Raw genomic sequence first — 111,505 nt, forward strand, 5'->3', positions numbered from 1 at the left:
CGAGTGATTTCGCCCCTGGCGCATTCCCGCACGGATGTTCGATTCCTGCTTCTTCGGCTCGCTCTGCTGGGTCTTCTTCGGCTCGCTCTGCTCGGTGATGCGGGAGAAGCTGTTATCGGATATTATTGACGCAAGCGAACAAAAGGAGTTCTCATGTCGATCGCTCATCTCCCCGCCGAGACTCCGCAACGCCCGGTGGCCATCCCGGGTCAGTCGGAGCGGGATCGGCTGACCGCGCTCATCACTCAGCTCGAAGACGATCGGCTCGCCATGGCCGAGGAGCTGCTCTCGGACATCGTCGCCCACCAGCGGGCCGACCTCAGAAGCCTGACCGGAGCCGAGGTGTCGGTGCTCGCCCGCCTCGGGGTGACGGAGGACGAGCTGCGCGAGCCCACCTCGCTGCCCGCGAGTCGGCGGAGCCGACTCTGGGAGCGTCAGCACTCCGAGCGCAGCGTCACCGTCGGCGATGCGGCGGCGATGCTCGGGGTCACTCCCGCTCGCGTTCGGCAGCGCTGCGCCGCGGGTACGCTGCTCGCCCAGCGCCGCAGCGACGGCTGGCGCCTGCCGCTCTTCCAGTTCCCGGACGAGCGCGAATTGCCGGGCTGGTCGTCGGTCGCCCCCGCGATTCCGGCCGGCACTCCGCTGCTGGTCGTCGAGCGGGTGCTCACCTCCCCCGCGATGCGTCTACGAGTCGACGGCGAGGAGCTCGCGCCGTTCGAGTGGCTGGCTCAGGGAGGGGATCCGGATCTCGCCGCTGCAGCGGTCTCCGACGCGCTGAATCGGCTGCCGTGAGCGAGTATCTGCCGGAGCCGGATCCGAAGCGATTCCCGCAGCTCGGCGACGACCCCCGGTGGGTGCGGCGGATCCCCGAGGGGACGCTGATCGCACGCATCTTCCGCGCGAGCGGGGCCTACCCGGTCGAGTGGCACGAGTTCCGATCCTTCGGACCGCTCGACGGTCGCTTCGATCCGCACCCCCTGCCCGTCGGCGAACACGAGAGCGTCGGCGTGATGTACGGCGTGCTGGAGAGTTCCGTCGTGCTGGAGAACTCCGTCGGAGCCCGGTCGGTGGCGTCTACACGCGATGCTTCGATCGGCGATGCTTCGGGCGGCGGTGGTGCCGCGAGGGCAGCCGCGGGCTCGGAGACCGGGACGCACGGGGCTCTGGAGGGCCCCTTCGCGGCCGCGCTGCTCGAGGTGTTCCAGGCGCAGCGGATGATCCGGCTGAGAGATGGCGCTCCCACGCTCGCGGCGTTCGAGGTGCGGCGACCGCTGAGGCTGCTCGACCTCTCGGACAGCGACTGGGTCACAGTGGCCGGCGGCAACTCGGCGATCTCCTCCGGTGATCGGGAGCGCTCGCGGCTCTGGGCCCGCGCGATCGCCGAGCGCTATCCCGAGCTGGACGGCGTGGTCTCGGCGTCGTCGCTCATCCCCACCTCGCGGGTCGTGGCACTCTGGGCCGGCGCCGCCGATGCGCTGCCCGAGCACCCCACCGCTCTGCTGCGTCTGGACCGGGACGAGCTGCTGGGGGTCATCGACAGGATCGCCGAACGCTACGGGTATCTCGTGCTGTGAGTTCTATCTCGTGCGGTGAGTCCGCGCGGTTCTGCTCCTCGTGGGTGCGAGGTGCCCTCTGGCTCTCGGCTCGCACTAGTCCTGTAGCCCGCTGTGCTTGTAGAGCACCGCGTTTGTAGAGCGCTCACCAAAGATCCGGTCCGGATCTTGGATCGGGATCGGTCTCCGAGGAGGCATCAGTGTCAGTGGTGCTCGGGAGACTGGATCCATGTCTCCCATCCCCTTCTCCCCGGCGGCGCGTCGCATGCGAAGCTGCTGCGGCTCGCCTCCGACCTCGAGGAGGTCGAGCGGGGGCTGCGCGGGCTGGATGCGCGCAAGACGGAGCTGCTGGCCGAGGTGGCGCGCCTCACCGAGGAGGAGCGCGATCAGCTGTCGGCGGATAGCCGCAGCGCAGAGATGGCGCATCGCGCTGCGGCGGCCGAGGTGGCCTTCGTGCTCGGCATCGCGGATCGGAGCGCCGAGCACCTGATGGAGCGGGCCTACCGGCTGCACGAGCAGTACCCGCGCGTGCACGCATCGCTCGCGGCCGGTCGCATCGCGCTCGCGCACGCGGTGGGCGTCGTTGACGCGGGCGCCGTCATCGACGCCGGTGGGAACTGCGGCGCGGGCGAAGACTGTGACGCGGGCGAAGACCGCGACCCCGGTGAGAGCAGACGCGCCGGCGGAGACGCGGACCTGGATGAAACCCGGGCTGCCTACAAGATCGAGGCGCTGACCGTCGCTGAGGCGGAGACACCGAACCGAGTGCGCCGCCTCGCGAAGGTGATCGCCGAGAAGCACGCCGCTCGCACCCTCGAACAGCGCTTCGAGCGGGCCCACTCCGAACGGAGGGTCTGGGTGACGGAGCTGGGCGACGGCATGGCCGAGCTGCATGCGGTGGCCGATGCCGTATCGGTCTACGCGGTGCACGACCGCCTGAGCCGGCAGGCGCACGAGGTGCGGCGATCCGAGGTGCGAGTGCAGCGAGCCGCGACGGAAGCGGAAGATCCGTGGGCGCCTCGACCGCGGTCGCTGGATCAGATACGCGCCGACCTCACAGTGGATCTCCTGCTGAATGGAGCGCCCTCGAATTCCAATGGCGTCGTCGGCCTCGAGCGGCTCGACGCGCGTGTGCAGGTGACGGTACCCGCCTCGGTGCTGCTCGCCTCGGATCATTGCGAGGGCACCGGCCGCGGGGTCGGCGCCGCTGTGCTGGCGGGCTTCGGCCCCATCGACGGCGCCACCGCCAGAAGAGTGGCCGCGGTCGCGGCCGGGTGGGATCGGTCGCTGCTCGACCCGGGGACGGGTGAACTGCTCAAGGTCGGTCGGTATCGCCCCTCGGCGGAGATCGTCCGCTTCCTCGAGGCGAGGGATCAGCACTGCCGGTTCCCAGGTTGCACGGTGCCTCCGTTCAGGGCCGACCGCGACCACACTCTCGACGCCGCTCTGGGCGGCGACACGTCGACCGGCAATCTTGCTCTGCTGTGTCGACGACATCACACGATGAAACATCATGCGGGCGTGAAGGTGCAGCAGCTCCACGGCGGTGATCTGCTCTGGCGGAGTCCGTCCGGGCGGGCGCGTCGGGACCGGCCGCCCTCCCGGGTGATGTTCCGGGCCGTGAATGGAGCGAGCGATCGAGGCGATCCTGGAGATAGAGGCGATCCAGAAGACCACGGTGCTTCCGGAGATCGACGCGAGTGCGGAGATCGTGGACTGGCCGGAGGGGCCGTGGCCGGGGCAGGGGCCGTGGCCGGGGCAGAGCCCGGGTGATCCGGGGCGGGTCAGACATGGTCAGCCCCGGACCGGAGCCGCGGCGTGAGTATCGCAGGCTGTGTCATGAGTACCGCAGGCCGCGGCGTGACGTGTCCGTTTCGTTCTATCGGGTGTGGACAGTGCGGCATAGGCTGGCGGCATGACACTTCGACTCGACTTCATCGGCATCGTCACCGCCGATCTCGCAGCCTCGCTCGACTTCTACGGCGCGCTGGGGGTCGATGTTCCGCCCGGCCAGGAGGATGCGCCTCATGCCGAGGCGCAGCTTCCCGGAGGGATGACGCTCGCCTGGGATCCCGTCTCGACCATTCGAAGCTTCATGCCTGACTTCGAACTCCCCGTAGGAGGCGGTCGGATCGGGCTGGCCGTGCGCGCGGAAAGCCCCGAGGAGGTGGACCGCGCCTATGCCCGCATCATCGAGCAGTATCCGGGCGCGGCGCACACCTCCCCCTGGGACGCCCCGTGGGGACAGCGCTACGCGACGGTGCTCGACCCGGACGGCAACTCGATCGACCTCTACGCGCCGCTCGCCTGAGCGTTCCCGGGTGCCCTCGCCCGTTCCTTGCCCCTAGCTTTCTTCGCCCCTTACCTTTCTTGTCTCCTTATCTTTCTTAGCTCCTTGCCTTTGTTCGCCCCTTACCTTTGTTTGTCCCTACCTGTTCGCGCCTCCGCGAGTCCTTCGCCGCAGCCAGCTGCGAGGGGGTGACGCCGATCACCCGCGCGAACTCCCTGGCCAGGTGGGACTGGTCGGCGTACCCCGCGAGCTCTGCGGCCTCAGCGAGGGTCGCCCCGCGACCGATCAGATCGCGAGCGCGTTCCGAGCGCAGCACCCGTCGGAGTGCGGCATACCCGTAGCCGAAGGTGTGCAGCATCCGCCTGCGCAGCTGCCGTTCGGAGTATCCGAGCCGAGCGGAAAGCCGTGCGAAGGGCTCTTCGTGCCGGGCCGCGGCTCTCACCTCCGGTATCCACCGCAGATCGACCCGCGCGGGCTGCGTCGGGTCCAGGTCCATCCCGAGCTCCCGCGGAATCGTCGCAGCGGCTTCGCGAAGCGCGCCCGGCACGAGCAGGGATCGCAGGGCGCGCTCACCGCGCTCCCGGACCTCCTTCGCCAGCAGCTCGCTTGCGGGAAGCACACGATCCCGAGCCTCGGTCGGATCGATCGCGAGGGCCGCGCCGGCGAACCCCGGAGCGAATCTCAGCCCGACGGTCGGGAGCCGAGCGCTCCCGCGGGCCTCGACCCAGCGAGTGGACGGACCGGCGACCACCAGCTCGTCGTCGCGCAGGATGATGTCTGCGCAGCCATCCGCGGGTATCCGCGCCGCAGACCCGTCGGCCTCGGAGACCCACAGGGTGCCCAGGCCGGCGATCGCGATCTCGCGGTACACGCGATGCCTTACAGGTGCCCTGCCGCGTCCATGCTGCGCAGCTCCCGCTTGAGCTCGGAGACCTCGTCGCGCAGCCGCGCCGCGAGCTCGAACTTCAGTTCCTCGGCTGCCGCGAGCATCTGCTCGGTGAGATCCGAGATGAGCTCTTCGAGCTTCGCCCCGCCCTCCGCGCCGATCGCGCCCGCGCGGGCCGCGGCCTTGCCCTTGGCTCGCTGCGGCGACCCGCCCTTGCGCTGCGCATGAGCCCCGGTACGCGAGAGCACGTCCTCGGTGTCGGCCGCCTCGCGCGCGAGCATCTCCGTGATATCGCCGATCTTCTTGCGCAGCGGCTGCGGGTCGATGCCGTGCTCCGTGTTGTAGGCCATCTGGATCTCGCGACGTCGGTTCGTCTCGTCGATCGCCTCGCGCATCGACCGGGTGATGGTGTCCGCGTACATGTGCACCTGGCCGGAGACGTTTCGGGCGGCGCGACCGATCGTCTGGATCAGCGATGTCGAGGAGCGCAGGAAGCCCTCCTTATCGGCGTCGAGGATCGCCACGAGCGACACCTCCGGAAGATCGAGTCCCTCGCGCAAGAGGTTGATACCCACGAGCACGTCGTACATGCCGGCGCGCAGCTCAGTGAGCAACTCGACGCGGCGCAGCGTATCGACGTCGGAGTGCAGGTAGCGCACCCGGATGCCGGCCTCCTCCATGAAGGTGGTGAGCTGCTCTGCCATCTTCTTGGTGAGCGTGGTGACCAGCACGCGCTCGTCGCGCTCGGCCCGTACGCGAACCTCCTCGAGGAGGTCGTCGATCTGCCCCTCGGAGGGCTTCACGACGATCTCGGGGTCGACGAGCCCGGTCGGGCGGATGATCTGCTCGACGACGCCGTCGGCCCGCTCGAGCTCATAGCTGCCGGGCGTCGCCGAGAGATAGACCGTCTGCCCCACCCGGTCCTTGAACTCGCTGAACTTGAGCGGCCGGTTATCGAGCGCGCTGGGGAGGCGGAAGCCGTGGTCGACCAGCGTGCGCTTGCGAGAGGCGTCCCCCTCGTACATGGCCCCGATCTGCGGCACGGTGACGTGGGACTCGTCGATCACCACCAGGAAGTCGTCGGGGAAGTAGTCGAGCAGGCAGTGGGGAGCCTCCCCCGGCTGCCTGCCGTCGATGTGACGCGAGTAGTTCTCGATGCCCGAGCAGAACCCGATCTGCTCCATCATCTCGAGATCGAAGGTGGTGCGCATGCGCAGCCGCTGCTCCTCGACGAGCTTGTTCTGCTGCTTGAGCTCCTTCGTGCGCGCCTCGAGTTCTTCGGAGATCGTGCCCATCGCCCGGTTCATGACGTTGCGGCTCGCGACGTAGTGCGAACCCGGGAACACCGACACCGACTCCACCTGCTTGATCACGTCGCCGGTCACCGGGTGCAGGTAGTAGAGAGCCTCGATCTCGTCGCCGAAGAACTCGATGCGAATCGCGAGCTCCTCGTACATCGGGATGATCTCGACGGTGTCGCCCCGCACGCGGAAGTTGCCGCGCACGAACTCGATGTCGTTGCGCTGGTACTGCATGTCGACGAAGCGGCGCAGCAGCACGTCGCGATCCAGCCGGTCCCCTACCACGAGCGGCACCATCGCCTCGTAGTACTCCTCGGGCTTGCCGAGGCCGTAGATGCACGAGACCGTGGAGACGACCACGACATCACGCCTGGAGAGCAGCGCGTTGGTGGTCGAGTGGCGCAGGCGCTCGACCTCGGCGTTGACCGATGAATCCTTCTCGATGAAGGTGTCGGTCTGAGGGACATAGGCCTCGGGCTGGTAGTAGTCGTAGTAGCTGACGAAGTACTCGATCGAGTTGTTCGGCATCAGCTCGCGGAACTCCGTCGCGAGCTGGGCCGCGAGCGTCTTGTTGTGGGCGAGGATCAGGGTCGGCCGCTGCACCTGTTCGATGAGCCAGGCGGTGGTCGCCGACTTGCCCGTGCCGGTCGCGCCGAGCAGCACGATGTCGGTCTCACCAGCGTTGATTCTCCTCGCGAGCTCCTCGATCGCCTGCGGCTGATCTCCGCTCGGCTCGTATTCGCTGATGACCTCGAACGGTCGAACGCTGCGTGTGGTTTCCATGTTCTCGAGCGTACTCCGCACCTCCGACAAATGGGTCGGAGCGGATCGCGTCGCCGGGCTCCCCCCGGCTCCCCGGCTCCAGGCGACCCTCTACGATCCCTCGGCTACCGCCGCCCTCAGCTCTCGCTCGTCACCTCGGCCAGCACCCGTGGCCAGCGCCGATCCAGCGCACGTCCTCCGAGAACCGTGCCGCCCCACACGGCCGCGCAGCCGAGCCCGAGCCCGGCCGCCAGGCTGATCCATCCGAGCGCAGGGTTCCAGAGCGCCGCGATCGCGAAGCCCAGGGCCGGCGCACCCACCAGGAGGGTGATCGGCGCGATGAGGATCATGGCGAGGAGCGTCTGCACCCCACCCGACGAGCCCCGCCCGAAGGGATTCGTCCCGGGTGCGGGGGCGCGTCCGGGAAGGTACACCCCGATCAGCGTCCCTGCTCCCGCAGCGGCGAGCGACAGTCCGAACGCCGCCCCGAGACTCGCCGGTAGCAGTTCCAACGATCCGGCCACCAGACAGGCGAGCACGCAGAGCAGAGCGGTGACGGGAACCGCGATGATCCCGATCCCGAGCAGCCTGCCGGCGCGGTCGGCGATCCCGCTCACTCCGGAGATGATGTGCAGCGCGAGGGCGTCGTGATCGTATGCGAGATCCATCTGCACGATGGTCGACACCATGAGCGCATTGATCGCGGGGAGCAGGATCACCGCGCGCCCGATCGCACCGCTCTCGCCTTGGATGCCGTTCATCGCGAACGCACCGAACATGATGGCCGGGAACGCGATCAGCATGATCGTGTTCACGAGGTGCCTGGGGTCCCTGCGGCGGTAGCGGAGGGAGCGCGCGGCGACGGCGCCGATCGGCGATGCCGGGAGCAGGCGGTCGAGGAGACCGCCCGAGCGCACCCTGCCGCCTCCGCTCTCCGCGATCGGAGCGACCAGACGCGTCTGCAGCAGGCGTTCGGCGGCGAGCCAGAGCGCCGCGATCGTGGCGAGCACGATCAGGAGCCGGAGTGCTGCGGCGGCCCATCGCCCCTCGGCCAGCGCCGCGGGAACCCCGAACGCGGCGCCGATCGGGGTCCAGCCCAGCGCGTCGCCGACGGCGCTGAAACCTGCCCCGGGGTCGGACATGCCCATGATCGCCGAGGTCAGAAGGTTGAGGAGCACGCCCGAGCAGGCGACCAGGAGGACACCGAGGGTGACGACCAGATCGCGGGTACCGCGGCGAGCGAGCCACTTCCCGAGCACTCCGCTCACCACCCGCGCCCCCAGCACGCAGATGATCAGCGCTGCGGGAACGAGCACGATCGCCGCCACGGTCGCCGCAACGCTGACCGACCATCCGACGAGCATCAGCAGCAGGGCGAGCGTCGTCCCGATGCCGCCGATGGTCGTCGCGCTCGCCGCAACGAGACCGGGCAGCAGTTTGCGGGCGGGCACGGGGAGCAGGGCGAAGCGTTCAGGGGCGAGCGAGTCGTCGGCGCTGACGATCACCGCCCCCGCCCACCACCCCGCGGTGATGATCGATCCCGCTATCACCAGCGAGACCACCGCGGCGTCGGGAGCGGCGACCCGCACGCCCACGAGCAGGAGGGTGAGCGTGCCGAGCAGTCCGAGCGCCGTCAGGGTGCTCACCACCAGCGCGACGATGTACCACGGGTTCCTGCCCAGCTGGTGGGCGAGCTGGCGCCAGCGCAGGCCTATGAGGAGCGCAACCATGCCAGCGTCTCCTCTCCGAGATCATGCGCGCCGACGAGCCCGAGGAACCGCTGCTGCAGACTCTCCCCGCCGCGTACCTCGTCGAGCGAACCGTGAGCGAGCAGCCGTCCCTCGGCGAGAATCGCGACACGGTCGCAGAGCGACTCCACGAGCTCCATCACGTGACTCGAGAGCACCACCGTGCCGCCGCCCGCCACGAACGCGCGCAGGATCTGCCTGATGGTCTCGCCCGACACCGGGTCGACCGCCTCGAGGGGCTCGTCGAGGATCAGCAGCCGAGGAGCGTGGATGAGCGCGCAGGCCAGGCCGATCTTCTTCTTCATGCCCGCGGAATAGTCGACCACGAGCGTGCCGCCGGCCTCGGCGAGGCCGAGCGCATCGAGGAGCTCGGCGGTGCGGCTCGCCACCTCCGCCTCGCCCATGCCGCGCAGCAGTCCGTTGTAGCGCAGCAGTTCAGCCCCCGTCAGCCGGTCGAACATGCGCACGCCGTCGGGCAGCACGCCCATCTTGGCCTTGGCCGCGGGCGGATCCTGCCACACGTCCGTGCCGAGCACCCGGGCCGTGCCCGCATCGGGCTGCAGCAGACCGGTGGTCATCGCCAGCGCCGTGGTCTTGCCCGCACCGTTGGGCCCGAGCAGGCCGAGCATCGATCCGGCGGGCACATCGAGTGACAGATCGTCGACGGCGATCTTCTGACCGAATCTCTTGTGCAGATTGCGGATCGCGAGAACGGGCGGCGGAGCTTCGGAATTCGGCATGACTCCATCTCATCATCGTCTGTCGTATGCCGCGTTCTCCTCCTGCGGAGTTTCGGCGAGTGCGCGGCAAATCGCGGGCCGCGACCATATGGTTACATCATGTAAATAAGTGGTATTGTAACGATATGCAGCCCACGATCCTCGACCGCCTGTTAGCTATCAGTTCTCTGTTCCAGCGAGACATGCATCGTGCCTTCTCGGGCACTTCCCTCACCGAGTCTCGCGTGCACGCCCTCTGGGTGCTGCACCACGTGGGCGCTTCGACCCAGCAGACGCTCGCGCAGGCACTGGGCACGACGCCGCGCAGCGTTTCGGCACTGGTCGACGGTCTGCAGACGGCGGGTTACGTCGAACGCAGGCCCCACCCGGACGATCGCCGCGCCGTGCTGGTCACGCTGACGCCGTCGGCGGAGCAGATGATGGCTCGAATGCAGGAGGACCACCGGAGGCTGGCGGAAGAGCTGCTCGCTGCGGTGGAGGAGGTCGATCGCGCGGCCTTCGCGCGAGGCGTGGATGCGGTGTTCTGGCGGTTGAGCGAGCTGGTGCGCGACGAATCAGTGCACTACGCCGGCGTCGAAGGGGAAGCCCGGGAGGGGCGGTCGTGAGCCCTTCGGAGGGCGCGTCAGGTGTCTCGGGCGCTTCGGGTGCTGCTCGTGCCTCGGGCGCCTCGGATGCTTCAATCGCGGGCGACTCCCCGGCCGGGGCCGCCCGGCCGCCCGGCATCATTCGCCGTCTGCTGCGTATGGAGCTGCGCATCTACGAGAGTCTGTGGCGATTCATCATCCGCCGGCCGAGCATCGCTGCCGGGGCGACCGGGTTCCGATACCACGGGCCGGTGCTCACGGTGCTCATCATCTTCATCGTGCTGTCGGCCGTGGAGATACCGATCATCGACCTGATCGTGCATCGCTGGACCCCGGTGCGGATCGCTTTTCTCGCCGTCGGGGTCTGGGGGCTGACCTGGATGCTCGGCCTGCTCTGCGCCTACCTCACGCGCCCCCATACGGTCGGCCCCGAGGGGATCCGGGTGCGCGAGGGGCTCGAACTCGATCTGCTGGTGTCCTGGGACGACTTCGCCTCGCTCCGAGAGCGGCACGTGTCCGAGCAGAGCATCGACCCGGTCGGCACCGACAAGCCCGGGCGAGTGTTCGAGCACGACGGCGAGCGGGTGTGCGCGGTCTGGGTCGGCGGCGAGACGAACCTGGAGATCGGGTTCGAACGCCCCACTCGTCTGCGCCTGCCGGGCCGTTCTCCGAAGGGAGGCGAGCACGAGGTGACGGTGCTCCGCTTCTGGGCCGATGATCCGCGGGCGGTGCTCGAGTGCGTGCAGGATCAGCTGGATGCAGGATCCCCCTCGGCGCCGAGCGGCGACCTCGGCGGGAGCTGAGAGCTGGGAACTGGGGGCTCGGAGCGGAGAGCCGAGAGCTCAGAATTTCAGCGCGCAGACTTTCGGAACACAGAGCTCAGACGCTCGGCGAAGCCTCGAAGCGCTCGGGCAGGGGGAGGTTGCCGACCCCGCTCACGCGCACCTCGTCGAGCCCCTGCCAGGCTGCCGCGCGCGCGAGCAGCTCGATCGCGGCCTCGGGGGTCCGGGTTGGCGCCCGGTCCTCCCGCCAGGCGGCCTGGACCAGCAGCGCTCCCCCGTCTCCCGGACGCTTCGAGCGGTCGGCCTTGAGGTCGATCCGCCCCGCGAGCCGGCCGCCGACCATGAGCGGCAGGCAGTAGTAGCCGAATCGGCGCTGCTCCTTCGGGGTGTAGATTTCGATGCGGTAGTGGAAATCGAACATCCGCTCCGCTCGCGGGCGGAACCAGACCACCGGGTCGAACGGTGTGAGCAGCGCGTCGGGGGCGAGCCGTGCGGGCAGGCGCGCGTCTCGGTGCATCCAAGCTGCCTCGGGTCTGCCCGATGAGGAGCTCCACCCCGCGACGCGGGTGGGGAGCAGGATCCCCTCGTCCTCCAAGGCGCGGACCGCGACACGGGCGTCTGCCGCCTTCAACCGGTGGTAGTCGGCGATGTCTGCGAGTGTCGCGATGCCGAGCGAGCGGGCCGCGCGCTCGACGAGGGTGCGCTGCGCCTCGGAGCGGGCGACCGGCACGAGAGCCTCGGCAGGCAGCACCTGCTCGGCGAGCGCGTAGCGGCGCTGAAAGCCCTCGCGGCCCGCGGTCGCGACCTCGCCCCAGGCGAAGAGCAGCTCGACGGCGCGCTTCGTGTCGCTCCAGTCCCACCACGGGCCGCGACCGCCCCGGGGCTCCTCCTCGAGCTCGCGCACGAACTGCGGGCCGCTCGAGGCCAGCCGGGCACGGACCCGCTCGATGGTCGCGGCGAGGGCCTCGGCCCGGCCATCCCGCCTGTGGCGTTCCCGATAATCATCCATGCGCCATCCGAACAGCGCGCGATCGCGCACCGGGATGAACGCCGCCTCATGGGCCCAGTACTCGGTGAACTCGCCGCTGCGCCACAGGTGACGATCGAGCGCCGCGAGATCGTAGCCGCCGTGGCGGGAGAACACGGGCAGGTAGTGGCTGCGCGCGAAGACGTTGACGGAATCGATCTGCAGGACGTGCAGCGCCTCGAGCGCCGGATCGAACGGACGGCGTTTGCGCAGCCTCGCGCTGCCCGAGAAGCCCTGAGCCGCCAGGGCGACGCGACGCGCCTCAGCGGCGCTCAGGGACTCCACGACGGCCCGGTCAGGCGAACCAGAGGCCGAGCTCGCGCTCCGCGGACAGCGTGGAGTCGCTGCCGTGCACCAGGTTCTGCTGCACGTTGAGCCCCCAGTCGCGACCGAGATCGCCCCGGATCGTGCCGGGGGCGGCGGCGGTGGGGTCGGTCGCGCCGGCCAGGGAGCGGAAACCCTCGATCACGCGCTCGCCCTGGGCGCGAACGGCGACGACGGGCCCGGAGCTCATGAACTCGATGAGCGGCTCGTAGAAGGGCTTGCCCTCGTGCTCGGCGTAGTGGGCGGCGAGCAGCTCGCGATCCGCACGCACCATGCGCAGGTCGGCGATGGTGTACCCCTTCGCCTCGATGCGGCGCAGGATCTCGCCGGTGAGGCCGCGGGCCACGCCGTCGGGCTTCACCAGGATGAGGGTCTCTTCAGCGGACATGCACGCTCCTTCGGTAGCGGGTCGTCGAGGGGGCGTATCTCGCCCCCTGAAAAGTCTAGTGCTGCGCCGCGAGCCGGGCGGCGCGGCGCGGTGGCGCCGCCCGTATCACGCGGAATCGCTGCGCGATTCCGACCAGGCGAGCCGTGCGCGGTCGATCCCGGCGCCCTTCACCATGCAGTAGACCCAGAGCCCGGAGAAGAGCAGGCCGACGATGAGCGCCATGGGCAGCAGGATCGCCGTGGCGAGCATGAGTCCGTGCACCACCCACCCGAGGATGATGCCGGTGCGACCCACGCGCATCACGCCCAGAGCGACGATGATCAGCAGGCCGAGTCCGCCGCCGATGTAGAGGCCGAGTTCGCGGGGCTCGAGCACGCTGAGGCCGAACAGCGAGAGCCCGATGAGCACCACGATGATGAGCTCGAATCCGAGCACGATCGAGGCGAGGGTCTTCTGCGTGGACTGCGCACCCCGGCGCGCTCCCGAGATGCGCATCGCCGAGTTGTGGGCCATGGTCTCGGACGGCGAGAGCTTGAGCTCGTCGTCGGTGTTCTCGTGGCTCACGCGATCCCCCATTCTTCGGCGCGGGCGTGCGCGATGGCTTCGCCCGCGAGCAGTACGGATCCGACCACGAGCACCGCCCGGCCCTCGGCTCGCACGGCCCACGCACGGGCCTCGTCCAGCGCCTCGGGCAGCGATTCGGCGACCTCCACGGGGGTGTCCGGGATCGCGTCCTCCGCGATCCCGCGGAGTTCTGCGATATCGGTGGAGCGCGGCGAGTCGACTCTGGTGATGGTGACGCGGTGGGCGATGGGGGCGAGAGCCCGCAGCAGGCCGTGCGCGTCCTTCTCCTCGAGCACGCCGACGACGAGCCCCAGCTCCTCGAAGCCGAACGATTCGGTGACGGCTCTGACGAGGGCCTCCGCCCCGTGCGGGTTGTGGGCCGCATCGACGTAGATGACGGGATCGGCGCCGATGAGCTGCAGCCTGCCCGGCGAGGTGAGCTGGCCGAAGCCCTCGTCGAGCACCTCCTCGGGGAGCGGGCGCTCGGCGCCGAAGAACGCCTCGACCGCCGCGACGGCGAGCGTCACGTTCTCTGCCTGATGACGTCCGAAGAGCGGCACGAAGGCGGGGTCGTAGGGTCGTCCGGTGAGCCCGACGACCTCGACCTGGCGCCCGCCGACCGCCACCCGATCCTCCGTGAGGTGGAAATCGCGACCCTGCACCGCGAGCGGCGAACCCGCGCGCTCGGCCGCGGCCTCGAGCTCGGCGAGGGCGGCCGGATCCTGTTCGGCTGAGACGACCGTGCTGCCGCGCTTCACGATGCCGGCCTTCGTTCGGGCGATGGTCTCGATATCGGGTCCGAGGATCGCCGTGTGGTCGAGGTCGATGGGCGTGAAGACTGCGACGCGGGCATCCGCGATGTTCGTCGCGTCCCACTCGCCGCCCATGCCGACCTCGATGACCGCGACCTCGACCGGCGCGTCGGCGAACGCCGCATAGGCGAGAACGGCGAGCGCCTCGAAGAACGTGATCGGGCCGTGCCCGGCCGCCTCGAGCTCGGCGTCGACCACCTCGAGGGGCAGCCTCAGCTCCTCCCAGGCCGACGCGAGCGCCTCGCCGTCGATCGGCGCGCCGTCGACCTGGAACCGCTCCGTGAAGTCGACGAGATGCGGGCTCGTGAAGAGGCCCGTGCGCAGCCCGTGAGCGCGCAGCAGCGATTCGATGGCGCGGCTCGTGGAGGTCTTGCCGTTCGTGCCCGCGATCTGGATCACCGGGTACGACAGCTGCGGAGACCCTGCGAGCTCGGCGAGCCGACGCACCGGTTCGATGCGCGGTCGCGGATTCGCCTCGCCGACGCGGGCGAGCAGCTGCTCGTAGACGCGCGCTGCGGCGCCGGAGTTCGCCGGATTCACTCTGAGGCCTGCTTCCCGTGCTGGGTGGCGTCGATCGTGATGACGAGCGGATCCTTGCCTGTGCCGAGAGCATCTGCACGAGACATGAAGACGCCGGGGCCCGTTGCGGGAAGCGCGGCGAACTCGTCGTCAGGCAGTGCCGCGGCGGCGAAGCCCTCAGCCAGGGTCTCCCCCGCGATCAGCTCGGCGTGCGCCTCCAGCGACGCCGCGTGCTCGGGCGAGGCGTTCAGCGCGAGCACGATGCGGTCGCTCACCTCGAGGCCCGCGTTCTTGCGCGCCTCCTGCACGGCGCGGATCGCGTCGCGCGCCACGCCCTCCGCCTCGAGCTCGGGCGTCGTCTCGGTGGAGAGCAGCACGAAGCCGCCGCCGGGGATCAGCGCGAGCGCCGGGCCGTCGGCACCGCTCGCGCCGCCGTCTCCCGCGCTGAGGGTCAACTCGTACTCGTGCGGCTCGAGCGCGATCCCGCCGGCGAAGATCACACCGTCCTGCTCCGACCAGTCGCCCGACTTCGCGGCCTTGATCGCCTGCTGCACCTGCTTGCCGAGGCGGGGGCCTGCGGCGCGCGCGTTCACCGCGAGGGTCTGCACGATGCCGTGCTCCTCGGCGCTCGTCTCGGTCTGCTGCACGAGCCGCACGGCCTTGACGTTGAGTTCCTCGCGCAGGATGTCGGCGAACGGCCGCAGCGCCTCCGGCCTCGCGGTGACGACCGTGAGCTCGGCGAGCGGCAGGCGCACCCGCAGACGGCGCGCCTTGCGCAGCGCGAGGGCCTGCGAGGTGATCTGGCGCACCTCGTCCATCGCGGCGACGAGCTCGTCGACGGCCGGGTCCGAGGGGTCGGGGAACGCGTCGGCAGAGGGCCAGTCCTCGAGATGCACGGAGCGGCCCCCGGTGAGGCCGCGCCACAGCTCCTCGGTCACGAGCGGCGCCATCGGCGCGGCGACGCGCGCGACGGTCTCGAGCACGGTGTAGAGCGTGTCGAAGGCCTGTCGGTTGCCCGGCTTGCCGTTCTCCCCGGTCGTGCCCTCCCAGAAGCGGTCGCGCGAGCGCCGCACGTACCAGTTGGTGAGCACCTCCGCGTACGAGCGCAGGGTCTCAGCGGCCGAGGTCGTGTCGAGAGCGTCGAGATGCGCTTCGACGTCGCGCACGAGCCGGCCGGTCTTGGCGAGGATGTAACGGTCGAGCGGATCCGTCGAGTCGGTGCGCCACTCCCCCATCACGCCGTCGGCGTTGGCGTAGAGGCTGAAGAAGTACCAGGTGCTCCACAGCGGCAGGATGAACTGGCGCACGCCCTCGCGAATGCCCTCTTCGGTGACGACGAGGTTGCCGCCCCGCACGACCGGCGAGGCCATGAGGAACCAGCGCATCGCGTCCGATCCGTCGCGGTCGAACACCTCGTTCACGTCGGGGTAGTTGCGCAGGCTCTTCGACATCTTGTTGCCGTCGCTGCCGAGCACGATGCCGTGGCTCACCACGTTCTTGAACGCCGGTCGGTCGAAGAGCGCGGTGGCGAGCACGTGCTGCACGTAGAACCAGCCGCGCGTCTGCCCGATGTACTCGACGATGAAGTCGGCCGGCTGGTGCGTGTCGAACCACTCCTGGTTCTCGAACGGATAGTGCACCTGCGCGAACGGCATCGAGGCGGAGTCGAACCACACGTCGAGCACGTCCTCGATGCGGCGCATCGTCGACTTGCCCGTGGGATCGTCGGGGTTGGGCCTGGTCAGCGAATCGATGTACGGACGGTGGAGGTCGACCTCGCCCGCCGCGTTCCTCGGCAGCTCGCCGAAATCGCGCTCGAGCTCCGCGACCGACCCGTAGACGTCGACGCGGGGGTGCTCGGGATCGTCGCTCTTCCACACGGGAATGGGGCTGCCCCAGAAGCGGTTGCGGCTGATCGACCAGTCGCGAGCCCCCTCGAGCCACTTGCCGAACTGCCCGTGCTTGACGTTCTCGGGTACCCAGGTGATCTGCTCGTTGGTCTCGAGCATGCGCTGCTTGAGCTCGGTGACCCGCACGAACCAGCTCGAGACGGCCTTGTAGATGAGCGGATTGCGGCAGCGCCAGCAGTGCGGGTACGAGTGCTCGTAGCTGGCCTCGCGCAGCAGCCGGCCGCGCTCGCGCATGAGACGGATCAGCGGACGGTTCGCGTCCATCCAGAGCTCCCCCGCGACGTCGGTGACGGCGTTCAGGAAGCGGCCCCCGTCATCCACGCTCACGATGACGGGGATGCCGGCGGCGCCGGTGATCCGCATGTCGTCCTCGCCGTACGCGGATGCCTGGTGCACGATGCCGGTGCCGTCGGCGGTCGAGACGTAGTCGTCGACCAGGATCTGCCAGGCGTTCTCGGTGCCCCAGACCTCGACGTCGGCGTAGTAGTCGAACACGCGCTCGTACCGCACCCCGGAGAGTTCGCCGCCGGTGATCGTGCGGGTCGCGGCCACTCGGGCGGCATCGGCCGATTCATAACCGAGATCCTTGGCGTAGCCGCCGAGGAGGTCGGCGGCGAGCAGGTACGCCGCAGCGCCGGGCTCCGCGCCGTCGGCCGCGCCGAGCGGACCGGCCGGCACCACCGCGTACTCGATATCCGGGCCGACCGCGAGCGCGAGGTTGGTGGGAAGGGTCCAGGGGGTCGTGGTCCAGGCGAGGGCGCGCACGCCCTCGAGACCGAGCTCGGCCGCCCGGTCACCGCTCAGCGGGAACGTGACGGTGACGGAGGGATCCTGGCGCATCTGGTAGACGTCGTCGTCCATGCGCAGCTCGTGGTTCGACAGGGGCGTCTCGTCGCGCCAGCAATAGGGCAGGATGCGCGAGCCCTCGTACGCGAGGCCCCGGTCGTAGAGCTGCTTGAACGCCCAGATTACGCTCTCCATGTAGCTGAGATTGAGCGTCTTGTAGTCGTTCTCGAAGTCGACCCAGCGCGCCTGGCGGGTGACGTACTCCTCCCACTCCCGGGTGTACTGCAGCACCGACTCGCGCGCCTTCTCATTGAACGCGGCGACGCCCATCTCCTCGATCTGCGCCTTCTCGGTGATGCCGAGCTGCTTCATCGCCTCGAGCTCGGCGGGCAGGCCGTGGGTATCCCAGCCGAAGCGACGCTCGACCTTCTTGCCCCGCATCGTCTGGAACCTCGGGAAGACGTCCTTCGCATAGCCCGTGAGCAGGTGACCGTAGTGCGGCAGGCCGTTCGCGAACGGGGGGCCGTCATTGAACACCCACTCCTCTTGACCGTCCCGGCGGCGGATCGACTCCCGGAAGGTGTCGTCGTCCTTCCAGAATGCGAGCACCTGACGCTCGATCTCGGGGAACCGGGGCGAAGGGCTCACTCCGAAGGCGCTGGTCTGCTCGCCCGAGGGTGACGAGGGCCCCTGGGGCGTTCCGGTCGACTGCTGGGGGTAGGGCATTGCTCGCTCCTGGCTTCTCGGTCTGTCTGCCGCCAGTCTGATCGGAACCACGGACATTCGTGGTCATGGGATCGGAAGGGCGGTGTGTCAGTGCCGGGACGAGCCTCGGAATGCTGGATCCCGGAACCCGCGGTACCACCCCGCTTGCCGTGTGCGCACCCTCGACGGGCGAGCGCAGGCCTCTTCTTTCGGCTGTGACGGGCCGTACCCGTTCGGTTCTAATGAGCGCGAACCCGGGGGTACGCGCCGTTCTTCCGAAGACTCACCGGTGATGGCCGGATCGCAGTCGATGCAGAGAAGTCTACCGCACGCTCCGCCGCCGAGCTTCCTATGTAACGTCCATATAACGATGCAGATGGGCTAAAACCCCTGGTCGGGTCGAAGTAAGGCGGCATTCGGATCGGTCGGGGCCCGTCGCTCGCCTTGCAACTTGCGCTGCGACGTTGTTAGCGTCGGATCAGCGTTGAGTGCTCATCAGATGCCGCTCATCGCATCCCCCGGACCGAAATTCCGCCGAGCTACGGCGGACCGGGGTGGATGCGGTGGCAGGTGGCCGATCCGCATTTCCGCAATACGATAACCGGCCTGTCGGGAGGCCCGGATTCAGTGCTGCCGCAACCGCGGGGCCGGACCGGGCGGTTTCGGAGTACCAGCCGAACGCCTCCGCGACTCGAGGAGTTGAACAAGTGAACCCCACAATCGAACAATCCCCCTCACCGAACGGCGAGGCGGGATACGCCATCGAGGTGAAGCACGCTTACAAGGTCTTCGGACGTAAGGAGAAGGAAGCGGTGCGGCGCCTCAAGGAGGGAGCGGCTCGTGACGAGCTTCGCACCCTCGGCACGGCCGCCGTGATCGACGCCGACTTCGCGGTGCGCCCAGGCGAGATCTTCGTCGTCATGGGTCTCTCCGGTTCGGGTAAGTCGACGCTCATCCGCATGCTCAACGGCTTGAACCCGACCTCCGACGGCTCGATCACCGTCTTCGGCAGCGAGGTCGTCGGTCGCAGCGCGGCCGAGCTGCGAGAGCTGCGCCGCGATCGCATGTCGATGGTCTTCCAGCACTTCGCGCTGCTCCCCCACCGCACCGTGCTCGACAACGTCGCGTACGGACTCGAATTGCAGGGCGTCGCACCGGCCGAGCGTCGCGAACGAGCCAAGTCGTGGCTCGACCGCGTCGGTCTCTCCGGCTGGGAGGACCACTTCCCCGGCGAGCTCTCGGGAGGCATGCAGCAGCGCGTGGGAATCGCCCGCGCGTTCGCGGCCGACACCGACGTGCTGCTCATGGACGAGGCCTTCTCGGCGCTCGATCCGCTCATCCGCCGTGAGATGCAGGAGCAGCTCATCGAACTGCAGCAGGAGCTCAACAAGACGATCGTGTTCATCACGCACGACCTCAACGAGGCGATGTTCCTGGGCGATCGCATCGCCGTCATGCGCGACGGACGGATCGTGCAGGTCGGCACGCCGAACGACATCCTCACGGATCCGGCGAACGACTACGTGGCGCAGTTCGTGCAGGACGTGGATCGCGCTCGTGTGCTCACGGCCGGCGACGTCATGGAGCCGCCGCACGCCGTGGTCTTCGCCTCGGCGGGGCCGCGCACGGCGCTCCGCACCATGCGTGATCTCCAGACCTCGGCCTGCTTCGTGACGACCGCCGGGCGCAAGCTCCTGGGCGTCGTGCGCGACAAGGACGTGCTCCGGCAGGTGCGCGAGGGAGGCACCGACCTCACCGAGCGCCTGCGGCCCACGCCGTCCATCGTGAAGAAGGACCAGCTCATCGCCGATCTCTTCGAGCTCGCGGTCGAGAGTCCGCTCCCCGTGGCCGTGACGGACGACGAGGATCGCCTCATCGGTGTCGTGCCCCGCGTGACCCTGCTGGCGGCACTCGCGGATATCCCGGCCACCACCACGGAGATCCCCGTCATCGAACCGACGCCGGATGTTCCCGCCGCGATGATCACCGCGACGCTCGCGAAGGGGCCCGAGGGTGATGCCGTCGGAACCGAGGCCGTCGAGAACGAGGAGGTGCGCTGATGGAGGGCTTCCACTTCCCGATCGGTCGCTGGGCCGCCGACGCCCTCGACTGGTTCAAGGCGAGCTTCGACTGGCTGCTCGACATCGTGACGATCGTTGTGAAATGGCTGGTCGAGGGGCTCGGCGACGTTCTCGTGGCCGTGCCGTTCCCCGCGCTGATCCTGATCTTCGCCTTGCTCGCGTGGCTGGTGCGCTCGTGGCAGTTCGCCATCGGCACCGTCGTCACCATGCTGCTGATCGTCAGCGTGGACCAGTGGGAGAACGCGATGCTGACGCTGGCGCTCGTGCTGATCGCCGCGCTGATCGCGGTGGTGATCGCGGTGCCGCTCGGCATCCTCGCCGCACGCAACGACACCTTCAGCGCGATCCTGCGGCCCGTGCTCGACTTCATGCAGACGATGCCCGCCTTCGTCTATCTGATCCCCGCGGTGATCTTCTTCAGCGTGGGCTTCGTGCCCGGCGTCTTCGCCACCGTGCTGTTCTCGCTGCCGCCCGGGGTGCGCTTCACCGAGCTCGGGATCCGCGGAGTCGACTCCGAGACCGTCGAGGCGGGTTACGCGTTCGGCGCGACGCCCGGCAAGATCCTGCGCGGCATCCAGCTGCCTCTCGCCACACCGACCATCCTGGCGGGCATCAACCAGGTCATCATGCTCGCGCTGTCGATGGCGGTCGTGGCAGGCATGGCCGGCGCGAACGGCCTCGGCAAGGAGGTCGTCTCGGCGATCTCGACGCTGGACATCGCGCTGGGCGTCGAGGCGGGCCTCAGCGTGGTGTTCCTCGCCGTGTTCCTCGACCGGATCACCGCGGCGCTCGGCAACCCCGGCGACTTCAAGTCGTCGCTGCTGGGCGGCCTGCGCAAGCGGCGCACCCAGCGGGCGAGGGGGCAGGGAGGCTCGGGCGACCCGGCCTCGCAGGCCCGGGACGACGCGCAGAAGGCCGGAGCCGCGCTGCACCCCTCCCCGGGGATGTAGCGCCCGCTTCACGCGGCACCAGACCTGATCGAAGACCGAATCCCACCCGCCACGGCTCCGTGCGCGGGAGAGAAAGGAATGAAGAAGATGATGAAGAAGAAGCTCACCGGACTGCTCGCACTCGGAGCGGTCGCGAGCCTCGCGCTCGCCGGCTGCTCGAACGGTGGCGGCGACGCCGAGGGCACTGACGAGGGGAACGCGCCGGGTGCCTCGGGCACCATCAAGCTCGGCTTCCTCCCCAGCTGGACCGATGGTCTCAGCACCGCCTACCTGCTCGAGGACCAGCTCGGCAAGCTCGGCTACGACGTCGAGCTCGACGAGCAGACCGAGGTCAGCGTGCTCTACGCGGGTCTCGCGGGCGGCGACTTCGACATGTACCCCTCGGCCTGGTCGGAGGCCACCCACGCCGACTACATGGAGCAGTTCGGTGACAGCATCGAGGACATCGGCACCTACTACGGCGGGGCCGTGCTGACGCTCGCGGTGCCCGACTACATGGAGGACGTGAACTCGATCGAGGATCTCGTCGGACAGAGCGATCGCTTCGGCGGCCAGATCATGGGCATCGAGCCCGGCGCCGGCCTCACCAAGCAGACGCAGGAGACCGCGATGCCCGAGTACGGGCTCGACGGCGAGTACGAGCTCGTCACCTCGTCGACCGCGGCCATGCTCGCGTCGCTGCAGGAGGCCACCGCCAACGAGGAGGACATCGTCGTCACGTCGTGGCGCCCGTTCTGGGCGAACAGCGCGTTCTCGCTGAAGGATCTCGAGGATCCGAAGGGCGCGATGGGCGAGCCGGAGGGCCTGCACTTCCTCGGCAAGGACGGCTTCAAGGCCGAGTTCCCCGAGGCCGCGGAGTTCATCGCGGGCATCGAGCTGAGCGACGAGGCCTACGATTCTCTCGAGGGCCTCGTGACCGGTGACGAGTACGAGGGCGATCCCGAGGGTGCCGTCGACGCGTGGATCGCGGAGAACCCCGACGCGTTCCCCGGCCTGCTCACCGAGTAACCTCCTCGTCGAGCAATCCCGAGAATCACGCGGGCCCGGTCGCTTCGGCGGCCGGGCCCGCGTGCGTCCCATCGGCGGGGGTCTCCGAAGTGCTCCTCGGTCGTCGGTGCTCGGTCGTCGTCACTCCTCATCGGGTACCCGGCTCAGGATGTCCCCCGGCTGACAGTCGAGCACGCGGCAGATCGCGTCGAGCGTACTGAAGCGCACGGCCTTCGCCCGACCGTTCTTGAGGATGGACACGTTGGCGGGGGTGATGCCGATCGCCTCCGCGAGCTCGGCCACCCCCATCTTCTTCTTCGCGAGCTGCACATCGAGGTCGATGCGGATGGCCATCAGACCACCTCCTCGAGTTCGCGTTTCAGGCCCGTCGCCTGCTTGAGCAGCGCACGCATCACGAGCACCACGAGTGCGAGACCGCTGCCGATGAGCGCGCCGGTGACGCCGACGACGATGACCATCGCGCCGGGAGACTCGCTCTGCTGGAACAGCACGATCAGGGTTGCGATGACGTCGAGCGCGGTGGCGACCGCGATAGAGCCGAGCGCCGCATTCACCCAGCGGAACGCACGCTCGTCGAAGATGCGGTCGGCTGCCGCGAGCGAGACGAGCCGCCAGGTGCAGGCGAGCAGGAAGAGCGCGCACAGGAGGAAGCCCTCGACGCAGACCCAGAGCAGTACCTGGGAGACGACGGGCGGTTCGCCGAGCAGCCCCTCGCTCTCGAAGAACAGGCTCGGCATGAGCAGCCCGATGAAGATCAGGACGATGAGCGAGAGCAGCACGATCAGCACCTTGACGGTGGTGGTGGTGAATCGGTTCATGCGTCCAGTCTATATTGTTTATCGATATGAAAGCATCGTTAAACGATGTCGCTGTCGCTGTTTACCGCGGGACAGTTACGTGCCTTACCGCGGGACAGTTACGCGCCGTCGCCAGTATCTTTCGCTCTGCAGTGCGTAGGATCGGGCATGACGCAGTGTCGCGGCCGATGCGGGGCTGCGCGCGGAGAACCCGAGCAGAGGAGAATCCATGACCGAGCAGTTCCCGTCCCCCGAGATCGTCGACCGCCCCGAGCGGCACCTCGCGGTCGTGCGCGAGACAGTCGCATTCGATGCGATCCCGCAGCTCTACGACCGTGCCTACCCGGCGATCTTCGGGGCACTGTCGCGAGCGGGTATCGCTCCCGCTGCGGCCCCCATGGGCGTGATGCACGGTGCGCCGAGCTCCGGGCTCGACCTCTCGGTCGCCGTACCGGTCGCGCAGCCGTTCGAGCCCGACGGCGAGGTCGGGGCCGAGACCCTGCCCGCGTGTCGGGCGGCCACGCTGCTCGTCAAGGGCGACTACGCGCGGCTCTCGGCCGCTTACGAGCACCTCTTCGCCTGGATCTCCGATCAGGGCCTCGCTCCCGCCGGCATCTCGTGGGAGCAGTACCTGACGGAGCCCGAGCCCGGCGGTGACCCCGCGCTGAACGAGACGCTGATCGGCGTCGACCTGGCGGAGTGACGCGCTCGCGGCGCTGAGGGCGCCGCGAGGCGGGATCGGATCCCGAGTCGATCCGGATCAGGATCGTTCCCGGGCCGGCCAGGAACCGGATCGGTTCCCGAGTCGATCAGGATCCCGCCCCGCGCTCCCCGGCTACACCCGATGCTGCCCCGTGCGCGTGCGGATCTCCTCCGCGACCGCGACCGCGTCGCCCTGGGGCGCGGTCGACTTGCGGTCTGGGCGCGCGATGAAGAGGTAGAGCAGGCCCGTGGCGAGCACCACGACGAGCCCGATGTGCACGATGTAGTCGGACACGAACGAACCGCTGCTGCCCGGCACGGCGAGCAGCACCATCGCGAAGACCCCGTACGCGAGGGCGACGACGTTCACCACTGCTCCGACGGTACTGAGGCTGAACGGGCCGGCCGGGCGCCACCCCTTGAAGCGCTGTCGCAGCGCCGCCAGCACCACCATCTGGAACGCGAGATAGATCCCGAGGATGGCGAAGGAGGTCACGGCGACCAGGATTCCGTCGTTCAGCCAGATCAGCACGCAGATGAGGGCGGGCACCGTGCACGCGACGATGAGCGCGTTGGCCGGGACGCGACTGCCCTCCGTCACCTTCGACAGCCAGCGGTGACCAGGGATCATGCCGTCGCGCGCGAAGGAGAAGAGCAGGCGGCTCGCGGCGGCCTGCAGGCTCAGCACGCAGGAGATGAAGGCGAGCACCGCGATCACGAGGAAGATCTTGGCGCCGACGGTGCCGAGGCTGGCCTCGAGGATCGCCGGGATCGGATCGCCCTCCTCTCCCGCGACGATCGCCTCGAGGTTCGGGGCCGCCAGCACGTACCCCGCGAAGGAGAACAGAGCCGAGACCGCGCCGACCACGATGGTCATCAACATGGCGCGCGGGATCCGCCGCGCCGGATCCGAAACCTCCTCGGCGACGTCGCCGCAGGCTTCGAAGCCGTAGAAGAGGAAGAGCCCGGCGATCGCCGAGGCCAGGAAGACCGGGACGTACGAGCCCTCGCCGGCCGTGCCCATGGTGTCGAAGAAGACGCCGAAGCCGTGGTGTCGCTGGAAGATCAGCAGGTACAGGCCCACCCCGATCACGCCGATGAGCTCGGCGAACAGGCCCAGCCTGGCGATGCGCGCGAGCCACTTTGTGCCGGTGAAGTTGATGAGCAGCGCGAGCAGCAGCAGACCGAGCGAGATGACGAGCGTGGAGTTGGCGGTCAGCTCGATGCCGAAGAGGCTCGCCACGAAGCCGGCGCCGAACTCGGCGACGGAGGTGATGGTGACGATCATCGCCCAGATGTACACCCACGCCGCCATCCAGGCGTAGCGCCTGCCCCAGAGGCGTCTCGCCCACGGATAGATGCCGCCGTGGATCGGGTACTGCGAGACGACCTCGCCGAACACCAGGGAGACGAGCAACTGCCCGCAGGCGACGATCACGATCCACCAGATCGAGGGCGGTCCGCCCGTCGACAGCGCGACCGCGAAGAGCGAGTAGACGCCGACAAGCGGCGAGAGGTAGGTGAAGCCGAGGGCGAAGTTGGCCCACAGGCTCATCGAGCGATCGAACTCGCCCTCGTAGCCGAGCACGGAGAGGTGCTCATTGTCGGCGAGATGCTCCCGCGGGGTATTGGAACTCACGATGGTCTCTTCCTTCCGAATCGACGCTGATTCACGCGGCGCGGAGGCCGCTCCATGCTCAGAGTAGACCCCCTTCACGGCGGGTGTCGGTCCCGGCGCGCTCCGGCGCGTCGCGCTAGGATGGACGGGATGACCATTCAGGCACCAGGGTCGCCCGTTCGGGCGGCGCACTGACACGGTGCCGCCTATATCGAAGACGGAGCCCTGCATGAGCGCGATCCCCGACAAGCCCAAACTCGAAGGCCTCGAAGCCAAGTGGGGTCAGGTATGGGAGGAGCAGGGAACGTACCGCTTCGACCGCGAGGGTGCCGAGCGGGCCGAGGTCTACAGCATCGACACTCCCCCGCCCACCGCGTCGGGATCGCTGCACGTCGGCCACGTGTTCTCGTACACGCACACCGACGCCGTCGCCCGCTACCAGCGCATGCAGGGTAAGCGCGTCTTCTACCCGATGGGCTGGGACGACAACGGCCTGCCGACCGAGCGCCGCGTGCAGAACTACTACGGCGTGCGCTGCGATCCTTCGCTCCCCTACGTCGAGGATTTCGTGCCCCCGCACGAGGGCGGCGACGGCAAGAGCATCAAGGCGGCGGATCAGCAGCCCGTCTCGCGCCGCAACTTCATCGAGCTGTGCGAGCGGCTCACGGTCGAGGACGAGAAGCAGTTCGAGGATCTGTGGCGTACGCTCGGCCTCTCGGTCGACTGGACGCAGACCTACCGCACCATCGGGGACGAGTCGCTGCGCGCCTCGCAGCTCGCGTTCATCCGCAATGTCGAGCGCGGCGAGGCCTACCAGGCGCAGGCCCCCACGCTGTGGGACGTGACCTTCCGCACGGCGGTGGCGCAGGCCGAGCTCGAGGATCGTGAGCAGCCGAGCGCGTACCACACGCTCGCGTTCCACAAGTCCGACGGATCCGGCGACATTCTCATCGACACCACCCGCCCCGAGCTGCTGGCCGCCTGCGTCGCACTCGTGGCGCACCCCGACGACGAGCGTTATCAGCCGCTCTTCGGCACGACCGTGCGCACCCCGCTGTTCGACGTCGAGGTGCCCGTCGTGGCCCACCACCTCGCCCAGCAGGACAAGGGCACCGGCATCGCCATGATCTGCACCTTCGGCGACGTCACCGATGTCATCTGGTGGCGCGAGCTCGATCTGCCGAACCGCGCGATCCTCGGCTTCGACGGTCGTGTGATCTCCGAGGCCCCTGAAGCGATCCAGAGCGAGCGCGGTCGCGAGGCCTACGCGCAGATCGCGGGCAAGACCGTGTTCAGCGCGAAGGCCGCGGTGGTCGAGGCGCTCACGGCCTCGGGCGAGCTGGTGGGCGAGATCCGCAAGATCAGCCACCCCGTGAAGTTCTTCGAGAAGGGCGACAAGCCGCTCGAGATCGTCTCGACCCGTCAGTGGTACATCAAGAACGGCGCGCGCGACGAGGATCTGCGCGAGCGCCTGCTGGCGCACGGCCGCGAGCTCGACTGGCACCCCGACTTCATGCGGGTGCGCTACGAGAACTGGGTCGAGGGCCTGTCGGGCGACTGGTTGATCTCGCGCCAGCGCTTCTTCGGCGTGCCGATCCCCGTCTGGTATCCGCTCGACTCCGAGGGCAACCCGGTGTTCGATCAGCCGATCCTCCCGACGGAGGACCAGCTGCCCGTCGACCCCTCGAGCGATGCTCCCGCGGGGTACTCGGAGGAGCAGCGCGGCGTGCCCGGCGGCTTCCAGGGCGAGGTCGACGTGATGGACACCTGGGCGACCTCGTCGCTCACCCCGCAGCTGGCGGGCGGCTGGGAGCGGGATCCCGAGCTCTTCGACCTCGTCTACCCGTACAGTCTGCGCCCGCAGGGCCAGGACATCATCCGCACCTGGCTGTTCTCGACGCTGCTGCGCTCCGAGCTCGAGGAGGGGCGGCTGCCGTGGCAGAACGCCGGTATCTCGGGCTGGATCCTCGACCCCGACCGCAAGAAGATGTCGAAGTCGAAGGGCAACGTGGTCACCCCCGCGGGCCTGCTCGAGCAGCACGGCTCCGATGCGGTGCGGTACTGGGCCGCCTCGGCGAAGCTCGGCACGGACGCGGCGTTCGATCCGCAGAACCCCACCCAGATCAAGATCGGCCGCCGCCTCGCCATCAAGCTGCTCAACGCCGCCAAGTTCACGCTCTCGTTTGACGCGTCCGGCGCCGACTCCGCTGATGGCGGCGCCGTGACCGAGGCGATCGACCGCTCGATGCTCGCCGGACTCGCGGGGGTCATCGAGGGCGCCACCCGGGCCTTCGAGGCCTACGACCACGCACGCGCGCTCGAGCTGACCGAGTCGTTCTTCTGGACGTTCTGCGACGACTACCTCGAGCTCGTGAAGGAGCGCGCTCACAACGGCGAGGGACAGGCTCAGGCCTCGGCCGTGACCGCCCTGCGCGCCGCGCTCTCGGTGTTCGTGCGCCTGCTCGCGCCGTTCCTGCCCTACGCCGCAGAGGAGGTCTGGTCGTGGTTCGGCGAGGGCTCGGTGCACCGCGCGGCCTGGCCCATCGCGGACGAGGCCACCCTCCTCGCCGGAGATGACGCCGATGCGGGTCTGCTGAGCCTCGTGGGCGGTGCACTCGTCGGCGTGCGCGGTGCGAAGACCGCCGCCAAGGCGTCGCAGCGCACCCCGGTGACGCTCGCCGTGGTGCAGGCGCCCGCCGACGTTCGGGATCGCCTCGCCCTCGCGGCCGACGACCTGGCCGCGGTGGGACGCATCTCGGAGCTGCGGATCGAGGCCGCCGACGTCGATGCGGTGACGGTCTCCCAGATCGAACTCGAGCAGGCCGAGGCCTGATCATGCAGCTGGGGGCGCGCTGGCGGGTGGGCGATGCGCCCCACCGCGGTGTGCCCCCGCTGCTGCACCCGGTGATCGCCGAGCAGGAGGAGGCGCACCCCGACGCGGGGTCGTGGACACTGACCTGGCTCGAGGGGCGGCCGCGGTGCGCGCTTGACGACCTCGTGATCGTGACGCTCGACGCCGAGGGCGAGCCGCGGGTGCTTTCAACCTCGGGCGCGGATCACGGAACAGAAGTCCCCGGAACGCCCGACGGGATCGATGACGATGACGACTGGCTGCTCTAGAAGATCTGGAGGCCTCGAATGCGCTGGAGCCTCAGAGATGGTGAAGTCTCGGAGTGGCTGAGAGCCTCGAAACCCCTGAAAGGCGAAGACATGATCCCTCGCGAGACCCTGCGCCTCCCCCGCCCGCGCGCCATCCTGTCCGTCGCGCTCGCGGCGCTGCTGACGGTGTCGCTCGCCTCGTGCGCGCCCGAGCCCGATGAGATCGCGGGGGCGAAGACGAAGGATCAGATCGCCGAGAGCGACGGTTCCGGGGACGCCGAGGATCGGGGCGAGCGCGCCGAGATCCCGGATGACGCGATCCAGAAGCACACGGAACTGCCCGAGGGCTTCCCCTCAGAGGCCTTCCCGCTGCCGACGGGCGCCGTGATCGACGACGCCGGCGAGCGCGCGTCGGGCGAGTGGTTCGTCGTGCTGCGAGCGGAGAACGCGGAGGAGGCCGAGGCGCTGTGGAACGGGGTGATCGCCGACGGCGGCTTCGAGGTCTCCGATCAGGCGGGCGACCCGCAGCGCGACGCGTCGGCGACGCTGCGAGGGTCGGGGCTCGAGGTGTTCGCGCTGATGCTGCCGCAGGATGACGGATCGGTGCTACTCAGCTACGACCTCACGGCGCAGCCCGCGGGGTGAGTGGCGCAGCCCGAGGAGCGAGCGCCCCAGGGCGAGCGATGCGGTGGTAGCGGCCTGCGCGCGCCCTGGTTAGGCGCTTTCGCGGCCTCGGCGGGACTGCAGCACACGCGGTGCGGTCTCGCCGAGTACCGACTCGCGGGTCACGATCACCTTGGTCACGTCGCCGTCGGAGGGGACCTCGAACATCACCGGGCCGAGAATGCTCTCGAGGATCGCGCGCAGCCCGCGTGCTCCTGTCTTGCGCTCGACGGCCTGCTGGGCGATCGCCTCCAGCGCCGCGTCTTCGAACTCGAGATCGACCCCGTCGATCTCGAACATGCGCTGGTACTGCTTGACGAGCGCGTTGCGCGGTTCGACGAGGATCCGGGTGAGGGCCGAGACGTCGAGGGGGTCCACCGTCGCGACCACGGGCAGGCGGCCGATGAACTCGGGGATCAGGCCGAACTTGTGCAGATCCTCCGGCTGGACCTGCGCGAAGAGCTGATCGTCGTCTCGCTTGCTGGAGACCGGCGCGCCGAAGCCGATGCCGCCCTTGCCGAGACGCGATCCGACGATCTCCTCCAAGCCCGCGAATGCGCCCGCGACGATGAAGAGGATGTTGGTGGTGTCGAGCTGCAGGAATTCCTGGTTGGGGTGCTTGCGCCCGCCCTGGGGCGGGATCGAGGCGACCGTGCCCTCGAGGATCTTGAGCAGGGCCTGCTGCACGCCCTCGCCCGACACGTCGCGGGTGATCGACGGGTTCTCGGCCTTGCGCGAGATCTTGTCGATCTCGTCGATGTAGATGATGCCCGTCTCGGCGCGCTGCACGTCGAAGTCGGCGGCCTGCAGCAGCTTCAGCAGGATGTTCTCGACGTCTTCGCCGACGTAGCCGGCCTCGGTGAGCGCCGTCGCATCGGCGACCGCGAAGGGCACGCCCAGCTGGCGTGCGAGCGACTGCGCGAGGTAGGTCTTGCCGCAGCCGGTGGGGCCGATCAGCAGGATGTTCGACTTGGCGATCTCGACCTGCTCGGCGGCGGCGTCTGCACTCGTGAGCGTCGAGGCGGCGCGCACGCGCTTGTAGTGGTTGTACACGGCGACCGCGAGGGACTGCTTCGCCCGCTCCTGGCCGATGACGTACTGGTCGAGGAAGTCGGCGATCTCGCGAGGCTTGTGCAGCGTGAAATCTGAGGGCTCGGCACTCTGATGCTCTGCCATGCGCTCTTCGATGATCTCGTTGCAGAGGGCGACGCACTCATCGCAGATGTAGATCTGCGGCCCGGCGATGAGCTGCTGCACCTGCTTCTGCGACTTGCCGCAGAAGGAGCACTTGAGCAGCTCGCTGCTTTCGCCGATTCTCGCCATGCGGGGCTCCTTCACACTCGAACGGAAACGAGACACTCAGAGACTATCCGGGACCACTGACATTCATGGACTGGCGCGCCGTGATGGGGCCCGGGCGACGGAATCCGCCGGAGGCAGGGGCATGGGGCGCCCGCCTCCGGCGGATGTAGGGACTACTGGGAGATGACCGGCTGCGGATTCTTGCGGCTGGTCAGCACCTGGTCGACGAGGCCGTACTCGAAGGCCTCCTGCGCGCTGAGGATCTTGTCGCGATCGATGTCGCGGTTCACCTCTTCGATGCTGCGCTTCGAGTGCTTGGAGAGGGTCTCCTCGAGCCACTCGCGCATGCGCATGATCTCGCGGGCCTGGATCTCGATATCCGAGGCCTGGCCGTGACCCGCCTGGCCCGTGGACGGCTGGTGGATGAGCACGCGAGCGTTCGGCAGGGCCAGTCGCTTGCCGGGCGTACCGCCGGCGAGCAGCACGGCCGCGGCCGAGGCGGCCTGCCCGAGGCACACCGTCTGCACGTGGGGGCGGATGTACTGCATCGTGTCGTAGATGGCCGTCATCGCGGTGAAGGAACCGCCGGGCGAGTTGATGTACATGGTGATGTCGCGCTCGGGATCCTGGCTTTCGAGCACGAGCAGCTGTGCCATCACGTCGTCGGCCGACGCATCGTCGACCTGCACGCCGAGGAAGATGATGCGATCCTCGAAGAGCTTGGCGTAGGGGTCCTGGCGCTTGTAGCCGTAGGCGGTGCGCTCCTCGAAGGAGGGCAGCACGTACCGGGAGCTGGGCATGTCGATGTTCATATGCGCTTCGTTCTCTTTCTCTCGCGCCTACTTGTCCGTGCCGCCGCCGCCGACCACGTCGGAGGCCGAGTCGCGGATGTAGTCGACGAAGCCGTACTCGAGCGCCTCATCGGCGGTGAACCAGCGATCACGGTCGCCGTCCTCGTTGATCTGCTCGACGGTCTTGCCCGTCTGGGCCGCCGTGATCTCGGCGAGGCGGTTCTTCATCGAGGTGATGAGCTGGGCCTGGGTCTGGATGTCGCTGGCCGTACCGCCGAAGCCGCCGTGGGGCTGGTGCAGCAGTACGCGCGCGTTGGGCGTGATGTAGCGCTTGCCCTTGGTGCCGGCGGTCAGCAGGAACTGGCCCATCGAGGCGGCCATGCCGATGCCGACGGTGACGATGTCGTTGGGCACGAAGGACATGGTGTCGTAGATCGCCATGCCCGCTGTGATCGAGCCGCCCGGCGAGTTGATGTAGAGGTAGATGTCGGCCTTCGGATCCTCCGCTGCGAGCAGCAGGATCTTCGCACAGATCTCGTTCGCGTTCTCGTCGCGAACCTCGGACCCGAGCCAGATGATGCGATCCTTCAGCAGGCGGTCGAACACCTGGTTCGGCGGTGGCGTCTGTTCTGCCATGCGGCGCTCCATTCGTTGTTGCTTGATTCGAGCGTATCGACTCGGTGGGCGCTGCGCCGCCGTGTTCGCCCACGGCGTGGCCCGCGGCCCGCGGCGCGCGGTTCCGCAGACAGCAGGATCCCCCTGCCCGCGTGGTGCGGGTGCAGGGGGATCCTGGTGCGCGGGTGCCCGGCGGGCGTCAAGGCGGTGCGATTACTCGCCAGCGGCCTCGGCCTCTGCGGCCGCCTTCTTCGCCGCGCGGGTTGCGGCTGCCTTCTTCGCGGCCGCGGAGCGGGCTGCCTTCTTCGCGGCCTCCTCGTCTTCTGCGGTGGGAGCCGCCTCCTCAGCGGGTGCTTCCTCAGCGGGAGCCTCGGTCGCCTCAGCGGCCTCCACGATCTCTTCGGCCTCCTCGACGGTCTCCGCCTCGGCCTCATCCTCGGAGTCCACGGCGGTGAACTCGCTCAGGTCGACCGTGTTGCCGGCCTGGTCGACGACCTTGGCCCTGCCGAGTGCGACGGCGAGGGCCTTGTTGCGGGTGACCTCGCCGAGGATGACACCCATCTGGTTGCCCTGGCTGATCGCCTGCAGGAACTGGGTGGGCTCCATGCCGTACTGCTGAGCCGACTGGAAGATGTACTGCGAGAGCTCGTTCTGCGTGGGAGTGACGCCCTCGGCCTCGACGATCGCGTCGAGCAGGAGCTGCAGCTGGATCTGCTGCTCGGCCGACTTGCGCACCTCCGCGCGGTGCTCGTCGTCCTCGAGACGACCCTCGCTCTCGAGGTGGCGGTGCACCTCCTCCTCGACGAGCTCCTCGGAGACCGGGATGCCCGCCTTCTCGATGAGGGTCTCGGTGAAGAGGTCGCGAGCCTGCTGGCCCTGCGCGAACACCGAGGCGCGGGCGACCTGATCCTTCAGGCTCTCGCGCAGCTCCGCGATCGTGTCGAACTCGCTCGCCAGCTGGGCGAACTCGTCATCGGCCTCGGGCAGCTCGCGATCCTTGACCGCGGTGAGGGTGACCTCGACCTCCGCGTCCTGACCCTCGTAGTCGCCGCCGAGCAGCTGCGAGGTGAACGTGGTCGACTCGCCGGCGGTGAGCGTCTCGATGGCCTCGTCGATACCCTCGAGCAGGTTGCCTGCGCCGATCTCGTACGAGACGCCGCTGGCCTGGTCGACCTCGTTGCCGTCGATGCGGGCGACGAGGTCGAGCTCGACGAAGTCGCCCTGCTTGGCGGGACGGTCGGCGGTGACGAGGGTGCCGAAGCGCTCGCGGAGCTTCGTCAGCTCGGCCTCGACGGCCTCATCGTCGATCTCGGCGTTGTCGACGGTCAGCTCGATGCCGTTGTAGTCGGGCAGGGTGAACTCGGGGCGCACCTCGACCTCGAAGACCAGCACGAGCGTGCTCTTCGGATCCTTGGTGTCGAGCCACTTCTCGACATCGGCGGTCGGGCGGCCCATGGGGCGCTCGTCGGCCTCGGCGAGAGCCGCCTGGTAGAAGTCGTCGAGCGAGGCGTTGACGGCCTCCTGCACCACGGCCTCGCGGCCGACGCGCTGGTCGATGATCGGCGCGGGAACCTTGCCCTTGCGGAAGCCGGGGATCGAAACCTGCTCGGCGATGGTCTTGTACGCCTGCTTGAGGTAGGGCTCCAGTTCGTCGAGCGTGACCTCGACGCTCAGCTTGGCGCGGGTCGGAGTGAGCTTCTCAGCGGTCGTCTTCGGCAATTTGGCCTCTCATCGTCGGAATGTCGTGCTGCATATCGGGCCGGGTGACCCTGGTCGGGGCGACAGGATTCGAACCTGCGACCTCCCGCTCCCAAAGCGGGCGCTCTAGCCAAGCTGAGCTACGCCCCGAAACCGGCAGGTTTCACGGTGGAGACGCGCGTGAGCGCGCAACCCGAGCAAGTCTAGCCGAAAGTGGTGGGGATGCACGAAACCCCCGCCGGCTGCGGCGGGGGTTTCGTTGTCGAAGCGGAGGGGATGACGGGAATCGAACCCGCGTAATCAGTTTGGAAGACTGAGGCTCTACCATTGAGCTACATCCCCGAGCTGCGAGAAGCAGCCGTGTGCAGAAGCACCTCAATGATCATAGTGCATTCCGGGGGTCGCTTCGCACATCGAGTCACCGTCCGCGCGTCGCGCGGCGGTGATTGTCGGTGTAGGCGGCGTAGACCTCGGCGTTCAGGCGCACGGATTCGCGGTCGGCATCGCGCAGGTCGCGCACCACTCGGCCGGGGATCCCCGCGACGAGGGAGTGCGGTGGGATCACGACGCCCTGCGGCACGAGCGCACCGGCGGCGATGAGGGAACCATCCCCGATGACGGCCCCGCTGAGCACGGTCGAGCCCATGCCGATCAGACAGCCGTTCTCGACCGTCGCGCCGTGCACGACGGCGTTGTGGCCGATCGACACGTCGTCGCCGATGACCGTCCCGCCGCCCTCGCCGCGCTGGGTATGGATCACCACGCCGTCCTGCACGTTGCTGCGCGCGCCGATGCGCACCGATCCCGAATCGCCGCGCACGACGGCGTTGTACCAGACGCTCGATTCCTCGCCGATGACGACGTCGCCGACGATGACCGCCCCGGGGGCGATCCAGGCGGTGTCGTGCACGTCGGGAGCTCCGTACTCCTCGACGGCGATGAGGGCGCCGTGGTGGTCGGGATGCTGCTCGGTCATCTGATTCTCCTTCGAACGGGGCCGACAGTCATTGCAGGAGCCTTGAATAATTGCAGAGCCCTGAATAGCAGAAGGCCCCCACCGCGAGGGTGAGGGCCTGATCGCTCCCCCGGCTGGGCTCGAACCAGCGACATCCTGATTAACAGTCAAGCGCTCTGCCAACTGAGCTACAGGGGATCATTGCCGCAGCAACCCCTCTATGCTAGCAAGCGCGATTGAGGCGTTGCAAATCGATGTCCGCATCCCGGGCGCGGCGCAACCGGGGCCCTACTCGTCGGCGATCTCGTCGTACGCGGTCGCCCGCAGAGCCTGGGCGAGCCGCTGCACGTAACCGTGATCCGCGTGCCTGAAGATCTCGTTGATATCGCCCTGGCCCACGAATTTGCCGTGCTGCATGACGATCACCTCCTGCACGAGCGCCTCGAGCATGCCGATGTCGTGGCTGATGAGCAGCATGGTCGCAGCCGTGCGCTCGCGGTACCACTTCAGCAGCTCGACGATCTTCGGGCGGTTGTTGGCGTCGACGCCGAGCGTCGGCTCGTCGGCGATCAGCAGCGTGGGATCGAGCATGAGCGAGCGCATCACCGCGACGCGCTGGCGCTGGCCCTTCGACAGCTCGTAGGGGTACTCCTGCAGCTTCGCGAGCGGCAGCGCCACGATGTCCATCATCTCGGCGATGCGCTCGCCGAGCTCCTCGCGGTCGAAGTGCTTGCTGCGCTCGACGATCGGTTCGAAGAGGATGTCGCCGACGTTGAGCTCGGGGGTCAGCGTCGCCCCCGCGTCCTGCGCGAGATGTCCGACGTACGCGGTGAGGCGCGAGCGCGTGCGGCGGCCGAGCCTGCGCATCGGCACATCGAGCACCGTGGCCTCGCCGCCCGTGAGCTTGATCCGCGCCGCCTTCTCCCCCGCGTCGGCGGCGCGGCCGGCGAGGAACCTCGTGAGCGTCGACTTGCCCGATCCGCTCTCCCCGAGCAGGGCGACCACCTCGCCGCGCGCCACGTCGAAGGTGACGCCCTCGACCGCTTGGAACTCACGCCCTCCCGCGTGAGCCGGGTAGGAGAGCGAGAGGTCGGAGACCTGTACCGTCGGGTCGGCGTCGAGTACGGGGTGTGCCATGCTTCACGATCCTACTCCTCGCGCAGGCCGCGTCGCGCGGCCTCGAGGGCGACGAGCTGCTGCTGGATGCGACGCGCTCCCGGATCGGAGGCGTCCCCGATCCGCTGGTGCCGCGCGAGCAGTTCCTGTTTGAGCGCGAGCAGATCGCGGTCGAGCAGCGAGATCACCACGTCGCGTGCATAGGCGGCGATGAGCTCGGGCCTGCGCTGCGGCATCGGAGCCATCGCGAGCTCGCGCACGAGGCTCCCGTGCGAGTCGGGGGCGGCCGCGAGCACCGCCTCGAGCCAGCCGGAGGTGCCGAACGCGGGCAGCGCCGCCGCGATCGCGTCGCGCACGACCCGCAGGTTCGGCTCCGAGACCTGCGCGGTCACCGCCTGCTGCAGCAGGTCGAGCCCGACGGCCTCGCCCTGCTGCAGCATCGCCATGAGCGCGTCGCGCTCGAGCCAGGTGGTGGGCGCGTTGCGCAGCGAGGAGAGGCCGATGCGGGGACGCGGCGGCTCGGCTGGGGCTGGCCCGGCCGGCTGGTGGGGTTCGGGCGCCGAGGAGGATCCGCCCCCGCCGCGGGGATTGCGCTCGGCCGCGCGCACCGCCTGCTGCACCTCGGCGAGTTCGCTGCCGAGCATCCGGGCGAGCTCCCGCGCATAGCCCGGGCGGAGCGATGGATCCTTGATCTCCGAGATGATCGGAGCGGCGGAGCGCAGCGCGTTCACCCGCCCCTCGACACTGTTGAGGTCGAAGCGCGAGACCGCCTGCCGCAGCGCGAACTCGAAGAGCGGCGTCTTGCGGGTGAACAGCTCGCGCACCGCCTCGTCGCCCCGGTGCAGACGCAGATCGCACGGATCGAGGCCCCCCGGGGCGACCGCGACGTAGGTCTGCGCGGTGAAGCGCTTCTCCTCGCTGAACGCCCGCAGCGCGGCCTTCTGCCCGGCCTCGTCGGGATCGAACGTGAAGACGACCTCCGCTGCCGAGTCGTCGCCCATGATCCGCCGCAGCACCGCGATGTGATCCTTGCCGAAGGCCGTGCCGCAGGTGGCGACCGCGGCCTCCTCCCCCGCCAGATGGCAGGCCATCACATCGGTGTACCCCTCGACCACGACGGCGCGCCTGCCGCGGGAGATCGCCTTCTTCGCGAGGTCGAGTCCGTACAGCACCTGGGACTTGTGGTAGACGGGAGTCTCGGGCGTGTTGAGGTACTTCGGGCCGTTGTCGTCTTCGTAGAGCTTGCGGGCGCCGAAACCGAGGGTCTGGCCGCTCGTGTCGCGGATCGGCCACACCACTCTGCCGCGGAAGCGGTCGTAGACGCCGCGCTGCCCCTCCGAGACGAGGCCGGCCTGCGCCAGCTCCTGCGGGGTGAATCCCTGCCGGCGCAGATGGTCGGTGAGGTTGTTCCATCCGCGCGGGGCGTACCCGACGCCGAAGCGCTCGCACGCAGCGGGGTCGAAACCGCGCTGCGAGAGGAACTCGCGGCCGGCGGCGCCCTCCTCGCTCGCGAGCTGGGCCACGTAGAACGCGGCGGCCGCCTGGTTCGCCGCGAGGAGGCGCGCGCGGTTCGGACCGTCCTGCCGGCGCTCCCCGCCCTCCTCGTAGGTGAGCACGTAGTGGATGCGCGCGGCGAGCCGCTCCACCGACTCCGTGAAGGTGAGGTGGTCCATGCGCTGCAGGAAGGTGAAGGCGTCGCCCGACTCGCCGCAGCCGAAGCAGTGGTAGTAGCCGAGCGCCGGCCGCACGTGGAAGCTCGGACTGCGCTCGTCGTGGAAGGGGCAGAGTCCCTTCATCGAGTCGATGCCGGCGTTCTTGAGCGTGACGTAGTCGCCCACGAGGTCGGCGAGATTGGTGCGGCGCTTCACCTCTTCGATGTCGCTCGCCCGAATCCGCCCTGCCATAGTGTCAGAGTCTAGTCTCGCCGCGCTCGGGTCGCGGTTACACGAGGGACGCGGTGCACAGCCGCTCGTACCAGGCGATGGCCGACTGATCGGTGAGCGAGGCGACCTGATCCACCACGGCCCGCCGCGCGGTCGCCTCGTCGTCCGCGGCTCTGAAATCCGCGGCGTAGGCGGGCTCCAGCCGGTGCGCGCCCGACTCCCAGAGGGTGTGCAGCAGTTCGATCAGCAGCCCGCGCTGTCGGCGGTAGGTCGGCTGCCGCCGTCCGCTCTGCATCACGAACGCGGCGACGACACCCTTGAGCACGGCGATCTCGGCGCGGATCTCGCGGGGCACCACCACGTCGGCGCCGTAGCGGGCGAGCGGGCGCCCGTCGGCGTCGGCGAGCGTGGCTCCGATCGCGGCGCGGGCGAAACGGCCGATCATATCGCTCGTGAAATTCTTGAGCCTGGCCTGGTCGCGCCGGGAGCCGTCCCAGCCGCCGAGCCAGTTCTCACTGGCCGACATGCGATCGAACGCCGCCCCCAGCTCGTCGGCGGAGTAGCTGCCGCCCGCCCACTCCGCGACCGCGCGGATGAGCGCGCCGTGCCCCGAGCGGGCCGTGAGGAACTGAGGATCGATGTGCTCCGCCACGAGGGCGTCCTCGAAGTCATGCACCGAGTACGCGATGTCGTCGGAGAGGTCCATCACCTGCGCCTCGACGCACTTGCGGTGCTCGGGAGCGCCGCGGCGCAACCACTCGAAGACGGGGGCGTCATCGGCGAAATAGCCGAACTTCGAGGGGCCCGCCGGCGTCCGACCGGCCTGCGCGTCCGCGAGCGACCACGGGTACTTGCAGCTCGCATCGAGCGTCGCCCGCGTCAGGTTGAGGCCGACGCTCTCGCCGTCGGGGCCGAAGTGCTTGGGCTCGAGCCGTGTGAGGATGCGCAGCGTCTGAGCGTTGCCCTCGAAACCGCCGAACTCCGCCATCCACTCGTTCAGCGCACGCTCGCCGTTGTGGCCGAACGGCGGGTGGCCGAGGTCGTGGGCGAGGCACGCGGTGTCGACCACGTCCTGCGAGAGGCCGAGGGCGACCGCCAGCTCGCGCCCGATCTGCGCGACCTCGAGCGAGTGCGTCAGGCGGTTGCGGGCGAAGTCGACGCCGGCGGTCGGGCTCAGCACCTGGGTCTTGGCCGCGAGCCGCCGCCAGCCGCTCGAGTGCAGCACTCGGGCGCGATCCCGCGCGAAATCGCTGCGGTGGCCGCTGTGCTGCTCGACGACGAAGCGCTCGGCGTCGACCGCCTCGTAGCCGGGAGGGAGCGCGCGATCAGCCACCGTCGGACCCGCCGTCGCTGCGCTCGGCCTCAGCGACCACCGCGCGTGCGGCGCGGTCCGTCGTGCGGCTGTCGAGCCAGCCGTCGGGCAGATGCACGCGCTTCGGGCTTCCGGCGCGACCGCGCTGCCCCTCGGCGCCCTCGCCCGGGTACGGCATCGAGGCGTCCATGGTGGTGAAGATCTCGTCCATCTGGGCGAGCGACTCGACCGCCGCCAGCGCGCGCCGGGTATCGCCGCCCACGCCGTAGCCCTTGTAGTACCAGGCCACGTGCTTGCGGATGTCGCGGCACGCGCGCCCCTCGTCGCCGTCGTAGAACTCGACCAGCAGCTCGGTGTGGCGGCGCATCGCGTCCATCACGAAGCCGAGCGGCGGGCGCGCGAGCGCGGCGTCGGCCTCGGCACGCGAGATCTCCCCCGCCTCTGCGCGGAAGGCGGCCGCGAGGTCGCCGAACAGCCAGGGCCGGCCGAGGCACCCCCGGCCCACCACGACCCCGTCGCAGCCGGTCTCGCGGACCATGCGGATCGCGTCGTCCGCCGACCAGATATCGCCGTTGCCCAGGATCGGCACGCTCGTGATCGTCTCCTTGAGCGTGGCGATCGCGCTCCAGTCCGCGTGCCCCGAGTAGAACTCGTTGGCCGTCCGCCCGTGCAGCGCGATCGCGGCGACCCCGGCCTGCTCGGCCGCCTTCGCGGCGTCGAGATAGGTGAGGTGATCCGGGTCGATGCCCTTGCGCATCTTCACCGTGAGCGGGATCTCCCCCGCCGCCCGCACGGCGCCCGTGACGATCGCGTCGAACAGATCGCTCTTCCAGGGCAGCGCGGATCCGCCGCCCTTGCGGGTCACCTTGGGCACGGGGCAGCCGAAGTTGAGGTCGATGTGGTCGGCGAGATCCTGATCGACGAGGAAGCGCACCGCCTCGGAGACCGTCTTCGGGTCGACGCCGTAGAGCTGGATCGAGCGGGGCGTCTCGCTCTCGTGGTGCTTGATGAGGCGCAGCGACGCCGGCGTGCGCTCGACGAGGGCGCGGCTCGTGATCATCTCGCTCACGTAGAGGCCCGCGCCGTACTCGCGGCAGAGGCGGCGGAACGCGGTGTTCGTGATGCCGGCCATGGGCGCGAGCACCACGGGCACATCGAGTTCGAGCGGCCCGATGCGCAGGCGCGGATCGGTGAGAGTCTGGGAAGTCATATCCCACCTATTCTCTCAGATCCCGCCGGGAGGGTGGATCGCGCGAAGGATCCGCCCGTCAGTGCCCACCGAGATACGACTTTCGCACGTGCGGACGCGGTCCGGCATGCGAGATCCGTATCTCGACGGGGACCTGAGATCCGCCCTTGACCAGCTCGGGAGCAGCCCCGCAGACGCTAGGCGGTCGGCGAATCCACCGCGCCGCCGAAGCGCCGGTCGCGGGAGTGGTACTCCTGGATCGCGCGCCACAGTTCCTGGCGCCCGAAGTCCGGCCAGAGCGTGTCGAGGAACACCATCTCGGCGTAGGCCGACTGCCACAGCATGAAGTTGCTGATCCGCTGCTCCCCCGAACTGCGCAGGAACAGGTCGACGTCGGGCAGCTCGGGCACATAGAGGTGCCGCTCGATCGTGCGCTCGGTGATCCCGCGCGAGCTCAACCGCCCCGCCTCGACCTCGGCCGCGACCGCGCGCACCGCATCCGTGAGCTCGTTGCGGCCTCCGTAGTTGACGCACATGGTGAGGGTGAGACCGGTGTTGTCGGCGGTCGCGCGCTCCGAGGCCTTCAGCTCGCTGATCACGGAGCCCCACAGCTTCGGGCGCCTCCCCGCCCAGCGCATCCGCACGTTCCAGGCATCGAGTTGGGCCCGTCGTCGTCGCAGCACGTCACGGTTGAAGCCCATCAGGAACCGCACCTCGTCGGGCGAGCGCCGCCAGTTCTCGGTCGAGAAGGCGTACACGCTCAGGTGCTTCACGCCCGCCTGCACGGCGCCGGCGACCACGTCGAGCAGCGCCTGCTCCCCCATGCGGTGTCCCTCGACCCGCGGCAGACCGCGCCGGTTCGCCCAGCGCCCGTTGCCGTCCATGACGATGGCGATGTGCTGCGGTACGGGGCCGGCGAACGCGGGCGGCTGCTCGCCCGTCCAGTCGACCGGGACGAGGCTGTCGGGGGCGTGGTGCATGGCTGAAAGTCTATTGGCGGCGGGCGTGGATCGAGCGCAGCCCGCGCTCCAGGTGGAACTGGGTGTAGGCGGCCGCGATCCCCGCGGCCTGTCCGCGCTCCCGGTCGCCGCTCGCAAGTGCGGCATCCCAGTCGCCGGCCAGCAGCGCCGCGAGCAGGGCGATGGATCCCGGATCGAGCCGAGGCGAACCCGGCAGTCGGCAGTTCTCGCAGGTCACCCCGCCCAGCTGCACCGCGACCGCGGTGTGCGGCCCCGGCGCGCCGCAGTTCACGCAGGCGTCGAAACCGGGCGTCCAGCCCGCGAGGCTCATGGCCCGCAGCAGGTAGCCGTCGCGCACGAGCTCCGCCGGGATCCTCGCCGCCGCGAGCGTGCGCAGCGCGCCGAACAGCAGGGTGTACTGCTGGCGGGACGGCGCTCCCTCCGCGAGGCGCTCGGCGGTCTCGACCATCACGCTGCCCGCGCGGTAGCGATCGTAGTCCGCGCTGATCGCGGGGCCGTACGCGCCGAGCGTCTCGGCCTGCGTGATCGTGTCGAGTGTGCGGCCCTCGAAGCACTGGATGTCGGCGACCATGAACGGCTCCAGCCGCGCCCCGAACTTCGACGAGGTGCGGCGCACCCCCTTGGCGACGGCGCGCAGCAATCCGCGGCCGCGGGTCAGCAGCGTGACGATGCGGTCGGCCTCGCCCAGCTTGTGGGTGCGCAGCACGACGCCTTCTTCGCGGTAGAGGGGCACCCCTCCATTCTCGCACCCGGGCGGATGCGGGAGAATGGTCGTGTGCTCGACGAGACCTTCAACACGCCCCTCCCCGCAGACCTCATCGCGGTGACGGCCGGCAGCTTGCAGGGCGCTCTGTTCGCCGCGGGATTCAAGCGCATCGACCTGCTCGGCGTCGCGTTCATCGGCGTGGCGACCGGCATCGGCGGCGGCCTGCTGCGCGACATCCTGCTCGGGGTGACGCCGGCCGCGTTCTCGAACAACCTCTACCTCGCGGTCGCGATCGGTGCCGCACTGCTCGGCATGTTGCTGCCGCGGCTGTTCAGGCGGCTCGACCCCCTCATCTCGCTGCTCGACGCGATCGGGATCGGCATGTTCGGCGCCATCGGTACCACCAAAGCGCTGGCGATGGGCCTGCCGATCGTGCCGGCGCTCTTCATCGGAGTGATCTCCGCAGTGGGCGGCGGTGCGCTGCGCGACGTGATGCTCAACCTGCCGATCGCCGTGATGCACGTCGGATCGCTCTACGCCGTGGCGAGTCTCGTCGGGGTGTCGGTGCTGGCCGGGCTGCTCGCCTTCGGCGTGCCGGTGATGATCTGCGGCGTCGTGTGCGTCGTCGTGACGACCGCCGTGCGCCTGCTCGCGGTGCGCTTCGGTTGGAGCCTGCCCGAGCAGCGCGCGCTCAGCCGCGTGAAACTGCGCCGTCAGCGGCAGGTCGAGCAGGTCATCGACGAGGCGCTGCAGACCGGCACCATCACGCTGCCGATCGTGCAGCCAGATCCGTTCGGGGATGAGGCCGAGGGCGACGAGGATCCGCCGCGGCCCAAGGCCCGCTGAGCGCGCTGGGCGGAGACCCGAGCCGGGTCAGGATCGCGCGCCGCGCCTGCGCCCGAGCTTCGACTCGGCCTCGCGCCACGCTCGCTGCGCAGGAGTCTCGCGGCCCGCCGCCGCGGGGCGATCGAAACGCTCCATCCGGCTCGCCGCGCCTCCCCGGCCGAGGTGCCACGCGTGCGTGATCGCGAGCGCGAGCGCGTCGGCGGCATCGGCGGGCTTGGGGGGCGCGGCGAGCCCGAGCAGCCGGGTGACCATGGTGGTGACCTGCGCCTTATCGGCGCTGCCGTAGCCGGTGACCTGCGCCTTCACCTCGTTCGGGGTGTAGAGGGAGACCGGGATCCCGCGCTCCTCGGCGAGGTACATCACCACTCCGCTGATCTGCGCGACCCCCATGACGCTCGCGACGTTGTCCTGCGCGAAGACCCGCTCGAGCGCGATGCCGGCCGGCTTCTCGCCGTCGAGCAGACGCTCGATGCTCGAGCCGATGCGGTGGATGCGCTCGGGCAGCGGCATATCGGCCGTGCTCGTGAGCACCTCCACATGCTCGAACGCTACTCGGCGCGTGGCGCCGGCGGTCACGATGCCGATGCCGCAGCGGGTCAGGCCAGGGTCGATGCCGATGATCCGTGACACTATCGAACCTTAAACAGGCCGAGGCCGGGGGCGGCCCCGGCGCACGCGGCCCGCAACGCTTCGCGTTGCTTCGAGCGCCGAAGCGCAGGGTCGATGCCGATGATCCGTGACACAGGGAGACCCCGGCCTTCCCGCGTGCCGCTACTCGTCGTTCTCGAGCTCGGCCTGCACCTCGGGCGACAGGTCGAAGTTCGAGAACACGTTCTGCACGTCGTCGCTGTCCTCGAGAGCGTCGATCAGGCGGAACACCTTGCGCGCGGTGTCGGCGTCGATCTCGACCTTGAGGTTGGGGACGAACTCGGCGTCGGCCGACTCGTAGTCGATGCCGGCGTCGACGAGGGCGGTGCGGGCCGCCACGAGGTCGGAGGCCTCGGTGAAGACCTCGAACGCCTCGCCGTTGGGGGTCTGCACGACCTCCTCGGCGCCGGCATCGAGCACGGCCATGAGCACGTCGTCCTCGGTCGTGCCCTCGGCGGGCACCGTGATGACGCCCTTGCGGGCGAAGTTGTAGGCGACGCTGCCGGGATCGGCGAGCGTTCCGCCGTTGCGGCTGAGCGCCGTTCGCACCTCGGCGGCGGCGCGGTTCTTGTTGTCGGTGAGGCACTCGATCATGAGCGCGACGCCGTTCGGTCCGTAGCCCTCGTACATGATGGTCATGTACTCGACGGCGTCGCCGTCGAGGCCGGCGCCGCGCTTGATGGCGCGATCGATGTTGTCGCCGGGCACCGAGTTCTTCTTGGCCTTGTGCACGGCGTCGGCGAGGGCAGGGTTGCCGGCAAGGTCGGCGCCGCCGATGCGGGCGGCGACCTCGATCACCTTGATGTACTTGGCGAAGGCCTTCGCGCGGCGTGCGTCGATGACGGCCTTCTTGTGCTTGGTGGTCGCCCACTTGGAGTGTCCGGACACGGGAGCTCCTGTTTCTATCGTTGGAAGTTCAGTAGGTCAGTCTAGGCTCGGCTCACGCCGGCCCGGGGTCGACCGGCCAGGCGGCCGCGATCGACGCCCGCACATCGCCGAGCAACTGCGGAAGAGCCTTCGTCTTCGCGATGATCGGGAAGAAGTTGGCGTCGGACTCCCACCTCGGCACGATGTGCTGGTGCAAGTGGGCGGCGATCCCCGCCCCCGCGATCTGCCCCTGGTTCATGCCGAGATTGAAGCCGTCGCAGCCCATCACCTCGCGCGCGACCCGCATGGCCGTCTGCGTCAGCGCGCCGATCTCGGCCACCTCCTCCGCGGTCGCCTCATCGTACTGGGAGATGTGACGGTACGGACAGACGAGCATGTGACCGTTGTTATACGGAAACAGATTGAGCAGCACGTAGGCGGTCTCACCGCGGGCCACGATCAGGGCGTCCTCGTCGGTGCTGGCGGGGGCCGCGCAGAACGGGCAGTCGGTGCGATCCGGCTGGTGATGATCCTTCACGTACACCATGCGGTGCGGCACCCACAGGCGCTGCATGTCATCCGGTGCGCCGACGGCGGCGGTCTCGCCGAGGGGCTCTACTCGCTCCATGCCGTCGACACCTGCTCGTGAGTCTGGATCGAGCGGGTGATCCGCTCGATCGCCTCGTCGACGGGAACGCCGTTCAGCTGGGTGCCGTCGCGGAAGCGGAAGCTCACCGCGCCCGCCGCCCGGTCGTCCTCGCCCGCGATGAGCTGGAACGGCACCTTCGCCTTGGTGTGCGTGCGGATCTTCTTCGGCATGCGGTCGTCGCCGTGATCTACCTCGGCCCGCACCCCGCGCTCGCGCAGCTTCGCGATCACGCCGTCGAGGTACTCGCCGTACTGCTCGGCCACAGGGATGCCCACGACCTGCACGGGCGACAGCCAGACCGGGAAGGCGCCGGCATAGTGCTCGAGCAGGATCGCGAAGAACCGCTCCACCGAGCCGAGCAGGGCGCGGTGGATCATGACCGGCTGCTTGCGCGTTCCGTCGGCCGCCGCGTACTCGAGTTCGAACAGCTCGGGCTGATTGAAGTCGAGCTGCACAGTCGACAGCTGCCAGGTGCGGCCGATGGCGTCGCGCGCCTGGACGGAGATCTTCGGGCCGTAGAACGCGGCGCCGCCCGGATCGGCGACGAGCTCGAGGCCTGACTCCTCGCCGACTTCGCGCAGCGTCTGCTCTGCGACCGCCCACTGCTCCTCGGTGCCCACCGACTTCTCGGGATCCCGGGTCGAGAGTTCGAGGTAGAAGTCGTCGAGACCGTAGGCGCGCAGCGTGGCGAAGACGAACTCCAGCTGGCGCTTGATCTCGTCCTTCACCTGCTCGTCGGTTACGTAGATGTGCGCGTCGTCCTGCGTCAGGCCGCGCACGCGGGTGAGGCCCGAGAGGGTGCCGCTCTTCTCGTAGCGGTAGACCGTGCCGAACTCCGCGAGGCGCAGCGGCAGCTCGCGGTAGCTGCGAGCGCGGGCGCGGAAGATGAGGTTGTGGAACGGGCAGTTCATGGGCTTCAGGTAGTAGTCCTGGCCCTGCTTGACCACGTGGCCCTCGCCGTCGGTGACCTCGTCGAGGTGCATCGCCGGGAACATGCCGTCCTTGTACCAGTTGAGGTGCTGGCTCGTCTCGAACAGCGTGCCCTTGGTGATGTGCGGGCTGTTGACCACCTCGTAGCCGTTCTTCAGCAGCTCGCCGCGCATGAACGACTCGATCTCGTGACGGATGATGCCGCCCTTGGGGTGGAACACCGCGAGGCCCGATCCGATCTCATCGGGGAAGCTGAAGAGGTCCAGCTCGACACCCAGCTTGCGATGGTCGCGCTTCGCCGCCTCCTCGAGGCGGGTCTGGTAGGCGCGCAGCTCGTCCTTCGTGGGCCAGGCGGTGCCGTAGATGCGCTGCAGCATCGGGTTCTTCTCGCTGCCGCGCCAGTAGGCGCCGGCCGACCGCATGAGTGCCCAGCCGTTGCCGAGCACCCGGGTGCTCGGCACATGCGGGCCGCGGCAGAGGTCCTTCCAGCAGGTCTCGCCGGTCTTCGGGTCGACGTTGTCGTAGATGGTGAGCTCGGCACCGCCGACCTCGACGTTTTCGTTGTCGGCGCCCTGATCCGCCCCTCCCTTGAGGCCGATGAGCTCGAGCTTGTACGGCTCCTCCGCGAGTTCCTCGCGCGCCTCCTCCTCGGTCACCACGCGGCGCACGAAGCGCTGGCCCTGCTTGACGATCCTCTGCATCTCCTTCTCGAGAGCCTTCAGATCCTCGGGGGTGAACGGCGCCTGGGGATCGAAGTCGTAGTAGAACCCGTCGGTGACGGGCGGGCCGATACCGAGCTTCGTCTCGGGGTTGATGCGCTGCACCGCCTGGGCGAGGACGTGGGCGGCGGAGTGACGCAGGATGCTCAGGCCGTCCTCGGAGTCGATCGCCACCGGTTCGACCGTGTCCGTCTCGGTGACCGTCGCCGCGAGATCCTTGAGCTCGCCGTTGACGCGCATTGCGACGATCGAGCGATCGGTGAACAGGGAGAAGCCATCGGCCACAGGGGCACACTCCTTCGGAACGGAAGCACTAACCCGACGATTCTACCGTTCCCGCGTCTCGGATGCCGTGCCGATACAGCAGAAGGCCCCCGGTCTCCCGGGGGCCTTCTGCGCTGCGGTGGGCGATACCAGACTCGAACTGATGACCTCTTCCGTGTGAAGGAAGCGCGCTACCAACTGCGCCAATCGCCCGTGTGATCCGTCTCGAGGAGCCGTACCAACCTGAATGATCATACACGGATCACGAGTCGGCTGTTCCACCTCCCGCTCGAACGGCGAGATATCGCGGTTCTCTCCCCACCGGCATCTCAATCGGTCGGGCGTGTCGTGACGGGGGCGAGGTCGCTGTTGAGCTGCTGGTCGAGTTCGGAGCTGATCTCTCCGAGCTCTTTCAGCTGCTCGCCGAGCCCGTTGTAGCGATCGATGTCCGCCTGCAGCGTCTCGAGGGTCCCCTCGAGAGTCTCGCGACGCTCCGCGAGCTCCGCCTGGATCCGATCGAATTCGTCGGGGTCGTCGGAGAATTCGTACCGCTCGTTGCGTGCGCTGAAGTCGGCCGCGTCGTCGTTGAAACGGCGCACCTCCTCGTCGTACGCGGCCTTGCGGGTCTCGATGTCCCTGCGCAGCGTCGTCATCTCGGACTCCAGGTTCTCCGCCTGCTGCTGCAGGTCGACGAAGACCGAATGGTAGGCCTCGAAGGTGTCGACGAGGGCATCGCGATCGTCGAACCACTGCGCGTAGTGCCGCTCGAGCCAGTCGGGCAGATCCCGCGCCTCTGTTCCCAGCACCGAGTGCAGCTCGTTCGCGAACGCCGCGTCGGGCAGGTGTTCGTACACCTGCATGCGCTCGCGCAGCCGCGGGTCGTCCTCGGCCAGATCCTCGTACACGGCGCGCAGCTTCGGCGCCAGCGCGGCGCGATCCCCCTCCCCCATTCGCGAATAGGTGGCGTGCAGCAGCTCGTGAGCGGCGGTGACCTCGACGATTCCCTGCACGCGCTCGTCGGTCACGCCGAACAGGTGGATGCGATCGGCCGTGAAGCAGCCGAGCACGTGCCCGTGCTCGGAGTGGTCGACCTCCGAGCACTGCTCGTTGAAGTGCTGGCTGCCGTCGATCGTCGGCTGCGTCGCGAGGAACACGCGCTCCCCCGCCGGCGTGAGGTCGAGCTCCCGCTTGATCTCGGTGATGCGGGGCGCGGGATCGAAACCGAGTGCGGTGAAGTGATCGCGGATCTCCTGGCGGTGCATCAGGGCGAAGCCGGCGACGCCCGCCAGCAGTAGCACGCAGAACAGGGTGATGCAGCGTCGCAGCGCCGATCGTTCCCCCCTGGCCATGCATCCAAGGTATCCGGACTCGGGCCCCGGCGGGGCGATTCCGTAACCGAAACGAGGGGTAATGGGGTGGGAACCGCGAAATCATGCGCCTGACGAGCGCGGCGCGCCCGGGAGCCTCGCCCTGATTTGCGCCGCACCCTGGACCCGCATATAGTTATTCAGGTCGCCACGGCAGCGGAAACGCAGCGGGGTGATCATGCGGATGTAGCGCAGTTGGTAGCGCATCACCTTGCCAAGGTGAGGGTCGCGAGTTCGAGTCTCGTCATCCGCTCCAGTGGCCGAGTTCTATTCGGCCGCTTGTGGTGTCAACCACTTACTACGGTGGCGTGGCCGAGAGGCGAGGCAGCGGCCTGCAAAGCCGTATACACGGGTTCGAATCCCGTCGCCACCTCGCTTACAATTGAATAGCCTGTATAGGCGCGATTGGCGCAGCGGTAGCGCGCTTCCCTGACACGGAAGAGGTCACTGGTTCGATCCCAGTATCGCGCACGGCAAGGCCCCTCTTCGGAGGGGCCTTTTTCGTGCCCGCCGCTGAGTCTCAGCAGTGACCTCGCGAGAATGGCGGACGCTTCGCGTCCGCTTTGAAGTTCTCGCGCTGGTCGGCGTCACGGTCGCATCACAGCGCCCCGAGGGGTATACCTGAATGCATGGACGGTTTCTCCCTGGACGAGCTTCTCGCCCTCGAGCACGCGGGCTGGCGCTCGCTCTGCGCATCGAGGGGCGGCTCCTTCTACGGCAGGCTCATGACCTCCGACGCCGTTTTTGTCCTGGTCAACGGGACGGCGATGACGCGCGCCGAAGTGGCCGCCGCGCTGGACGGCGCCCCCGCGTGGGAGTCGTACGAGATCAGCGACGCGCGGCTCGTTCCGATCGGCACCGACAGTGCCGCGCTCGTGTACCGATCCACGTCGCATCGGGACGACCTCCCCGAGCCGTTCGTCGCCCTGATGTCGAGCGTCTACGTCCGCGTCGACGGGGAGCCGCGGCTCGCGCTGTACCAGCAGACGACCGTCACGCACTGACGCTGGGGGAAACACCGCCCGCAGTTCTGCGCCGTGCGCAGACGCGGATCCGCCCGGCAGCCGCTACTCCTTCTCGGAATTGATCCGCTGCCGCTCCCGTCGGCCGTGCGTGAGCTGCTTCACGTCGGCATCGCGGTCGAAGCTCGAGCCGAGCGCGCCGGCGACGGTGCCCATGGCGGCGCTCAGAACGGCGATGTCGAGGTAGTTCGAGAATTCGGCCTTCGAACCGAGCACCTCGCTCATGAAGTCGGGGTCGATGATGATGAGCGCGCTCAGCAGGATGATCACCGTGAGCGAGACGTACAGAGCGAGCACGCACAGCACCAGCGTGAGCACCGTCGAGAGGTTGTAGAGCAGGATCACCTCGGTGAAGCTCGCATGCCCAGGCCGATCCCACAGCCGATTGCCGATCAGCAGCCAGGCCACGATCACGCAGATCGCGAGCACGCTGATCACGGCCAGCCTCGCCGGGCTCAGCACCGCCGACATCTGCCAGATCGAGTTGTAGAAGATGCCGAAGGCGCCGGCTGCCGCAGCGGCGGCGAGGGCGCTCGAGAGTTTGGGCAGGATCCGCCAGGGCTGGTTGGTGATCACCATGCCGAGCACGGTTCGCGCTCCCCCGACCAGCCTCCGCGACTGCAGCAGCCGGTTCGAGTTCTCGGGTGCGTCGATCCACCGGGCCCAGGAGATCCGATCGCGTTCGCGGCCCCGTCCGCCGTGCATCTGCTGCGCGCATGACACGAGCACTGCCACGAGCCGTCTGCGCGTCGCGCCCGCGCCGAGCGTCGGCAACGACACGACGCCCACATCGTCTGAGGTCAGCACCTCGGCGACGAGCGGCTTCCCGTGCCGGTGCCTCGGAATCTCGGTGACCATGAGGATCGCGTCCACGCGTTCGTATTCGGCGGAGAGATGTTTGACGTCGGTGATGTCGAGGGTGTCGTCGGGGTCGATCCTGATCAGTTCGGTGCGCACGCGTACCTCAACGGGTGAGGCGAGCGCAGCCGCGAGCGCGTTCTCGAGACGGTGGCGCACGTCGTGCGCGCGTCGGCTGGGCAGCCCGGGATCGGCGACGACCAGCACGCACAGGCGGTTCTCGGTTCCCGCGCGGGGTGCGTGTGCCATCTGCTCTTCCGTTCGTTCGCTCCCGACGCGGTGGACACGACGGATCCCCGCGACTCGTGATGGGGAGCCGCGGGGATCGAGGGACGGTTACCGGTCGAAGGCGTCCTTCGCCGCGTCCTTGGTCTTCTCCGCGGCGTTCTTGAGGTCGCCCTTCGCCTGATCCGCCTTTCCTTCGGCGACCTTGCTCTCGTCGCCGGTGACGTTGCCGAGGGCCTCCTTGGCCTTGCCCTTGGCCTTGTCCATTCCTGCTGACAGCTTGTCCGATGCGCTCATGTGGAGCCTCCTTCGTGTCGTCGTCGGGGCCTACTCTTCCAGGACGAGCGGATCACCTCCAGGGGCTTGTCTCGAGCGCCTGACTGTGCCAAGATTTGCGGCCGCGGCGGGCAGGAGTCCGCCCGAGGTCGTGTGCGACCGAAGCGGGCGGGATAGGGCTACGCTCGAAGCGTGAGAGCAGAGATGAAGGCTGCCGCGCGGAGCGCCGAGGACACGCCGCAGCTGCGGGTGCTCGCCCGTGGCGGGTACGTCGCGAGCGGGGTCATCCACCTGATCATCGGAGGGATCGCGCTGGTGCTCGCATCGAGCGGGCACGGCGAGTCGGATCAGGCCGGGGCGCTCACCGCGATCGCGTCCGCACCGCTCGGCTTCGCCGCGCTGTGGGCGGTCGCCGTACTGCTGTGGGCGCTCGGCATCTACCACGGCGTTCACGGCCTGGCACTGCGCATCGAGCGCGCTCCCGAACGGTGGAGGCGCCGGATCGCCCAGTGGGCTCAGGCCGCGCTCTTCATCGGAATGGGCGTGATCGCGGCGGTCGTCGCCGTGGGCGGTCGCCCGGATCCCGATTCGAGCGCTCGGGAGGCGAGCCGAGGGCTGCTCACCTTTCCGGGAGGTCCGGTGCTGCTCGGGCTGGTCGGTGCGGGGTTCGTGGTCGGCGGAGCCGCGTGGGTGGTCATGGGGGTGCGACGCAGCTTCCGCCGGCGCGTGTCGCTGCCGGAGGGCCCGGCCGGCGTCGTCATCGCGGGGATCGGCGTCGTCGGCTTCGTCATCAAGGGAATCGCCTTCGCGGTGATCGGGGCGCTGCTGATCGTGGCGGCGGTGAAGCGCGACCCCCACGCCGCGGGCGGCCTCGACGCCGCGGTCGAGACGCTGAGGGCGCTCCCCTTCGGGGGCGCCCTTGTGGCGGTCATGGGCGTCGGGTTCGCGGCGTACGGGATCTTCTGCGTCTTCCGGGCACGGTATGCGGACCTCTAGGGCCGGAATGCCGGATCCTGCCGGCCCGACCGAGACCGCGACTCCGATCGAGACCGCGACTCCGACCGCCGCTGCCGCGGTCGGAGTCGCGAGGATCCTCTTCGGAACGGGTGTCACCGCGGTGCTCGTGTACGGCTATTTCGAGGGGCTCTCCCACGGCCGCACCAATCCGTTCGACTACTTCGGCTACTTCACCAACCTCACGAGCCTGCTCACGAGCGCGATCCTCATCGCCTCGGGCTCGAGCACGATTCGGGGGCGCCGCCCCGGCACCGGACTCGTCTCGGCCCGCGCCGCCTCGATCACCGGCATGATCGTGGTGGCCGTGATTTACAACGGGCTGGTGCCCGGCACCGCGTCCGCTCCCCCGTGGGTGAGCGTCATCCTGCACGCAGTGCTGCCGCTCGCCGCGGTGCTCGACTGGCTGCTCGTCGGCGATCGACCGAGACTGCCGTGGCGGCGGATCTGGATCGTGCTCCCCTACCCGGTGCTGTGGCTGACGGTCGTGCTCGTGCGCGGAGCGACCGATGGCTGGGTGCCCTACGGCTTCCTACTACCCGAACGCGGGCTGCAGCTGCTCGTGGCGACCGTCGCCGGCCTGCTCGCGACACTGCTCGTCGCGGCCGCCGGGGTCTGGGCGGGGAGCCGGCTGCGAGGGATGCGCGGCGCGCTGCGGCGCTGACGGCGTCGGCCCCTCGCTCCGAGGCGCGAGGGGCCGACGCGGATCTAGCATGCGGATCGACTAGGCATTGCCGATCTTGCCGTCGAGGTTGTCGCGCACGTCGGCGACCGTGTCGCTATGCTTCCCGCCGGTCACCTTGTTCGCCAGGTCGGCTGCGCCGTCGAGGATCTTATCGCTGATGTTCTCGGCCTGCTCGCTCTTCAGCGCCTCCTCGATCTTCCCCGCGTTCTGCTTCGCGAACTCGCCGGCCTTACCGGCCAGCTCGGATGCCTGCTTGCCCAGATCCTCGATACCCATGTCTGACTTCCTCTCATCGCGCGCCGACGGACTCGTCGCGTTGGCGCCATTATCGCGCGCTTGAGGGGGTCTGCGACAGAGGCGAGGCGAAAATCATCCGCGAATACCGTGCAGCGCGGCGATGACGCGCACCGCGTCGACGAACCGCTCGCGCGAGAGCACGTGCCCCTCTCGACGCATGCCGCCGTCCGTGATGCGCAGCACGCGGTCGGGTGCGAGGAAGCTCGGCCGGCCCTGGCTGTCCCAGTCCCCGGCGCCCACCGACACGAAACCCGCATGCTGCTTCGTGCTGAGGTAGCAGCCCGCCACGGCCCCGCCACCGGTCCTCGCGATGATGAGCACCGGGCGATCCTTGCCCCGTCCGTCGTTCTCCGCGTAGGGCACCCAGGTCCAGACCACCTCGCCGGGGTCGGGATCGCCATCGGGGTGGGGTTCGTAGCTCGGGCGCAGGGAGCGGATCTCCTCGGGGGTCAGATCGCGAGTGGCTCCGACGCCCTCGCGCCCGGGACTGTGCTCGAGATCGAACTGCGGGGATCGGGATCGCGGGTGCGCGTCCCGCGATGCTCGCAGCCGGGCCCGCCCGACCGAAGAATCCGAGGAGTCGCGGGAACGCGCGCCCGACGCTCCTCTGGATCCGGAGCCCTTCTGCGACCCGATCAGCGCATCGACGACGGCGCGCGCGATCCCGCGCAGCAGCCCGCGGCCGGGTCCGGTGCCCGCCATGCTCCCGGCCTACGCCTCGAGCTCGCTCGCGGTGAGCGCATTGAGACGGGACATGCAGCGCAGGTACTTCTTGCGGTAGCCGCCGTCGAGCATGCCGCCCCCGAAGATCGAGGTGAGCGGGATGCCGGTGGCGCGGACCGGGATCTGCGCATCGTAGACGCGGTCGATGAACGCGACGAAGCGCAGCGCGGCCGACTGATCGGTGAGCTCGTGCACGTCGCGGAGACCGATGCACTGCACGCCGTCGAGCATGCCGACGTAACTGGACGGGTGCACGGTGGCGAGGTGCGCGATGAGCTGCCCGAAGTCATCGTCGGTCATACGCTCGCCTGAGGCGGCGACATCGGCGAGCGCGAAGCGGTAGGCGTCGTCGGTGAGGGCAACGGCGTCGCCCTCGATGTCGCGCTGGCGGTAGTCGACGCCGTCGATGCGCACGGTGACGAAGCGGTCCGCCATCGCCTGGATCTCCCGCATGAAGTCGGCGGCGGCGAAGCGCCCCTCGCCCAGAGCGTTCGGCGGGGTGTTCGAGGTCGCGATGAACCGGGAGCCCGTCGAGGTCAGATCCTTGATGAGCCGTGTCATCAGCATCGTGTCGCCCGGATCATCGAGCTCGAACTCGTCGATGCAGATGAGCTTCGCGCCCTGCAGCACTCCCACGGCGCCGTCGTAGCCGAGGGCGCCGACCAGTGCCGTGAACTGGATGAAGGTGCCGAAGTACTTGCGGCCCGCGGTCGCGTGCCAGGCCGCGGCGAGGAGGTGGGTCTTGCCGACGCCGAAGCCGCCGTCGAGGTAGACGCCCGGCTTGCTCGGCGAACTCGTCCTCGTCTCCGCCGGCTTCTTGCGGCCGAAGCCGAAGAAACCGCCGCGGGCGACGGCCGGCTCGGGCTCGGTGAACGACCGCAGCAGGCTGCGGGCCTCCTCCTGCGACGGGTACTCGGGGTCGGGCCGGTACGAGTCGAACGAGGCGTGATCGAACTGCGGCGGAGGAACGAGGGTCGCGACCAGTTCGGCGCCGGTGATATTGGGGCGCCGGTCGACGAGCCGGGCTGAGCTGTGCTGGGGGTCAGTTGACATCGCGAGTCAGTCTATCGCCTCGGCCGCGCGCGCCGTCGCTTTCAGCCGCGCCAGGCGGGGCGGGGCAGTGCGCGGGCGAACTGCTCGGTGACGGCCTCCCAAGCCGTCGGGTCGACGTTCCAGAGCTTCACGTGCTCTCCCCGCTGCTGCAGTCGCAGCTGCACCAGATCGGGCCTGGCCGCGGCCAGCCTCTCAGATCCGCTGCACGGCACGAAGGTGTCCTGCCGGCTCGTGTGGATCAGCACCGGCACCCGGAGCTCGCGGCCGAACTCGGCCGCGTCGAGCTCGTCGAACGCGATGCCTCCGGCTTCGCCGCCACGCACCCTGCCCTGCCAGAGCAGCCGGATCCCGAGCTCGGCGACGAGCCGCGGCGCCCGCTTACCCGCGGCGTGATAGCGCAGCAGCTCATCCCAGTCGATCGCAGGAGAATCGAGGATCAGGCCGTCGAGCAGGTCGCGGTGCGCGCCGCGCGTGGCCGCGACGAGCGCCGCGGTGCCGCCCATCGACCAGCCGAAGAGGGTCACACGCTCCGCTCCCCTGCGGCGCGCCTCCGCGATGGCCGCGTCGACGTCCCGGGCCTCGGATACACCCACCCCGTACCGGCCGTGCGCGCCGCCGGGGGCACCCGGATCGTTGCGGTAGCTGATGATGAGGTTCGTGATGCCGGCGCGAGCCAGCGGGGCGACGCCGCGCAGGGTCTCCTCGGGCGGCGCGCCGCGTCCGTGCACGTGGACCGCCCACCGCTTCTTGCGAGACCGGGCCGGGTGAACGATCCACGCCTCGGCGTCGCCGAGTTCGGTCGGGTACTCGATGCGCTCGGTTCTGTAGCCGAGTTCATCGGGGGAGGCGTACCACCAGCCGGTCAGGCGGCCGCGGGCCCCCTCCTGCAGATCTCCGCGATCCACGCGCAGCAGCTCCCGGGCGACGCCCTCCCGGCCGGCGGCGATCACGGGCCCCAACCTCGCATGCCCCGCTCCGCCGTCGAACACCAGCGAATAGCGGCCGGGCAGATCGCTGTCCGTGCCGCGCAGCCTGACGACGGCGGCTGATCCGCGCCGCTGCAACGCCGTCACCGTGACCGGGGACTCCGGCTCTTGCTCGGGAGTGACCGCCATTCGCGCGAGCACCACACCGCCCGCCACGACGCCCGCCGCGCCGATCGCGGCCGCTCCCGCCGCGAATCCGAGCGCGCGCGCCGCTCCCCGCTGCCAGTTCCCCATGTGCGCTCTCCTCTCTTCGCGATCCTCGCCTGCACGGCGTGGCATCGTGAAAACCCTCACAGCAAACTCTAGTGTTCCCTCTGTGATGGCAAGGATTGGTCTGCAGTCGGTCGACTTCGACGTCGCCGCCCAGCAGATCCGAAGCGCACGCCTGCGCAGCGAGCTCGTGACGCAGGAGATCCCGGCGCCCGAGCGCATCGCGCCCCGATCCATAGCTCTCGCCGCCGGAGTCGCCCGCGGCCCGCAGCGCGGTCCCTCCCCCGAGGCGACGATCGACTCGCACCACGGCGCGGGTCGCCTGGTGCTCATGCACGATCCGGAGTCGGCCGAGGAGTGGGGCGCTCCCTTCCGCATCGTCTGCTTCGCGCAGGCGCCCCTTGAGGTCGAGATCGGCGTCGACCCGTTCATCTCCGACGTCGCGTGGTCCTGGCTCGTCGATGCCCTCGACTCCCGGGGCGCGGACTACACCTACATCTCCGGCACGGCGACGAAGACGCTCTCGAGCGGCTTCGGCACGCTCGAAGCGCAGGGCGACGCCGCGCAGATCGAGCTGCGCGCCTCGTGGACCCCGCTCGGCTCCGACTTCTCCGCCCACGCCGAGGCGTGGGCGGAACTGCTGTGCCTGCTCGCGGGTCTCCCGCACCGGGAGGGCGAGTGACCGTGGTCGAGCAGTCGGATCTCGAGACCGATTGGTCGCTCGTCACCGACCAGGCCGGTCTCGAGCGGGCCGCCGACGCCCTCGCATCGGGCAGCGGCCCCGTCGGAGTCGATGCCGAGCGGGCGTCGGGGTTCACCTACGGCTCCGAGGCGTATCTCGTGCAGGCATTCCGCCGGGACAGCCGTCCCTTCCTCTTCGATCCCACCGGGATATCCAGCTTCGAACCGCTCGCGGCGGCCATCGGCGACGAGGAGTGGATCCTGCACGCCGCGAGCCAGGATCTCCCGTGCCTCCGCGCGATCGGCCTGGAGCCGCGCCGCCTCTTCGACACCGAGCTGGCCGCGAGACTGCTCGGCTACGAGCGCGTGGGGCTCGGCGCCGTCGTCGAATCCCTGCTCGGCATCAGCCTCGAGAAGGCGCATTCGGCGGCCGACTGGTCGCAGCGCCCCCTGCCGGAGCCGTGGCTGGAGTACGCCGCGCTCGATGTCGCACTGCTGCCGGATCTGCGCGACGCCGTGTCCCGGGACCTCGAGGCGCAGGGCAAGACGGAGTTCGCCCTGCAGGAGTTCGAGGCGGTGCGCACGCGCCCCGAGAAGCCGCGCAATCCGGAGCCGTGGCGCAAACTGTCGGGCGGCCATGCGCTGCGGTCCCCGAGAGCGCTCGCCATCGCCCGCGAGCTCTGGGTCGCCCGCGACGAGCTGGCGCGCGAACGCGACGTCGCGCCCGGCAGGCTCATCCCCGACGCCTCGATCGTCGCCGCGGCCGGTGCGAACCCGCGCTCCAAGAACGATCTCGCGCGCCTGCAAACCTTCAGGGGGCGCGCGAGCCGCACCGAGATCGACCGCTGGTGGCGCGCGATCCTGCGGGGCAAGACGACCGAGGATCTGCCGGGGCCGAAGACGCGGGACCCCGGCGCCCTTCCGCATCACCGCGGATGGGCGCAGCGGCACCCGGCGGCGGCGGCTCGGCTCGCGGCGGCGCGCGCCGCCCTCGAGGCCGAGGCCGAGCGGCAGCGCATCCCGCTCGAGAACCTGCTGACCCCGGATACGCTGCGGCGCGTGGCCTGGGATCCTCCGGGAGAGCGATCCGCCGACGACGTGGCACTGCGTCTCAAAGAGCTCGGCGCGCGCGACTGGCAGATTGGGATCAGCGCACCACTCATCGCTGCGGCTTTTGTCGATCTTGCATAATTCCTGACTCGGAACTGCTCGGAATTGCGGGGATCCCGCAAGCCCTCTTCCGTCAGTGAGACTCCGTCTCTAGGATGGTGGGTACGCAGATCACACACCTGATGGAGGCACAGTGGCCGCAATGAGAGAAGTCGTCTACGTCGACGGGGTGCGCACCCCGTTCGGACGCGCCGGCGAAAAGGGCATGTACGCGGGGACCCGCGCCGACGACCTCGCGGTCAAGGCGCTGCAGGGCCTGCTCGAGCGCAATGAGGCGCTGCCGCTCGACCGCATCGACGACGTGGGGATCGCGGCGACGACGCAGCAGGGCGATCAAGGGCTCACCCTCGGCCGCACGGTGGCGATGCTCGCCGGGCTGCCCGTCACCGTGCCGGGCTTCGCGCTCGACCGGATGTGCGCGGGTGCGCTCACCGTCGCGTCGTTCATGGGGGCCGCGATCGGATCCGGCCAGTACGACCTCGCGATCGCCGGCGGCGTCGAGCATATGGGGCGGCACCCCATCGGACTCGACGCCGATCCCAACCCCCGCTTCGTCGCGGAGAAGCTCGTGAGTCCCGACGCCCTCAATATGGGCATCACCGCGGAGCGTCTGCACGACCGATTCCCCGGGCTCACCAAGGAGCGAGCCGACCGCTTCGGCATGCTCAGCCAGCACAAGGTGCAGGCGGCGTACGACCGCGGCGACATCCAGGCGGACCTGGTGCCCGTCGCCACGCGCTCCGAGAGCGGATGGGGCCTCGCCACGGAAGACGAGGGCCGCCGCCCCGAGACCACGATGGAGGGCCTTGCGAACCTCAAGACGCCCTTCCGCCCTCACGGCCGCGTGACCGCGGGCAACGCCTCGCCGCTCACCGACGGGGCGACGGTATCGCTGCTCGCCGGAGCCGACACGGCCAAGGAGCTGGGACTCAGTGCCAGGATGCGCCTCGTGGGCTTCGCGTTCGCGGGTGTGCAGCCCGAGGTGATGGGGCTCGGCCCCGTGCCCTCGACCGAGAAGGCGCTGAAGCGCGCGGGCCTCACCATCGACGACATCGGACTCTTCGAGCTCAACGAGGCATTCGCGGTGCAGGTGCTCTCGTTCACCGATCACTTCGGGATCGCCGACGACGATCCGCGCGTCAACCCGTGGGGCGGAGCGATCGCATTCGGGCATCCTCTCGCGGCCTCCGGCGTGCGCCTGATGATCCAGCTCGCTCGCCAGTTCGAGCAGCGCCCCGACGTGCGCTACGGCATCACCGCCATGTGCGTCGGCCTCGGCCAGGGCGGCACCGCCATCTGGGAGAATCCTCACTTCGACGGCAAGAAGGGCAAGAAGTAACCGCCATGACCGATTACAGCAAGATCGATTTCTCGCCGATCATCGAGGCTTCGGCCGACGAGGTCGTCACCGAGGCGCACGTGCGCGACGTCGCGCTGCCCTCGGGAGGCACGCTCGCGCTCATCACCCTCGACAACGGGCGCGACCACACCCGCCCCAACACGCTCGGCCCCCGCACCCTCCAGGGCCTCGAGCGGGTGCTCGACGAGCAGCGCGACCGTGCGGCGGCCGGCGAGATCCGCGCCGTCGCCGTCACGGGCAAGCCCTTCATCTTCGCCGCGGGCGCCGACCTCTCGAAGGTGTCGACGCTCGCGACGGAGCAGAACGCGCGCCTCATGGCGCAGTACGGTCACCGGGTGCTGGGCAAGCTCCGCAAGCTCGGCGTGCCCTCGTTCTCGTTCGTCAACGGGCTCGCGCTCGGCGGCGCGATGGAGATCGCGCTGAACTCCGATTACCGCACATTGGATTCGTCGGCGGCGGCTCTCGCCTTCCCGGAGGTCTTCCTCGGCATCATCCCGGGGTGGGGCGGCGCCACCCTCGTACCGAACCTCATCGGCATCGAGAAGGCGCTCGAGATCATCGTCTCGAACCCCCTCAAGAACAACCGCATGCTGAAGCCGGAGCAGGCCTACGAACTCGGCCTCTTCGACGCCATGTTCGGCGCCGCCAGCTTCCTCGAGCAGTCGGTCGCCTGGGCGGACGGCGTGCTCGAGGGCCGGATCAAGGTCGATCGCCCGAACGTGCCGGGCAAGCTCGAGCGTCTCACCAAGTGGCCCGCCGCGATCAAGATCGCCCGCGACACCCTCAAGGCGCGCATCGGCTCCACGCCCAAGGCTCCCTACGTCGCACTCGATCTGCTGAACGCCGCGCGCGACAACGACATCGAGCGCGGATTCGAGCGCGAGGACGAGGCGCTCGCCGAGCTGATCTCGGGCGACCAGTTCGCAGCCTCGGTCTACGCCTTCGACCTCGTGCAGAAGCGTGCGAAGCGGCCCGCCGGCGCACCCGATCGCGAGCTCGCTCGCCCGATCAAGAAGGTCGGTGTGATCGGCGCCGGACTCATGGCGAGCCAGTTCGCGCTGCTCTTCGCGCGCAAACTGCGGGTTCCCGTGCTGATCACGGACCTCGACCAGGCCCGGGTCGACAAGGGCCTCGAGTACATCCGCGGCGAGATCGACAAGATGGAGCAGAAGGGCCGCCTGTCGTCCGACGACGCGAATCAGGTGCGCGCGCTCGTGAGCGGGACGACCGACAAGACGCTCTACGCCGACTGCGACTGGGTGATCGAGGCCGTCTTCGAGGAGCTCGGCGTGAAGCAGCAGGTGTTCGGCGAGATCGAGCCGATCATCTCCCCCGAGGCGATCATCGCCACCAACACCTCGTCGCTGTCGGTCGAGGAGATCGGCGCGAAGCTCGAACATCCCGAGCGGCTCGTCGGCTTCCACTTCTTCAACCCGGTCGCCGTGATGCCGCTGATCGAGGTCGTGAAGGCTCCCGGCACGGACGATCCCACGCTCGCCACCGCGATGGCGGTCGCGAAGAAGCTCGGCAAGAGCGCCGTCATCACCGCGGACCGCCCCGGCTTCGTGGTGAACCGCCTGCTGGCGAAGGTCATGGGCGAGGCGGCCCGCGCGCTCGACGAGGGCACGCCCATGCCCGTGGTGGAGCGAGCGCTCGCGCCCATCGGCCTGCCCATGGGCCCTTTCGAGCTCATCGACCTGGTGGGATGGAAGGTCGCGGCGCACGTGCAGGACACCATGGTGCACGCCTTCCCCGAGCGCTTCTACGCCTCGGAGAACCTGCATCGGCTGGCCGAGGTCGACGCGCCGCTCGTCAAGACCAAGCTCGGCAAGGTCGAGGACCTGTCGAAGGCGGGTCGGAAGGCGATCACGGTCGGCAAGGACGCGGTCGACGAGGATGAGATTCTGCGCCGTGTCGAAGACGAGCTCGCGAACGAGATCAGGATCATGCTCGACGAGGGCGTGGTTGCCGCGGCCGAGGACATCGACCTCTGCCTGATCCTCGGTGCCGGCTGGCCGTTCCAGGCCGGCGGCGCGACCCCCTACCTCGATCGGGTCGGCGCGAGCGAGCGCGCCTTCGGAGGAGCCTTCCACGAGCCCCGCATCGCGGGATCGCGGTAGCGTCGATCACGCAGCAGGTCCCCTCGACTGGTCGACCGGTCGAGGGGACCTGCTGCGTGAGGGGACCGAGGCCCTGCGCTCCGATTACTCAGGGCGGGCGATCGGGATCCGCTTGCCCCGCACCTGATCGGCGACCGCCGTGGCGATCTGCTCGGGGGTGAGTCCCGCATCGTGCAGCAGCTCGTCGCGGGAGGCGTGCTCGGGGAAGGCGTCGGGAGTGCCGAGCTCGCTCACCGCGGTGTCGACGCCGGCGTCGCGCAGGGCCTGCCTGATCCTCGTGCCGACTCCGCCGACGCGAATCCCGTCTTCGATGCTGATCAGCAGGCGGTGGCTGCGGGCGAGCTCGGTCACGGAATCGGCGACCGGCACCACCCAGCGGGGATCCACGACCGTCGAGGTGATCCCCTGCTCGGCGAGCAGCGCGGCGGCGTCGAGCGCGACGCGCGCCATCGGGCCGACCGTCACGAAGAGCACGTCGGTCGCACCTCCCTCGGCTTCGCCCTCACCGGGCTCGAGCAGCACGTCGACGCCGTCGGCCGTGCGGCGCACCGCGGGCACCGGCGCGCCGACCGCGCCCTTCGGGTATCGAACGACCGTGGGACTGTCGTCGACCCGCACGGCCTCCCCCAGCAGTTCCCGCAGCACGGACTCGTCCCGCGGCGACGCGATCCTGATGCCGGGCACGATCTGCAGCGTCGCGAGGTCCCAGACGCCGTTGTGGCTCGCGCCGTCGGGGCCGGTGATGCCGGCGCGATCCAGCACGAAGGTGACGCCCGCACGGTGCAGCGCGACGTCCATGAGCAGCTGATCGAAGGCCCGGTTCATGAACGTCGCGTAGACGGCGACGACGGGGTGCAGGCCGCCATAGGCGAGACCGGCGGCGCTCGTCACAGCGTGCTGCTCCGCGATGCCGACGTCGTACACGCGCGCCGGGTGCTTCTCGGCGAGCAGATCGAGCCCGGTCGGCGCGAGCATCGCCGCCGTGATACCTACGATCCGATCGTCCGCCTCCGCGAGCTCGACGATGCGCTCGCGGAATACCGAGGTCCAGCTCGCGCCCGACGACGCCTGCACCGGGACGCCGCTATCGGGGTCGATCTTGCCCACCGAGTGGAACTGGTCGGCCTCATCGTTCTCGGCCGGCGCGTAGCCGCGCCCCTTCTCGGTGATGACGTGCACGAGCGTGGGGCGTCCGTAGCCCTTCGCCTGGCGCAGACCCTGCTCGACGGCTTCGAGGTCGTGACCGTCGATCGGGCCGACGTACTTGATGTCGAGGTTCGCGTAGAGATCCTGATTATTGCTCGCGCGACTCGCGATGCCGCGCATGGCGCCGCGGGTGGCGCGATACACCGTGCGGCCGGGGGCGCCGAAGGCGGAGAAGAACTTCTCGCTGCCCTCCTGGAGATCGCGGTAGCTCGACGAGGTCCGCACGCCGTTGAGGAAGCGGGCCATGCCGCCGATCGTCGGGGCGTACGAGCGGCCGTTGTCGTTCACGACGATCACGAGGTTGCGGTCGTTGTCGTCGGTGATGTTGTTGAGGGCCTCCCACGTCATGCCGCCGGTGAGCGCGCCGTCGCCGACCACCGCGACCACGTGGCGGTCGAGCTGCGAGGGATCGGTCTGCGCGCGCCTTGCGAACGCCCGCGAGATGCCGTCGGCCCAGCTCAGCGAACTGGAGGCGTGCGAGCTCTCGACGATGTCGTGCTCGCTCTCGGCGCGCTGGGGATAGCCGGCGAGCCCGCCCCGCTGCCGCAGCCGCGAGAAGTCCTTGCGGCCGGTGAGCAGCTTGTGCACATAGCTCTGATGGCCGGTGTCGAAGACGATCGGGTCGCGAGGCGACTCGAAGACGCGGTGGATCGCGATCGTGAGTTCGACCACGCCGAGATTCGGGCCGAGGTGGCCGCCCGTCTTCGCGACCTCTGCGATCAGGAACTCGCGGATCTCGGCCGCGAGCTGGCGGCACTCCTCCGGAGTCAGTGCGTCGAGATCGCGAGGAGACTCGATTCGATCCAGGATCGCCACTCGGTACCTCCGCTGTCGATTCCGGCTGGATGCGCCGGGCATCCCCTCAGTCTACCGCTCAGGAGCATGACGGAAGCCCGCCCCGGACCACGACGCCTGAGGCGTGCGGAGTCGGAGCGGGCTTCCGTCGGCCGTTCGGGCCGGGCTCAGACGAGCGAGCGCAGCACGTACTGCAGAATGCCGCCGTTGCGGTAGTAGTCGGCCTCACCCGGGGTGTCGATGCGCACGATCGCGTCGAACGCGACCTGCGTGCCGTCGGCCTTCGTCGCGGTGACGGCGACCGTCTTCGGCGTCACGCCCTCGTTGAGTTTCTCGACGCCCGTGATGTCGAAGGTCTCGGTGCCGTCGAGTCCCAGGCTGTCGGCGCTCTCGCCCTGGGGGAACTGCAGCGGCAGCACACCCATGCCGATCAGGTTCGAGCGATGGATGCGCTCGAAGCTCTCGGTGATGACCGCCTTCACGCCCAGCAGGCGCGTGCCCTTCGCCGCCCAGTCGCGTGAGGAACCCGAACCGTACTCCTTGCCGCCGAGCACGACGAGCGGGATGCCCGCGGCCTGGTAGTTCTGGCAGGCGTCGTAGACGTAGGCCTGGGGGCCGCCCTCCTGAGTGAAGTCGCGGGTGAAGCCGCCCTCGACGCCCTTGCCGCCGTTCTCACCGGCGAGCAGCTGGTTGCGGATGCGGATGTTCGCGAAGGTGCCGCGAATCATGACCTCGTGGTTGCCGCGGCGCGAGCCGTAGGTGTTGAAGTCCTTCGGCGCGATGCCGTTGGCGACGAGGTACTGACCGGCCGGCGTCTCGGCCTTGAAGCTGCCCGCGGGGCTGATGTGGTCGGTGGTGACCGAATCGCCGAGCTTCAGCAGCACGCGCGCGCCCGAGATGTCGCTGACGGGTTCGGGCTTGAGCTGCATGCCGTCGAAGTAGGGCGCCTTGCGCACGTAGGTCGACTTCTCGTCCCACTCGAAGGTGTTACCGGTGGGCGTGGGCAGCGACTTCCAGTGCTGGTCGCCGTCGAACACCGTCGCGTACTTGCTGTTGAACATGCCGGAATCGATCGACGCATCGGCGATCTTCTGCACCTCGACCGGATCGGGCCAGATGTCGCGCAGGAAGATGTCGTTGCCGGCCTCGTCCTGGCCGAGGGGCTCGGCGTCGAAGTCGAAGTCCATCGTGCCCGCCAGCGAGTAGGCGACCACGAGGGGCGGGCTCGCGAGGTAGTTCATCTTGATGTCGGGGTTGATGCGGCCCTCGAAGTTGCGGTTGCCCGAGAGCACCGCGGTGACCGCGAGGTCGTTCTCGTTGACGGCGTTCGAGATCTCCTCGTTGAGGGGACCCGAGTTGCCGATGCACGTCATGCAGCCGTAACCGACGAGGTAGAAGCCGAGCGCCTCGAGGTCGTCGCGCAGACCCGACTTCTCGTAGTAGTCCGTGACGACCTTGGAACCGGGGGCGAGAGTGGTCTTCACCCACGGCTTGGCCTTGAGCCCCTTGGCGACGGCGTTGCGGGCGAGCACGCCCGCGGCGAGCATCACCGACGGGTTCGAGGTGTTGGTGCACGAGGTGATCGAGGCGAGGGTCACCGCGCCGTGATCGAGCTCGAACTCGCGGCCCGACTCGTCCTTCACCTTGGCGGGGTTCGCGGCCTGGGCGTAGTTCTTGAGATCGGTCTCGAACTGAGTCTTCGCGTTGGTGAGCTCGATGCGGTCCTGCGGGCGCTTCGGGCCGGCGATCGAGGAGACGACGGTCGACAGGTCGAGCTCGAGGTACTCGCTGAACTCGGGCTCGCGGGAGGGATCGTGCCACATGCCCTGGGCCTGGGTGTACGCCTTGACGAGCTCGATCTGCTCCTCGGGGCGGCCGGTGAGGCGCATGTAGTCGAGCGTGACGTCGTCGACCGGGAACATGGCGGCGGTCGAACCGAACTCGGGGCTCATGTTGCCGATGGTGGCGCGGTTGGCGAGCGGCACCGAGCTGACGCCCTCGCCGTAGAACTCGACGAACTTGCCGACCACGCCGTGCTTGCGCAGCATCTGGGTGATGGTGAGCACGACGTCGGTGGCGGTCACACCGGCGGGGATCTGGCCCGAGAGCTTGAAGCCGACGACGCGCGGGATCAGCATCGAGATGGGCTGGCCGAGCATCGCGGCCTCGGCCTCGATGCCGCCCACGCCCCAGCCGAGCACGCCGAGGCCGTTCTCCATGGTGGTGTGGGAGTCGGTGCCGACACAGGTGTCAGGGTAGGCCTGCACCACGCCGTCGACCTCGCGGGTGAAGGTGACGCGCGCCAGGTACTCGATGTTGACCTGGTGCACGATACCGGTGCCCGGGGGTACGACCTTGAAGTCATCGAATGCGCCCTGGCCCCAGCGGAGGAACTGGTAGCGCTCGCCGTTGCGCTGGTACTCGATCTCGACGTTCTTCGCGAAGGCGTCCTCGCGGCCGTAGACGTCGGAGATGACCGAGTGGTCGATGACGAGTTCTGCGGGGGCGAGCGGGTTGATCTTGTCGGGATCGCCGCCGAGGTCGGTGACGGCCTCGCGCATCGTGGCGAGGTCGACGACGCAGGGAACGCCCGTGAAGTCCTGCATGATCACGCGGGCGGGCGTGAACTGGATCTCGGTGTCGGGCTCGGCCGCGGGATCCCAGCCGCCGAGGGCCTCGATGTGCTCGCGCGTGACGTTCGCGCCGTCCTCCGTGCGCAGCAGGTTCTCGAGCAGCACCTTGAGGCTGTACGGCAGGCGCTCGTGCCCCGGCACCTGATCGATCCGGAAGATCTCGTATTCCTTCTCGCCGACGGCGAGGGTGCCCTTCGCACCGAAGCTGTTGACCGCTGCCATTGCAGTTCCTCCACTCATGTCCCGACACTCCGCATCTGCGAGGTGCGCTGAGGCGATTTATCTCGATGTCGAGATAATTCTACACCGGATCCGGGTGTGCTCAGATCACTCTACCGGAGGGCGCAGCCCAGGCCTCGCGCGGATTTCACGGCGCTAATCATCAGATGATGTGGCGTCGTTCTTGGCGCTGTCGAGCGAGGCGGAGACGCGGCTGAGCACGAGCCAGGTCAGGATCGCCGCGAGGGCGAAGAGCGGAACGCCCATGAGCAGCCGGGCGAGTCCCAGCGCGTCGACCGCAGCGGCGTCGCCGCCCTGCGCTGCGAAGTAGAGGGGCAGCTGCACGGCGAGTCTCGCGCCGAACGCCACGATCCAGAACACGGTGCAGAGGTTCGCGGCGCGCCGGAGCACCGGCGTCTTCCGCCACTCGGTGAGCGAGCCGCGCAGGAAGCCGAGCAGCAGGCCGATGAGCGGCCATCCCACGAGCAGTGAGACGGTGTGCGCTGCGATCCATGCCGCGTTGATCCAGAACCCGGGCAGGTAGTAGTCCTCGCCGCGGCCGGTGAACAGCGTCACGCCGACGCAGACCACGACACCGATCAACCCCGACAGGGCGGCCTGCACCGGCTCGCGGCGGATCAGGCGCCAACCGAAGGCGACCAGCGCCAACGCGAGCGGAGCGATCGCGGATACGCGGGCATCGCGGGTGAAGATGAAGACCGCCAGGTAGAGCGTCGCAGGCACGAGCGTCTCGGCGATCCCGCGCCAACCGCCGATCGCCTGCAGCACGCCGCGGGCGGAGACGCTCTCACCGCTGAGACCGGCCTCGACGACTCCCCCGAGGCCGCCGCGAGCGGCGGTCCCGCGGGACGCGGATCCCGCGCCGGCCTCCCCCTCGTGCGCTCGCTCGTTCACGCCTCCTGAGCCCCGCTCCCGGGCGAGTCATCGGCGGCGGGCGGGGTCTGGCGCTGCGCCTGCACCCCCGCGGGCACTCGGAGCGGCAGCAGCTCGCTCGGCGGCATCGGCTGCTCGCCGCGCACGACCACGAGCTCTCGGAACAGATCGATCACGCGCTCGCGCGCCGCGGCATCGACCGCGGCCTTGCCCATGATCACGCCGCGCAGCATCCAGCGCGGGCCGTCGACCGCCACGAAGCGAGCCACGCGCGAGCCGCCGCCCTGTTCGGCGGGCACGGGGGTCTGCGCCACCAGCTCGGGCCCGAGATCACCGGTTTCCTCGGCGACCGTCGCACCCTGCGACGCCATCTGCTGCGTGAGATCCGCGCGCACGCCGTTCCAGAGGCCCGTGCTCTTCGGGGCTGCGAACGCCTGCACCTGCAGCAGGGACTCCGCGTAGTCGAGCGACACCGCGACGACGCGGTTCGCCCGCTCGTCGACCTCGAGGCGCAACTGCAGCCCCTCCCGGGGTGCGACCTTGATGCCGCCCAGGTCGACGTAGGGGCGCATCGAGGGCACCTCGCTCGCGTCGAACGGGCCGTTCTCCGCGCGGTCCTCGGGCGCCGACTTCGAATCGTCGATCCGGGGAGCCTGCGGTTCGCTCAGCTCGATCTCATCGGCCTGTCGTTCTTCGCTCATACTCGAACACTCCTTGCTCACGCCCGTTTCGCCGGGCATTACGTCTGATTATGCGCGCGCGGACTCAGCCGCGCACCCCCGTCGAGCCGAACCCTCCCGCGCCGCGCTCGCTCGAGGGCAGCTCGTCGACCGGCACGAACACGGCCCGGGAGACCGGCGTGATGATCACCTGGGCGATGCGGTCGCCGACCTCGACCCGGAACGGCTGCTCCCGGTCCGTGTTGAGCAGGGTCACCTTGATCTCGCCACGGTACCCGGCGTCGATCGTGCCCGGCGAGTTCACGACGGTGATGCCGTGCTTCGCCGCGAGGCCGCTGCGGGGCACGACGAACGCGGCGTAGCCCTCCGGCAGTGCGATCGCCACGCCGGTGCCGATCAGTGCGCGCTCCCCCGGCTGCAGCACCGCCGCCTCCGCGGAGAACAGATCGGCGCCCGCATCGTCGGAATGCGCGTATCGGGGCGGAACCTCGGCTCGGATGGGGATCTCTACGACATCGGTCACCCGCACAGGCTACCGGATCGATCCAGGAACCCCTGTGAGGCCTGCTGGGGCATTCGGGGTTCTCGACGCCGCGCGGAGGATAATGGAGGCATGACGAGTCGAACCGCAGCAGATCCCACCGCCCGCAGCTACCGGGAGCGGCTCGTACCCGGGATCGGGTTCTTCATCGCGCTTCTCCTGCTTGTTCCGGCCGTCGCTCTCGTGCTGACGCCGGTCAACGCCGGGATCGCCCTGCCCACCGGCATCGCCGTCTACCTCATCGTCGCGGGCGCGATCACCCTCATGTGCCCCGTGGTCTCGGTGCGGAACGGGCGCCTCGTCGCGGGCCGCGCCGAGATCCCGGTGAGCGAGCTCGGACGCATCGAACTCCTCGGCGCGGAGGGCATGCGGGCCGCGATCGGCCCCGGCGTCGACGCGCGCAGCTACCTCGTCGTGCGCGGGTGGATCCACCGCGGAGTGCGCATCGAGAACATCGACGCCGCAGACCCCGCGCCGCAGTGGATCATCACCACCCGCCACCCGCAGAAGCTCGCGGAGGCGATCGAGGCCGCGCGCTAGGGCCGCGCGGCCGGCGGCGGGTTTAGCCCGCGCATTCCCGGGGCGGTGGCCCCGGCGCGGAATGCGCTGAATCGCTGCCGCGATTCAGCCCGCGCATTCCGCGCAGATCGGACCGAGGTCGGTCTGCTCCGCCATCTGCGAGCGGTGACGCACCAGGAAGCAACTCACGCAGGTGAACTCGTCGTCCTGCTGCGGCAGCACCACCACGTCGAGCTCGATATCGGACAGGTCCGAACCGCCCATGTTGAAGCTCGGGTTGTCGGCATCCTCTGAGTCGATGCCGGAGGCACCCTTCGCCGGTCCGCGTTCCTTCAGAGCCTCGATGGACTCGGCTTCTTCCTCGGACTTGCGCGGGGCGTCGTAATCGGTGGCCATTCTCTCCTGCATTCCCGTGCCGCGGTGCGGCACCTCATCGTTCGAGCGGCCATAGTCTGCCCTACGATCAGGCTCCGGCGCAAACTGTTCAGCCGGGAGTTCTCTGAGCGCGAGTTCCGGCGGACTCGGATCCGTGGCTCGACCCGCGTGATTCTTTCCCACGCGCCGAGTCAATACCGCGGTTCGGCGCCGTTCTGTGGCAGCCTGGGTCGCGACTCACGAAGGGATGCGCCGATGGACGAACTGCGCTTTGTGCGACGCGAAGACCGCTCGCTGATCGTTGCGAACGAGGCCGGCGAGGAATTCAGCCTCGTCGTCGACGACGCCGTGCTCAGCGAGATGCGGCACCTGAGCCGTCGCGAACGAGGCGACACCTCGCGTGTGCGCCCCCGTGAGATCCAAGCCCTGATCCGCGCCGGCAAGACGCGCTCCCAGGTGGCGGAGCTCACCGGCCTCGACGAGGCCGACATCGAGCGCTACGAGGAGCCGGTCATCGCCGAACGCAACTACGTGCTCGAGCGGGCTCACGCCGTCCCCGTGCGCACCAGCTCGGACGACGACGGCGAGCAGCGCTTCGGCGCGGTCATCGCGGAGCGTCTCATCGCCCTCGGATCGGACACGAGCGAGTGGTCGTCGTGGCGCGACCCCGAAACCGGCTGGATGATCTCCCTCGAGTTCATCTCCCGAGACGTGGCGCATCGCGCGGTCTGGTCCTTCGAGCATCGCAAGGGCCTCCTCTCGCCGGTCAACCCGGACGCGGTCAACCTCTCCAAGCAGGGCGATGTGGGAGACCGGCTGATCCCGAAGCTCAGGGCCGTCGACAGCGAGGAGCCGGCCAACCGCTTCGAGTCGGGCGCGTTCGCATCCTCGGGGGGCGGGACGGAAGAGCCCGAGGCCTCGGACGGGTCGCAGACGGAGCAGGGATCCCGAACCGAGCGCGCGGATGAATCCGATGCCGCGCCGGAGACGACGGCGCCGCTCTCGGACGCGAACGCCGAGTACCAGCGCCGCAGGGAGATCGACCAGCGGGCGATCAAGACGGAGAACGCGAATTCGGATCTGAGCCAGACCGCGGATCTGCTCGACGCCCTGCGCAAGCGGCGCGGAGAGCGGGATCGTAGCCGCGGAGTCGCCGACGAGCAGCTCGACTCCCCCGCCCCGGTAGAGCCGGAAGCCTCGGACCGCGGCCGCGATCCGGAGCCGGCACCGGCTGCCCCCCGCAGCATCTGGGGCGCCGCGGGTGTGTCCGGCGACGCAGGTCGCGGCGAGCGTGGCGGTCGCGACGGCCGCGGCGCGCAGCAGCCCGAGCCGGCGCGCGAGGCTCCGCGGGGACGCAAGGGCGAGCCCGCGGAGGGCGAGCGGGGAGCGCGCAAGGGACGGGCGTCGATCCCGAGCTGGGACGACATCCTCTTCGGCACCCGAAGCGACGAGGACCCCGCGTAACTCAGCGGGATTCGAGGAACGCGGAAGACACGGCTGCGGCGGGCCCGCCCGGTTCGCAGGGCTCAGCGGGCGGCACGCACCTCGGCGGAGACCACCGCTGACGCGAACCCGGTTCCCGCGAGCGCTCCCGCGAGGGCGAGGGGAACTCCGCGTTCGTCCTCGCTGAAGGAGCCGTGCTGGCCGACCATCTCGAGCGAGCGCGGATCGTCGGCGCTGCTGTAGTAGGCCACCTGCTTGCGCGCCGCGATGATCACGTCGCCGAGCCGGGGGGTCACCGAATCCGCGACGGGGCCGAAGCAGCCCGAGGCGATCGCCTGATCCCGCGTGGCGACCCATGCCCGCGCTCCCTCGGCCGCGGCCCACTCGCGGGCCACGCTTTCGGCGTCCGCTCCTTCCCGCATATAGAGCGAGCGGAAACGCGGCTCTCCCCCGACCTCCGCCACGTCCGCGAACAGTCCGGGATCCGCATCGAGCATGATCTGCTGGTGCGGCCCGACGTCGACGATCCCGTGATCCGCGGTCACCACGACGCCGACGTCCGCGGGCAGGGTTCGCAGGAACCCGTCGAGTTCACTGTCGAGGCGCTCCAGCCGGCGAACCCAGGCGTCGCTCTGCCAGCCGTGCTCGTGCGCCGCCTTGTCGAGCTCGTCGACGTACAGGTATGCGACGACGGGATCGCCGCTGCGCAGCAGCCGCGATGCCACGGCGAAGCGATCCTCGATCCTCTGCCCCGCGTGATACTCCGCGCCTCCCAGGATCGCCTCCGTCAGCCCGCCGGTCGCGTGCGCCGGCCTTCCGATGGCCACGGGGCGCGCGCCGATCGCGCTCGCGGTCCCGAACAGCGGTGCCGCCCGCTGCCAGGCTCGGCGGTCGTCAATGCCCTCCCAGTCCTTGAGAGTCGTGACGAGACCCAGCTCCGGGTGCCGGATCCGGTACCCGATCAGGCCGTGCTGCCCCGGCAGACGGCCGGTGGTGAGCGTGGTGAGCGCCGCGCCCGTCGTCGAAGGAGCGACGGTCTCGATGCGCCGGCGAGGCAGCCGCGCGAGGGCGGGAGCGTGCCCCTTGCGGGCGTTCAGATTCGCGTGGCCGAGGCCGTCGACCACGATCATCACGAACGATCGGAGCGCGGGCAGCCGCTCGGGATCCGGGATCGGCACTCCGGGGGTCGCGTCGAACGCGGCGCGGGGCTCGATCCCGAGCCCCAGAGCGACCGCCGAGATGCCGCTTGGCAGAATCGCGGCCAGCCTCACGCCGTTGTCGGCGGTCGTCGGTAGCATGTTCTCCATTATGACGGAAGCCCGAAGTGACGCCCCCCATGAGCTGGCCGGGGAACGCATCGAAGACATCGATATCTCGCAGGAGATGGAGGGATCGTTCCTCGAGTACGCGTACTCGGTGATCTACTCCCGCGCGCTGCCCGACGCGCGAGACGGCCTCAAGCCCGTGCAGCGCCGCATCCTCTTCATGATGCAGGACATGGGGCTGCGCCCCGAGAAGGGGCACGTGAAGTCGGCGCGCGTGGTCGGCGAGGTCATGGGCAAGCTGCACCCGCATGGCGACGCCTCGATCTACGACGCCCTCGTGCGTCTCGCGCAGGGCTTCGCCATGCGCCTGCCCCTCGTCGACGGACACGGCAACTTCGGCTCGCTCGACGACGGCCCGGCCGCGTCGCGCTACACCGAGGCCCGCCTCACGGGCGCGGCGCTCGCCATGACCGAGGCGCTCGACGAAGACGTGGTCGACTTCGTGCCGAACTACGACAACCAGATCATGCAGCCCGACGTGCTGCCCTCGGCGGTGCCCAACCTGCTGGTGAACGGGGCGAGCGGCATCGCGGTGGGCATGGCCACGAACCTCGCGCCGCACAACCTCGTCGAGGTGGTCGACGGCGCGAAGCACCTGCTGCACCACCCCGAGGCCACGGTCGACGAGCTCATGGAGTTCATTCCGGGCCCCGACCTGCCCGGAGGCGGCATCATCGTGGGGCTCGACGGGGTCAAGGACGCGTACCGCACCGGTCGCGGGGCCTTCCGCACCCGCGCGAAGGTCGCGGTCGAGCAGCTCGGCCCCCGCCGCACGGGCCTCGTCGTCACCGAGCTGCCCTACCTCGTCGGCCCCGAGCGCGTGATCGAGAAGATCAAGCAGGGCGTCGAGGCGAAGAAGCTCTCGGGCATCTCCGATGTGGCCGACCTCACCGACCGCAAGAACGGGCTGCGCCTCGTCATCACGCTCAAGACGGGCTTCTCCCCCGAGGCCGTGCTCGAGCAGCTCTACCGTTACACGCCCCTCGAAGACTCGTTCAGCATCAACTCGGTCGCGCTCGTGAACGGCCAGCCGCAGACGCTCGGTCTGCGCGAGATGCTGCGCGTCTTCCTCGACCACCGCATCTCCGTCATCACCCGCCGCAGCGAGTTCCGGCTCAAGAAGCGGCGCGAGCGCCTGCACCTCGTCGAGGGTCTGCTCATCGCGATCCTCGACATCGACGAGGTCATCCAGCTCATCCGCACGAGCGACGACGCCGAGACCGCGCGCACGCGACTCATGCAGGTGTTCGACCTCTCCGAGGCACAGGCGGAGTACATCCTCGAACTGCGGCTGCGCCGCCTCACCAAGTTCTCCCGCGTCGAACTCGAAGCCGAGCGCGACGAGCTGCGGGCCGAGATCGAAGCGCTGCTCGAGATCCTCGGCAGCGACGAGAGGCTGCGCGCGGTCGTCGCCGACGAGCTCGACCAGGCGGCCGAGGCCTTCGGCACGCCCCGCCGCACCGTGCTCACGGGAGCCGTCGCCCGGCCCGCGCGAGCCTCGGCGGCGTCGAAATCGCTCGAGGTCGCGGACACCCCGTGCACCGTGCTCCTCTCGGCCACGGGCCGCGCGCTGCGCATCGATCGAGACCCGGAGGCCCCCGACTCCCCGCGCTCAGCGTCGCGTGCGACCAAGCACGGGGCCATCATGTCGAGCGCCGAAAGCACCGTGCGCGGAGAGCTCGGCGCGATCCTCAGCGACGGCAGCCTGCACCGCTTCACCCCGGTCGATCTCCCCATCGTCCCCGCCGCATCCATCGCGTTCTCGGCGGGCGTGAAGATCGCCGACTACCTCGGCCTCACCGACAAGAAGCTGCGTGTCGTGGGCCTCGTGCCGCTCGATACCGAGACTCCGATCGGACTGTTCACCGAGCAGGGGACGGTGAAGCGCGTGGTGCTCACCGATCTGCCCGCCAAACCCGAGTTCGAGGTCATCGGGCTCAAGGCCGGCGACCGCCTCATCGGCGCCTTCGCGGCTCCCGACGACTCGGAGTTCGCGGTCGTGACGAGCGACGCGCAGCTGCTGCGGTTCGCCGCCTCCGCGGTGCGTCCGCAGGGGCGCCCGGCTGCCGGCATGGCGGGCATCAGGCTGGGGAACGAGGCCCGCGTCGTCTTCGCCGGGGCCGTGCCGGAGGGGGCCGAGGCCCGCGTCGTCACAGTGGCCGATAGCTCGATCACGCTGCCCGGTACCGATGTGGCGACGGCAAAGGTCTCGGACTGGGCGGAGTTCCCCGCGAAGGGGCGCGCGACCGGCGGTGTGCGGGCACAGCGCTTCCTGAAGTGGGAGGACCAGATCGCCTGCGCCTGGGTCGGCACGGGTGAACCGCGCGCGCTGGCCGCCGACGGTTCGGCGCGCAAGCTCCCCACGGAGCTCGGCAAGCGCGACGGGTCGGGCCAGCCGATCGACGGCGCCGCCGCCTACGTGGGCGTGGCGCCGTAGGGCCGCGGCAAGGAGGTCTTCGTCCCGAAATCGGGGTCGCTTGCGGCGTCTATTTCGGCTCGGAAGCACCCTAAGCGACCCCGATTCTTGATCTCTCAGATGTTCAAGGCGGCGGAAGCCTCTGCTCGACCCTATGGGGACCAACCCCCTTTGATGAGAGCCGCGAAGGTCTGATCCCGAAGCTTGCGCGGTTCTCGGTAGAGCAGTGACGAGGTGACGCGGATCGGATCCCAGTCCGCGCGCACGTAGTCCCGAAGCTTCTGCACGTCCCGATGCCACTGTTTCCGCCGCACTCTGTGATGGTCCCCCTCGTACTCGTGCAGCACCCGGAACTCGGGGAAGGCGATCTCGCTGCACCCCAGGAAGCGACCCGCTGAGTCATACACGTCGAAATCGAGCTCAGGTTCGGGGGCTCCCCACTCCGCCAGTGCGAGGCGCAGATGCGTTTCCGGGGCGGAGGCGCTGCGCGTCGAGAGGAACGGGAGCATCTCGAGTAGGGCCGCCCCGTCGCGCCGATACGGCGCGGCGGCAGATGCCTCGAGTTCCTCGAGCGTGGCGTGGGGAGGCCGGGACAACCGTTGCGTTCCCGCGATTCGCGGAAGATGGATCGCACCGTCCCCGAGCGCTATCGCGTCCCGCCGGCTGAGGCGGGGTCCGAGCATGCTCCAAGTCGTGGGAACATCGCTCACCGGAATTCCCTCATGAATGACTACGCCCGCAAGGTGCGGGGCGATCCTGTATCCGATCACCCCTGCCATCCGCGGTGCACGGCGAGGCGACAGACAAGCGACCTCCAGCGAGTCCCCAGAGGTCGCGGGCACCGGTAGCCGCCAGAGTGCCGCGGCGGTGCGACCGCAGAAGAACCGGCCGGGCGGCAGCTCGGGCGCCAGTGCCCTGGCGAGCTGCCGCTGACGCTTGCGCCATGCGGCGGCGGGATGCGGGTTGAGTTCCTCGGCCTCGTCATCGTGCAGATCGAGTCGACGATGAACAGCGCGAAAGGGGTGCTCCAGGTCGCGGCTACGCAGTCGCGTCTTCGGCACACCGTGCTGGCGGGCGACTCGGGTGGAGAAAGCAACCCCGAGTTCGTCCGGGAGCGGTGTGGGGCGACGCGGCATGTACCCAGTCTCGCCGCGGCCGGTAGATCGAAAGCTCGCTTTCCGTGAGAATGTGCATAACTCGCGGATCAAGGCCGTGGAGCGGTCTTTGTGAGGGAGGTTCAGCCTGTTGCGGCCGTCCGGCCGTCCGACCCGGCCACACCCCTCCTCGGCGGCCTCTTCTGAAATCGGGGTCGCTTGCGGCGTCTATTTCGGGACGGAAGCGCCCTAAGCGACCCCGATTTCGGAAGGAGCCGGCCGGGCCGCACGGAGCGCGATCACGCGTCGATGCGCTCCCGATCCAGGTCGTCCGCGTTCTCCACGATGAACTCCTTGCGCGGAGCCACCTCGTTGCCCATCAGCAGCTCGAAGACCTTCGAGGCCGCCTGCGCATCCTCCACCCGGACGCGGCGCAGCGCACGCTGCGAGCGGTCCATCGTGGTCTCCGCGAGCTGATCCGCGTCCATCTCGCCGAGGCCCTTGTACCGCTGGATGGGCTCCTGGTACTTCTTGCCGCGACGGCGCAGATCAGCCAGCAGCGTGTTGAGCTCGCGTTCGCTGTAGGTGTAGATCACGTCGTTGGGCTTGCGGCCCGAGTTCTGCACGATCACCCGATGCAGCGGGGGTACCGCGGCGTAGACGCGACCGGCCTCGAGCATGGGGCGCATGTAGCGGAAGAACAGGGTCAGCAGCAGCGTGCGGATGTGCGCGCCGTCGACGTCGGCGTCGCTCATCAGGATCACCTTGCCGTAGCGAGCCGCGTCGAGATCGAAGTCCCGGCCCGATCCCGCGCCGATCACCTTGATGATGGCTCCGCACTCCACGTTGCTCAGCATCTCGGCGACCGAGGCCTTCTGCACATTGAGGATCTTGCCGCGGATCGGGAGCAGCGCCTGGAACTCGCTGTCGCGAGCCGGCCGGGCGGTGCCCAGGGCGCTGTCGCCCTCGACGATGAAGAGCTCGGTCTCGGCGACGTTCTTCGATCGGCAGTCGATGAGCTTCGCCGGCAGTGAGGAGCTCTCGAGCGAGCTCTTACGGCGCGCCGTGTCGCGCTGGGCGCGCAGCGCGATCCTCGCCTTCATCTCCGAGACCATCTTCTCGAGCAGTGCGCCGGTCTGCGCCTTGTCATCGCGCTTGGTCGACTCGTAGCGCTGCTCGAGGCCCTTGACGATCGCGCGCGACACGATCGAGCGCACCGCGGCGGTGCCGAGCACCTCCTTCGTCTGACCCTCGAACTGGGGCTCGGGCACCCGCACCGTGACGACGGCGGTCAGGCCGGTGAGGATGTCGTCTTTATCGGGCTTGTCGCTCCCGGCTTTGAGTTTACGCGCGTTCTGCTCGATCTGCTTGCGGAAGAACCGCGTGAGGCCCTGCTCGAAGCCGCTCAGGTGGGTGCCGCCCTTCGGGGTGGCGATGATGTTGACGAAGCTCTGCACCTCGGTGTCGTAGCCGGTGCCCCAGCGCAGAGCGATGTCGACATCGCAGTGCCGCTCGACCTCGCGCGACACGAGGTGGCCGGTATTCTCGTCCATCACCGGCACCGTCTCCGTGAAGGTGCCCCCGTCGCTCACCCGCCAGGTGTCGGTGAGCGGCGCATCGACGGCGAGGTAGTCGACGAACTCGGAGATACCGCCCTCGTACTCGAAGCGATGCACGGCGGGTGCGCCCGACTCGTCGAGCGACTCAGCTCGCTGGTCGGCGATCTCGATGGCGAGGCCGGGGACGAGGAACGCGGTCTGGCGGGCGCGGGTGACGAGCGATTCGGGCTCGAAGCGGGCGGAGGCGAGGAAGATCTGCGGATCGGCCCAGTAGCGCACACGCGTGCCGGTCACGCCCTTCTTCACCTTGCCGACGACACGGAGCTCAGACGACTCCTCGAAGGGCGTGAACGCCGCATTGGGGCCTTCGCCGTCGAACACACCGGGCTCGCCGTGGCGGAACGACATCGCCCAGGTCTTGCCGTCACGATCCACTTCGACGTCGAGGCGCGAGGAGAGCGCGTTGACCACCGAGGCCCCGACGCCGTGCAGACCGCCCGAGGAGGCGTAGCCGCCCCCGCCGAACTTGCCGCCCGCGTGCAGCTTCGTGAAGACGAGCTCGACGCCGGAGAGGCCGCTCTTCGGCTCGACGTCGACGGGGATGCCCCGACCGCGATCGCTGACGGTGACACTGCCATCGGCGTGCAGGGTGATGCCGATCTCCGCGCCGTGTCCCGAGAGCGCCTCGTCGACCGAGTTATCGATGATCTCCCAGAGGCAGTGCATGAGGCCGCGGGAGTCGGTCGTGCCGATGTACATGCCGGGGCGCTTGCGCACCGCTTCGAGACCTTCGAGGACGGTCAGATGGCGCGCCGAATAGTTCGACTCCTCCGACCGGGGCTTCGGGGTGGTGGCTGAAGACTCAGATGCCACTGCGGGATCTCCTCTGCTCGTATGGACGCGTCTACCCTAGGGCAAACCTCGGACACTGACGGTCTGGTGGTTCGGCGAGTGAGGATCTGGCGCGCCTGTTGCTACGCGCACAGCGAACCGTCCCCGTATCCAGCCCGAAAACGGTCGGGGCGTGCTTGGATAGAGATGCATCGATTGATGATTCGGATGAACGGGAGGATGCCATGACGACACTCGAGCAGGATCGTGCGACCGAGGTCGAGGCAGCGGATCGCCCGCTCAGTGCCCTGGACCGCTGCGACAGCTGCGGCGCCCAGGCCTATGTGCGCGTGATGCTGAACGGCAGCGAGCTGCTGTTCTGCGCCCACCACGCCAACAAGCACGAGGCGAAGCTTCGCCCGCTGGCCGAGGTGTGGCACGACGAGAGCCACCGTCTCCAGGCCTGAGCCGGACGACGAAAAAGGCCCCGCCCCTGATGAGTTCAGGGGCGGGGCCTTTCTCTGTCGCGTTGCTTCAGGGCCGGATCATTCCAGGTAATCGCGCAGCTGCTGCGACCGCGAGGGGTGGCGCAGCTTCGCCATGGTCTTCGACTCGATCTGGCGGATGCGCTCGCGGGTCACCCCGAAGGTGTCGCCGATCTGGTCGAGGGTCTTGGGCATGCCGTCTCCGAGTCCGAAGCGCATGCGGATCACGCCGGCCTCGCGCTCGGACAGCGAGTCGAGCAGCTGCTCGAGCTGCTGCTGCAGCATGGTGAAGCCCACCGCGTCGGCCGGAACGACCGCCTCGGTGTCCTCGATGAGGTCGCCGAACTCGCTGTCGCCGTCCTCGCCGAGCGGCGTGTGCAGCGAGATCGGTTCGCGGCCGTACTTCTGCACCTCGACGACCTTCTCGGGGGTCATGTCGAGTTCGCGACTCAGCTCCTCGGGGGTGGGCTCGCGGCCCAGGTCCTGCAGCATCTGGCGCTGCACGCGGGCGAGCTTGTTGATGACCTCGACCATGTGCACCGGGATGCGGATCGTGCGGGCCTGGTCGGCCATGGCGCGGGTGATGGCCTGGCGGATCCACCACGTGGCGTAGGTCGAGAACTTGAAGCCCTTGGTGTAGTCGAACTTCTCGACGGCGCGGATCAGGCCGAGGTTGCCCTCCTGAATGAGATCGAGGAACTGCATGCCGCGGCCGGTGTAGCGCTTGGCGAGCGAGACGACGAGGCGCAGGTTCGCGCCGAGCAGGTGGCTCTTCGCGCGCTGTCCGTCGCGAGCGACCCACTTGAGCTCTCGGGTGAGCTTCTTCGGGAGGTTCTTCTCGGTGGCGAGCTTCTCCTCGGCGAAGAGGCCGGCCTCGATGCGCATCGCGAGCTCGACCTCCTCCGCTGCGTTGAGGAGTGCGACCTTGCCGATCTGCTTCAGATAGTCCTTGACGGGATCGGCCGTAGCTCCGGGAATCGCGGTCGTGACGGCGGGAACATCCTCCTCATCGGAGGCCTTCAGCACGATCGCGCCGGTCGGCAGCGGTTCGGTCACGACGGGCGAGGGCTTCTCCTCCTCGGCGACCTCGGCCGACTCCTCCTCGACCTCGGTATCCACCTCGTCGAGCAGGTCGTCCTTCTTGGCCCGTCGAGTCGCGGGCTTCTTGGCCGCGGCGGTCTTCTTCGTCGTGGGCTTCTTGGCCGCAGGAGCCTTCTTCGCGGCGGCCTTCTTCGGCGCAGCGGTTTCGGTTGCGGCGGTGCCCTCCGCCGCGGCGACCTGCTCGGTCGCCTCGGAATCCTTCTTCGCCGCTTTCGCGGACGTCGCACGAGTCCTGGTCTTGGATGCAGTTGCCACGCAGCCGCCTCTCTGTCTGGTGTCTCCGCCGGAGCCGCCGATGGTGCCGACGGGTGCTCACAGCATGAAAACCCATGTCAAGCCCGTTGTATTCCCGAGAACGGGAAAACGCTGGATTGAATGGGTTACGACCTCTATTATTGCACGTCGCGCAGCGGCCGACCGACCGTGCACCGGGGTGCTCAGCCTCGAGGCTTGCCGTCGTCCTCGCCGTCGTCGGATCCGGACCCCGCCTGACGCTCGGCCAGGAAGCGCTCGAGTTCGCTCGCGAGCTGCTCGGCCGTGGGGATCATGCCGTCTTCGCCGACGAGCGGGGACCGGATCGTCTGATCCTCCATATAGGCGTCGTAGCGCTCCTCGAGCGTCCGAACCATCTCCAGGGACTCCTGGTTGCTCGCGATCTGCTGGTCGACCTGGGCCATGAACTTGCGTGAGGCCTCCCGCACCGAGTCGGTCGAGAGGATGAGTCCCGTCGCGGCCATAATGCCGTCGAGCGCCGCGTAGAGCGCTTCCGGATACTCGGTGTTCGCGAGGTAGTGCGGGATCAGCAGGGCGAAGCCCACCACCTCCTCCCCCATGCTGTGCAGGCGGTACTCCAGCACGTGGGCGGCCGAGGCCGACAGCCGTGTGGTCGGGCGCCAGGCCGAACGCTCCTCGATGAGATCGTCACGGGATCCGCTGACGGTCGTCGCGACGGGCCGGGTGTGCGGCACGGGCATCGGGATCGCGTGCGACCACACCGTGGTGGACACTTCGAACTCGTGCACCAGCAGCAGCACCGAGTCGATGAACTGGTCCCATCGGAAGTCGGGCTCGTAGCCGCTCAGCAGGAGGAACGGGCGCCCGAGCTCGTCGTGCACGAGGCTGAGGGTCAACTCCTCGGGCGAGTAGTCGATCAGGTGGTCCTCGTCGAAGGTGATCACGGGCCGCCTGGCGCGGTAGTCGAGCAGGAGGTCGGCGTTGAAGCGCAGCAGCTCTTCCGGCTCGTAGCGGCTCCAGAGGTACTCCTCGAGCTGGGAGATCGCCCCGCCGGCATCGGTCAGCCCCTGCATGGCGACCACGAGCGGAAGGCCGCGCGGCACCCCTGCGCGTCGCTCGGCGTAGTCTGCGGAGAAGATCGAATCGGTCACCCTTCCATCCTAGGGAGACGGGGCGCTCGTGGCGCGGCCCGCAGTCACGCCCGTAGCGAACCCGCAGCCGCGCTGCAACGCCCGCTGCGCCGATCATCGCCGGGTGTAGGCTGGACGCAGTGCGCCCGACACCATCCCGGGCGGCAGTACTCATTGCGAACACCCCGAGGGAGATCCCACTTGGCCGATCAGCAGTTTGACATCGTCGTCCTGGGTGGCGGAAGCGCCGGTTACGCAGCCGCCATCCGCGCCAAACAACTCGGATTCAGCGCCGCCGTCATCGAGAAGGACAAGCTCGGGGGGACGTGCCTGCACCGCGGGTGCGTGCCGACCAAGGCGCTGCTCCACTCTGCGGAGATCGCCGACGTGGCCAGGGAGGGCGAGGCCTACGGCGTGCTCTCGAGCGTCTCGGGCGTCGATATCGCGGGTGTCACCCGTTTCCGCGAGAATCTCGTGGCCGGCAAGTTCAAGGGTCTGCAGGGGCTGCTCAAGGCCAACGGCATCACGGTCATCGCGGGCGAGGGTCGGCTCGTCTCTCCCACGACCGTGCAGGTCGGCGAGGATCGGGTGATCGGCAAGCACGTCGTGCTCGCGACCGGTTCCTACTCGCGATCGCTGCCCGGTCTCGAAATCGGCGGTCGCGTCATCGCGAGCGAGCACGCTCTCGAACTGCAGGAGATCCCGAAGCGCGTGGTCATCCTCGGCGGCGGCGTGATCGGCGTCGAGTTCGCGAGCGTCTGGCGCTCCTTCGGCGCCGAGGTCACCATCGTCGAGGGTCTGCCTCACCTCGTCCCCAACGAGGAGGAGTCGGTCTCGAAGCAGCTCGAGCGCGCCTTCCGCAAGCGCGGCATCGATTTCAAGGTCGGCGTGCGCTTCCAGTCGGTGTCCCAGGACGCGAACGGCGTGACGGTCTCTCTCGAGGACGGCACCCAGCTCGAGGCCGACTACCTGCTCGTGGCCGTCGGACGAGGCCCCGCCACGCAGGGACTCGGGTTCGAGGAGGTCGGCGTCGAGATGGATCGCGGCTTCGTGCTGACGAACGAGCGTCTCGCGACGAACGTGCCGGGCGTCTACGCCATCGGCGACATCGTCCCCGGCCTCCAGCTCGCCCACCGCGGCTACCAGCAGGGCATCTTCGTCGCGGAGGAGATCGCGGGCCTCAACCCCGTCGTGGTGCAGGACGTGAACATTCCGAAGGTCACCTACTGCGATCCCGAGATCGCCTCCGTCGGCCTCACCGAGGCGAAGGCGAAGGAGCAGTTCGGCGCGGAGAACGTCTCGAGCTACGAGTACAACCTCGCGGGCAACGCCAAGAGCTCGATCCTCGGCACCGCGGGAACGGTCAAGGCCGTGCGCGTCAACGACGGCCCCGTCGTCGGAGTGCACATGATCGGTGCACGAGTCGGCGAACTCGTCGGCGAGGCTCAGCTCATCGTCAACTGGGAGGCCTACCCCGAGGACGTCGCGCCCTTCATCCACGGCCACCCCACCCAGAACGAGACCATCGGCGAGACCATGCTCAAGCTCGCGGGCAAGCCGCTCCACGCCATCTGAGCGCGGCCGACAGACTTTTACGAACGAAACGGAGATAAGCACGATGAGTGAATCGGTGGTCCTCCCCGCACTGGGTGAGAGTGTGACCGAGGGCACGGTGACCCGCTGGCTGAAGAACGTCGGCGACACCGTCGAGGTCGACGAGCCCCTGCTCGAGGTGTCGACCGACAAGGTCGACACCGAGATCCCGTCCCCCGTCGCCGGTGTTCTCGAAGAGATCCTCGTGCAGGAGGACGAGACCGCGGAAGTCGGTGCAGTGCTCGCCCGCGTCGGCGATGGCAGCGGCTCCGCGGCGCAGGGCGGCGCTCCCGAGGCAGCCGCGCCGGCCGCCGAGGCGACTCCGACCGAGCAGCCGGCGCCCGCCCAGCAGGCCGCGCCCGCGCAGTCCGAGGCGCCTGCCGAGTCCGCCTCCCAGCCCGCTCAGGCGGCCGCCCCCGCGGCCTCCGAGGCAGCCGGATCCGACTCTCAGGAGATCGTGCTGCCCTCGCTCGGCGAGAGCATCACCGAGGGCACGGTGACCCGCTGGCTGAAGAACGTCGGCGACACCGTCGAGGTCGACGAGCCCCTGCTCGAGGTGTCGACCGACAAGGTCGACACCGAGGTTCCCTCGCCGATCGCGGGTGTGCTGCAGGAGATCGTCGTGCAGGAGGACGACACGGTCGAGGTCGGTGGCGTGCTCGCACGTGTCGGCAGCGGCGCCGCCCCCGCTGCCGAGCCCGCACAGCCCGAGGCCACCCCGGCGCAGGAGGCTGCTCCCGCTCAGTCCGAGGCCGCGCCGGCGCAGCAGGCCGAGCCCCAGCAGCCGGCAGCCGCCGAAGCTCCCGCTCCGGCGGCTGAGACCACGCAGCCCGAGGCTGCTCCCGCGGCGCCTCCCGCCCAGCAGCCCGCCCCCGCCGCTCCGTCGCAGTCGAGCGAGCAGGCCGCCCCCTCCTCCGGCTACATCACGCCGATCGTGCGCAAGCTCGCCCACGACTCCGGCGTGGACCTCTCCAAGGTCATCGGAACCGGAGTCGGCGGGCGCATTCGCAAGGAGGACGTGCTCGCCGCTGCGGAGAGCGCCAAGAGCGCGGCTCCGGCGACCGCTACTGCAGCTCCCGCCTCAGCGCCGAAGGTCGAGGTCTCCGAGCTGCGCGGCACCACTCAGAAGATGAGTCGCCTGCGCAAGGTGATCTCCGAGCGCGCGGTAGCATCGCTGCAGAGCACTGCTCAGCTCACCACGGTGGTCGAGGTCGATGTGACGCGAGTCGCGCAGCTGCGTCAGGCGAAGAAGGACGAGTTCATGCAGAAGACGGGCTCGAAGCTCTCCTTCATGCCGTTCTTCGCGCTGGCCGCAGCCGAGGCACTGCGCACCTATCCGATCATCAACGCGACCGTCGACGGCGACTCGATCGTCTACCCCGACCACGAGAACATCAGCATCGCGGTCGACACCGAGAAGGGTCTGCTCACCCCGGTGCTCCGCGACGCGGGTGAGAAGAACATCGCGCAGATCGCGGGTGAGATCGCCGATCTCGCCGCACGCACCCGCGACAACCAGCTCAAGCCCGATGAGCTCGCCGGGGGCACGTTCACGCTGACCAACACCGGTTCGCGCGGCGCGCTCTTCGACACCCCGCTCGTGTTCCTGCCGCAGTCGGCGATTCTCGGGACCGGCGCGGTCGTGAAGAAGCCGGCGGTGGTCTCGGGTCCCGACGGCGACGCGATCGCCATCCGTTCGACGGTCTACCTCGCGCTCTCCTACGATCACCGCATCATCGATGGAGCGGATGCCGCCCGCTTCCTCACCCAGATGAAGCAGCGGCTCGAGGCCGGCGACTTCGAGGGCAGCCTCGGAATCTGATCGGCGCCGCATCGCGCAATCCGCTCACGGGCCGCGGCCACCTCTCCCGGTGGCCGCGGCCCGCGGCGTTATCCGGCCGTGCAGCGCGTAGGCGAGGGCCTCGGTCGCGCGCAGCGCATTCCAGGGTTCGCCGTGCGCCTCGATCTCGCCTACCCCCTGAGTCACCGCTTCGAGAAGCAGGCCTGCCGCCCCCACCGTGTCCCAGCGACGCAGCGAGCGCTCGAGCAGGTGCAGCGGGACGCCGAGAGCGCGACAGCCTCGGTCGTGCCGGTGCCGCGCTCGTCGACGAGTGCTGCCGTCCGGCGGCGCGCAGGTTCCCCAGCGGCGCAGTTCGATTCCCGCGAGGCAGACTCTCTCCAGACGCTCGGCAAGGGCAGCGGCGGCTCCGCTCCGGCTGTCGCGGGGTTCTCCGGTGCTCATGTCGCCTCCTCGGCGGGCTCTGACGGACTCGTGTGCTCGCGCGATCACTCCCAGTGTGCCGGGCCGGACCGCCGGAGCGAGCGCCGATCACGCCACCCGTGGATAACTCCGCCGATGTCCATCTCGACCGAGCGCTGTGAGCGAACAAGAACCGTCTGACGCGGGGCGATCCGCCGCGAACGGTCAATGATCCGCGCCGGAGCCGATATCCTAGATGGCATGGCAGAAGAGAAGGCGAAGCGCAACGGTCGCATCCGGCAGATGGTGGAGATCTACAAGACCACTAAGGTCCACGATCCCAACCTCCCCTGGGTATTGCTGCTGTGCTTCATTGCTCCCGTCGCCGTCTCCGTCGTGCTCGCGTGGCTGCTGAACGGCGGCTGGTTCGGCTGGGTGATCTGGCCTGTCACCGGTGTGCTCGTCGGTATCCTGCTCGCGATGATCGTGCTCGGTCGTCGCGCGGAGACCATGGCCTACCGGCAGATCGAGGGCCGTCCTGGCGCCGTGGGCGCCGTCGTGCAGAGCGCGCTCCGGCGCTCCTGGCGTGGTTCGGAGGTCCCGGTTGCGATGAATCGCAATCAGGACGCCGTGTATCGGGTCGTCGGTCGTGGCGGTGTCGTGCTCATCTCCGAGGGCTCCCGCCAGCGTACGCAGCGCATGGCCGCCGACGAGGAGCGCAAGATCAAGCGCGCGCTGCGCAACGTCGAGGTCGTGCACCTGTACGTCGGCCCCGATGGTGACGGTGTGCCGCTGCCCAAGTTGTCGAAGACGCTGATCAAGCTCAAGCCGAAGCTCAACCGCAACGAGGTGACGGCCGTCTACAACCGCCTCTCATCTCTGCAGTCGACGCCCGTCGGCATTCCGAAGGGCATGGATCCGAATCGGGTGCGGCCGCAGCGTCCGCGCTGATCCCGATGCCTGCCTCTTCAGCGCCTCAGCGCTTCGGCGACCTCGAGCCCAGCAAATGGCCGGGCGAGCGGCTCGGCCTTCCCGAATCGGGCCCCCGCTCCGTCGCGCGGATCGGCCGCCGCGCTCTCGCGATCCTGATCGACTGGGGGCTCGCGGCGCTGCCCGCGTACCTGCTCATCGGCGGTCCGCACCCCGAGCTGTGGAACATACTGATCTTCGGCGTGATGCAGATCCTCTTCATCCCCACCATCGGGGGCTCGATCGGGCATCGTCTGCTCGGCCTTCGCGTCGCCTCCATATCGGGCGGCTGGGTCGGCCCCTGGCGACCCCTGGTGCGCACGGTCCTGCTGCTGCTCGTGATCCCGGTGCTGGTCTGGGATTCGGATCAGCGCGGCTTCCACGACAAGGTCGCCGGGACGGTGCTGATCCGTGCCTGATCCCGTCTCGACCGAGGTCGACGCCGGTGTAACACCCGCGAAACATCGGAATCACGGTTTTGAAATCAGGGTCGCATAGGCTGGTAACACGCAATCGGGCCGATCCGTCGTGAAGACCGGTCCGATCTGACACGAGGAGCAGTATGTTCACCACACCCCAAGAAGTGATCGACTTCATCAAGGAGACCGACGTCAAGTTCGTCGACATCCGCTTCGTCGATCTTCCCGGCGTGCAGCAGCACTTCAACATCCCGGCCTCCACGGTCGACCTCGACTTCTTCGAGGTGGGGCAGATGTTCGACGGCTCCTCGATCCGCGGGTTCGCGGGCATCGCCGAATCCGACATGCAGCTCATCCCCGATGTCGGCACCGCCTACATCGATCAGTTCCGCGCCGAGCGCACCCTGATCCTCATCTGCGACATCTTCAACCCCCGCACGGGTGAGATCTACTCGAAGGATCCGCGCCAGATCGCGAAGAAGGCCGAGCAGTACCTCGCCTCGACCGGCATCGCCGACACCGCCTTCTTCGCCCCCGAAGCCGAGTTCTACATCTTCGACTCGGTGCGTCACGAGACCACGCCCCGCCGCACCTTCTTCGAGATCGACTCCGAGGAGGCCGGCTGGAACTCCGCTCGCGATGATGAGGGCGGCAACCTCGGCCACCACACTCCCGCGAAGGGCGGATACTTCCCCGTCTCCCCCGTCGACAAGCAGGCTGATCTGCGCGACGACATCTCCCTCCGCCTCATCGAGGCCGGGCTCGAGCTCGAGCGCTCCCACCACGAGGTCGGCGCACCCGGCCAGGCGGAGATCAACTACCGCTTCGACACGCTCGTGAAGGCCGCCGACGATGTGCTCAAGTTCAAGTACATCGTCAAGAACACGGCCGAGCTCTGGGGCAAGACGGCCACGTTCATGCCGAAGCCGGTCTTCGGAGACAACGGCTCGGGCATGCACACGCACATGTCGCTGTGGAAAGGCGGCGAGCCGCTGTTCTACGACGAGAACGGCTACGCGCAGCTCTCGGATATCGCCCGCTGGTACATCGGCGGCATCCTGCACCACGCTCCGGCACTGCTGGCCTTCACCAACCCCACGATCAACAGCTACCGTCGCCTCGTCAAGGGCTACGAAGCCCCGGTCAACCTCGCCTACTCGGCCGGCAACCGCTCGGCGGCCGTGCGCATCCCCCTGACGGGTTCGAACCCGAAGGCCAAGCGCATCGAGTTCCGGGCTCCCGATGCGTCGGGCAACCCCTACCTCGCATTCGCGGCGCAGATGATGGCGGGCCTCGACGGCATCCGCAACCGGATCGAGCCGATGGAGCCGATCGACAAGGATCTCTACGAGCTGCCCCCGGAGGAGGCCAAGAACATTCCTCAGGTGCCGGGCTCGCTCGAGGAGGCGCTCGACGCGCTCGAGGCGAACCACCAGTTCCTGCTCGAGGGCGGCGTGTTCACCGAGGAGCTCATCCAGACCTGGATCGAGTACAAGCGCGAGTACGAGATCCTGCCGATGGCGGTGCGCGTGCATCCCTTCGAGTACGAGATGTATTACGGGGTCTGAAACTCGGACTGTCTCGATTGTTCCGTGAGGAGCCAGGCCGGCACCTCTGCTGATACCAGTGGAGGTGCCGGCCTATCCACGCGCCTCAGGGTAGCCGCGCGATCAGGAGGCCGGGAGCCGCGGCCCCTCCACCGTCGGCCGGTGGTCAACGCAGAGCGAGGTGCTCCCGCAGCGTGCGCCCCTCGTAGCCGCGGCGGAAGAGCCCCCGTTCGACGAGCGCCGGCACGACCCGCTCGAGGAACAGCTCGATCGACCGCCAAGAGCCACCGGAGAGTGCGATGAACCCGTCGATCGCCGAGGCGCGGGCCCACGCCGCTATCTCCTCGACTGCGTCCTCGGGCGTGCCCGTCACGCTCCAGTGCCCTGGCCCGATTCCGGTGCGTTGCACGCCAGCGATGAGCCGGACCTCGGCGCGCGTTTCGGCGAGCGTCAAGACGAGGCCGGGGAGGAACCGAACCGCGTCGGCCGCCCGCCCCGCGCGCACCGCGGCGACGCGGAGAGCCGAGCGCTGCGACGCCGCGTCGTCGATGGACCCGGCGACCGCGAACACCGCGTCCGCGCAGGCTCCGGCGAGGGCGACGCCCCGAGGCGAAGCGCCCGCCTGGAACAGCGGCGGCTCACCGGAGGGATGCGCGGCGACGGTCAGCGGGCCCGCGACGCGGAACCGGCCGTCATCCCGGTCGACGCGGCGTACCCGGCCCCGGTCGGCGAACCGCCCTGCTGCCCGGTCCAGGACCAGCGCGTCGGCCGGATAGCTGTCCCAGAGCTCGCGCACGGCGTCCACGAACGCGCGGGCGCGCGCGTACCGTTCCTCCCCCGTCGGGGCCTCCACCCCGTAGTTCTCGGCTCCGCCGAGGGCTGTGACCGCGTTCCACCCGGCTCGTCCGTCGCTGAGGCGATGCAGCGACATGAGACGCCGCGCCGCCGCATAGGGCGAGTCGACGAGCGTCTGCACGGTCGGTACGACCCCGATGCGCGAGGTGCGCGCCGCGAGCGCCGTCACGAGCGTGTGAGAGTCGTGGGTGCTGAAACCGGGCGCACGATCCAGCGCCGCGGGATCGAGGAAGCCGGCGTCGGGGGCGAAGAGGAAATCGAGGGCAGCCGCCTCCGCGGCGGCCGCGAGGTCGGCGAAGGGGGCGAGGTCGAAGAGCTCCTCCACGCGGCTGCCCTCGGCCCGCCAGGCATCGCCGCGCAGCCAGGTCGGTGAGACGGCGAGCCCGATGCTCAGCCGCACGCGGGCACCGAAAGCCTCATCCATGGAGGACCGTGTCTCGCAGCAGCCCCGGCAGGCCCATCGACCAGCAGGCCTCGTCGTGCCCGCCGTCGAACTCGCCGTAGGAGAATCGCTCGCAGCGCTCCCCCAGAACATCGCGCAATCGACGGGTGGGCTCGAGCAGCACCCACTCCTGCAGCCCCACCTCGAGCGTCACCGTGCCGAGACGCACGTCGCTGTCCCCGATCGCTCGAGTCAGCCATTCGGCTTCGTGCGCGCCGCTCACGGCGTTCGGCCACCAGAACGATCCCGATTGGCACACCGACACGCCGAACCGCTCGGGTGCCGCGCATTGGGCGTAGAGGGCGGTGAGGCCGCCGAGGCTCTGGCCCGCGATCCGAGTCCGCGCCGGGTCTGCGGTCAGCGGTGCTCCGAGAGGTCCCCCGGAGCCGAAACCGTCGCCCGTGTGAGCGTTCAGCACCCGCACGAGATCGGCGACGAGCTCGGGAGAGCAGGTGAGGTCCCGCACCCGCCGCTCCAGGTCTCCTGAGCCGACGAGCAGCGTCACGGTGGGCGGCAGTACCCCCGCCGCCTGCCACTCGTCGAGCACGTGTCCCGCGTCGGTCCAGCGCTCACCGTCGAGCAGCACCAGCACGTCCCATGTCTCGGGCGCCGGCCCGGCTGGGATGTGCCACCACAGGTCGGCACGCGCCCGGTCGCCGACGGGGACCACCCGGCCCGGACCGGCCGTGGCGCGGGGCGCGTCCGCGGTGCCAGCGGTCAGCACGCTCGCCGGCACGTCAGGCCCCGACGCGACCGACGGTAAGTAGCCGCCGGGCCGGGCTGACTCGCGGGCGAAGGGGTCGGCGACCGCGCAGTGCTGCAGGTCGAACCACATCGCGATACGGTCGCGGTGCTCGGGCGCGGCGGCGGCGAGGGCGCGGGGCCTGCGCAGCTCGATCATTTGCGCGACCTCGGGCGCGACCCGGGTCTCCGGCCCGCCCTGGGCGGCGATCGCGTAGCTGCCGCGCCAGCCCGATCCCAGGCGTATCGCGTACCACCAGATGTCCGTCCCCGGCACGTGGGAGAAGAAAGCATGCCCGATCTCCTTCGGGTCCACGATCTTGTTGCCGAAGAGGGCGACCCGTTCGGTGCCGGGGCCGCCTCGGTGCACGAAGGTGTAGGTGCATTCGCCGTCAGCCACGTCCTCGAGCAGGGGCGCGCCCATGGTCTTGACCTCGCCCCAGAACTCGGCGACCGCGAGCGGCCCGGGCCGATCGCCGAGCGCGGCGATCCGGGGGCTGGCTACCCGTCGCACCGGGTCGGGGCGCGTCGCCTGCGGGGGTACCGTCATGGTCATGGCCGCACCACCGCGGGGCGGCTCGGGGAACATCACTCCGCCCTCCCCTGTCGTGCGCGGGGCACCACGAGCGGCCGCCCCGTCTCGGGGTCGTCGAGCACGATGGCGTCGAGCGAGTAGGCGGCCGCGAGCACCTCGGGGGTGACGACCTCCGCGGCGGTGCCCTGCGCGATGACGGCGCCCTCGTGCATCGCGACCATGCGATCGGCGTAGCGGGCCGCGAGGTTGAGGTCGTGCAGCACGGCCACGACCGTGCGGCCGCGGCGAGTGAGGCTCGCGCAGAGCTCGAGCACGTCGATCTGATGGGCGATGTCGAGGAAGGTGGTGGGCTCGTCGAGCAGCAGGATCCCCGTCTCCTGCGCCAGCGCCATCGCGATCCAGACGCGCTGCCGCTGACCGCCGGACAGTTCGTCGACCATGCGTCCCGCGAGATCGCGCATGCCGACCTCGACGAGCGCGTCCGCGACGATCCGCTCGTCGTCCTCGGACCACTGACGCAGCAGGCTCTGGTGGGGGTACCGCCCGCGGGCGACCAGGTCGCCGACAGTGATCGCCTCCGGGGTGACGGGCGACTGCGGCAGGAGGCCGACGCGGCGGGCGAACTCCTTGCCGCGCATGTCGCCGACGGCCTTCCCGTCGAGTACGACGCGCCCCGCCTCGGGGTGCAGCATGCGCCCGAGTGCTCGCAGCAGCGTCGACTTGCCGCAGGCGTTCGGGCCGACGATGGCGGTGAACGCGCCGGTGGGCACGGTGAGGTCGAGCCGGTCGATCACGGTGCGGCCGTGGTAGCCGACCCTGATTGCCTCGGCGGCCAGTGTGGATGTCATGATGGGTGGGATCCTCCGGTTCGGGCGGGTGCTCAGACGCGGCGCGCGAGCAGCCAGATGAGGTACAGGCCGCCGATGATCGAGGTGACGATGCCGATGGGCAGGCGGAGGCCGATGTCGACGTGTTGCGACACGATGTCGGCGAGGGCGAGCAGGATCGCGCCCATCAGCCCGGAGAGCACGAGCAGCACGCTCCCCCGACGGGCGATCCGGATCACGATCTGCGGGGCGGCGAGGGCGACGAACGCGATCGGCCCCGCGACGGCGGTGGCCAGCGCTGTGAGCAGTACGCCGACGACGAGCATGCCGAAGCGGATCCGCTCGACTGCGATCCCGAGGCCCGCCGCTGCCTCGTCGCCCATCTCGATCATGCGCAGCGCGCGGCCGAACGCGAGCACGACCGGCAGCAGGACGACGAGCGCCGCAACGATACTCCAGACATGGGGCCAGCCGCGCCCCGTGAGGGAGCCGGCCTGCCAGACCTGGGCCGCGGAGGCCTGGGCGACGCCGGCCCGCACGAGCAGCAGGTCGGTGATCGCGGCCATGATCGCGCCGATCCCGATGCCGACGAGCACGAGGCGGATGCCGCCCGTCACGCCGTCCTTGCGCGCCAGCAGGTAGACCACGAACGCGGTCACGAGGCCGCCGGCCACCGCGGCGAGGGCGGTCTCGAGCACGCCGCCGCCGAAGAACGTGATCTGCGCGACGGCGCCGGTCGCCGCACCCGAGGTGAAACCGATGATGTCGGGCGAACCGAGCGCGTTGCGGGAGAGGCTCTGGAAGACGCAGCCGGCGATGCCGAGGGCGAGACCGACGAGCAGGGCGCAGAGCAGGCGCGGGAGACGACGCCCTTGCACCGTGCGGACGCTGCGCTCCTCCCCGACGCCGAACAGCGCCTGCAGCACCTCGGCGGGCTCGAGCGTGATCGATCCGAGGATCAGGCTGACGGCGCCGATGATGGCGAGCAGCACGATGAGCGCCGCCGCGAGGACGGCAGTCCGTACGTCGAGTCGGGCGCTGAAGGGTCCGATCCTGACGGGGAGGCTGCGAACGACGGGAGGCGGGGCTGTCATGCGGCGACCTTCCTCTTACTGCGCACGAGAGCGACGAACACCGGACCGCCGATGATCGCCGCGGCGACGGCGGTGGGGATCTCGGCTGGAGCGATGACGACCCGTCCGAGCACGTCGGCGACCATGAGCGTCGCGGGCCCGACGACGACGGTCGCGGGGATCACGTAACGGTGGTCGGACCCGACGAGCATGCGCACGGCGTGCGGTGCGACGAGGCCGATGAAGCCGATGGGCCCCGCTGCAGCCGTCGCCGACCCGGCGAGCAGCACGACCACGAGGCCTCCTCCCCCTCGGGCCAGCGGCGCTGAGACGCCGAGCGACCGGGCGCTGTCGTCGCCGAGCGCGAGGGCGTTCAGCGAGCGGGTGAGGATCAGCGCGCCGAGCGCGCCCGCGGCGATGAAGGGCAGCACCGTCGCGGTCACCCCGAGGTCACGACCCTGCAGGGTGCCGACCGCCCAGAAGCGGAACTGGTCGTAGGCCGACTCGCGGCTGAGCAGCACCGCGGTGGTGATGGCGCTGAGGAACATCGCGACCGCAGCCCCGGCGAGAGCCATACGGGCGGGCGTCGCGCCCGAACGGTGGGCCGTGCCGAGCGCGTAGACGACCACCGCGGCGACGGCGGCCCCCGCGAACGCGAAGCCGAGATACCCGACGAGGTTCGTGACACCGAACCAGACGATGCCGATCACGACGGCGAGCGAGGCCCCGGCGTTGAGGCCGAGCAGACCGGGCTCGGCGAGCGGGTTGCGGGTGAGCGACTGCATGACGGCGCCGGCGACGGCCAGTCCGACACCGACGACGACGCACAGCGCGGCGCGCGGGAGGCGGGAGCTGACGACGATGAGATGGTCGTCGTTCGTCGAGTCGTAATGCAGCAGGGCGTCGATCACGGTGCTCGCCGGCACGTGGTGCGAGCCGAGCCCGAGGCTCAGCACGGTCGTGACCGCGAGCACGATGATGCTCGCGGTCACGACCGTCGCGAAACGCGTTGCCGAGGTCACTGCTCTATGTCTGCGGCCCGGAGCTTACTGCTCGGAGCCGAAGGCGTCCACGACCGCCTCGACCATCAGGCGCGCGCTGTAAGGGTCGATGCGGAAGGAGGTGCTGCCGGCGGGCACGACCGTGTCGTCGGCGACCGCCTTGGCATTCTTCAGCAGCGGGTCGGTCTTGATGCCCTCGACGCCGTCGCGCTCGATGCTCACCATGAAGAGGGCGCTCATGTCGCCGAGCGCGGCGGGCAGGTTCTCGGGCGTGATGCCGAGCGCGTCCGAGCGCTTCTGCGCAACGAGATCCTCGGCCGGCTCCTTGTACTCGAAGCCGAGCTCCGTCAGGATCTCGGCCTGCGAGCTGTTCTCGGTGAAGACCATCGAGGGGTCGGCGCCGTTGTAGGAGAGAGCCGTGACCGGGCCGTCGACCGGGGTGATCTTCTCGGCTTCACCTGCGACCCACTCGTCGAACTCGTCGAGCGCGGCGGCGGCGTCGTCCTCGTGGCCCGTCGCCTCGCCGAGCTGGGCCATGACCTCGCGCCAGTCGTGCGACCCGTAGTCGATCATGATCGTGGGTGCGATCTCGCTGAGCTGGTCGTAGGCCTCGAGGGTGTTGTCGGCGCCGATGCTCGAGGCCACGATGAGGTCGGGCTCGGCGAGCTCCACCGCCTCGAGGTTGAGCTCGAGATCGGAGTAGAGCGTCTCGACGCCGCGCTCGTCGGCCACTTCAGCCCACTGCGAGAAGAAGCCTTTGTCGTCGGTCAGCGGGGTCACGCCCGCCGCAGCGGTGGCGGTAAGCGGGGCGTCGATCGCGAGCAGCGAGCCCGTCAGGGTCACGCTCGTCGAGACCACGTTCTCGGGTTTCTCCGGGATCTCGGTCTCACCGGCGTCGTGGGTGATGGTGCGCGGCCAGGTGCCGTCGGCGTCGCCGGCGGCGGCGTCCCCTTCTGCTGAGGATCCAGAGGAGGCGCAGCCCGTGAGGGCGAGGAGGGCGACCCCTGCGGCCGCGGTGATGACGCGAAGCGATCTCTTCACGATGAGGTTCCTTTCACTAGTGGTTCGGGTACAGCTGAGATGCCGGCCCCGTCTCCGTTATGGCGGCGCCGAGGTCTGTCTCGGGTTCAGGGGGCGGGGCGAGGATCATCGCGTCGATCCCCCAGCCGAGCGGGAAGGCCCGCTCCAGGCGCCACCCGGCGACGGCCCCGAGGCGGCCGACGGCCTCGGCCTCGCGCAGGCCGACGCCGTTCACGGCGAGGGTGCGCACGTGCGCCTCGTGGGCCGCGGGGTCGAGCGAGTCGGGTCTCGCCCGCTCGACGACGACGAGCGACCCGGTTCGGCCGAGTAGGCCGGTGAGCATCTCGTGGGCCTCGGCGTCGGTTCGATCCCCCAGCGCGAGGGCGAGGACGGCGACGTCGACAGGACGATCATCGTCGTCGGCGCCGTGGTCACAGAGCCCGAGCAGCACACGTCGCTGCGCCGCTCCCCCGCCGAACAGCAGGTCGGCGCCGACGCCGGCCTCACGGGCGATCCCTGCCAGCTCTGCGGCGCCCGGTCCGGTCAACAGCGCGCGATGCGCCCCGCCCCAGACCGGGTCTTCGAAGAGCCCGCGGGCGAAGAAGCGCAGCATCGCGGCTTCCTCGCACTGCTCGGCGAACAGGGCCTCGTCGGTCTCGAGCATGTTCGCGAGGGACGAGCCGTGGACCCGGCCCCATGCTGCTCCCGACCCACTCATCGCGTCCGGCAGCTCGACGAGGGCGCGGACCACGCGCGCCTCGTGCCCGTCGAACGCCTCGCGGACATGCTCGTCTGCGAGGAGCGCCTCACCTGCGGCACCCAGAGCGAGTCGGCCCGCGGCGTCCTCCGCGACGATCCCGTGGTGGGCGAGCGTGGGCAGCAGCGCGGCGAGGGCTTCCTCGCGCATGCCGAGCCGCTCGGCGAGGTCGGAGGCCGGCGTGCCCGGCCGGTCGGCCACGAGGTCGACGAGGCCGCTCTCGCAGGCGGCCCTCACGGCGAGCCAGGCGACTGGCGAGGGCACCTCGGGGAAGGCGACGCCGAGCTCCTCGTCGTCGGCGTGCCAGTACCCGGTGATGCACACGCGGTCCTTCGGCATGCCCCGTTCACGGCCGAGGAACCTGCGCAGCGGCAGCAGCGTGCGGCTCTCGCCCGCGGCCCAGACGAAGCCGTCGCCGTCCGCCGGCACGACGGCGCGCACGGCCTTCTCGAGGGCCGCGCGGTCGGTGGGCGACGCGACGACCCAGTCGAGGGCGTCCCCTTCCCGCACCGCGAGATCTTGACGCGCGAAGGGCTGCTCGATGGTGACGACGATCCGGGCAGGGACGTCGAGCGGACGTTCGTCGAGGAAGCGGCCGATGGCGGGAAGCGCTGTCTCGTCGCCGACGAGCACGATCCAGTCGAGCCGCTCGGGTAGCACGATCGACGACTTCGGCCCGACGATCCACAGATCGTCGCCGACGCGGGCCTCACGGGCCCAGTCCGAGGCCGGGCCATGGCCGTGCAGCACGAAATCGAGGTCGAGTTCGCGGGAGGCGGCGTCGACACGGCGGGGCGTGTAGTCTCGGGCGATGCGCGCCGGCGCGGCGGTCCACTCGATGCCCTGGGCCAACTGCGTCGGCAGCACCTCGGGCAGCTCGGCGGGGTCGGCGAAGATCGCCTTGACGTGGTCGTCGAACGTCGGCGAGTGAAACGGGCCGAGCGTCAGGCCGTCCCGTTCGAAACCGCCCATCTCCGGCCCTCCGAGGGTCACCCGACGCATCCGCGGGGTCACGTCGCGCACCGCGAGCACGTCGAGCCTGCGCAGCACGAGCGGGTGGGTGACGAAGTCGCGATGCGCCATGAACGAGCCTCCATTGCAGGGCTGTGACCCAGATCATCCGATTAAAGCAATCCTCACCTTATCTACATCAGATGATTGCGTGCAAGCTCCGGTGCCAGGCATCGCTGCCCATGCGGACCGACCGAACGCCGAAAGCCCCCGGCCGAGCGGCCGGGGGCTTTCGAAGTGGTGTCGGGCGACAGCGGTGTCGCGATGGGCTCACCGAGTCAGGATTCGAGCTCGTCTTCGAACTCAGCACCGTCTTCGGCGAGGATGGCCTCGAGGAATGACTGTAGGTACTTCATAACAATCAGATTACGCTTCTTGCTCTGATTTGACTAGTCCCCCTCGTGAACACGGGTCGCATATTTCGTGACGTGACGGTGAACAGCTCAGGGAAGCGGGTAGCGAACGTCGTCGTCCGAGTACCCGAAGAACTCTCGCTCGAACACCGCACGCGCGCGTCGGGAGACCGCGAACCACCGCTCCTCCAGCTCGAAGGTGCGTCCGCGGGGCAGGTCGAGCACGCCCACGATGCCCTCCAGGTCGTTGCGATCGACCGGCAGCGAATCGGAGGCCCGGCCGGTCCACAGCTTCAGGGCCGAGCGCACGCGGCTCGCGAAGCGCCAGGAGTCTGCGAGATGCTCGACATCGCCGGGGTCGAGCATCTCGAGCTCGCTCGCGGCTTCGAGCGCACGGAGCGTCGATACGGTCCGCAACTCGCCGTGCCGCGCCCCCGCTCGCATCTGCAGCAGCTGCACCAGCCACTCCACGTCGCTGATCCCTCCGGGGCCGAGCTTCAGGTGGCGTCTGCGATCGGCCCCCTGCGGAAGCCGTTCGGCCTCGACCCGAGCTTTGATCCTGCGCACCTCGCGCACCTCGTTCTCTCCGAAGCTCGCGGGATAGCGGATCTCATCGGCCAGGTCGATGAAGTCGGCGCCGAGCCCCTCATCACCGGCGACGGCCCTCGCACGCAGCAGCGCCTGCGCCTCCCACGTGACCGACCAGCGGCGGTAATAGGCGCGGTAAGCGTCGAGGCTGCGCGCGAGCGGGCCGTTCTTGCCCTCGGGGCGCAGATCGAAGTCGAGGTCGACGGGGAATCGCGGATCCGATACGAGACGCCGGAGCTCCGAGATGAGCCGCACCGCCTCACGCGAGGCGCGATCCGGAGCCACCGTCTCGGGCGCGCGAAACACCGCGACCACATCGATATCCGAGGCGAACCCCAGCTCTCCCCCGCCGTAGCGCCCCATGCCGATGATCGCGAGCTCGATCGGGTCGCCCTCCCACTTCGCCGCCGCATCGATGCGGATGGCCGTGAGCAGCGCATCGAGAAGCGCGGTGTGGGCGGCGTCGAGACCTATCGCGACCTCGGCATCGTCGATGACGCCGGTGATGCGGCCCATGGCGAGGCGCAGCACCTCTCTGCGGTGAACGGTGCGCAGAGTGGTGGCCGCGGCTTCGGCACCGGGGCGGCGGGAGGAGAGGGATCGCATCTCGGCGAACAGCTGAGCGCGGCTCATCGGGCGCAGTTGCTCGTCGCGTTCGAGCCAGGCCACGGATTCGGGAAGCGATTCGAGCAGCTCGGCCGCGAACCGTGAGCAGGACAGCACCCTCGTGAGCCGCTCGGCTGCCTCGGTGCCGTCTCGCAGCAGACGCAGGTACCACGGGGTCTCGCTGTTGGCTTCGCTGACGCGTCTGAATGCCAGCAGGCCGTAGTCGGGATCGGTGCCCTCGGCGAACCACTGCAGCAGCACGGGCATGAGATTGCGCTGGATCCGCGCGCGACGCGACGTGCCGCGCGTGAGGGCGGCGAGATGCCGCATCGCCCCGTCAGGGTCGCGGAAGCCGATGCTGACCAGCCGGGCGCGCGCCTCGTCGCTGCCGAGCACGAGCTCCTCTTCGGGCAGCGAGGCGACGGCGCTGAGCAGCGGGGCGTAGAAGATCTTGAGGTGCAGCTCGCGTACCTCGCGCTTGGTGCGCTCCCACGTCTGCAGCAGCGCCTCGCCCGTCTCGGCGAGGCCCGTTGCGCGCGCGAGCACGCGCAACCCCTCCTCGTCGGTGGGCATGAGGGCCGTGCGCCGCAGCTCGCGCAGTTGCAGCCGGTGCTCGAGCACGCGCAGGAAGCGGTAGTCGGCAGCGAGCCGCTCGCCGTCGCTGCGCGCCACGTAGCCTCCGTCGACGAGCGCGCGCAGAGCGGGCAGCGTGCCGCGCAGATGCAGGCGATCGTCGTACTGGCCGTGAACGAGCTGCAGCAGCTGGACGCTGAACTCGATATCGCGAAGCCCGCCGGGGCCGAGCTTGAGCTGCACCTCGAGCTCTCCGTCGGCGATGTGCTCGGTCACGCGCTGCCTCATGCGCTGCACCGATCCGACGAAGTCCTCGCGCGACGACGACGCCCACACCAGGTCGCGCGTTCGCTCGACGAACTCGCCTCCCAGACCGATATCGCCCGCGAGCGGGCGCGCCTTGAGCAGGGCCTGGAACTCCCAGGCCCTGGCCCAGCGCTCGTAGTAGTTGAGCATGGAGCCGAGCGTGCGCACGAGCGCGCCGTGGCGGCCTTCCGGACGGAGATTCGCGTCGAGCTGCCAGAGCGGGGGTTCGAAGGCGGGATCGTGGATGCCCCGCATGGTCTCACTCGCCAGCCTCGTGCCGACGCGGATCAGCGCGTCGTCTCCGAGCACCTCGTCGTCCGCGCTGGCGACGATGAACACGACGTCGACGTCGGAGACCACGTTGAGCTCCTCGGCACCGCATTTGCCCATGGCGACCACTGCCAGACGGGCGGCTGCGATGCGCTCGTCGCTCACTGCGGGGCCCGAGCAGCCGGCCGCGAGGCTCGCGCGCGCGACCGCGAGCGATGCCTCGATCGCCGCGCCCGCGAGCGCCGAGAGCGAGGTCGCGACCCGCTCGAAGACCTCGGGGGCGCGGCCCTTCCGCCCGCGCCGGAGGTCGAAGAGCATCAGTTCGGAGAGCAGCTCCCGGTAGCGCACTCGCAGCGCGTTCCACCCCGCCTCCGCGGCGAGCGGCTGGCCGGCTTTCCCGCCCTGCACGGCTTCGAGCAGTTCGAAGCGGGCCTCTTCGGCCTCGATCACCCGGCCGCCTGCGTGGAGGATCTCGGCGAGTCGTTCGGGGCGCCGCGCGAAGAAGTCGCCGAGGGCAGGAGAGGCGCCGACGAGCAGGCAGAGTCTGTGGAGATGCCGCGGCTCGAGATCCCGCATCCGCTCAGGGTGGGACTCGGCGAGATGCCTCACCCGGATCAGTGCGGCATCGGGGTCCGCTGCACGGGCGAACGCCCGCAGCAGCACATCGACGGGTGCGTCGAGGCTGCGGCCGAGCGCGTGCAGCTCCTCGCGCGCTTCGGAGAGGTCCTGAAACCCGGCGCGTGCCACATCGGCGAGACGCAGCACCGTCTGCTCGGCCACCGTCCGGCCTCTCTCAGATCGTGTCGAGCATCGAGCCGAGCTCGTAGGGGGTGACCTGTGCCCGGTACTCGCTGACCTCGCGTCGCTTGTCACGGATGAAGTACGCGAAGACCTGTTCACCGAGCGTCTCTGCGACAAGCTCGGAGCGTTCCATGACTGCGAGCGCGTGGTCGAGGCTCGTGGGCAGCGGATCGAATCCCATAGCTCGCCGCTCGCCGTCGCTCAGCGCCCACACGTTGTTCTCGGCCTCGGGCGGCAGCTCGTACTCGTCGCGGATGCCCTTGAGGCCGGCGGCGAGCAGCACCGAGAAGCCGAGGTAGGGGTTCACCGCGCTGTCCATGCCGCGGTACTCGACGCGCGCCGCGCCGCCCTTGCCCGGCTTGTACATGGGTACGCGCACGAGCGCCGAGCGGTTGTTGTGGCCCCAACTCACGAACGACGGTGCCTCGTCACCGCCCCAGAGCCGCTTGTACGAGTTGATGTACTGGTTGGTGACCGCCGTGATCTCGGGCGCGTGACGCAGCAGGCCGGCGACGAAGCGACGCCCCGTCTGCGAGAGCTGGTAGCGGGCGGCCGGATCGTAGAAGGCGTTGGTGTCGCCCTCGAACAGCGAGAGGTGCGTGTGCATGCCGGAACCCGGATGGCCGACGAGGGGCTTCGGCATGAAGGTGGCGTGCACACCCTGAGCGATCGCCACCTCCTTCACGACCGTGCGGAACGTCATGATGTTGTCGGCCGTCGTGAGCGCGTCCGCGTAGCGCAGGTCGATCTCGTTCTGGCCGGGGCCGGCTTCGTGGTGGCTGAACTCGACGGAGATTCCGAGCTCTTCGAGCATGGCCACGCTCTCGCGCCGGAAATCGTGCGCCGTGCCCCCCGGAACATTATCGAAGTACCCGGCGCGGTCGACCGGTACGGGCCCCTCCGGCCCGTACTGCGCCGACTTCAGCAGGTAGAACTCGATCTCGGGGTGCGTGTAGAACGTGAATCCCTGCTCTGCGGCCTGCGCGAGCGTGCGCTTCAGTACGTTGCGGGGATCCGCGACCGCGGGCTCGTCGTTGGGAGTGCGGATATCGCAGAACATGCGAGCTGTGGGCGCAGACATGCTGCGCCACGGCAGCAGCTGGAAGGTGGAGGGATCCGGCACTGCGAGCAGATCCGACTCGTACGCGCGAGTCAGTCCCTCGATCGCGGAGCCGTCGAAGCCGATGCCCTCGCTGAACGCGCCCTCGACCTCTGCCGGTGCGAGCGCCACGGATTTCAACGTGCCGGAGACGTCGCTGAACCACAGGCGCACGAATTTCACGCCCCGCTCTTCGATGGTGCGAAGAACAAAATCGCGCTGCTTGCTCACACCGGCTCCGTTCGCTCAGTTGACGATTATTGCCAGACTAGCGCGCCCCTGTGACATTCGTGTTTCAGCGGTCGTTTCCGCGGAAGCGGCTCGGGGCGGGCGGCTGCTCCTGCGCGCCGTGCGCGCAGGAGCACGGCGCATGCTCAGGAATCCTCCTGAGCCTCCTCCTCGGCCCACTCCTTCGCGCGCTCCTGCAGCTTGGCGGGTCCGTTCGCCGCCTCCTCGCGGGTCTTGAACGGCCCGATGCGGTCGATGCCGAGCGACTGGGGGCCCTCCTCGACCTGCCCGGTGCGGGTGTTGTACCAGTACGTCTCCTCGGAGTCTTCGACTCCCCAGTCGCGCTTGCTCATTGCAGCCTCCCTGTGTCGTGGGTCTCTCCCTTCATAGACTAGAGGTATGCCCTTCGACGCACACGGACATTTGATTCCGGGCTCGGTTCCCCCGCCGCGAACCGTCCCCCAGCACATCGCACGGCCGCCCTACGTCGGTCTCGCGGTGCCTCCCGCCTATACGGGCGACAACACCTACTCCGAAGACGAGATCGGTCGCATCAGAGCGGCGGGACGGATCGCCTCTCGCGCGCTCGACGCTGTCGGGGAGGCGGTGCGCCCCGGCGTGACGACGGCGGAGCTCGATCGGGTGGCGCATGAGTTCGTCGTCTCTCAGGGCGCCTACCCGTCGACGCTCGGCTACCGCGGCTACCGCGCCTCGTCGTGCACCTCCGTGAACGAGGTCATCTGCCACGGGATTCCCGACGACACCGTTCTCCGCGACGGGGATCTCGTGAACGTCGATATCACCGCCTACCTCGACGGCTTCCACGGAGACACCAATCGCACGTTCCGGGTGGGGCGAGTCCCGGAAGACGTCGACCTGCTCATCGAGCGCACGCACGAGGCGATGATGCGGGGCATCAAGGCCGCGAAGCCGGGCCGCCAGGTCAACGTGATCGGCCGCGTGATCGAGACGTACGCCAAGCGCTTCGGATACGGGGTCGTGCGCGACTTCACCGGTCACGGGGTCGGCGCTTCTTTCCACTCGGGGCTCATCATCCCGCACTACGACTCCGCTCCGGCCTACGGGGATGTGATCAAGCCGAACATGGTGTTCACCGTCGAGCCGATGCTGACGCTGGGCTCGCACGAGTGGGATCAGTGGGATGACGGCTGGACGGTCACCACGCGCGACAAGAGCATCACTGCGCAGTTCGAGCACACGATCGTGGTGCGCGAGGACGGGTTCGAGCTGCTCACCGTGTCGGACTGAGGCGGCACTGCGATGAGCGGCAGGGACATGCTCCGCAACCCCGGAAAGGCGCTGTCATGACCAGAAGAGAAGCCTCCGAGAGGCGCACCGAGGCCGAGGTGCGCACCGGACGAAGGTACAACCGGCAGTTCGGCGCCGCGATGGTGCTGTACGTGCTGCTGCTCGTGCTCAGCCAGGTGCTCGACGCCGAACGCGGCACGCCGCTTGCGGTCGCGTTAGCGGTGCTGCCGATCCTCCCGCTGCTCTGGATCGTCGTCGCGCTGCTCGGGCATCTCCGCAGGATCGATGAGATGCAGCGGCAGCTGCTGGTGAAGAGTCTCGCCGCGGGCTTCGGGGGCGCCATGCTCGTCGCGGTCACCGTGGGCATGCTCCGGATCGGCGGTCTCGACGTGCCGATGCCGGAGTGGATCGTCTTCTCGGGCGGGATGTCCGCCTGGGGCATCGCCGCGATCGTGCTGGCCCTTCGGGTCGATCGGTGAAGAACGAGGTGCGGCGCCTGCGCACGGAGCGGGGCTGGACTCAGGTGCAGTTCGCCGAAGCGCTGGGGGTCTCGCGCCAGACCGTGAACGCCCTCGAGACCGGCCGCTACGATCCCTCGCTGCCGCTCGCCTTCCGCATCGCCGCGACCTTCTCCCTTCCCATCGAGCAGATCTTCACCCCCGATGCCGACGACGCGCCGCCGACCGGAGGGCGGCGGTGAGGAGCGGGATCGCTCGGTGGCACCGCTGCACCTACTGGCAGGTGCCGCGGAACCGTTCCTTGGGGCTCGAGAGCAACCTCTCCGATAGGGCCGACTGCATGATGACCTCGCCCGAGGGGCGCACCTCGATTCCGGTGAGCGTGACGCCGGCGGGCAGGCGGTCGGCGAAGCAGATGCTCCGGGGCTCGCTCATCGCCCCCGCCAGGAAGGCTCCGACGGGCCCCTGATCCTGCACGATCACGTCGCTCGGGGTCACCACGATCTCACCCGCCTCGACGCCGAGGCCCACGGCCCCCTCGTAGGGAATCTCGAACGCGGGGCTGTAGGGCAGGTCGAACTGCTGATCGGTGAGCACTCCCCCGCCGACGAGCTCGCCGTCGCGCATCTCTCCCCAGTCCGCGAGACCGCGGCTCACGATCCGCACCATGCCGTCGAGCTGCTCGGGCGGTACGGCGAAGGAGGCTGTGCCGTCTCTGAGCTTGCCGAACGCCGGGAACAACGGCATCGAGCCTACCTCAAGCGTCGCCCTCGCCGTCACATCCTCGGCGAGGGGCACGCCGTCGGCGGTGACGGTGACATCGGAGATGCGCCAGCGCAGAGCGTTCAAGAGCATCGAGCCCTCGGTGTCCACGGTGACCGCCTCCGTCTGCGGGACACGCAGCGCGAGCCGTGCGCCACCCTCGATCGCCGAGGGGATCACCGCGCGCAGCGAGAGCTCGAGAACGCCGCCGAGCACCGCGAGTACGACGAGCACCACCGCCCAGCGCTTCAGATTCTTCATCCTGATCGACTATAGCGGAGAGGCCGGAGGGCCGCCCTCGACGGCTTCGGTGCGGAGCCCCTCGTCATCGCTCGCGGAGCGCTCATCCCTGTTCGGCCCGACGATAGTGCATGACGACAGCGCCGTTGCTGAGCGGTGTCGACGAGATCAGCTCGAGGCGACGAGTGCCGGGCAGGCCGTCCTGGTACAGGGTCGGGCCGTGGCCGGCGATCGCGGGGTGCACGAGGAAGCTGTACTCGTCGATGAGATCCAGCCGGTCGAGCGCCGTCGCGAGCTTTCCACTGCCGACGAGCACCCCCGCGGGCGTCCGGTCCTTGAGCTCCCGCACCGCTGTGCGCAGGTCACCCGTGAGATGGTGACTGTTGGTCCAGGGGAAGTCCCTCCGCGTCGATGACACCACGTACTTCTGCTTGGCCTCGAGCGCCAGCGCCCAGTCGCGCTCCGCCGCCGGCGCCTCGACCTCGCCGCGGGCGACCGCCGGCCAGTAGCTCTCCATCATCTCGTAGGTGGTGCGGCCCCACAGCATCGCTCCGGCCTCGTCCATGAGACGGGTGAAGTGGGCATGCGTCTCGTCGTCGGCGATGCCCTCCTGATGATCCACGCAGCCGTCCAGGGTGACGTTGATGCTGAACGTGAGAAGACCCATTCGATCCCTCCTCCGGCCTCGAAGCCCGCTGAGCCGCGGCGCGCCGCCGTCCCCGCGGTGTGTACTTTGACGGTAGATCGGCCGCGGTCGCCCGTCAAGGAGAAGCAAGAGGCTGCGAGGGATTCCCGGGCCCCTGTGTCAGTATCTGACCAACGGCTCGGCGGAGGAGACGAGGAGGGCATCATGTTCACGGAGTTCCTGAGGGACCAGGCGTTCGCGATCGCGTGGCTGGCAGTCATGGCCGCCGGCTGGTTCGGGTTGGTCGCAGGAGGACCCGAAGCCGCGGCTCCGCGGCTGGCTGGGAGCCGGCTCGGTGATCGGGATCCTGACAGCGATCGCCTTCGGGATCCTCGTGTGGCGCAACTGGTCGGCTCCGACCGCGCTCGACGGACGCTACTGGGTGTTCGGCCTGATCGTGCTCGCCGAGGCCGTGGTCATCGGGGGCGGCTGCATCGTGCTCGCGAGACGCGATCAGACACGATGGTACGGGTGGTGGATCGGACTCTGCGTCGCCCTGCACTTCGCCCCGCTGGCATGGATCTTCGAGGACTGGTCGTACGTCGTGCTCGCGATCGTGCAGGTGAGCGGCCTGCTGCTGATGCTGCCCGCGCTGCGACGCGGCGAGTATCAGACGAGCCGGTGGGCGTGCCCGTGGATCGCCGCCACGTTCCTGGTCTACGCGCTCGTATCGGGAGGCGCCTTCCTCGTCGAGCACGGGTACCCGTACTGAGGTTGAGCCGGCGGCGGGGCGGAGGGAATGGGCCGGCTGTACGCCGGGTTCTGTGCCGGCCGGCGAACCGGCCGGTGACGGTCATCTATCTCGGGGCACTGTTGCCAGTACCCTCTAGCGGTCTACCCGCAGACTCGGCGAGGAGCGTCGACGTCTGCTGTCTGACCTTGCTGCGGACGAGGTTTGCCTGGCCGCCCGTGTCGCCACGAACGCCGGTGGTCTCTTACACCACCCTTTCACCCGGACCATCCCGGCTCTGCCGGGAGGCTGGTCTGCTCTCTGTTGCACTTTCTCGCGGGTCGCCCCGGGTGGGTGTTACCCACCGTCCTCCTCTGTGCAGCCCGGACGTTCCTCGGCGCGTGCACCGAAGTGCCGCGACGCGACCGTCCGCCGGCCCATTCCGTCGTCCAGTCTACGCCCTTCGGCGATCACGCGGAGCCGCCGCCGGTCCCGGGCACGCCGCTACTCCCCCTCGACGCGCACCAGGATGGCGCCGGTGCCCGGGCAGAACACCAGCTCGTCGGGTGCGGCGGCACGGATCTCGCTGAGCTCGGCCGGCGTGAGCGACATGTTGCTCGCCTCCGAGACGCTCCCGCGCAGGCGCGCGGCGCCGATCCCGATGCGGCCCCGCAGCTCCTCGTACAGGTCGAGCAGGTCCCGCTGCAGCTCGGCCGCGAGACCGGCCCGCTCCTCGCTGTTCGACGCGATCTCGCGGTCCAGACGCTGCTCGGCCTCCATGATCTTCGCCCTGATGGCGGCGCGGCGCTCATCGACGCCGGCGAGCACCTGCTGAGCCTCCGAGAACTCCGCCTGTGCGCGCTCCTGCACCTCCATGAGCTCGAGCTCGCGATCCTCGAGCTCGCCCTTACGGCGGGTGAGCGTGTCGAGCTCGTTCTGCAGCGCCTGCGCCTCCTTCGACGACGTGCTGGCGGCGAGCAACTGCTCGTCGCGCGCGCGGCGCTGGCTCACCATCTGCACGTCGGCTTCGACGCGCGCGATCTCGGCGTTCTGCGCGTCGAGTTCGCGCTGCGCGGCCATGAAGCGAGCCTTGGCCTGCTCCGCCTCGCCGGTCAGGCCGTCGAGCTCGGCGCGCTCGGGCAGCGTGCTGCGCTTGCGGCGAAGCCGGGCGATCGTGTTGTCGCGGTCTTGCAGGTCGAGCAGCAGCTGCTGCTGGCGAGGGCTGGCTTTCATGGGTCCAGCCTATCGGGGCGCGGGGTGCCGTTCACGCAGTCGGTCGGTCCGCGCCGACCGTGAAGCTCCAGGGATCGGTGCGGATCCCGCTCACGCGGAACTCGACGCCGGGCAGCCGCTCCGAGAGCAGCTCGGCCGCCCCCTCGAGCCACAGCGACTCGCTCGCCCAGTGCGCGACGTCGACGAGCGCAGGGCCGCCGGCCGCGAGAGACTGCTCGAGCGACTCCTGCGCGGGGTGGTGCCGCAGATCCGAGGTGAGGTACACGTCGGCCGCGCGCACGGTCGGATGGTCGAGCAGGCTGTCGCCGGCGCCGCCGAGCAGGGCGACTCGAGAGATCGGGCGCTCGGGATCGCCGGCGACGCGAACGCCGCTCGCCGTGCGGGGCAGGATCGCGGCGACGCGCTCCGCGAACTCGCGGAGCGCGATCGGGGACTCGAGGTCGCCGACGCGCCCGATACCGAACACCTCGCCGGGTCTCGGCCCCTCGGCGGGCGCGATCGCCTCGGCCGAGCGGAGCCCCAGGCGCTCGGCGATCACCGCCGACACCCCGCCCTCGGGCTGGTCGGCGTTGGTGTGCGCGGCGAGCAGCGCGCAGCCGCCGCGGATCAGCTTCGCGAGCAGCGCCCCCTTCGAGGTGTCCTCCGCGACGGTGTGGATGCCGCGCAGCAGCAGCGGGTGATGCGTGAGCAGCGCGTCGGCGCCCCGCTCGAGGGCCTCGTCGACCGTCGCGCCCACCGCGTCGACGGCGAGCAGTACGCGGTGCAGGGGCGCATCGCTCGCGCCGGAGACGAGTCCGACGCGGTCCCACCCCTCCGCGGTCGCGGCGGGCCAGAGCTCTTCTGCGACCCGCTGCAGATCGGCGAGGGTCTGAGAGGGGGCGGGTGACACGGGCTACCTCCGAAGCAGTTTGCGGGCGAACACGTTGCCGAGCAGCTGCACGAGCTGCACGATGACGATGATGACGAGCACGGCCGACCAGGTGATCCACGGGTTGAACTGCCGGTAGCCGTACTGCAGCGCGAGGTTTCCGAGGCCGCCGCTGCCGATGACGCCGGCCATCGCGGTCATGTCCACCACCGCGATGAAGGCGAAGGTGTAGCCGAGCACGAGGGGGCCGAGCCCCTCGGGGATCAGCACCGTGAGGATCGTGCGGAGGGGGCCGGCCCCCATGGCGCGCGAGGCCTCGATGACCCCCGGTGGCACCGTGAGCAGGTTCTGCTCGACGAGTCGCGCGATCCCGAACGTCGCGGCGAACGAGAGCACGAAGATGAGGAAGCGGTCGCCGATGCCGGTGCCGACGATCAGGCGCCCGAGCGGCTGGATCGCGGCGAGCAGGATCACGAACGGGATCGGGCGGAAGAAGTTCACGAGGAAGTTCAGCACCCAGAACACCGGTCGGTTGGCCAGGATCCCACCGGAGCGCGTGACCGTCAGCGCCGTCCCGATGACGAGGCCGAGGATGCCGCCGACGGCCATCGCGACCACCACGTACTGCAGGGTCTCCAGGGTCGCTTCGAGGAAGCTCCCGTTCTCGAAGAGCTTGAAGAGGTCGTCGATCTTGCCGTTCTCCGCGAGGATGATCGATGCGGGCATCAGGCCAGCACCTCCAGGTCGGTCTCCTGCGCGAGCGCCGCGATCGCGTGCTCGACGCGCAGATCGTCTCCGATGAGTTCGAGCGTGAGCTTGCCGAAGCTCCGGCCGCCCACGTCGGTGACTCCGCCGTGCACGATGCTCACGCCGACGCCGCGCTCGGCGAGGGTTCGGAACACGACGGGTTGGTCCACGTCGCCGTCGCGGAACGTCAGGGTCACGAGCCTGCCGCGGTGGCGCTCGCGCAGCTGCTCGAGGTGCTCGGCCTCGGGCTCCGTCGGCAGCGCGGTCGAGACGAAGCGCCTCGTGGTCGCGCTCTGCGGGTTCGAGAACACCTCGAACACGTCGCCCTGCTCGACGGCCCTGCCGCCGTCCATGACCGTGACGCGATCCGCGATCTCGCGCACGACCTCCATCTCGTGCGTGATGAGGATGATCGTGATCCCGAATTCCTCGTTGACGCGCTTCAGCAGCGCGAGCACCTCCTGAGAGGTCTGCGGATCGAGGGCGCTCGTCGCCTCGTCGGCGAGCAGCACGCCGGGGTTCGTGGCGAGCGCGCGGGCGATGCCGACGCGCTGCTTCTGCCCGCCCGAGAGCTGGTCGGTGTAGGCGTCGGCCTTGTCGCCGAGGCCGACGAAGTCGAGCAGTTCCGCCGCGCGGCGCTTGCGCTCGCCCGGCGACATCCCCGCGACCACGAGCGGGTACTCGATGTTCTTCGAGACGCGCTTGGAGTGGAAGAGATTGAACTGCTGGAAGATCATGCCGATGCCGCCGCGCACCGCCCGCAGCTTCGACTCGGGCAGGCTGGTGATCTCGTCGTCGCCCACGAGGATGCGGCCCGAGCTCGCCTGCTCGAGACCGTTCACCAGCCGCAGCAGCGTGCTCTTGCCCGCTCCCGAGTAGCCGATGATGGCGTGGATCTCGCCGGAGGCGACATCGATCGAGACGTCGTCGACCGCGACCACCGGGGCGGCGGCCTTGCCGCGGCCCGGATACCGCTTCGAGACGCCGATCATCTGGACGCGCGTCATACGCGGTCTCCCTCCTGCTTGCTGCATTCTGCCCGGCGCCGCGCCCCGGGCGCCGCAGATGCGGATCGGGGCGCTCGGAAAACCGAACGCCCCGATCCTATGCGCTGCCGGCGCCGCTCGCGCGGGTCGACGGCTACTTGTTCTCGCGGACCTGCTCTTCGGCGTCGGTCAAGATCTCCTGCAGCTCCGACACCGGGGTGTTCAGCATGATCGCGCTGTCGCCCGAGTTCTCGAAGACGCCGGCCTGCACATCCTCATTGGTCTGGTAGATCTCGACGAGCTTCTTGTAGGTCTCGTTGTCCTTGTCCTCGGCCTTCGCCGCGAAGATGTTGATGAAGTACTTCGCGCCCTCGTCCTCAGGATCGTCCTGGTACAGGGCCTCGTCGAACTTCAGGCCGGCATCGGTGACGAAGTCGTTGTTGACCACGGCCGCGTCGACGTCGGAGAGCGAGGTCGCGGTGAAGGAGGCGTCCATCTCGGTGACCTCGACCTGGGAGGCGCCGGCGTCGATGTCGTCGGGCGTCGAGAACAGGCTGCCGCCGTCGGCGAGCTCGATGAGACCGGCGGCCTGCAGCACGTTGAGCGCGCGTGCGCGGTTGCTGGGATCGGAGGGGATCGCGACGGTGCCGCCCTCGGGGATGTCCTCGAGCTTGTCGTGCTTGGTCGAGAACACGCCGAGCGGGTAGATCGCGGTCGAGCCGATGGCGATGAGATCGTCGTCGTTCGAGACGTTGTAATCGGCCAGGTACTGGATGTGCTGGAACTGGTTGAGGTCGAGCTCGCCCTCGCTGAGCGCCGGGTTCGGCTGGTTGTAGTCGGTGAAATCTTGGAGCTCGACCTCGATCCCCTCCGCCGCCGCGGCCTCGGTGAAGGTCTCCCAGTAGGGATCGCTGGCGCCGACGACGCCGATGCGGACGGTCTCCGCCGCCGCGTCGGAGCTCTCCCCCGAGTCGTCGGAGGCCGAGCAGCCCGCGAGCGCGGCGGTAGCGGTGAGCGCGAGGGCGGTGATCGAGGCGGCGAGGACGCCGCGCTTCCTGAAAGTCATGATGCTCCTCATGATCGGTGTGCGAGTCGAGACGATGCCGCTCCGGGCGCGGCAGGTACGGGTTCAAGAGTGCGGGATCGCGAGCCTAACCGGAAATCAGGGTGTCACACGGCGTCATTCAGGCGCCGCCGTGGGATACTTGACATGACGAACAAGCGTCCCCGGCGGGCAGGCCGAATTCTCTTCATGACAGTGTTGAAAGGAACCCTCCGTTCACATGATTCAGCGTGCTGATGCTCACCTCGAGGCTTGGAAGGCGAAGCAGGAACTCGCAGAGCGGATGATCCCGCTGATCGGCCAGCTCTACCGCGACCACGACGTGGTCATGTCCGTTCACGGACGAAGCCTGGTGGGCCGCTCCCCGATCGACATCATCCGTGCTCACTACTACGCCCACAAGATCGACGACGTCGAGCTTCCCCTGACCGAGACCTCGGCCATCGTCGAGGCGCTCGCGAGGATCCAGCCCGGCCCCGTCTCGGTCGACCTCGCGCTGCTCGCGAACGGATTCCGCGCCTCGGGCGGCGATGACCTCGAGGCCTACCTCCGCGAGGAGCTCGCTCCGGCGATCGGCGCTCCGCGCGGCGAGGGCACCGACGTGGTGCTCTACGGCTTCGGGCGCATCGGGCGTCTGCTCGCCCGCATCATCATCGATCACTCGGGCAGCGGCAACGGCCTCAACCTCCGGGCCATCGTGGTGCGCAAGGGGTCCGAGAACGATCTCGTGAAGCGGGCCAGCCTGCTGCGCCGCGACTCGGTGCACGGTCCGTTCAAGGGCACGATCAAGGTGCTCGAGGATGAGAACGCGATCCTCGCGAACGGCGTGCGCATCCAGGTCATCTACGCGAACGACCCCGCCAGCGTCGACTACACCGAGTACGGGATCGAGAACGCGATTCTCGTCGACAACACCGGCCGATGGCGCGACGCCGAGGGCCTCGGCCAGCACCTGCAGAACAAGGGCATCTCCCGTGTGCTGCTGACCGCACCGGGCAAGGGCGACATGCTGAACGTGGTCTACGGGGTCAACAACGACAAGATCACCCCTGAGCACACCATCCTCAGCGCGGCGTCGTGCACCACCAACGCGATCACGCCGGTGCTCAAGGTCGTGAACGACCGCTTCGGCGTGAAGCGCGGGCACGTCGAGACGGTGCACTCGTACACCAACGACCAGAACCTCATCGACAACTTCCACAAGGGCGACCGCCGGGGCCGCTCCGCCGCCCTCAACATGGTGCTCACCGAGACCGGTGCGGCGAAGGCCGTGTCGAAGGCGCTCCCCGAGTTCGAGGGCAAGCTCACCGGTAACGCGATCCGCGTGCCCACCCCCGACGTGTCGATGGCCGTGCTCAACCTCCAGCTCGAGCAGGAGACCACACGCGAGGAGATCAACGCCTTCCTCGAGGAGGTCTCCCTCACCGGCGCGCTGCGCACCCAGATCGACTTCGTCGAGTCGCCCGAGGTCGTCTCGAACGATTTCGTCGGCTCGAACCGGGCCGGCATCGTCGACGGGCTCGCGACGATCGTGACGGGCGACAGCGCCGTGCTGTACGTCTGGTACGACAACGAATACGGGTACAGCTGCCAGGTGGTGCGCATCATCGAGCAGCTGGCGGGCAACCATCCCGCGCACCTTCCGGCGCGCGAGGCCTGATACCGGGCCCGCAGCGGAACCCGAGAGAAAGGAACGAAGATGTCAGCGAAGTATCTCATCGGAGTAGACGGATCCGAGCAGAGCCGGGCCGCGCTCGCCTGGGGTCTCGACCGAGCGACCGAGCGCGGAGCCGAGGTGGAGCTGCTGCACGTCGCCGACGACTCCTTCCTCTCCGAGAGCGTCGCGTTCCTCTCGGAGGCCCAGCAGGCGTCCGAGCAGATGCTGCAGGCCGAGATGGAGTACGCCCGCAGCCTCGGGTTCGAGGGCAAGATCTCGGGCACCGCGGTGGTCGGGCATCCGATCGCGGAGGTCGAGGAGGCGTCGAAGCGCGCCGACCTGCTGATCCTCGGCGCCCACAACGGCAGCCGGTTCGCCGGTTCGTTCTTCGGCACGCGCGCGGTCAAGGTCGCCGCGACGGCTCACTGCCCGGTAGCCGTGATCCCCGCCACCGCATCGGCGGAGCCGAAGCGCGGCGTCGTCGTCGGCGTCGACGGGTCGGAGGCCTCGAAGCGGGCGATCGCGGTCGCCGCCGAGGCGGCGTCGTTCAGGGGTTCGCCTCTCATCGCGGTGTACGCGTGGATGCCGCCGCTCACGCCCGGCCTCGAGTACCTGTGGAGCGAGGAGCTGGTCGAGTCCCAGCGCTCAGCGGCCGAGGAGGCAATCGCGATCGGCACGGCCGGTCTGGCCGACCGCTACCCCGATCTCGAGATCCGTCGCGAGATCGTGCAGTCGCCTCCGGTCGCGGCGCTCGTGCAGGCCGCCGAGGGCGCGGAGATGCTCGTCGTCGGCAGCCGTGGCCGCGGCGGCATTTCGCGCCTGTTGCTCGGCTCGGTGAGCCACGGCGTGCTGCAGGCGCTGCCCTGCCCCGTCGTTGTGACCCGCGGCTGAGAACGGGAGAGATCATGTCGGAAGCACGGATCGACCGGGTGGTGACCCGCGGCCTGGTCGGCGCGGGTCGCCCCGGGTACCCCGCGGAGGGGGTCGAGCTCGAGAACAACATCTGGATCGTCGGCGACGATGAGCAGGCACTGGTGATCGACGCCTCGCACGACGCCGAAGCGATCGTGAGCGGGGTGGGCGATCGCGAGACCCTGGGGATCCTGCTCACCCACGGGCACGAGGATCACGTGAACGCCGCGGTGGAGGCCGCGCGGATGCTCGACACTCACGTGTACCTGCACCCAGCGGACCTCTTCCTCTGGCGGGACACCCACGGTGAGACGCTCCCCGACTTCGAACTCGCCGATGGAGCCGACTTCCTCGTGGCGGGCGTCGAGATCGCCGTCGCGCACACGCCGGGCCACACGCCCGGATCGGTCTGCTTCATCGCGCCGGCGCTCGGCACGGTCTTCTCCGGGGACACCCTGTTTCAGGGCGGCCCCGGGGCGACCAGGTGGGACTACTCGAGCTTCGAGCAGATCGTCGAGTCGATCCGCACGCGGCTCTTCACCCTG

The 111,505-nt window shown here is 69.2% G+C and carries 100 protein-coding genes, 7 tRNA genes and 1 other RNA gene (1 of these 108 only partly in view); 40 read left to right on the top strand and 68 right to left on the bottom strand.

What is annotated here, in order from left to right:
• Positions 1 to 153: 153 nt before the first annotated feature.
• From AC0KXF_RS00535 to AC0KXF_RS00550, 4 genes are all read left to right on the top strand, one after another.
• Entirely contained in the window at positions 154 to 792 is a 639-nt protein-coding gene (locus tag AC0KXF_RS00535) for a hypothetical protein (protein ID WP_473107356.1), read from the top strand.
• Entirely contained in the window at positions 789 to 1,574 is a 786-nt protein-coding gene (locus tag AC0KXF_RS00540; RefSeq protein ID WP_473107357.1) for a hypothetical protein, read from the top strand. The genes AC0KXF_RS00535 and AC0KXF_RS00540 overlap by 4 nt, the downstream gene beginning before the upstream one ends.
• A gap of 147 nt (positions 1,575 to 1,721) precedes the next feature.
• Positions 1,722 to 3,326: an HNH endonuclease signature motif containing protein gene (locus AC0KXF_RS00545; RefSeq protein WP_473107358.1), complete on the top strand. Its 1,605-nt coding sequence runs from the start codon at positions 1,722 to 1,724 to the stop codon at positions 3,324 to 3,326.
• Positions 3,327 to 3,468: 142 nt separating this feature from the next.
• On the top strand, positions 3,469 to 3,864 hold the full coding sequence (locus tag AC0KXF_RS00550; protein WP_473107359.1) for a VOC family protein: 396 nt from the start codon (positions 3,469 to 3,471) through the stop codon (positions 3,862 to 3,864).
• Positions 3,865 to 3,940: 76 nt separating this feature from the next.
• Here AC0KXF_RS00550 and AC0KXF_RS00555 read toward each other — a convergent pair whose 3' ends face one another.
• The 4 genes from AC0KXF_RS00555 to AC0KXF_RS00570 all read right to left on the bottom strand — a co-directional run bounded on the left by AC0KXF_RS00555 (position 3,941) and on the right by AC0KXF_RS00570 (position 9,280).
• On the bottom strand, positions 3,941 to 4,714 hold the full coding sequence (locus AC0KXF_RS00555) for a helix-turn-helix domain-containing protein (protein ID WP_473107360.1): 774 nt from the start codon (positions 4,712 to 4,714) through the stop codon (positions 3,941 to 3,943).
• 8 nt (positions 4,715 to 4,722) lie between these two features.
• Positions 4,723 to 6,813 (bottom strand): excinuclease ABC subunit UvrB, encoded by a 2,091-nt coding sequence (uvrB, locus tag AC0KXF_RS00560; RefSeq protein WP_473107361.1) that lies wholly within the window; start codon positions 6,811 to 6,813, stop codon positions 4,723 to 4,725.
• A gap of 116 nt (positions 6,814 to 6,929) precedes the next feature.
• Positions 6,930 to 8,522: a hypothetical protein gene (locus tag AC0KXF_RS00565; RefSeq protein WP_473107362.1), complete on the bottom strand. Its 1,593-nt coding sequence runs from the start codon at positions 8,520 to 8,522 to the stop codon at positions 6,930 to 6,932.
• Positions 8,504 to 9,280 (bottom strand): ABC transporter ATP-binding protein, encoded by a 777-nt coding sequence (locus AC0KXF_RS00570; protein WP_473107363.1) that lies wholly within the window; start codon positions 9,278 to 9,280, stop codon positions 8,504 to 8,506. The genes AC0KXF_RS00565 and AC0KXF_RS00570 overlap by 19 nt, the downstream gene beginning before the upstream one ends.
• Positions 9,281 to 9,405: 125 nt before the next feature.
• Here AC0KXF_RS00570 and AC0KXF_RS00575 point away from each other — a divergent pair, with 125 nt between their 5' ends.
• Complete coding sequence (locus AC0KXF_RS00575) at positions 9,406 to 9,885, top strand: MarR family winged helix-turn-helix transcriptional regulator (RefSeq protein WP_473107364.1); 480 nt, start codon at positions 9,406 to 9,408, stop codon at positions 9,883 to 9,885.
• The gene (locus AC0KXF_RS00580) at positions 9,882 to 10,667 is read left to right on the top strand and encodes a hypothetical protein (protein ID WP_473107365.1); all 786 of its coding nucleotides are present in this window, start codon (positions 9,882 to 9,884) and stop codon (positions 10,665 to 10,667) included. Before AC0KXF_RS00575 ends, AC0KXF_RS00580 begins: the two co-directional genes overlap by 4 nt.
• Positions 10,668 to 10,743: 76 nt before the next feature.
• Here the strand turns inward: AC0KXF_RS00580 and AC0KXF_RS00585 are convergent, their stop codons facing one another.
• From AC0KXF_RS00585 to ileS, 5 genes are all read right to left on the bottom strand, one after another.
• A complete protein-coding gene (locus AC0KXF_RS00585; protein ID WP_473107366.1) occupies positions 10,744 to 11,958 on the bottom strand; it encodes a winged helix-turn-helix domain-containing protein in 1,215 nt (404 codons plus the stop codon).
• 10 nt (positions 11,959 to 11,968) lie between these two features.
• Complete coding sequence (gene ndk / locus AC0KXF_RS00590; protein WP_223043887.1) at positions 11,969 to 12,385, bottom strand: nucleoside-diphosphate kinase; 417 nt, start codon at positions 12,383 to 12,385, stop codon at positions 11,969 to 11,971.
• Positions 12,386 to 12,490: 105 nt separating this feature from the next.
• Positions 12,491 to 12,949, bottom strand: coding sequence for a DUF4233 domain-containing protein (locus AC0KXF_RS00595; RefSeq protein ID WP_473107367.1), 459 nt, complete (start codon positions 12,947 to 12,949; stop codon positions 12,491 to 12,493).
• Positions 12,946 to 14,301 carry a bifunctional folylpolyglutamate synthase/dihydrofolate synthase gene (locus AC0KXF_RS00600; protein WP_473107368.1) on the bottom strand — a complete coding sequence of 452 codons (1,356 nt, stop codon included), beginning with the start codon at positions 14,299 to 14,301 and terminating at the stop codon, positions 12,946 to 12,948. The genes AC0KXF_RS00595 and AC0KXF_RS00600 overlap by 4 nt, the downstream gene beginning before the upstream one ends.
• Positions 14,298 to 17,702 carry an isoleucine--tRNA ligase gene (gene ileS, locus AC0KXF_RS00605; RefSeq protein ID WP_473107369.1) on the bottom strand — a complete coding sequence of 1,135 codons (3,405 nt, stop codon included), beginning with the start codon at positions 17,700 to 17,702 and terminating at the stop codon, positions 14,298 to 14,300. Before ileS ends, AC0KXF_RS00600 begins: the two co-directional genes overlap by 4 nt.
• A 686-nt stretch (positions 17,703 to 18,388) precedes the next feature.
• Between ileS and AC0KXF_RS00610 the strand changes: the two genes are divergently transcribed.
• From AC0KXF_RS00610 to AC0KXF_RS00620, 3 genes are all read left to right on the top strand, one after another.
• Positions 18,389 to 19,741, top strand: coding sequence for a quaternary amine ABC transporter ATP-binding protein (locus tag AC0KXF_RS00610; RefSeq protein ID WP_473107370.1), 1,353 nt, complete (start codon positions 18,389 to 18,391; stop codon positions 19,739 to 19,741).
• Entirely contained in the window at positions 19,741 to 20,712 is a 972-nt protein-coding gene (locus AC0KXF_RS00615) for an ABC transporter permease (RefSeq protein ID WP_473107371.1), read from the top strand. Before AC0KXF_RS00610 ends, AC0KXF_RS00615 begins: the two co-directional genes overlap by 1 nt.
• An 87-nt stretch (positions 20,713 to 20,799) precedes the next feature.
• Positions 20,800 to 21,720 carry a glycine betaine ABC transporter substrate-binding protein gene (locus AC0KXF_RS00620; RefSeq protein WP_473107372.1) on the top strand — a complete coding sequence of 307 codons (921 nt, stop codon included), beginning with the start codon at positions 20,800 to 20,802 and terminating at the stop codon, positions 21,718 to 21,720.
• 120 nt (positions 21,721 to 21,840) lie between these two features.
• Here AC0KXF_RS00620 and AC0KXF_RS00625 read toward each other — a convergent pair whose 3' ends face one another.
• Positions 21,841 to 22,053, bottom strand: a complete 213-nt coding sequence (locus AC0KXF_RS00625) for a helix-turn-helix domain-containing protein (protein WP_473107373.1) — start codon at positions 22,051 to 22,053, stop codon at positions 21,841 to 21,843.
• Positions 22,053 to 22,538 (bottom strand): DUF2975 domain-containing protein, encoded by a 486-nt coding sequence (locus AC0KXF_RS00630; RefSeq protein ID WP_473107374.1) that lies wholly within the window; start codon positions 22,536 to 22,538, stop codon positions 22,053 to 22,055. Before AC0KXF_RS00630 ends, AC0KXF_RS00625 begins: the two co-directional genes overlap by 1 nt.
• A 208-nt stretch (positions 22,539 to 22,746) precedes the next feature.
• On the opposite strand from AC0KXF_RS00630, the gene AC0KXF_RS00635 reads away from it, so the two are divergent.
• Positions 22,747 to 23,220, top strand: coding sequence for a GyrI-like domain-containing protein (locus AC0KXF_RS00635; RefSeq protein WP_473107375.1), 474 nt, complete (start codon positions 22,747 to 22,749; stop codon positions 23,218 to 23,220).
• A 132-nt stretch (positions 23,221 to 23,352) separates the two neighbouring features.
• On the opposite strand, the gene AC0KXF_RS00640 is transcribed toward AC0KXF_RS00635, so the two are convergent.
• On the bottom strand, positions 23,353 to 24,858 hold the full coding sequence (locus AC0KXF_RS00640) for an APC family permease (protein ID WP_473107376.1): 1,506 nt from the start codon (positions 24,856 to 24,858) through the stop codon (positions 23,353 to 23,355).
• 208 nt (positions 24,859 to 25,066) lie between these two features.
• On the opposite strand from AC0KXF_RS00640, the gene valS reads away from it, so the two are divergent.
• The 3 genes from valS (at position 25,067) to AC0KXF_RS00655 (ending at position 28,581) form a co-directional block, all read left to right on the top strand.
• Positions 25,067 to 27,670, top strand: a complete 2,604-nt coding sequence (gene valS, locus AC0KXF_RS00645) for a valine--tRNA ligase (RefSeq protein WP_473107377.1) — start codon at positions 25,067 to 25,069, stop codon at positions 27,668 to 27,670.
• A gap of 2 nt (positions 27,671 to 27,672) precedes the next feature.
• Positions 27,673 to 27,957 carry a Fe-S oxidoreductase gene (locus AC0KXF_RS00650; protein WP_473107378.1) on the top strand — a complete coding sequence of 95 codons (285 nt, stop codon included), beginning with the start codon at positions 27,673 to 27,675 and terminating at the stop codon, positions 27,955 to 27,957.
• A 90-nt stretch (positions 27,958 to 28,047) separates the two neighbouring features.
• Positions 28,048 to 28,581 carry a hypothetical protein gene (locus tag AC0KXF_RS00655; protein WP_473107379.1) on the top strand — a complete coding sequence of 178 codons (534 nt, stop codon included), beginning with the start codon at positions 28,048 to 28,050 and terminating at the stop codon, positions 28,579 to 28,581.
• A gap of 69 nt (positions 28,582 to 28,650) precedes the next feature.
• Here the strand turns inward: AC0KXF_RS00655 and clpX are convergent, their stop codons facing one another.
• From clpX to recO, 14 genes are all read right to left on the bottom strand, one after another.
• The gene (gene clpX / locus AC0KXF_RS00660; protein WP_223043900.1) at positions 28,651 to 29,922 is read right to left on the bottom strand and encodes an ATP-dependent Clp protease ATP-binding subunit ClpX; all 1,272 of its coding nucleotides are present in this window, start codon (positions 29,920 to 29,922) and stop codon (positions 28,651 to 28,653) included.
• Positions 29,923 to 30,074: 152 nt separating this feature from the next.
• On the bottom strand, positions 30,075 to 30,713 hold the full coding sequence (locus tag AC0KXF_RS00665; RefSeq protein WP_223043901.1) for an ATP-dependent Clp protease proteolytic subunit: 639 nt from the start codon (positions 30,711 to 30,713) through the stop codon (positions 30,075 to 30,077).
• Positions 30,714 to 30,740: 27 nt separating this feature from the next.
• A complete protein-coding gene (locus AC0KXF_RS00670; RefSeq protein ID WP_223043902.1) occupies positions 30,741 to 31,340 on the bottom strand; it encodes an ATP-dependent Clp protease proteolytic subunit in 600 nt (199 codons plus the stop codon).
• 180 nt (positions 31,341 to 31,520) lie between these two features.
• Complete coding sequence (tig, locus tag AC0KXF_RS00675) at positions 31,521 to 33,026, bottom strand: trigger factor (protein ID WP_473107380.1); 1,506 nt, start codon at positions 33,024 to 33,026, stop codon at positions 31,521 to 31,523.
• A 51-nt stretch (positions 33,027 to 33,077) separates the two neighbouring features.
• Positions 33,078 to 33,155 (bottom strand) — tRNA-Pro (locus AC0KXF_RS00680).
• Between the two features lie 121 nt (positions 33,156 to 33,276).
• Positions 33,277 to 33,347: transfer RNA gene (locus tag AC0KXF_RS00685), tRNA-Gly, on the bottom strand.
• Positions 33,348 to 33,423: 76 nt separating this feature from the next.
• Positions 33,424 to 33,981 carry a gamma carbonic anhydrase family protein gene (locus AC0KXF_RS00690; RefSeq protein ID WP_473107381.1) on the bottom strand — a complete coding sequence of 186 codons (558 nt, stop codon included), beginning with the start codon at positions 33,979 to 33,981 and terminating at the stop codon, positions 33,424 to 33,426.
• Positions 33,982 to 34,085: 104 nt separating this feature from the next.
• Positions 34,086 to 34,158 (bottom strand) — tRNA-Asn (locus AC0KXF_RS00695).
• Positions 34,159 to 34,248: 90 nt separating this feature from the next.
• A complete protein-coding gene (locus tag AC0KXF_RS00700) occupies positions 34,249 to 35,097 on the bottom strand; it encodes an ATP-binding cassette domain-containing protein (RefSeq protein ID WP_473107382.1) in 849 nt (282 codons plus the stop codon).
• Between the two features lie 11 nt (positions 35,098 to 35,108).
• Positions 35,109 to 36,980 carry a DNA primase gene (gene dnaG, locus AC0KXF_RS00705; RefSeq protein WP_473107383.1) on the bottom strand — a complete coding sequence of 624 codons (1,872 nt, stop codon included), beginning with the start codon at positions 36,978 to 36,980 and terminating at the stop codon, positions 35,109 to 35,111.
• Between the two features lie 37 nt (positions 36,981 to 37,017).
• Complete coding sequence (locus AC0KXF_RS00710) at positions 37,018 to 38,292, bottom strand: deoxyguanosinetriphosphate triphosphohydrolase (protein WP_473107384.1); 1,275 nt, start codon at positions 38,290 to 38,292, stop codon at positions 37,018 to 37,020.
• A complete protein-coding gene (gene dusB / locus AC0KXF_RS00715; RefSeq protein WP_473107385.1) occupies positions 38,285 to 39,481 on the bottom strand; it encodes a tRNA dihydrouridine synthase DusB in 1,197 nt (398 codons plus the stop codon). The genes AC0KXF_RS00710 and dusB overlap by 8 nt, the downstream gene beginning before the upstream one ends.
• A gap of 176 nt (positions 39,482 to 39,657) precedes the next feature.
• Positions 39,658 to 40,440 carry an isoprenyl transferase gene (locus AC0KXF_RS00720; RefSeq protein WP_473107386.1) on the bottom strand — a complete coding sequence of 261 codons (783 nt, stop codon included), beginning with the start codon at positions 40,438 to 40,440 and terminating at the stop codon, positions 39,658 to 39,660.
• A 10-nt stretch (positions 40,441 to 40,450) separates the two neighbouring features.
• Positions 40,451 to 41,173, bottom strand: a complete 723-nt coding sequence (gene recO / locus AC0KXF_RS00725; protein WP_473107387.1) for a DNA repair protein RecO — start codon at positions 41,171 to 41,173, stop codon at positions 40,451 to 40,453.
• A 24-nt stretch (positions 41,174 to 41,197) separates the two neighbouring features.
• Here recO and AC0KXF_RS00730 point away from each other — a divergent pair, with 24 nt between their 5' ends.
• On the top strand, positions 41,198 to 41,992 hold the full coding sequence (locus tag AC0KXF_RS00730; protein WP_473107388.1) for a trimeric intracellular cation channel family protein: 795 nt from the start codon (positions 41,198 to 41,200) through the stop codon (positions 41,990 to 41,992).
• A 27-nt stretch (positions 41,993 to 42,019) separates the two neighbouring features.
• Here AC0KXF_RS00730 and ruvC read toward each other — a convergent pair whose 3' ends face one another.
• From ruvC to AC0KXF_RS00760, 6 genes are all read right to left on the bottom strand, one after another.
• Positions 42,020 to 42,625 (bottom strand): crossover junction endodeoxyribonuclease RuvC, encoded by a 606-nt coding sequence (gene ruvC / locus AC0KXF_RS00735; protein ID WP_473107878.1) that lies wholly within the window; start codon positions 42,623 to 42,625, stop codon positions 42,020 to 42,022.
• 138 nt (positions 42,626 to 42,763) lie between these two features.
• Complete coding sequence (locus AC0KXF_RS00740; protein WP_473107389.1) at positions 42,764 to 43,528, bottom strand: YebC/PmpR family DNA-binding transcriptional regulator; 765 nt, start codon at positions 43,526 to 43,528, stop codon at positions 42,764 to 42,766.
• Positions 43,529 to 43,580: 52 nt separating this feature from the next.
• Positions 43,581 to 44,135 (bottom strand): HIT family protein, encoded by a 555-nt coding sequence (locus AC0KXF_RS00745; protein ID WP_223043914.1) that lies wholly within the window; start codon positions 44,133 to 44,135, stop codon positions 43,581 to 43,583.
• Positions 44,123 to 46,090: a threonine--tRNA ligase gene (gene thrS, locus AC0KXF_RS00750; RefSeq protein ID WP_473107390.1), complete on the bottom strand. Its 1,968-nt coding sequence runs from the start codon at positions 46,088 to 46,090 to the stop codon at positions 44,123 to 44,125. The genes AC0KXF_RS00745 and thrS overlap by 13 nt, the downstream gene beginning before the upstream one ends.
• 119 nt (positions 46,091 to 46,209) lie before the next feature.
• A tRNA-Val gene (locus AC0KXF_RS00755) sits at positions 46,210 to 46,282 on the bottom strand.
• A 116-nt stretch (positions 46,283 to 46,398) separates the two neighbouring features.
• Positions 46,399 to 47,418 (bottom strand): zinc ribbon domain-containing protein, encoded by a 1,020-nt coding sequence (locus tag AC0KXF_RS00760; RefSeq protein WP_473107391.1) that lies wholly within the window; start codon positions 47,416 to 47,418, stop codon positions 46,399 to 46,401.
• A 198-nt stretch (positions 47,419 to 47,616) separates the two neighbouring features.
• Between AC0KXF_RS00760 and AC0KXF_RS00765 the strand changes: the two genes are divergently transcribed.
• From AC0KXF_RS00765 to AC0KXF_RS00780, 4 genes are all read left to right on the top strand, one after another.
• A tRNA-Gly gene (locus tag AC0KXF_RS00765) sits at positions 47,617 to 47,692 on the top strand.
• 46 nt (positions 47,693 to 47,738) lie between these two features.
• Positions 47,739 to 47,809, top strand: a tRNA-Cys gene (locus AC0KXF_RS00770).
• 26 nt (positions 47,810 to 47,835) lie between these two features.
• Positions 47,836 to 47,907 (top strand) — tRNA-Val (locus tag AC0KXF_RS00775).
• 158 nt (positions 47,908 to 48,065) lie between these two features.
• Positions 48,066 to 48,440 (top strand): nuclear transport factor 2 family protein, encoded by a 375-nt coding sequence (locus tag AC0KXF_RS00780; protein ID WP_473107392.1) that lies wholly within the window; start codon positions 48,066 to 48,068, stop codon positions 48,438 to 48,440.
• Between the two features lie 63 nt (positions 48,441 to 48,503).
• On the opposite strand, the gene AC0KXF_RS00785 is transcribed toward AC0KXF_RS00780, so the two are convergent.
• Both AC0KXF_RS00785 and AC0KXF_RS00790 read right to left on the bottom strand, forming a co-directional pair.
• Positions 48,504 to 49,565: a hypothetical protein gene (locus tag AC0KXF_RS00785; RefSeq protein WP_473107393.1), complete on the bottom strand. Its 1,062-nt coding sequence runs from the start codon at positions 49,563 to 49,565 to the stop codon at positions 48,504 to 48,506.
• Positions 49,566 to 49,652: 87 nt separating this feature from the next.
• Positions 49,653 to 49,838, bottom strand: a complete 186-nt coding sequence (locus tag AC0KXF_RS00790) for a CsbD family protein (RefSeq protein ID WP_223043919.1) — start codon at positions 49,836 to 49,838, stop codon at positions 49,653 to 49,655.
• Between the two features lie 171 nt (positions 49,839 to 50,009).
• Here AC0KXF_RS00790 and AC0KXF_RS00795 point away from each other — a divergent pair, with 171 nt between their 5' ends.
• Together AC0KXF_RS00795 and AC0KXF_RS00800 are read left to right on the top strand one after the other, a co-directional pair.
• Complete coding sequence (locus tag AC0KXF_RS00795) at positions 50,010 to 50,813, top strand: DUF1206 domain-containing protein (protein ID WP_473107394.1); 804 nt, start codon at positions 50,010 to 50,012, stop codon at positions 50,811 to 50,813.
• A gap of 7 nt (positions 50,814 to 50,820) precedes the next feature.
• The gene (locus tag AC0KXF_RS00800; RefSeq protein ID WP_473107395.1) at positions 50,821 to 51,495 is read left to right on the top strand and encodes a Pr6Pr family membrane protein; all 675 of its coding nucleotides are present in this window, start codon (positions 50,821 to 50,823) and stop codon (positions 51,493 to 51,495) included.
• A gap of 60 nt (positions 51,496 to 51,555) precedes the next feature.
• On the opposite strand, the gene AC0KXF_RS00805 is transcribed toward AC0KXF_RS00800, so the two are convergent.
• The 4 genes from AC0KXF_RS00805 to AC0KXF_RS00820 all read right to left on the bottom strand — a co-directional run bounded on the left by AC0KXF_RS00805 (position 51,556) and on the right by AC0KXF_RS00820 (position 54,809).
• Positions 51,556 to 51,792, bottom strand: coding sequence for an Rv0909 family putative TA system antitoxin (locus AC0KXF_RS00805; RefSeq protein ID WP_223043920.1), 237 nt, complete (start codon positions 51,790 to 51,792; stop codon positions 51,556 to 51,558).
• A 93-nt stretch (positions 51,793 to 51,885) separates the two neighbouring features.
• Entirely contained in the window at positions 51,886 to 52,515 is a 630-nt protein-coding gene (locus AC0KXF_RS00810; protein WP_473107396.1) for a hypothetical protein, read from the bottom strand.
• Positions 52,516 to 52,524: 9 nt separating this feature from the next.
• Complete coding sequence (zapE, locus tag AC0KXF_RS00815) at positions 52,525 to 53,589, bottom strand: cell division protein ZapE (RefSeq protein ID WP_223043922.1); 1,065 nt, start codon at positions 53,587 to 53,589, stop codon at positions 52,525 to 52,527.
• A gap of 41 nt (positions 53,590 to 53,630) precedes the next feature.
• Positions 53,631 to 54,809, bottom strand: coding sequence for an alpha/beta hydrolase family protein (locus tag AC0KXF_RS00820; RefSeq protein ID WP_473107397.1), 1,179 nt, complete (start codon positions 54,807 to 54,809; stop codon positions 53,631 to 53,633).
• Between the two features lie 85 nt (positions 54,810 to 54,894).
• Here AC0KXF_RS00820 and AC0KXF_RS00825 point away from each other — a divergent pair, with 85 nt between their 5' ends.
• The 4 genes from AC0KXF_RS00825 (at position 54,895) to AC0KXF_RS00840 (ending at position 60,116) form a co-directional block, all read left to right on the top strand.
• Positions 54,895 to 55,467: a DUF3000 domain-containing protein gene (locus AC0KXF_RS00825; protein ID WP_223045126.1), complete on the top strand. Its 573-nt coding sequence runs from the start codon at positions 54,895 to 54,897 to the stop codon at positions 55,465 to 55,467.
• Positions 55,464 to 56,657, top strand: a complete 1,194-nt coding sequence (locus AC0KXF_RS00830) for an HRDC domain-containing protein (RefSeq protein ID WP_473107398.1) — start codon at positions 55,464 to 55,466, stop codon at positions 56,655 to 56,657. The genes AC0KXF_RS00825 and AC0KXF_RS00830 overlap by 4 nt, the downstream gene beginning before the upstream one ends.
• Before the next feature lie 121 nt (positions 56,658 to 56,778).
• On the top strand, positions 56,779 to 57,975 hold the full coding sequence (locus tag AC0KXF_RS00835) for a thiolase family protein (RefSeq protein ID WP_473107399.1): 1,197 nt from the start codon (positions 56,779 to 56,781) through the stop codon (positions 57,973 to 57,975).
• Positions 57,976 to 57,980: 5 nt separating this feature from the next.
• Complete coding sequence (locus AC0KXF_RS00840) at positions 57,981 to 60,116, top strand: 3-hydroxyacyl-CoA dehydrogenase NAD-binding domain-containing protein (protein ID WP_473107400.1); 2,136 nt, start codon at positions 57,981 to 57,983, stop codon at positions 60,114 to 60,116.
• 84 nt (positions 60,117 to 60,200) lie between these two features.
• On the opposite strand, the gene dxs is transcribed toward AC0KXF_RS00840, so the two are convergent.
• The 5 genes from dxs to dut form a co-directional block, all read right to left on the bottom strand.
• On the bottom strand, positions 60,201 to 62,138 hold the full coding sequence (gene dxs / locus AC0KXF_RS00845) for a 1-deoxy-D-xylulose-5-phosphate synthase (protein ID WP_473107879.1): 1,938 nt from the start codon (positions 62,136 to 62,138) through the stop codon (positions 60,201 to 60,203).
• Positions 62,139 to 62,284: 146 nt separating this feature from the next.
• Positions 62,285 to 64,972 (bottom strand): aconitate hydratase AcnA, encoded by a 2,688-nt coding sequence (gene acnA / locus AC0KXF_RS00850; protein ID WP_473107401.1) that lies wholly within the window; start codon positions 64,970 to 64,972, stop codon positions 62,285 to 62,287.
• Between the two features lie 153 nt (positions 64,973 to 65,125).
• Positions 65,126 to 65,884 carry a DUF3159 domain-containing protein gene (locus tag AC0KXF_RS00855; protein ID WP_473107402.1) on the bottom strand — a complete coding sequence of 253 codons (759 nt, stop codon included), beginning with the start codon at positions 65,882 to 65,884 and terminating at the stop codon, positions 65,126 to 65,128.
• Entirely contained in the window at positions 65,881 to 66,564 is a 684-nt protein-coding gene (locus AC0KXF_RS00860; RefSeq protein WP_473107403.1) for a DUF3710 domain-containing protein, read from the bottom strand. Before AC0KXF_RS00860 ends, AC0KXF_RS00855 begins: the two co-directional genes overlap by 4 nt.
• Positions 66,565 to 66,628: 64 nt before the next feature.
• Positions 66,629 to 67,066: a dUTP diphosphatase gene (gene dut / locus AC0KXF_RS00865; protein WP_223043929.1), complete on the bottom strand. Its 438-nt coding sequence runs from the start codon at positions 67,064 to 67,066 to the stop codon at positions 66,629 to 66,631.
• Between the two features lie 90 nt (positions 67,067 to 67,156).
• Between dut and AC0KXF_RS00870 the strand changes: the two genes are divergently transcribed.
• A complete protein-coding gene (locus AC0KXF_RS00870) occupies positions 67,157 to 67,624 on the top strand; it encodes a DUF3093 domain-containing protein (protein ID WP_473107404.1) in 468 nt (155 codons plus the stop codon).
• Between the two features lie 84 nt (positions 67,625 to 67,708).
• On the opposite strand, the gene AC0KXF_RS00875 is transcribed toward AC0KXF_RS00870, so the two are convergent.
• Complete coding sequence (locus AC0KXF_RS00875; protein ID WP_223045128.1) at positions 67,709 to 67,999, bottom strand: DUF4193 domain-containing protein; 291 nt, start codon at positions 67,997 to 67,999, stop codon at positions 67,709 to 67,711.
• Positions 68,000 to 68,233: 234 nt separating this feature from the next.
• On the opposite strand from AC0KXF_RS00875, the gene sepH reads away from it, so the two are divergent.
• Positions 68,234 to 69,442, top strand: coding sequence for a septation protein SepH (sepH, locus tag AC0KXF_RS00880; RefSeq protein WP_473107405.1), 1,209 nt, complete (start codon positions 68,234 to 68,236; stop codon positions 69,440 to 69,442).
• Between the two features lie 62 nt (positions 69,443 to 69,504).
• Here the strand turns inward: sepH and AC0KXF_RS00885 are convergent, their stop codons facing one another.
• The gene (locus tag AC0KXF_RS00885) at positions 69,505 to 70,719 is read right to left on the bottom strand and encodes an alkaline phosphatase family protein (protein ID WP_473107406.1); all 1,215 of its coding nucleotides are present in this window, start codon (positions 70,717 to 70,719) and stop codon (positions 69,505 to 69,507) included.
• A gap of 10 nt (positions 70,720 to 70,729) precedes the next feature.
• On the opposite strand from AC0KXF_RS00885, the gene AC0KXF_RS00890 reads away from it, so the two are divergent.
• Positions 70,730 to 73,183 (top strand): DNA gyrase/topoisomerase IV subunit A, encoded by a 2,454-nt coding sequence (locus AC0KXF_RS00890; protein ID WP_473107407.1) that lies wholly within the window; start codon positions 70,730 to 70,732, stop codon positions 73,181 to 73,183.
• 131 nt (positions 73,184 to 73,314) lie between these two features.
• On the opposite strand, the gene AC0KXF_RS00895 is transcribed toward AC0KXF_RS00890, so the two are convergent.
• The gene (locus tag AC0KXF_RS00895; protein WP_473107408.1) at positions 73,315 to 73,758 is read right to left on the bottom strand and encodes a hypothetical protein; all 444 of its coding nucleotides are present in this window, start codon (positions 73,756 to 73,758) and stop codon (positions 73,315 to 73,317) included.
• 797 nt (positions 73,759 to 74,555) lie between these two features.
• Positions 74,556 to 76,688, bottom strand: a complete 2,133-nt coding sequence (locus AC0KXF_RS00900; RefSeq protein WP_473107409.1) for a DNA gyrase/topoisomerase IV subunit B — start codon at positions 76,686 to 76,688, stop codon at positions 74,556 to 74,558.
• Between the two features lie 203 nt (positions 76,689 to 76,891).
• On the opposite strand from AC0KXF_RS00900, the gene AC0KXF_RS00905 reads away from it, so the two are divergent.
• The gene (locus AC0KXF_RS00905) at positions 76,892 to 77,113 is read left to right on the top strand and encodes a DUF7455 domain-containing protein (RefSeq protein WP_223043936.1); all 222 of its coding nucleotides are present in this window, start codon (positions 76,892 to 76,894) and stop codon (positions 77,111 to 77,113) included.
• Between the two features lie 78 nt (positions 77,114 to 77,191).
• On the opposite strand, the gene AC0KXF_RS00910 is transcribed toward AC0KXF_RS00905, so the two are convergent.
• Positions 77,192 to 78,487, bottom strand: coding sequence for an RNA polymerase sigma factor (locus tag AC0KXF_RS00910; RefSeq protein ID WP_473107410.1), 1,296 nt, complete (start codon positions 78,485 to 78,487; stop codon positions 77,192 to 77,194).
• A 182-nt stretch (positions 78,488 to 78,669) separates the two neighbouring features.
• Complete coding sequence (locus tag AC0KXF_RS00915) at positions 78,670 to 79,617, bottom strand: proteasome assembly chaperone family protein (RefSeq protein WP_473107411.1); 948 nt, start codon at positions 79,615 to 79,617, stop codon at positions 78,670 to 78,672.
• Between the two features lie 180 nt (positions 79,618 to 79,797).
• On the opposite strand from AC0KXF_RS00915, the gene lpdA reads away from it, so the two are divergent.
• Both lpdA and sucB read left to right on the top strand, forming a co-directional pair.
• The gene (lpdA, locus tag AC0KXF_RS00920; protein ID WP_473107412.1) at positions 79,798 to 81,171 is read left to right on the top strand and encodes a dihydrolipoyl dehydrogenase; all 1,374 of its coding nucleotides are present in this window, start codon (positions 79,798 to 79,800) and stop codon (positions 81,169 to 81,171) included.
• A 43-nt stretch (positions 81,172 to 81,214) separates the two neighbouring features.
• Complete coding sequence (gene sucB / locus AC0KXF_RS00925; RefSeq protein ID WP_473107413.1) at positions 81,215 to 83,011, top strand: 2-oxoglutarate dehydrogenase, E2 component, dihydrolipoamide succinyltransferase; 1,797 nt, start codon at positions 81,215 to 81,217, stop codon at positions 83,009 to 83,011.
• 24 nt (positions 83,012 to 83,035) lie between these two features.
• Here sucB and AC0KXF_RS00930 read toward each other — a convergent pair whose 3' ends face one another.
• Positions 83,036 to 83,431, bottom strand: a complete 396-nt coding sequence (locus AC0KXF_RS00930; protein WP_473107414.1) for a hypothetical protein — start codon at positions 83,429 to 83,431, stop codon at positions 83,036 to 83,038.
• Positions 83,432 to 83,650: 219 nt separating this feature from the next.
• Here AC0KXF_RS00930 and AC0KXF_RS00935 point away from each other — a divergent pair, with 219 nt between their 5' ends.
• The 3 genes from AC0KXF_RS00935 to glnA (AC0KXF_RS00945) all read left to right on the top strand — a co-directional run bounded on the left by AC0KXF_RS00935 (position 83,651) and on the right by glnA (AC0KXF_RS00945) (position 86,345).
• Positions 83,651 to 84,340 carry a DUF4191 domain-containing protein gene (locus AC0KXF_RS00935; RefSeq protein ID WP_473107415.1) on the top strand — a complete coding sequence of 230 codons (690 nt, stop codon included), beginning with the start codon at positions 83,651 to 83,653 and terminating at the stop codon, positions 84,338 to 84,340.
• A gap of 5 nt (positions 84,341 to 84,345) precedes the next feature.
• Positions 84,346 to 84,777: an RDD family protein gene (locus AC0KXF_RS00940; RefSeq protein WP_473107416.1), complete on the top strand. Its 432-nt coding sequence runs from the start codon at positions 84,346 to 84,348 to the stop codon at positions 84,775 to 84,777.
• Positions 84,778 to 84,920: 143 nt separating this feature from the next.
• The gene (gene glnA / locus AC0KXF_RS00945) at positions 84,921 to 86,345 is read left to right on the top strand and encodes a type I glutamate--ammonia ligase (protein WP_473107417.1); all 1,425 of its coding nucleotides are present in this window, start codon (positions 84,921 to 84,923) and stop codon (positions 86,343 to 86,345) included.
• Positions 86,346 to 86,490: 145 nt separating this feature from the next.
• On the opposite strand, the gene AC0KXF_RS00950 is transcribed toward glnA (AC0KXF_RS00945), so the two are convergent.
• The 10 genes from AC0KXF_RS00950 to AC0KXF_RS00995 form a co-directional block, all read right to left on the bottom strand.
• Positions 86,491 to 87,603, bottom strand: coding sequence for an LLM class flavin-dependent oxidoreductase (locus tag AC0KXF_RS00950; RefSeq protein WP_473107418.1), 1,113 nt, complete (start codon positions 87,601 to 87,603; stop codon positions 86,491 to 86,493).
• Positions 87,596 to 88,918 carry an enterochelin esterase domain-containing protein gene (locus AC0KXF_RS00955; RefSeq protein WP_473107419.1) on the bottom strand — a complete coding sequence of 441 codons (1,323 nt, stop codon included), beginning with the start codon at positions 88,916 to 88,918 and terminating at the stop codon, positions 87,596 to 87,598. Before AC0KXF_RS00955 ends, AC0KXF_RS00950 begins: the two co-directional genes overlap by 8 nt.
• A gap of 32 nt (positions 88,919 to 88,950) precedes the next feature.
• Entirely contained in the window at positions 88,951 to 89,745 is a 795-nt protein-coding gene (locus AC0KXF_RS00960) for an ABC transporter ATP-binding protein (RefSeq protein WP_473107420.1), read from the bottom strand.
• A 32-nt stretch (positions 89,746 to 89,777) separates the two neighbouring features.
• A complete protein-coding gene (locus AC0KXF_RS00965) occupies positions 89,778 to 90,818 on the bottom strand; it encodes a FecCD family ABC transporter permease (RefSeq protein ID WP_473107421.1) in 1,041 nt (346 codons plus the stop codon).
• Positions 90,815 to 91,819, bottom strand: a complete 1,005-nt coding sequence (locus AC0KXF_RS00970; protein ID WP_473107422.1) for a FecCD family ABC transporter permease — start codon at positions 91,817 to 91,819, stop codon at positions 90,815 to 90,817. The genes AC0KXF_RS00965 and AC0KXF_RS00970 overlap by 4 nt, the downstream gene beginning before the upstream one ends.
• Positions 91,820 to 91,843: 24 nt before the next feature.
• Entirely contained in the window at positions 91,844 to 92,839 is a 996-nt protein-coding gene (gene fepB / locus AC0KXF_RS00975) for a Fe2+-enterobactin ABC transporter substrate-binding protein (protein WP_473107423.1), read from the bottom strand.
• A 16-nt stretch (positions 92,840 to 92,855) separates the two neighbouring features.
• Positions 92,856 to 94,658, bottom strand: coding sequence for a siderophore-interacting protein (locus AC0KXF_RS00980; RefSeq protein WP_473107424.1), 1,803 nt, complete (start codon positions 94,656 to 94,658; stop codon positions 92,856 to 92,858).
• Positions 94,659 to 95,029: 371 nt separating this feature from the next.
• Positions 95,030 to 98,062 carry a bifunctional [glutamine synthetase] adenylyltransferase/[glutamine synthetase]-adenylyl-L-tyrosine phosphorylase gene (locus AC0KXF_RS00985; RefSeq protein ID WP_473107425.1) on the bottom strand — a complete coding sequence of 1,011 codons (3,033 nt, stop codon included), beginning with the start codon at positions 98,060 to 98,062 and terminating at the stop codon, positions 95,030 to 95,032.
• 13 nt (positions 98,063 to 98,075) lie between these two features.
• Entirely contained in the window at positions 98,076 to 99,413 is a 1,338-nt protein-coding gene (gene glnA / locus AC0KXF_RS00990; RefSeq protein ID WP_223043952.1) for a type I glutamate--ammonia ligase, read from the bottom strand.
• Between the two features lie 143 nt (positions 99,414 to 99,556).
• On the bottom strand, positions 99,557 to 99,763 hold the full coding sequence (locus AC0KXF_RS00995; RefSeq protein WP_473107426.1) for a methionine aminopeptidase: 207 nt from the start codon (positions 99,761 to 99,763) through the stop codon (positions 99,557 to 99,559).
• 46 nt (positions 99,764 to 99,809) lie between these two features.
• Between AC0KXF_RS00995 and map the strand changes: the two genes are divergently transcribed.
• From map to AC0KXF_RS01010, 3 genes are read left to right on the top strand one after another with little or no spacing between them, the layout of a single operon-like run.
• Complete coding sequence (gene map / locus AC0KXF_RS01000; protein ID WP_473107427.1) at positions 99,810 to 100,679, top strand: type I methionyl aminopeptidase; 870 nt, start codon at positions 99,810 to 99,812, stop codon at positions 100,677 to 100,679.
• Between the two features lie 56 nt (positions 100,680 to 100,735).
• Positions 100,736 to 101,158 carry a hypothetical protein gene (locus AC0KXF_RS01005; RefSeq protein WP_473107428.1) on the top strand — a complete coding sequence of 141 codons (423 nt, stop codon included), beginning with the start codon at positions 100,736 to 100,738 and terminating at the stop codon, positions 101,156 to 101,158.
• A complete protein-coding gene (locus AC0KXF_RS01010) occupies positions 101,155 to 101,379 on the top strand; it encodes a helix-turn-helix transcriptional regulator (protein ID WP_223043956.1) in 225 nt (74 codons plus the stop codon). The genes AC0KXF_RS01005 and AC0KXF_RS01010 overlap by 4 nt, the downstream gene beginning before the upstream one ends.
• 31 nt (positions 101,380 to 101,410) lie before the next feature.
• Here the strand turns inward: AC0KXF_RS01010 and AC0KXF_RS01015 are convergent, their stop codons facing one another.
• Both AC0KXF_RS01015 and AC0KXF_RS01020 read right to left on the bottom strand, forming a co-directional pair.
• Positions 101,411 to 102,160: a hypothetical protein gene (locus AC0KXF_RS01015; protein WP_473107429.1), complete on the bottom strand. Its 750-nt coding sequence runs from the start codon at positions 102,158 to 102,160 to the stop codon at positions 101,411 to 101,413.
• 82 nt (positions 102,161 to 102,242) lie between these two features.
• Complete coding sequence (locus tag AC0KXF_RS01020; protein ID WP_473107430.1) at positions 102,243 to 102,806, bottom strand: dihydrofolate reductase family protein; 564 nt, start codon at positions 102,804 to 102,806, stop codon at positions 102,243 to 102,245.
• A gap of 313 nt (positions 102,807 to 103,119) precedes the next feature.
• Here AC0KXF_RS01020 and AC0KXF_RS01025 point away from each other — a divergent pair, with 313 nt between their 5' ends.
• Entirely contained in the window at positions 103,120 to 103,536 is a 417-nt protein-coding gene (locus AC0KXF_RS01025) for a hypothetical protein (protein ID WP_473107431.1), read from the top strand.
• A gap of 23 nt (positions 103,537 to 103,559) precedes the next feature.
• Here AC0KXF_RS01025 and rnpB read toward each other — a convergent pair.
• The 6 genes from rnpB to AC0KXF_RS01055 all read right to left on the bottom strand — a co-directional run bounded on the left by rnpB (position 103,560) and on the right by AC0KXF_RS01055 (position 108,394).
• Positions 103,560 to 103,935: RNase P RNA component class A (gene rnpB / locus AC0KXF_RS01030), an RNA gene on the bottom strand.
• A gap of 63 nt (positions 103,936 to 103,998) precedes the next feature.
• Positions 103,999 to 104,727 carry a zinc ribbon domain-containing protein gene (locus AC0KXF_RS01035; protein WP_473107432.1) on the bottom strand — a complete coding sequence of 243 codons (729 nt, stop codon included), beginning with the start codon at positions 104,725 to 104,727 and terminating at the stop codon, positions 103,999 to 104,001.
• 31 nt (positions 104,728 to 104,758) lie between these two features.
• Positions 104,759 to 105,616: a Nif3-like dinuclear metal center hexameric protein gene (locus tag AC0KXF_RS01040; protein WP_473107433.1), complete on the bottom strand. Its 858-nt coding sequence runs from the start codon at positions 105,614 to 105,616 to the stop codon at positions 104,759 to 104,761.
• Between the two features lie 3 nt (positions 105,617 to 105,619).
• Positions 105,620 to 106,321: a methionine ABC transporter permease gene (locus tag AC0KXF_RS01045; protein WP_473107434.1), complete on the bottom strand. Its 702-nt coding sequence runs from the start codon at positions 106,319 to 106,321 to the stop codon at positions 105,620 to 105,622.
• Positions 106,321 to 107,349 carry a methionine ABC transporter ATP-binding protein gene (locus AC0KXF_RS01050; RefSeq protein WP_473107435.1) on the bottom strand — a complete coding sequence of 343 codons (1,029 nt, stop codon included), beginning with the start codon at positions 107,347 to 107,349 and terminating at the stop codon, positions 106,321 to 106,323. The genes AC0KXF_RS01045 and AC0KXF_RS01050 overlap by 1 nt, the downstream gene beginning before the upstream one ends.
• Positions 107,350 to 107,482: 133 nt before the next feature.
• The gene (locus AC0KXF_RS01055) at positions 107,483 to 108,394 is read right to left on the bottom strand and encodes a MetQ/NlpA family ABC transporter substrate-binding protein (RefSeq protein ID WP_473107436.1); all 912 of its coding nucleotides are present in this window, start codon (positions 108,392 to 108,394) and stop codon (positions 107,483 to 107,485) included.
• Between the two features lie 217 nt (positions 108,395 to 108,611).
• Between AC0KXF_RS01055 and AC0KXF_RS01060 the strand changes: the two genes are divergently transcribed.
• The 3 genes in view from AC0KXF_RS01060 to AC0KXF_RS01070 are tightly spaced (at most 39 nt apart) and all read left to right on the top strand, a layout consistent with a single transcriptional unit that may run on beyond the window.
• Positions 108,612 to 110,051 carry a glyceraldehyde-3-phosphate dehydrogenase gene (locus tag AC0KXF_RS01060; protein ID WP_473107437.1) on the top strand — a complete coding sequence of 480 codons (1,440 nt, stop codon included), beginning with the start codon at positions 108,612 to 108,614 and terminating at the stop codon, positions 110,049 to 110,051.
• 39 nt (positions 110,052 to 110,090) lie between these two features.
• On the top strand, positions 110,091 to 110,939 hold the full coding sequence (locus AC0KXF_RS01065) for a universal stress protein (RefSeq protein WP_473107438.1): 849 nt from the start codon (positions 110,091 to 110,093) through the stop codon (positions 110,937 to 110,939).
• A gap of 14 nt (positions 110,940 to 110,953) precedes the next feature.
• Positions 110,954 to 111,505, top strand: partial view of an MBL fold metallo-hydrolase gene (locus AC0KXF_RS01070; RefSeq protein WP_473107439.1) — the 5' portion only. The gene runs 96 nt beyond the window's last position; the window shows 552 of its 648 coding nt (coding positions 1–552); its start codon is at positions 110,954 to 110,956; its stop codon lies beyond the right edge, outside the window.

It is taken from the genome of Leucobacter holotrichiae (assembly GCF_055791005.1).

What these genes read in the sequence shown, in the direction of transcription:
- AC0KXF_RS00745 (WP_223043914.1), bottom strand. Translation starts at nt 44,135, where the DNA reads ATGGAGCGAGTAGAGCCCCTCGGCGAGACCGCCGCCGTCGGCGCACCG.
- AC0KXF_RS00800 (WP_473107395.1), top strand. Translation starts at nt 50,821, where the DNA reads ATGCCGGATCCTGCCGGCCCGACCGAGACCGCGACTCCGATCGAGACC.
- AC0KXF_RS00810 (WP_473107396.1), bottom strand. Translation starts at nt 52,515, where the DNA reads ATGGCGGGCACCGGACCCGGCCGCGGGCTGCTGCGCGGGATCGCGCGC.
- AC0KXF_RS00930 (WP_473107414.1), bottom strand. Translation starts at nt 83,431, where the DNA reads ATGAGCACCGGAGAACCCCGCGACAGCCGGAGCGGAGCCGCCGCTGCC.
- AC0KXF_RS00940 (WP_473107416.1), top strand. Translation starts at nt 84,346, where the DNA reads ATGCCTGCCTCTTCAGCGCCTCAGCGCTTCGGCGACCTCGAGCCCAGC.
- ileS (WP_473107369.1), bottom strand. Translation starts at nt 17,702, where the DNA reads ATGCCCTACCCCCAGCAGTCGACCGGAACGCCCCAGGGGCCCTCGTCA.
- dusB (WP_473107385.1), bottom strand. Translation starts at nt 39,481, where the DNA reads ATGACTTCCCAGACTCTCACCGATCCGCGCCTGCGCATCGGGCCGCTC.
- AC0KXF_RS01055 (WP_473107436.1), bottom strand. Translation starts at nt 108,394, where the DNA reads ATGACTTTCAGGAAGCGCGGCGTCCTCGCCGCCTCGATCACCGCCCTC.
- AC0KXF_RS00655 (WP_473107379.1), top strand. Translation starts at nt 28,048, where the DNA reads ATGATCCCTCGCGAGACCCTGCGCCTCCCCCGCCCGCGCGCCATCCTG.
- AC0KXF_RS00875 (WP_223045128.1), bottom strand. Translation starts at nt 67,999, where the DNA reads ATGGCCACCGATTACGACGCCCCGCGCAAGTCCGAGGAAGAAGCCGAG.
- AC0KXF_RS00995 (WP_473107426.1), bottom strand. Translation starts at nt 99,763, where the DNA reads ATGAGCAAGCGCGACTGGGGAGTCGAAGACTCCGAGGAGACGTACTGG.
- AC0KXF_RS00720 (WP_473107386.1), bottom strand. Translation starts at nt 40,440, where the DNA reads ATGCACCACGCCCCCGACAGCCTCGTCCCGGTCGACTGGACGGGCGAG.
- AC0KXF_RS00820 (WP_473107397.1), bottom strand. Translation starts at nt 54,809, where the DNA reads ATGGGGAACTGGCAGCGGGGAGCGGCGCGCGCGCTCGGATTCGCGGCG.
- AC0KXF_RS00960 (WP_473107420.1), bottom strand. Translation starts at nt 89,745, where the DNA reads ATGACATCCACACTGGCCGCCGAGGCAATCAGGGTCGGCTACCACGGC.
- AC0KXF_RS00575 (WP_473107364.1), top strand. Translation starts at nt 9,406, where the DNA reads ATGCAGCCCACGATCCTCGACCGCCTGTTAGCTATCAGTTCTCTGTTC.
- glnA (WP_473107417.1), top strand. Translation starts at nt 84,921, where the DNA reads ATGTTCACCACACCCCAAGAAGTGATCGACTTCATCAAGGAGACCGAC.
- sucB (WP_473107413.1), top strand. Translation starts at nt 81,215, where the DNA reads ATGAGTGAATCGGTGGTCCTCCCCGCACTGGGTGAGAGTGTGACCGAG.
- AC0KXF_RS01045 (WP_473107434.1), bottom strand. Translation starts at nt 106,321, where the DNA reads ATGCCCGCATCGATCATCCTCGCGGAGAACGGCAAGATCGACGACCTC.
- AC0KXF_RS00860 (WP_473107403.1), bottom strand. Translation starts at nt 66,564, where the DNA reads ATGAGCGAAGAACGACAGGCCGATGAGATCGAGCTGAGCGAACCGCAG.
- clpX (WP_223043900.1), bottom strand. Translation starts at nt 29,922, where the DNA reads ATGGCGAGAATCGGCGAAAGCAGCGAGCTGCTCAAGTGCTCCTTCTGC.
- AC0KXF_RS00535 (WP_473107356.1), top strand. Translation starts at nt 154, where the DNA reads ATGTCGATCGCTCATCTCCCCGCCGAGACTCCGCAACGCCCGGTGGCC.
- AC0KXF_RS01015 (WP_473107429.1), bottom strand. Translation starts at nt 102,160, where the DNA reads ATGAAGAATCTGAAGCGCTGGGCGGTGGTGCTCGTCGTACTCGCGGTG.
- AC0KXF_RS00730 (WP_473107388.1), top strand. Translation starts at nt 41,198, where the DNA reads ATGCGGGAGAATGGTCGTGTGCTCGACGAGACCTTCAACACGCCCCTC.
- AC0KXF_RS00950 (WP_473107418.1), bottom strand. Translation starts at nt 87,603, where the DNA reads ATGGATGAGGCTTTCGGTGCCCGCGTGCGGCTGAGCATCGGGCTCGCC.
- AC0KXF_RS00805 (WP_223043920.1), bottom strand. Translation starts at nt 51,792, where the DNA reads ATGGGTATCGAGGATCTGGGCAAGCAGGCATCCGAGCTGGCCGGTAAG.
- AC0KXF_RS00620 (WP_473107372.1), top strand. Translation starts at nt 20,800, where the DNA reads ATGATGAAGAAGAAGCTCACCGGACTGCTCGCACTCGGAGCGGTCGCG.
- AC0KXF_RS00615 (WP_473107371.1), top strand. Translation starts at nt 19,741, where the DNA reads ATGGAGGGCTTCCACTTCCCGATCGGTCGCTGGGCCGCCGACGCCCTC.
- AC0KXF_RS00905 (WP_223043936.1), top strand. Translation starts at nt 76,892, where the DNA reads ATGACGACACTCGAGCAGGATCGTGCGACCGAGGTCGAGGCAGCGGAT.
- uvrB (WP_473107361.1), bottom strand. Translation starts at nt 6,813, where the DNA reads ATGGAAACCACACGCAGCGTTCGACCGTTCGAGGTCATCAGCGAATAC.
- AC0KXF_RS00955 (WP_473107419.1), bottom strand. Translation starts at nt 88,918, where the DNA reads ATGACCATGACGGTACCCCCGCAGGCGACGCGCCCCGACCCGGTGCGA.
- dnaG (WP_473107383.1), bottom strand. Translation starts at nt 36,980, where the DNA reads ATGGCAGGGCGGATTCGGGCGAGCGACATCGAAGAGGTGAAGCGCCGC.
- AC0KXF_RS00760 (WP_473107391.1), bottom strand. Translation starts at nt 47,418, where the DNA reads ATGGCCAGGGGGGAACGATCGGCGCTGCGACGCTGCATCACCCTGTTC.
- AC0KXF_RS00840 (WP_473107400.1), top strand. Translation starts at nt 57,981, where the DNA reads ATGACCGATTACAGCAAGATCGATTTCTCGCCGATCATCGAGGCTTCG.
- AC0KXF_RS00825 (WP_223045126.1), top strand. Translation starts at nt 54,895, where the DNA reads ATGGCAAGGATTGGTCTGCAGTCGGTCGACTTCGACGTCGCCGCCCAG.
- AC0KXF_RS00550 (WP_473107359.1), top strand. Translation starts at nt 3,469, where the DNA reads ATGACACTTCGACTCGACTTCATCGGCATCGTCACCGCCGATCTCGCA.
- AC0KXF_RS01050 (WP_473107435.1), bottom strand. Translation starts at nt 107,349, where the DNA reads ATGACGCGCGTCCAGATGATCGGCGTCTCGAAGCGGTATCCGGGCCGC.
- AC0KXF_RS00665 (WP_223043901.1), bottom strand. Translation starts at nt 30,713, where the DNA reads ATGAACATCGACATGCCCAGCTCCCGGTACGTGCTGCCCTCCTTCGAG.
- AC0KXF_RS01060 (WP_473107437.1), top strand. Translation starts at nt 108,612, where the DNA reads ATGATTCAGCGTGCTGATGCTCACCTCGAGGCTTGGAAGGCGAAGCAG.
- AC0KXF_RS00670 (WP_223043902.1), bottom strand. Translation starts at nt 31,340, where the DNA reads ATGGAGCGCCGCATGGCAGAACAGACGCCACCGCCGAACCAGGTGTTC.
- AC0KXF_RS01035 (WP_473107432.1), bottom strand. Translation starts at nt 104,727, where the DNA reads ATGAAAGCCAGCCCTCGCCAGCAGCAGCTGCTGCTCGACCTGCAAGAC.
- AC0KXF_RS00690 (WP_473107381.1), bottom strand. Translation starts at nt 33,981, where the DNA reads ATGACCGAGCAGCATCCCGACCACCACGGCGCCCTCATCGCCGTCGAG.
- map (WP_473107427.1), top strand. Translation starts at nt 99,810, where the DNA reads ATGCCCTTCGACGCACACGGACATTTGATTCCGGGCTCGGTTCCCCCG.
- AC0KXF_RS00700 (WP_473107382.1), bottom strand. Translation starts at nt 35,097, where the DNA reads ATGGCACACCCCGTACTCGACGCCGACCCGACGGTACAGGTCTCCGAC.
- AC0KXF_RS00625 (WP_473107373.1), bottom strand. Translation starts at nt 22,053, where the DNA reads ATGGCCATCCGCATCGACCTCGATGTGCAGCTCGCGAAGAAGAAGATG.
- ndk (WP_223043887.1), bottom strand. Translation starts at nt 12,385, where the DNA reads ATGTCCGCTGAAGAGACCCTCATCCTGGTGAAGCCCGACGGCGTGGCC.
- zapE (WP_223043922.1), bottom strand. Translation starts at nt 53,589, where the DNA reads ATGTCAACTGACCCCCAGCACAGCTCAGCCCGGCTCGTCGACCGGCGC.
- AC0KXF_RS00570 (WP_473107363.1), bottom strand. Translation starts at nt 9,280, where the DNA reads ATGCCGAATTCCGAAGCTCCGCCGCCCGTTCTCGCGATCCGCAATCTG.
- AC0KXF_RS00980 (WP_473107424.1), bottom strand. Translation starts at nt 94,658, where the DNA reads ATGGCGCATCGCGACTTCGTCACCCACCCGCTCGTGCTGCGCAGGCTC.
- AC0KXF_RS00650 (WP_473107378.1), top strand. Translation starts at nt 27,673, where the DNA reads ATGCAGCTGGGGGCGCGCTGGCGGGTGGGCGATGCGCCCCACCGCGGT.
- AC0KXF_RS00630 (WP_473107374.1), bottom strand. Translation starts at nt 22,538, where the DNA reads ATGAACCGATTCACCACCACCACCGTCAAGGTGCTGATCGTGCTGCTC.
- AC0KXF_RS00780 (WP_473107392.1), top strand. Translation starts at nt 48,066, where the DNA reads ATGGACGGTTTCTCCCTGGACGAGCTTCTCGCCCTCGAGCACGCGGGC.
- AC0KXF_RS00835 (WP_473107399.1), top strand. Translation starts at nt 56,779, where the DNA reads ATGAGAGAAGTCGTCTACGTCGACGGGGTGCGCACCCCGTTCGGACGC.
- AC0KXF_RS00965 (WP_473107421.1), bottom strand. Translation starts at nt 90,818, where the DNA reads ATGACAGCCCCGCCTCCCGTCGTTCGCAGCCTCCCCGTCAGGATCGGA.
- AC0KXF_RS00635 (WP_473107375.1), top strand. Translation starts at nt 22,747, where the DNA reads ATGACCGAGCAGTTCCCGTCCCCCGAGATCGTCGACCGCCCCGAGCGG.
- AC0KXF_RS00785 (WP_473107393.1), bottom strand. Translation starts at nt 49,565, where the DNA reads ATGGCACACGCACCCCGCGCGGGAACCGAGAACCGCCTGTGCGTGCTG.
- AC0KXF_RS00870 (WP_473107404.1), top strand. Translation starts at nt 67,157, where the DNA reads ATGACGAGTCGAACCGCAGCAGATCCCACCGCCCGCAGCTACCGGGAG.
- AC0KXF_RS00565 (WP_473107362.1), bottom strand. Translation starts at nt 8,522, where the DNA reads ATGGTTGCGCTCCTCATAGGCCTGCGCTGGCGCCAGCTCGCCCACCAG.
- sepH (WP_473107405.1), top strand. Translation starts at nt 68,234, where the DNA reads ATGGACGAACTGCGCTTTGTGCGACGCGAAGACCGCTCGCTGATCGTT.
- AC0KXF_RS00885 (WP_473107406.1), bottom strand. Translation starts at nt 70,719, where the DNA reads ATGCTACCGACGACCGCCGACAACGGCGTGAGGCTGGCCGCGATTCTG.
- AC0KXF_RS01020 (WP_473107430.1), bottom strand. Translation starts at nt 102,806, where the DNA reads ATGGGTCTTCTCACGTTCAGCATCAACGTCACCCTGGACGGCTGCGTG.
- AC0KXF_RS00935 (WP_473107415.1), top strand. Translation starts at nt 83,651, where the DNA reads ATGGCAGAAGAGAAGGCGAAGCGCAACGGTCGCATCCGGCAGATGGTG.
- AC0KXF_RS01065 (WP_473107438.1), top strand. Translation starts at nt 110,091, where the DNA reads ATGTCAGCGAAGTATCTCATCGGAGTAGACGGATCCGAGCAGAGCCGG.
- valS (WP_473107377.1), top strand. Translation starts at nt 25,067, where the DNA reads ATGAGCGCGATCCCCGACAAGCCCAAACTCGAAGGCCTCGAAGCCAAG.
- AC0KXF_RS01005 (WP_473107428.1), top strand. Translation starts at nt 100,736, where the DNA reads ATGACCAGAAGAGAAGCCTCCGAGAGGCGCACCGAGGCCGAGGTGCGC.
- AC0KXF_RS00890 (WP_473107407.1), top strand. Translation starts at nt 70,730, where the DNA reads ATGACGGAAGCCCGAAGTGACGCCCCCCATGAGCTGGCCGGGGAACGC.
- acnA (WP_473107401.1), bottom strand. Translation starts at nt 64,972, where the DNA reads ATGGCAGCGGTCAACAGCTTCGGTGCGAAGGGCACCCTCGCCGTCGGC.
- AC0KXF_RS00790 (WP_223043919.1), bottom strand. Translation starts at nt 49,838, where the DNA reads ATGAGCGCATCGGACAAGCTGTCAGCAGGAATGGACAAGGCCAAGGGC.